Genomic DNA, 115343 nt, shown 5'->3' with positions numbered 1-115343 from the left:
ACGATGGTTGCGGGAATGCCGAGACGCCTCGCATGATACGCCACGCCCTGCGCATGATTTCCCGCCGACATCGCGATCACGCCGCACCTGCGTTCATCGGCCGAGAGCGCCTGCAGGCGGTTGAGCGCGCCCCGTTCCTTGAACGAGGCGGTGAACTGCAGGTTCTCGAACTTCAGCCAGATGTTGCAGCCGCAGATCTCGCCGAGCGTGCGGGTCTGGTTGCAGGCGGTCGCCAGCACCGCGCCGCGGATCGTCGCGGCAGCGGCCTGCACATCCGCCGGCGTCACCGGCAGAGCCTTCTTGTCGCTCACGGTTTCGCGTCCTTGTTCGAACTCAATCGATCTCCGGCAATCCGAGCATCAGCCGCATGTTCTGCACCGCCGCGCCCGAGGCACCCTTGCCGAGATTGTCGAGCCGCGCCACCAGCACCGCCTGGTGATGCTTGTCACTGGCAAAGACGTAGAGCTCGAGCTTGTTGGTGTCGTTGAGCGCCTCCGGCTCCAGCCGTCCGCTCTTGGCCGCGTCATTCTCCAGCGGCATGACCGAGACGAACCTGCTTCCCGCATAATGCTTCGCCAGCGCGGCCTGCAGATCGGCGCCGGTGGGCTTGCCCGGCAGCGTATCGAGCTGCAACGGAATCGACACCAGCATGCCCTGTCGATAATTGCCGACCGAAGGCACGAAGATCGGCCGCCGCGTCAGCTTCGAATAGAGTTGCAGCTCCGGCAGATGCTTGTGCTCGAAGCCGAGGCCGTAGAGCTCGAAATGCGGCGCAGTGCCGTTCTCGAAGCTTGCGATCATCGACTTGCCGCCGCCGGAATAGCCACTGACCGCATTCACGGTCACCGGATAGTCAGATGGAAGCAGGCCTGCATCGACAAGCGGCCGCAGCAGCGCGATGCCACCGGTCGGATAGCAGCCGGGATTGGAGACCTTCCCGGCATGGCGGATCTTGTCGGCCTGGCCCGCCGCGAGCTCGGGAAAGCCGTAGGTCCAGTCGGGTGCGACGCGGAAAGCGGTCGAGGCGTCGATCACCTTGGGCGCGGCATTGCCCAGGCTGTCGATCAACGCCGCCGTCTCCTTGGCCGCCTCATCGGGCAGGCAGAGGATGACGAGGTCGACCTGCTCCATCAACGCCTTCTTGGCACCGGGGTCCTTGCGCTTGTCCTCGGCGATGGTCTTCACCGTAATGTCGCTCTGACGGCTCAGCCGCTCCGCGATGCCGAGGCCGGTGGTGCCCGACCCGCCATCGACGAACACGGAGCGTGTCGTGGTGGCTTGGGCATGATCTTTCGGCTGCTTGGTCTCGATCAAGGTCATGACACGCTCCGTTCAAAGCTCATGGGCAGAGATAAGCATCCGCGCCGTTGATCGCGAGCGCGCGTCCGCGCGGCCTGGGCTTGCGGGACAGTCTGGCTTGAATGGCGGCCGCGTATGCATTGGAAAACTCCTGCTGGACGAAGGAGCCGCCTGATCGAACCGCGCTGCAAGGGAGAATGCCGCGGGACAGGATCCGGCGGCAGGGGCTGTGATCTAAACGCAGACAACCGCCCGTACCGCGAGAGCACGGCGGCGGCGCATGGCAAACAGAATGGTCGAGGCGTTGATCATCGGCATCGCTATAGGGCTGGGTTCCGCCGGCGTCAAGCATGCCCCCCTGGAGATGCAAAGCGGTCGTCAGACCACGCGCCACAGCCATTCCATGATCCGCGCGATCACGTCTCCGAACAGCAACAATGCTGCGGCCCACACCAGGGCCGAGACGAAATTGGCGATCTGAAACCGCACATAGTCCATCTCGAAGATGCCGGCCGCGAGCGGCACCGAGGCCCGCAACGGCCCGAAGAAGCGGCCGATGAAGATGCTGGGCACGCCCCACTTGCGCACGAAGGCCTCCCCTCGCGGCAACAGGTCCGGATAGCGCGACAGCGGCCACATCGCGGCGACCTGCTCCTTGTAGCGGTAGCCGAACCAATAGGAGACCCAGTCGCCTAGCGCAGCACCAAAGCCGCCAGCCAGCCAGATCGGCCAGAAACTGATGCCACTTGCCCCGATCAGCGCCCCGATCGCGACCAGCGCGCCCCAGGCCGGGATCAGCAGCGAGATGAAGGCTAGCGATTCACCGAATGCAAGCAGGAGCACGATCGGAGCGGCCCAGGCCTGGTGGTCGCGCACGAACTCGGCGACCGCGCGCCCAAAATCTTCCATCCCGATCGCCTTCCGTCCAAGCGCGCGTTTAAATCTTTGAAGCCTTTTAGGGTTCCCGTGAACGCGACTGGTACGCCGTGGAACCGCAATACTTCAAGTCACAAAGGCCGGCTCCGCGCGTGAAAGTGGCCGGCCGAGTGCCTATCTCCAGGCGGTAAGATCGCCCCGATAAGCGCCGGTCATTGTTTTCCGTCCATCCATGGCATAGTCAGGCCAACCGATTCGTCGTGCCCCGGCGCTCCGCGCGGTGCATGCAGGCTATCAAATCTATGGACAAGCCATTGAAATCCGCAGCCAAAACTAAGGCAAAGCCCGGTGAGATGCTGGCGCAGGCCGCCAAGGCCGCCGTGAAGAGCAAGGCCCCGGCCAAGGCGGCCGCGCGTGCAGCCGGGTCAGAGGGCGAATATACCGCCCGCGACATCGAGGTCCTCGAGGGCCTGGAGCCGGTGCGCCGTCGCCCCGGCATGTATATCGGCGGCACCGACGAGAAGGCGCTGCATCACCTGTTCGCCGAGGTCATCGACAACTCGATGGACGAAGCGCTCGCCGGCCACGCCACTTTCATCGAGGTCGAACTGGATGGCGAGGGCTTCCTGACCGTGACCGACAACGGCCGCGGCATCCCGATTGATCCCCATCCCAAATTTCCGAAGAAGTCGGCGCTCGAGATCATCATGTGCACGCTGCACGCGGGCGGCAAGTTCGACTCCAAGGTCTACGAGACCTCGGGCGGCCTGCACGGCGTTGGCATCTCCGTGGTGAACGCGCTCTCGACCCGGCTCGAGGTCGAGGTCGCGCGCAACCAGAAGCTCTATCGCATGGTGTTCGAGCGCGGCCACCCCAAGGGCAAGCTCGAGGAGGTCGGCAAGGCCCCCAACCGCCGCGGCACCAAGGTGCGCTTCCAGCCCGATCCGACCATCTTCGGCGCCAAGGCGACGTTCAAGCCGCAGCGCCTGTTCAATATGACGCGCTCGAAGGCCTATCTGTTCGGCGGCGTCGAGATCCGCTGGAAATGCGACCCCGCGCTGCTCAAGGGCATCGAGGACGTCCCGTCCGAAGCGGCCTTCCACTTTCCTGGCGGCCTCAAGGACTATCTGGCAGGGGCGATCCACGCCGACGCGCTGGTGCATCCGGATATTTTCGCCGGCAAATCGGGCCGCACGGGCGGCCATGGCGGCTGCGAATGGGCTGTCGCCTGGACTGCGGACGCGGACGGCTTCCTCTACTCCTACTGCAACACGATTCCGACGCATGACGGCGGCACCCATGAATCGGGCATCCGCAGCGCGTTGCTGCGCGGCCTGAAGGATCACGCCGAGCGCGCCGGCCAGGGCAAGCGCGCCGCCTCCATCACGTCCGAAGACATCATGGTGGGCGCCGCCATCATGCTATCGGTGTTCGTGCGCGAGCCGGAGTTCCAGGGCCAGACCAAGGACCGCCTTGCCACCGCCGAGGCGCAGCGAATCGTGGAGCAGGCGGTCAAGGATCCGTTCGACCACTGGCTGTCCGGCAACCCGATGCAGGCGAATCGGTTGCTCGATTTCGTCATCGAGCGTGCCGAGGAGCGCATCCGCCGCCGCCAAGAGAAGGAAACTCAGCGCAAGACCGCGACCAAGAAGCTCCGCCTCCCCGGCAAGCTCTCCGACTGCAGCGATGCAGGGACGGCAAATTCAGAGCTCTTCATCGTCGAGGGTGATTCGGCCGGCGGTAGCGCCAAGGCGGCGCGCGACCGCAAGACCCAGGCGGTGCTGCCGCTGCGTGGCAAGATCCTCAACGTGGCTTCCGCCGGCAAGGACAAGCTGACCGCCAACGCCCAGCTGTCGGACCTCGTCCTGGCGATGGGCGCCGGCACCGGCGCGCATTACCGCGAAGAGGACCTGCGGTATCAGCGCATCATCATCATGACCGACGCCGACGTCGACGGTGCCCATATCGCCTCGCTGCTGATCACCTTCTTCTACCGGCAGATGCCGCGGCTGATCGACGAGGGGCATCTCTATCTGGCCGTGCCGCCACTCTACAAGCTGACCCATGGCGCCAAGTCCGTCTACGCGCGAGACGATGCCCATAAGGAGGAGCTGCTGAAGAGCCAGTTCCACGCCAACGCGAAGGTGGAGATCAGCCGTTTCAAAGGTCTCGGCGAAATGAGCGCTGTGCAGCTCAAGGAGACCACCATGGACCCCGCCAAGCGCACGCTGCTGCGCGTGATGCTGCTGGCCGACGACCGCGAAGGCACTGCCGATTCGGTCGAGCGGTTGATGGGCACCAAGGCCGAAGCACGCTTCGCCTTCATCTCGGAAAAAGCGGAATTCGCCAGCGACGACCTGCTCGACGTTTAGTCTTCCGCAACCATGCAAGCCCCTTTTTTCGGGCTTCCCGTGCTAATTGCAGGTTCCATGCTGGCGGCGTGGGACCTGTTTTCATTTGTAAGATCAGTACTTTGGCGAAAGATAGCGCAGCCAGCCATACCCTTTTCGGACCGGTGTGCCTACCGTGCAACAGCATTTCCACGGTGATGGGCTATATTGAGGCACATCAGGCGAGGGAATCGCCGACACGACTATCTGCCACTGCGGCATATCTTGGGGATTTGGATATGAAAAAGTTCTTGCTCGCTTCGGTCGCGCTGATGGCGCTGACTGGTGCCGCGTCGGCAGCCGACCTCGCTGCACGGCCTTACACCAAGGCTCCGATGGTCGCGCCGGTCGCGCCGAGCTGGACCGGCTTCTATATCTTCGGCGGTGCCGGCGGTGGCATCTGGGATGCCGACTCGCACACCAACGTTCTCGGCGTGCCGGCAACAATCGATCAGCGCGTCGGCGGTGACGGCTGGTTCGGCACCGTCGGTATCGGCTATGACTGGCAGGTCAGCAACTGGGTGATCGGCGCCTTCGCCGATGGCCAGTTCGGCAGCCTGCGCGGCACGATTCAGGATCAGTTCGCTGCCCTGACCGGCCGTATCAAGATGGAAGACGCCTGGGCCGCTGGTGCCCGCGTCGGCTATCTCGTTGCGCCGAATGTGCTCTCCTACGTCAATGCCGGTTACTCTGGCTCGCACTGGTCGGGTGCTGGCCTGACCGATCTCACCGGTGCGGCCTCCGGCTTCCATACCGACTCGTTCAACCGCAACGGCTGGTTCGTTGGCGGCGGTGTCGAAAACAACCTGAACATCTTCGGCATTTCGGCGCCGGGCTGGTTCATGAAGACCGAATATCGCGCCGCTTACTACGATCGCAAGGATGTCGCCGTCCGGACGGATGTCGGCAATCTGGCGACCACGGATACCGTCAGCTTCAAGCCGTGGGTCCAGACCATCAGCACCTCGCTGGTCTACCGCTTCAACTGGACCGGCCCGGTCGTCGCGAAGTACTGATCTTTCGTCCCTCTCTGACGAACGGAAAGCCCCGGCCCTGCCGGGGCCTTTTGTTTGTGCGTCGAGTATTCGCGCCATGCGGCACGTCGCTCTGGCGATCGTATCAGGCTGCCGCTACGCTTGTCGCACGATAGACCGGGACAGCCGGCGAGCGGCAGGGAGGACGACCATGCGCAGAGCTATGCTGATCGCTGGCCTGTTCCTGCTCGCCCTCGGCCTACTCTGGATCGGCCAAGGCACCGGCATCATCGCCTGGCCAAGCACGAGCTTCATGGTCAACCAGCTGCAATGGGCGGCATACGGAGCCGCGGTCGCCGCACTCGGGCTGGTGCTGATCTGGCAAGCCAGCAACCGCTAAACCGAACCTGGGAATGACATCATGACAGCTTCTTCTTTCGATCTTCGCGGCAAGGTCGCCATCGTGACTGGCGGCAATGGCGGCATCGGGCTCGGCATGGCCCGGGGCCTCGCGGACGCAGGGGCCAACATCGCGGTGGTCGGGCGCAACGAGGCGAAATCCTCTGCCGCGGTCGAGGACCTCAGGGCGCGCGGCGTTCGCGCCATCGCAGTCGCAACCGACGTCACCGACAAGGACGCCGTCGCTGCCATGATCGCACGTGTCACCGGCGAGCTTGGCCGCATCGACATCCTCATCAACAATGCCGGCATGAGCATCCGTAAGCCGCCACACGTCGTCGAGCCGGACGAGTGGCAGCAGGTCATCGATACCAATCTGACCAGCGCCTTTCTCTGCTCGAAGGCCGCCTACCCCGCGCTGAAGGCCGCCAGCGCCGGCAAGATCATCAATATCGGCTCGATGATGTCGATCTTCGGCGCCAGCTTCGCGCCGGCCTATGCCGCGAGCAAGGGCGGCATCGTGCAGTTCACCCGCGCCTGTGCCTGCGCCTGGGCCGCCGACAACATCCAGGTCAATGCGATCCTGCCGGGCTGGATCGACACCGATCTCACGAAGGCCGCCCGCAAACAGGTCGATGGCCTGCATGATCGCGTACTGGCGCGCACGCCGGCCGGTCGCTGGGGCGACATCGGCGACTTCGCAGGGATCGCCGTCTTCCTGAGCTCGCCCGCATCGGATTTCATCACCGGCACCGCGATTCCGGTCGACGGCGGATACTCGGTCTCGGCCTAGCTGTTCGGCGCTATCGCCGAAAGCTCTTGATCTCTACGCAAACGCCATTGGCGTTTGTCGTGACGGAGAACCGGTTTCATTTGTCGGAATGCGCTATCGCCGGAAGCTCTTGATCTCGGACACGCTGCCGTCGCGATAGGTGAGCTCGACCGAGACGAACTTCGTCGAGGGCGGCAGCTTCAGATAGGGCGAAGCATCCGACGGAATCGAGATCGGATCCTTCATGTTGCAGGCGGGCATGGTGAGGAGCTTATCAGGCATCGATGTATCGATGCCGATCTTCACCTGCCGGATCGCGCAGCGATACGACATCAGATGCGTATAATAGACGAGCAGCCCGTTGAACTCACGGAACGAGAGCCAGCTCGTCGAGGTCATGTCGAGGATCTTGCGCTGGTCGTGGATCAGCGCGGCTTCCGGATCGAACTTGATCGGAAACGGCCCCTGCATCTCGCCATTGGCATCGATGTAGCGCACCTGGAGGGTGCCGCCCGGCGTATCGGCCGGCAGCTGGATCGAGAAATTCGGCATGCGCTTGCGGGTTCGTGGATCGAGAATGTCCATGAAACCTGTCTCGCGGAAATCACCGGAATCACCGAGACGCCACGAAATTCCGAGTGCGGGATCGACGATCGAGAAGGTGATGCTCCAGCCGCCATTGTTGCGCGAGAACATTGCGATCGGCGCATTCAGCGACTCATTGGCGGGCGGCACGCGCGGCACCGACACTGGCGGCAATGCGGCCAGCTTCGGCTGTGCCGCTGCCGGCGCGGCATTCTCCGGCGCCCCCTTGGCAAGGCCGTTGAGGAAGACGTCATCGACCATCTGGTCGAAATAGACCGGGATCTGCTTGTGATGCACGCTCTCGGCGAGCTCGCTGACCAGCCGGCGCGTCCGCTGCGCGATCTGCACCATGTTGAGGCCGGGCTGGACCAGCTCCTTGGCGAAGGTGCGCGTGAACACCGAGTTCGGATTGGCGTCTTCGTTGGAGAGGCGGTCGAGCGCGGTCTGCCGCGGCCCGGCCGAAAACACCGAGAACACGCCTTCCGGCAATTGAGTCATCGGTGCCAGCCCACCGCCGCCGGCGACCGCGCGCGTGCCGGGCCGCTCGAACGGATTGTTGCGGCAGGCATCGAATACCAGGATCGAGGTGCGCGCTTTCTTGTTCTGCAGCCGCTCGATGATGCGGTCGGCGAGCACGGAGGCGTCACGCACCAGCTCCTCCTGTCCCTCGGTCGCGGCAGGTACATCCGTCGGCAGCAGGAAGTTCTGGCCGGCGATCTCGAAGCCATGGCCGGCATAGAAGAAGAAGGCGGTATCGCCCGGCTCGACCGTATTGTCGAAGGTCAGCAGCGCCTCGCTGAACTGCTGGCGGTTGAGGTTCTCCGCGACCATGACGTTGAAGCCGAGCTGCTTCAGCGCATCGCCCATGGCGCGGGCATCGTTGACCGCCTTCTGCAGCTTCGGCACGCTCTTGTAGTCATTATTGCCGATCACCAGCGCCACGCGTTTGGCGGCGTAAGCGGGCGTTGCGAGTGGCAGGACAACCGCGATGACGATAGTCGCAAGGCCGCATGCGAAACAGGTCTTCAACAATCTTGTCATCGGCTTCCCTGCCCTGCGGCGCGACATCCTGCGTTCGGCGTCGCGTCCGAGCTGTCTGTGCCATAGTCGAAAAGTCATTGCCACCGGTTCGACCGCCGCCCGGAAGGCGATGCTCGCTCCAGAAACGAAACAGCACTGTGACAAAGGAGGCCAGCGCTTGGAATAGCTCGGCAACGCGCCGAACAGGCGTTTTCCGGCGTCGAATCACTTGACCGGAAAATGAAGGGTTTGCTGCTTGTTTGTACGAAAACATTAGGGTTTTTCGGCGCTTTCGGGGCCTTCTCCATTGACTTTGGGCGATTTCCCCCTATGTTCCGTGTCGACGCGGCTCGGGACCGGATCGGGTTCCTTCAAGATTGACCGCGGGTCTGCGTAAGTCAGAGAGCCCCCAGCTTTTCGAAGAGCACGCCGTTTCGGGGCTGAACGCGACCACAGCCTTTACCCCTCGATTCCTAACGGCGGCGTCGATAAGAGGCCCCGTCGCCCAAGGCGCTTCACATAGAGGCTCGATGTCTTTTTCCAATCTCGGTTTGTCCGACAAGGTGCTCGCCGCTGTCGCGGCAACTGGTTACACCAATCCCACTCCCATCCAGGAACAGGCGATCCCCCATGTGCTGGCACGCAAGGACGTGCTCGGCATCGCCCAGACCGGCACCGGCAAGACCGCGGCCTTCGTGCTCCCGATGCTCACCATCCTGGAAAAGGGCCGCGCCCGGGCCCGCATGCCTCGCACGCTGATCCTGGAGCCAACCCGCGAGCTTGCTGCCCAGGTGAAGGAAAGCTTCGATCGCTACGGCGCCGGCCAGAAGCTCAACGTCGCGCTGCTGATCGGCGGAGTCTCGTTCGGCGACCAGGACTCCAAGCTGACGCGCGGCGTCGACGTGTTGATCGCCACGCCCGGACGCCTGCTCGATCACACCGAACGCGGCGGCCTGCTCCTCACTGGCGTCGAGCTGCTGGTGATCGACGAAGCCGATCGCATGCTGGACATGGGCTTCATCCCGGACATCGAGCGCATCTGCAAGCTGGTTCCCTTTACCCGCCAGACGCTGTTCTTCACCGCCACCATGCCGCCGGAAATCCGGCGCGTCACCGAGGCCTTCCTGCACAATCCGCAGAAGGTCGAAGTCTCCCGGCCCGCCACGACGGCAGTCACCGTCACCCAGTCGCAAGTTCCCTCCGGCCGCGAGGCCCATCAGAAGCGCGACGTGCTGCGCCGCCTGCTCCGCGACGCCAAGGACCTCAAGAACGCGATCATCTTCTGCAATCGCAAGCGAGACGTCGCCATTCTTCACAAATCGCTGCAGAAGCACGGCTTCAGCGCCGGCGCGCTGCACGGCGACATGGACCAGTCGGCCCGCATGGCCGCGCTCGATCAGTTCCGCAAGGGTGAGCTGCCGCTGCTGGTGGCCTCCGACGTCGCCGCCCGCGGCCTCGACATTCCCGAAGTCAGCCACGTCTTCAATTTCGACGTGCCGCATCATCCCGACGACTACGTCCACCGGATCGGCCGCACCGGCCGCGCCGGCCGCACCGGCACCGCAATCTCGATCGTCACATCGCTCGATACGAAGTCGATCGCTGCGATCGAGAAGCTGATCGGCCAGCCGATCCCGCGCAGCGACGTCGAATACGACCTGCAGGAGGCGGCGGCCGAAGATCGCGAGCCGCGCGCGCGTGAAGGCTCTCGGCGCGGACGCAGCAAGGTCAGCTCGCGCGAGCGCGAGCCGCGCCGCGCCCATAGTGAACCGCGCCGCTCGGAGGGCGAGCCGCGCCATGCCAATGGCGCGCGCGGCAGCGCGACGCCCGCACCGCAGCCCGCCTCACCGGGACGGACGCCGATGCGACGTCCGCACCGCGAGCCCGACAACGAGCCCGCGGATCATTCGCATCTTCCGGCATTCCTGCTCAGGCCGGTGCGCGCGCCGCTCTGAGCTTCCTCCGCTCTCGAAGCGGTTCGGCCTTCGTGGGCGACTTTCCGGTCGGCGGCCGCTTCATCCGAGCGTTGGCGGCTGACGGCGTTTTCTTGCCGGTCGCGCGCGCTTTGGTTGTTCGTGCCTTTTCGGGCGTTCGTGCCTTGGCTGGCGGCTTTGCAGCCTTCGCCGCCGCGGCTGTCTTGGACTTGCGCGGCTTCCGGGCGCGCTTCTTCAGCGCCGCGCGCTGGGCTGCGCCGAGCGCCGCCCTTGCCCATTCGCTGAGTTCCTCGGTGTCGTCGAACAGCCGCGCCGGCAATTGCCAGTAGGACGCCACAGTGACCGATCGCGTGCTGGTCTGATAGGAGAACGGCTTGGAGCCCTCGGCCTCGAACCGGGGGATGGTTTCGTCATCGGCACGGAAGAACAGGCCGGCGCGCAGGGACAGCGCGAAATTGACGCCGTCGACCGAGATGCCATAGCCGGAGAACATCCGCCGGATGGTCACGGGGCCAAAATCAGCGAACAGGTCGGTGAGGAATTCGCGGTCCATCGCCAGAACTCAACTGTCGTCCGCCGCCTTGCGCGCAATTGCGCACTAGCGCAGGGATTCACAATCACAAGGCATGAGGTAGGGCACGCTCGTAGTTCCAGCGTACCCTAGCACATCTCCCTGTGGTTATGGATCCCGCATCGCGCTCACCGCGCAAGAGCGCGGCTGGCTTTCCCGGACGACAGCTGAGTTTGACGCGCGAGCTAGACTTCCGCCGGCTTGAGCTGCACCGACTCGCCGCAGCCGCACGCGGAAACCTCGTTCGGGTTCTTGAACACGAACTGCGCCTGCATCTTGTCGGCCTTGTAGTCCATCTCGGTGCCGAGCAGGAACAGCACGGCCTTGGGATCGACCAGGATCTTGACGCCCTTGTCCTCGACCACCTCGTCGGTCGGCCGGATGTCGTGGGCGTATTCGACGGTGTAGGACTGCCCGGCGCAGCCGCCGTTCTTGACGCCGACGCGCAGGCCGACGATCTCGGAATCGGCGCGCTGGGCGAGCTCGCGAATGCGATCCGCTGCGGCGTCGGTCAGCTTCATCACCTGCGGACGGGGCCGCGGTTTCGGCTTGGCGGAAACGGTCGATGCTTGCTGTGTCATGTCCTTCATGTGGTCAATCCCGGCAGCCAATCAATCCCGCATTCAAATGCCAAAGCCTATCTGGCGACGCCTGGCTGTTGTGACGCGTCACCACATGTTGAGCACGAGGCGGGCCTCGTCGCTCATCCGGTCAGGCGTCCAGGCCGGCTCCCAGACGATATTGACGCTCACGACGCCCACGCCGGGCACGCTGGCGATCGCGTTCTCGACCATGGTCGGCAGCTCGCCGGCCGCCGGACAGTTCGGCGTCGTCAAGGTCATCACCACATCGACGCTGCGGTCGTCCTTGATATCAACCTTGTAGATCAGGCCGAGCTCGTAGATGTCGGCCGGGATTTCCGGATCGAACACGGTCTTCAGCGCCGCGATGATCTCGCGCGTCAGCCGCTCGGTCTCTTCCGGGCCAAGCGCCGAATGCGTCTCCAGGGCCGCGTTCTTGATTTCCGCCGTGTCACTCATGCGAACAGTTCCCGCGCCTTGATCAGCGCCTGTGCCAGTTGATCAACCTCGTCCCGCGTATTGTACATGCCGAACGAGGCCCGGCACGTCGCGGTCACGTTGAATCGTTCCAGAAGCGGCATCACGCAGTGGGTGCCGGCCCGCACCGCGATGCCCTGGCGGTCGATCACGGTGGCGACATCGTGGGCATGGGCACCTTTCAGCTCGAAGGAGATCACCGGGCCCTTGTTCTTGGCGGTGCCGATCAGCCGCAGCGAGTTGATCTCGCGCAGCTTCTCCTGCGCATATTCGACAAGGTCATGCTCATGGGCCGCGATGCGCGCTTTGCCGATCGAATTGACGTAGTCGATCGCGGCGCCGAGCCCGATCGCCTGCACGATCGGCGGCGTGCCGGCTTCGAACTTGTGCGGCGGATCGCCATAGGTGACCCAGTCCTTGGCAACCTCGCGGATCATCTCACCGCCACCATTGTAGGGGCGCATCGCGACGAGGTGCTCATGCTTGGCGTAGAGCACGCCGATCCCGGTCGGGCCGTACAGCTTGTGACCAGTAAAGGCGTAGAAGTCGCAGTCGATGTCCTGCACGTCGACCGGCAGGTGCACCGCGCCTTGCGCACCGTCCACCAGCACCTTGATGCCGCGGGCATGGGCGACCCTGACGACCTCCTTCACCGGCACGGCGGTGCCGAGCGCGTTCGACATCTGGGTGATCGCAACCAGCTTGGTACGCGGCGACAGCAGCTTCTCGAACTCCTCGATCAGGAAGTTGCCCTCGTCGTCGACCGGCGCCCATTTGATCACGGCGCCATGGCGCTCCCTCAGGAAATGCCAGGGCACGATGTTGGAATGGTGCTCCATGATCGAGAGCACGATCTCGTCGCCCTCGCCGATGTTCGGCTCGCCGAAAGACGACGCCACCAGGTTGATCGCCTCGGTGACGTTGCGGGTGAAGATGATCTCTTCAGATCGGCTGGCGTTGAGGAACTGTGCGACCTTGCCGCGCGCGCCCTCATAGGCCTCGGTGGCGGCATTGGCGAGATAATGCAGGCCGCGATGCACATTGGCGTATTCGGACGTGTAGGCTTCCGTGAGACGGTCGAGCACGGCCTTCGGCTTCTGCGCCGAGGCGGCGTTGTCGAGATAGACCAGGTCCTTGCCGTAGACCTTGAGCGCAAGCGCCGGGAAATCGGCGCGCACCCACGCGACGTCGTAGGAGCCGTTGGCGACGGCCGGATGGGTGCTCACGCCCTCACTCATGATATCGCGCCTCCAGCCAGGCCTGCGCGGCGTCGATCACGCGCTCACGCAGGGACTCGTCTTCGATGGCCTCGATGGCTTCGCCGACGAAGGCCTGGATCAGCAGCGCCTGCGCCTGCTTCTCGGGAAGACCGCGCGCGCGAAGATAGAACAGCAGGCTCTCGTCGAGCGCGCCGGAGGTGGCGCCATGGCCGCAGGAGACGTCGTCGGCGAAGATCTCCAGCTCCGGCTTGTTGTCGGCCTCGGCCTCGTCGGAGAGCAGCAGCGCCCGCGTCATCATCTTGCCGTCGGTCTTCTGCGCGTCGGGCTTGACGATGATGCGGCCTTGGAACACCGAATGGGCGCGATCGTCGAGCACCGCGCGGAAGTTCTCGCGGCTGGTGCAGCCCGGCACAGCATGATCGACCACCAATGTCATGTCCCCATGCTGTTTGCCGCGGAGCAGGTTGACGCCGTTGATCGTGAGCTCGCTGTCCTCGCCGGTCAGGGTGATGAAACCCTGCAAACGGCTCAAGCTGCCGCCGCTCGTCATGTTGAACAGGTTGAGCTTGGAGTTGGCGCCGACCGTGAACAGGACGGAGGTGATGTTGGTGGCATCATTCGCATCGCGCATCAGTCGGATGTGCGACAGCGCCGCGTCGTCGCCGAGCGAGATGATGACGGTATCGTTGGCCTGATAAGCGGACGCGCCTTCGGCAGCGACGCAGGTTTCGACTAGGTTCACGCGTGCGCCATTGCCGATTTGCAGATGCGAACGGGTGTAGCGCGACGCCTTCCCGGCAGTCGCGACATGGATCAACTGCAACGGTCGCGACAACTGCACACCATCGGCAATTCCGACCACCACGCCATCTGTCGCCAGTGCAGCGTTCAACGAGATCATCGGATCGGTCGAGGTCGTCAGCAAGAGCTCGGCACGTGACTCGCTGGCTTCGTTCTCCAGCACATCCCGCAGCGTCTGCAGGCTGATGCCCGCCTCGGCACCATCGGACAGTTCGGCCGCGAACACGCCATCGACGAGCACCAGCTTGATGGCACCTTCAACCGCAACAGACTCGAGCGCGGCCTTCGCGCGCGCCAGCGCCGCCGCATCGGGCGCGTCCGCCAGCGGCAGCAGCTCGCGCATCAGCGCACGCAAATCGGTGTATTTCCATTCCTCGACCCGGCGGTGCGGCAAGCCCAACCGTTCGAAGGTGGCGAATGCCTGCGCCCGCAGCTCAGCGACCTTGCCGGTGCCAGGCAGGCGCGCGCGGGCAAGCGTGAAGAGATCGCTTCCCGTGCGGCTCTTATCGGTCTTGACCAAAACAACGTTCATCGCAAATCCAATCGCGCGTTTAAGCCGCGGCTTCCTCGAACTGGGCGTAACCGGACTCCTCCAGCTCCAGCGCCAGCTCCTTGCCGCCGCTCGTCACCACACGGCCCTTCGACATCACGTGCACAAAGTCCGGCACGATGTAGTTGAGCAGCCGTTGATAATGAGTGATCACGATCATCGCGCGGTCAGGCGAACGCAGCGCGTTGACGCCATCGGCCGCGATGCGCAGCGCGTCGATGTCGAGGCCGGAATCCATCTCGTCGAGGATGCACAGGCTCGGCTCGAAAAGCGCCATCTGCAGCACCTCGTTGCGCTTCTTCTCGCCGCCGGAGAAACCGACATTGACGCCGCGCTTCAGCATGTCCTGTGGGATGTTGAGCGACTTGGCAACTTCGCGGACCTTCTTCAAAAAGTCCGGCGTCGAGAACTCTTCCTCGCCGCGCGCCTTGCGCTGCGCGTTCAGCGCGGTGCGCAGGAAGTTCATGGTGGCAACGCCGGGGATTTCGACCGGATACTGGAACGCCAGGAATACGCCCTTTGCGGCGCGCTCGTCCGGCTCCATCTCCAAGAGATCCTCGCCCTTGAACAGGATCTGGCCGCCGGTGACCTCATAGCCGGGCTTGCCGGCGATCACATGGGAGAGCGTCGACTTGCCGGAGCCGTTCGGCCCCATGATGGCGTGGATCTCACCTTCGTTCACCCTCAGCGAGAGCCCGTGAAGGATTTCGCGCTCCTCGACGCGGACCTGCAGGTTCTTGACTTCAAGCAATGCCATTGTTCTCTTCCGTTTGTTCCTCGTCCTGAGGAGCGCCGAAGGCGCATCTCGAAGGACGAAGGCCGAGATAATTTCAGGAAACCATCCGGCGGGACGGCTCGGGCCGTCCCGCGACGAGGTATTAGCCGACCGATCCTTCGAGCGAGATCGAGATCAGCTTCTGCGCCTCGACTGCGAACTCCATCGGCAGCTGCTGCAGCACGTCCTTGACGAAGCCGTTGACGACCAGGCCGACCGCCTCCTCCTGAGAAAGGCCGCGCTGGATGCAGTAGAACAGCACGTCCTCGGAGATCTTCGACGTCGTCGCCTCGTGCTCGAACACGGCCGAGGAGTTCTTGGCCTCGATATAGGGCACCGTGTGCGCGCCGCATTTGTCACCGATCAGGAGCGAGTCGCAGGCGGTGAAGTTGCGCGCGCCGGACGCCTTCCGGTGCGCGGTGACGAGACCACGATAGGTGTTCTGCGACTTGCCGGCGGCGATGCCCTTGGAGATGATCCGGCTCGACGTGTTCTTGCCGAGATGGATCATCTTGGTGCCGCTATCGACCTGCTGGAAGCCGTTCGAGATCGCGATCGAGTAGAACTCGCCGCGGGAGTTATCGCCACGCAGAATGCAGCTCGGATATTTCCAGGTGATCGCAGATCCCGTCTCGACCTGGGTCCAGGAAATCTTCGAATGGTTGCCGCGGCAGTCGCCACGCTTGGTGACGAAATTGTAGATGCCGCCCTTGCCTTCCGAATTGCCTGGGTACCAGTTCTGCACCGTCGAATATTTGATCTCGGCGTCATCAAGCGCGACCAGCTCGACCACGGCCGCGTGCAACTGGTTCTCGTCGCGCTGCGGCGCCGTGCAGCCCTCGAGATAGGAGACGTAGGAGCCCTTGTCGGCAATGATCAGCGTGCGCTCGAACTGGCCGGTGTTGCGCTCGTTGATGCGGAAGTACGTGGATAGCTCCATCGGGCAGCGCACACCCGGCGGCACGTAGACGAACGAGCCATCGGAGAACACCGCCGAGTTCAGCGTTGCGAAGAAGTTGTCCGAGGTCGGTACCACGCTGCCGAGATATTTCTGCACCAGCTCGGGATGCTCGCGGATCGCCTCCGAGATCGGCATGAAGATCACGCCGGCCTTCTTCAGCTCCTCCTTGAACGTGGTCGCCACCGAGACCGAATCGAACACCGCATCGACCGCGATCTTGCGCGACTCGGGACTGCCGGCGCCGGGCACCGGCTCGACACCCTCGAGGATCGCAACCTCGCGCAGGGGAATGCCGAGCTTCTCGTACGTCTTCAGGATCTCCGGATCGATCTCGTCGATCGAGGTGAGCTGCTTCTTCGGCTTCGGTGCCGCGTAATAGTAGATGTCCTGGTAGTCGATCTTCGGATAATCGACGCGCGCCCAGGTCGGCTCCTCCATGGTGAGCCAGCGGCGATATGCCTCCAGCCGCCATTCGAGCATCCAGGCGGGCTCGTTCTTCTTCCCAGAGATGAAGCGGATGGTATCTTCCGACAGCCCCTTCGGAGCCTTCTCGGATTCGATCAGGGTCTCAAACCCATATCGATACTGGTCGACGTCGATGCGCTTCACGCGCTCGACCGTCTCTTGTACGGCTGGCATTCCAATCCTCCGCTCGCGGTTTCAAGGACCGCGGTGGACATCAATTTGGAACCGTCTTACGACGTTTCTCCGACGAAATCACCTGCTTAGAATCGCTCCAGCACTGTTTCGTCGCTCCTCTTAATTAGGGTCCTGGACAGCTTCCGCCAAGCCTCAATGGCGCAATCGATGTCCGCTTCCTGCGTGGACCAGCCCAGACTGAGGCGCACCGCTCCCTGTGCGGCGCTGGAACCCACGCCCATGGCCCGAAGCACATGGGAGGCCTGCACCTTGCCCGACGAGCAGGCCGAGCCCGAGGACACCGAAATACCTTCCAGATCGAACCCGATCACGGCAGTCTCGGCCTTCATCCCACAGGCGGTGAACAGTGTGGTGTTGGGCAACCGGGGGACGTCGCCTGCGAACACCTGCGCGTCCCCGGCACTGCGCAGGCCCGTCTCCAGCCGGTCGCGCAGCCGCTCCAGGCGCGGCCGGTCGGCTTCAAGCGCAGTCGTTGCAGTCGTCAGGGCTGCCCCGAAGCCTGTGATTCCCATGACGTTCTCGGTTCCGGCGCGGCGCCCCCGTTCCTGTCCGCCGCCGCGGAGCAGCGGCGGCAGCCGCTCCGCGCCCGCGCCCAGGATTAATGCGCCGACGCCCTTCGGGCCGCCGATCTTGTGCGCGGAGACGGTGGCAAGATCTGCACCTAGATCCCTGATATTGAAAGGTATTTTTCCGAATGCCTGGATCGCATCGACGTGCAGCAGAGAGCCTGCCGCGTGGACGATGTCAGCGACTTCGGAGATCGGTTGGAGCGCGCCGGTTTCGTTATTGGCGGCCATCACCGAGACCAGCGCCGGTGGGCCGTCTGCCAGCATGTGGTGCAGCGCTTCCAGATCGATCACGCCTGAGGGGGTGACCGGGATGGTCCTGATGGCATCATGCGGGAACTGCCCTCCCGCCAGCACCGAGGGATGCTCGATCGCGGAGACCAGCAATCGCCCGACCGGCCCCGCCGGCGCGCGTAATCCGGGATTGAGCGCCAGCGCATTGGCCTCGGTTCCACCCGAGGTGAACACCACGTTGCGGGGAGCGGCGCCGACGGCCCGCGCCGCGGCCTCGCGCGCGTCTTCCATCAGCCGCCGCGCCTGCCTTCCTTCCGCATGCACGGACGATGGATTGCCGGCGATATCCATGGCGGCCGTCATCGCCGCGCGCGCCTCGGGGCGCAGCGGCGTGGTCGCGTTCCAATCGAGATAGATCCGCTCAGGCATGGGACCGTCTTAGCAGCTTTTCCACCGCGGCCAATCTCGGGTTGCGGCCGCTATGATATGGTTGGCGACGGAGCCCTGTGAAAGTCGGCCTCATGAACCAGATCGCACCCGCGCCGCCGCGCCCGTCCGACCGGCTGTTCTACGTGGCTGTCGCCGTGATTGCGCTCGGCATTGGACTGGTCAACGCACTGTCCGCCGCGCAGGATGCCTTATGGCGAGGGGCCCCCTATGATCTGGGCAAACGGCTGCTGTGGGAGACGACCAGCATTGTCGTCATCCTCCTCCTGGTGCCGCTGCTGCTCGCCGGCGTGCGGCGGATGCGGCGATCACCGGGCAGACTTGGACAGGCCGGTATCGCGCTTGCGACCATCGCGATCTTCTCAGCGCTCCACATCGCCGGCATGGTCGGCTTGCGCAAGCTGCTGCTGGCGCTGGCCGGCAGTGGCTACGACTTCCATTTGTCTCTGACGACCGTGGTCTACGAATTGCGCAAGGATATCGTCACCGCACTCCTGATCGGCAGCTCGATCTGGCTGTTCGACAGAAGCCGCAGGCTCGAGACGAGCGATGTTATGTCTCTGCCGACCAGCGACAGGGCGCCAGCAACGCCGCAGGCCTTGTGGCTGCGCGACGGCGCCAGCCGGGTTCGCGTTGTGCCCGGCGATATCGTCTGGGTCGCCTCGGCCGGCAACTATATCGAGTACGGCATGGCCGAGGGCGCACGGCATCTCATTCGCGGCACGCTGGCCTCGGCCGAGAGCCAGTTGGCCGGCTTCAACATTGTCCGGATCCATCGCACACGGCTCGCCAATCTCGATCGTGTCACCGCGCTGACCGCGAAGCCCTCGGGCGACTTCGATCTCACCTTCGATACCGGCGAAACCGTCCAGGGCAGCCGCCGCTATAGGAGCGCAGTCCATCTGCACGACGCCGCAAGCGCGCTGCAATAGTACGAAAATACCAGGATTTTCAATCGATTGGCCGCGGGCTCACCACGGTGGTCTGGGCCGAAAATCGACCCTTACCTCCGGATCGGCCGCTAACGCCTTGAAGCCATTGCGGGATGTTCAAAATCCTTGCTTTTTGCCCCTGGCCTCATGCTAGAAGGCGCCACCTGTTCACGTAAGCGCCGTCCGCAGCACGCAACTTCGACGGCGTTTCCAATCACCACTTTTCCTGCGGGGTTTCGTCGGCGGGAGCCGGATGAAGCAAGCACGAAGTCGGTCGATGCTCTCTCAAGGACGCACTGATGCCTGAAGTCATCTTCAACGGTCCGGCGGGCCGTCTCGAAGGCCGTTATCATCCGGCCAAGCAGAAGAACGCGCCGATTGCGATGATCCTGCATCCGCATCCGCAATTCCACGGCACGATGAATCACCAGATCGTCTATCAGTGCTACTACGCGTTCGCGCATCGCGGCTTTTCGGTGCTGCGTTTCAACTTTCGCGGGGTCGGCCGCAGCCAGGGCTCGTTCGATCACGGCACCGGCGAGTTGTCGGACGCGGCCTCCGCGCTCGACTGGGCGCAGACCATCAATCCCGAGGCGCGCGCCTGCTGGGTCGCCGGTTTCTCGTTCGGCGCCTGGATCGGCATGCAGCTTTTGATGCGCCGTCCCGAGGTCGAAGGCTTCATCTCGATCGCCCCGCCCGCCAACCTCTACGACTTCTCGTTCCTGGCGCCCTGCCCGTCGTCGGGCCTGATCGTGCATGGCGAGCGCGACGCCGTGGTGCCGCCGAAGGACGTCAACACGCTGGTCGAGAAGCTGAAGACGCAGAAGGGCATCGTGATCGATCAGCAGGTCATCCCCGGCGCCAACCACTTCTTCGACGGCAAGCTCGAGCCGTTGATGGAGACCATCACGGCCTATCTCGACATGCGCCTCGCCAACGTGCGGTAAGGTTTGTCCGCGGGCGCGCCTCCGCCCGCGGATCTCGCTCACGTCGACGCCAGCTTCAGCGCTCCGATCCCGGCCAGCACCAGCACAATGCCGGCAATCTTCATCAGGCCCAGCGTCTCGCCGAACAGCAGCGCCCCCATGAGCACCGTGCCGGCAGCGCCTATTCCCGTCCACACGGCATAGGCGATGCCGACCTCCAGGACCTGCAGCGCACGCCCGAGCAGAAACACGAACGCCGCAAGCAGCAGCAACGAGATCAGGCTCCAGCCGAGGCGCGTATAGCCGTCGGCATTTTTCATCGCGATCGCCCAGCCGACGTCGAGCAGACCGGCAACGATCAGCGCAATCCAAGCGAGCGCCTGAGACATCTTAGGCGGCGAGCTTCAGGAGATGCGCGTCGTGGCGCGCGAGGAAGGCGCGCAACAGCTGCTGATAATCGGCGCCGACCGCGCTCCTCACGCTTCGGCGCTGCGCCAGCGCACCGCGCCAGGCGCGCACTTTGGGCGTGCGATCAAACATGCCGAGATCCCTGATCTCGTCGAACACCTCGAAATAGCGGAAGACCGGCGCGAACACCGCGTCCACAAGGCTGAATTTTTCGCCGGCGAAGAACGGCCCCTCTTTCAGCGCAGCCTCGACCCGCGCGAACTTCGCGATCAGCGCCTGCCGCTTGGACTCGAACACAGCGGCGTCCTGCGTGGTCTCCAGCCCCCACAGATCGGACAAGATCGCCGAGCCGAATTCCATCCAGGCGCGGTGCTGGGCACGCGCGAGCGGATCGGCAGGATGCAGCTTCGGCCCTGGCTGCGTCTCCTCGATGTATTCGCAAATGACGTTGCTTTCGAACAGCGCCACCTCGCCGCTCTCGGTCCCGACCGTCAGCACCGGCACCTTGCCGAGCGGCGAGATCTTCAGGAACCAATCAGGCTTGTTGGCGAGATCGATATCGATCCGCTCGAACGGAACGCCCTTCTCGTTCAGCGCGATCACGGCGCGCTGAACGTAGGGACAGAGCTTGTGACTGATCAGTTTCAGCACCGCGGTCATGGAGGTCTCCTCACCATTTCATGCAGATGCATCAAAATACATGCACCTGCATTCAATCGTCAAGATCCATGCACCTGCATCTACTCACGGCCGCGCGATTACACCGCCCGTCATCGGCATCGAAACACCGGTCGTAGTGGGATAGCTGAGCGGCAGGCCCTTCATGCCGCGCGCCGCGAGAAAGCCGAACGCCTGCGCCTCGATCGCATCGGCCGACCAACCGAGCGCGTCGGCGGCCTCCACGGTGGCCGGCGCGAGATGCTCGCGCAGCATCCGCATCATCGTGAGATTGCGGGCGCCGCCGCCGCAGATGATCCAGCTCGCAGGGACCTTCGGCAGCAGCGGCACGATACGCGCCAGCGCCGCCGCGGTGAATGCGGTCAGCGTCGCCGCGCCATCGGCCGGTGCCACGTCGCCGAGCCTCAGCGCGGCGAAATCATTGCGGTCGAGCGATTTCGGCGGCCGCGCCGCGAAGAACGGCAGCTTCAGCGCTTCGGTCACCCACGCCTCGTCCGCGGTGCCCTGCGCCGCCATGCGGCCGTCCTGATCGAATGTCTGGCCAAGGTGGCGGAACATGAAATCGTCGAGCAGCGCGTTCCCGGGACCGGTATCGCAGGCGATCAGCGTGCTGTCGCCATCGATATAGGTGATGTTGGAAACGCCGCCGATATTGGCGACCACGATCGGCCCCTCGCGCTGCAGGGATTGCGCCAGCGCACGGTGATAGACCGGCACCAGCGGCGCACCCTGCCCGCCCGCCTCGACGTCGGCGGCGCGGAAATCGTGCATCACCGGAATGTGGATCGCCTTCGCCAACGCCGGCGCGTCGCCGATCTGCACGGTCAGCCGCCGCTCCGGCCGATGCAGCACGGTCTGGCCATGAAAGCCGACGATGTCGATGTGCTCGGCGGTCAGGCGGTGCTGCGCCAGGAAGGCGGCGACCGCCTCGGCATGGGCCCATGTGACCACCCGCTCGGCCTCGCGCAGCACGCCCGGGCGCGCCTCGCGCGCGGTCAGGTTCACGGCCTCCACCAGCGCCTGGCGCAGCAGGCCGCGCTCGGTCGCGCCATACGGCCGGTATCCGGTCGGCCCGAATGCCTTGATCTGCCGGCCATCGGTTTCGAGCAGCGCAACGTCGACCCCGTCGAGCGACGTGCCGCTCATCAACCCGAGTGTGGTCAGAATCATCGCCATTTGAACCTGAAAACACCTAGCTTTCGCACGAAGTGCGGCCGATTTGCGGTCTGGCTTGTGCAACCAGCCTGCTTCTTATAAGCCACGACGCGCGCCTGGATCCGCCAAGTGTTCCGCCTTTGCGCGAAGACAGCGTAAACACCATTCGTCAGAGTCGTCGATAAATGACTGCCTTCAAGTCCGATTTTCTCAACGTCCTGCAGAACCGCGGCTTCATTCATCAGTGCTCGGATTTCGAGGGGCTGGATGCGCTCGCGGCCAAGGGCCAGGCGACTGCTTACGTGGGCTACGACTGTACCGCGCCATCGCTGCACATCGGCAACTTCCTGACCATGATGATGCTGTATTGGCTGCAGCAGACCGGCAACAAGCCGATCACGCTGATGGGCGGCGGTACCACGATGGTCGGCGATCCCTCCGGCAAGGACGAGACACGGGCGATGCGCACGGTCGCGGAGATCGAATCCAACAAGGCCTCGATCCGCACTGTGTTCGCCAAGGTGCTGCGCTACGGCGATGGCGCGACCGACGCGGTCATGCTCGACAATGCCGAGTGGCTGACGCAATTGAACTGGATCGAGATGCTGCGCGACATCGGCCGGCACTTCTCGGTCAACCGCATGCTGACCATGGACTCGGTGCGGCTTCGGCTCGAGCGCGAGCAGGAGATGAGCTTCATCGAGTTCAACTACATGGTCTGCCAGGCCTATGATTTCGTCGAGCTGTCGCGGCGCGTCGGCTGCCGGCTGCAGATGGGCGGCTCGGACCAGTGGGGCAACATCGTCAACGGCGTCGAGCTCGGCCGCCGCATGGGCACCCCGCAGCTGTTCGCGCTGACGACGCCGCTGCTCACGACGTCGTCCGGCGCCAAGATGGGCAAGACCGCGCAGGGCGCGATCTGGCTCAATGCCGACCAGTGCAGCCCGTATGATTTCTGGCAATACTGGCGCAACACCGAGGATGCCGACGTCGCGCGCTTCCTGAAGCTGTTCACCACCCTGCCGCTCGACGAGATCGAGAAGCTCGCGGCCTTGCAGGGCGCCGAGATCAACGAGGCCAAGAAGGCGCTCGCGGACGCCGCCACCACGCTGCTGCATGGCACGGAAGCGGCGCGCACCGCGGCCGAGACCGCGCGGCGCACCTTCGAGGAAGGCGCGATCGCCGAGAACCTGCCGACGGTGGATATTCCATCTGCCGAACTAGAAGCTGGCGTCGGCGTGCTCAACGCCTTCGTCAAGGCCGGTCTTGTCGCCTCCAACGGCGAGGCGCGCCGGCAGATCAAGGGCGGCGGCCTGCGCGTGAACGATGCGCCCGTGACCGATGAGAAGATGGTGCTGACGCGAAGGGATTTGACTGCGGAAGGCGTGGTCAAGCTGTCGTTCGGCCGCAAGCGCCACGTCCTGCTCAAGCCCGCATAGCCGCATTCGGTTTTCGCTGCTTGTCAGAGAGCACGGAAGCGCGCTCCCTGACGGGCATGAAAGCAGATGCGCTACGGGAGGACGCACCATCAGCAGCGCCGCCGACCATGGCGCGCGTGGCGCTGGTCGTGCTCGCCCTGTGCTTTGCGCTCTCCGTGCTCGGCCGCGGTCTCGGCGAAAGCTTCACCGTCTTCTTAAAGCCGATCTCGGAGAGTTTCGGCTGGGACCGTGGCCAGGTGGTCTCGATCTACTCGCTGGCGGCGCTGACCGGTGGTCTCGCCGCGCCACTGATCGGCCGGCTTTTCGACCATTCCGGTCCGCGCACGGTTTACGCGGCCGGACTGCTGTTGCTGGGCGGAGCCTTCCTGACCGCCTCGGTCGCGCGACATCTCTGGCAGTTCCAGCTCAGCCTCGGCCTGTGCGTCGGCACGGGCATTGCGCTGATCGGCAACGTACCGAACTCGATCCTGCTCGGCCGCTGGTTCGGCCCCAAGCTGCCGACCGCGATGGCGGTGATCTACTCGGCGACCGGCGCCGGCGTGTTGATCCTGCTGCCCGCGTCCCAGCTCCTGATCGACCGCATCGGCTGGCCAGCGGCCTATCGGCTGTTCGGCGTGACCGCGCTCAGCCTGTTGGTTCCGCTATTGTTGCTGCCGTGGCGGCTGTTCGCACGTGGCGCGCCGCATGTGGTCCGCAGGCTCGGCGACGAGCCTGCCGATGACGGCTGGACTCTGCTCCGAGCGATAGGCCATCACGCCTTCTGGGCGCTGTTCGCGACCTTCTTCTTCACCGCGATCGGCATGTATGCGATCGCGCCGCAGGTCGTCGCCTATCTGATCGACGTCGGCTTTCCGCCGCTGCAGGCCGCGACCGCGTGGGGCTTCTCCGGAGTCGTGCTGCTGTTCGGCATGCTCGGCGTGTCCTGGCTCGACGGGCTGATCGGCCGCCGGCCATCGGTGCTGTTCAGCTACGCTCTCTCGATCGCCGGCATTCTCATGTTATGGGGGCTGCAATGGGCGCCGAACATCTGGCTGCTAACCGGCTTCGTCATCTGCTTCGGCAGCATGATCGGCTCGCGCGGTCCACTGCTATCGGCGACGGCGATGAAGATCTTCCACGGCAAGCGGGTTGGCACCATCTATGGCACGATCTCGATCGGCAGCGGGCTCGGCTCCGCGCTCGGCTCATGGGGAGGCGGCATCATCCACGACCTCACGCACAGCTACAATTCGCTGATTGCCCTGGCGCTGGTCAGCGTCATCATCGGCATGATTCCCTTCTTGGTTGTTCGGGCGCTTCGTAATTAGTTGATCGTGCTGACGGCAGCCTCCAATCTCTCCAAGGTATCAGGACCACGTAATATCCTCGACGTCATTATATCCTCGACGTCATTGCGAGGAGCGATAGCGACGAAGCAATCCAGGATCCGTCTGCCGAGGCAGTCTGTATTGCTTCGGCGCGCAGGCGCGCCTCGCAATGACGTCATCCAAGCCACGTGCCAGACTAGAGCCTTTTCCGTTCCGATCGAATCGGAACGGGGCTCTAGCTTTTTGTTTTGACGCGTTTTCTTGACGCGAACCGGTGTCCACTTCGCTTGAAAACGCTCTAATGCACCATGACCCATGTCGGCTGCAGGATCGGATAGGCGATCAGGCCGACAATGGCGGTGGCGGCGATCAGCAGCGGATTACTGACCTTCCATCGAAACAGGACGGCAAGCGATACAATGCCGATCAGCGCCGTCAGCCAGTCGCCGATCGCGATGCGGCCGAGCAGGATGCAGGCGCCGAGGATGGTTCCGATCGCGGCGGCATAGGCCCCCTTGACGAAGCCCTGTACGTTCGGATTGGCGCGATGCCGGGCGAGCAGGGGCGCGGCAATCAGCACGAACAGGAATGACGGCAGGAAGATCCCGACGGTCGAGACCAGCGAGCCCCAGAAGCCCGCGACCAGATAGCCGACGAAGGTCGCGGTGATGACGACCGGTCCCGGGCTGATCATGCCGATCGCCACCGCGATCAGGAACTGGCGCTGATCGAGCCAGCCGAACTGCTGCACGAGCCCCTGCTCCAGGAACGGCACGATCACCAAGCCGCTGCCAAAGGTGAGCGAACCCGCCTTGAGAAAGAACAGCAGCAGCTTGCCGAGGATCGAGCTCGACGTCTGCGGCGCGAGCTGCGCCAGCACGGGAGCCGCCATGGAGAATGCAGGCGGTGTTTTCCGGATCAGGCCTCCATACCAGAGAATGCCGACAATGCCGGCGCCGATGAAGAGCAGCGCGACCTCGGCCTGAAGAAGCACCGTCACGCCCAGGCAGACCGCGGCGATGACCCATTGTAGCCGGTCTTCCATGCCGAGCTTGGCGAGGCGGTAGCAGGAATGCAGGATCAGCGCGATGACGGCTGGACTGACTCCGTAGAAGATGCCTGTAACGGCCTTGAGATCTCCGAGGTAAACATAGAGCGCGCCGAGCGCGGCGACGATGGCGAAGTTCGGCAGGATGAACGCCCAGCCGCCCGCCCATGCGCCCCAGAAGCCGCCGCGGAGGTAGGAAATGTAGATGCCGACCTGGATTGCGAGCGGTCCCGGCAGCGACTGGCAGATCGCGATGGCTTCGCGCATCTGCTCCCTGGAGAGCCATTTCCGGCCATCGACCAGCTCGCGCTCCATCTGGCCGACCAGAGCCACCGGCCCGCCGAAGCCAAGGAAGCCCAGCCGCAGGAAGTAGCGGACCAGCTCGCCGATCCGCCCGCTTCCAATCGTCGTGTTCGTCGTCATTGTCCGTGCCCCCGACCGGCCCTCAACTCTTCGTGCTCGCGGTCTTGTCCAGTGCCGCACGCAGCCCCCTGGCGAGCTGAAGTGCGTCGTCGTTGGCCCAGAAATGCATGAAGAAGAGGCGCGGCTGCTCGTCCAGCATGTGACTGTGGAGCGCCGTCACCTCGATGCCGTGCGTCCTGAGCGCCGTGATCACCGGGTTCACTTCGTCGCTGGTGAGGACGAAGTCGCCTGTGATCGCCGCCTTGCCGCCACCGGTCGGTTGAAAGTTGATGCCAATCGCGACCCCCATCGGCCCGACGGGAGTGAGCTGCATGCCCTCCTGGGTGATCGGATCGCGGCGCGGCACGTTGAACTGATAGACCCCGCCATTCGCCTGACCTTTGACGCCGATGATCTGATCGAGTTGCGCCGTGTCCAGATCGACGGCGGGCGGTGCCGTCGACATGGCGACGGTGAGCGGTGTCCTGCTTTCCGCTAGTGCGTCGTGGATGGCGGTCGCGAGCTTCACCGGGTCACCGTGCCCCGCAACATGCATGTAGAAGGTCTCGGGGTTGGCGCGCAGCAGATGGTTGTGCACCGCGGTGATCTCAAGGCCATTCGCGATCATCTTCCCCATCACCGGACTGATCTCGCCATCCAGCAGCACCAAATCCCCCATGACCATTGCGCCGCCATGCATCGGCTTGAAGGCGAGCCAGCCGCCGAGCGCCAAAGCCGGCTTGATCGACACACCGTCCAGGCTCACCGAGAGATCCGTGCGCGGAAATCCGTAGCGATGCACGTCGCCGCTGACGGCAGGCTTGCGGCCAAGAATGTCGTCGACCTTCTGCCAGTCGATATCCTGCGCATGCGCTGTGGACACGAACGGCTCGGCGAAGATTTGCCAGTCGATTTTCTGCGCGTCCGCAGCCGTGATCAGAACGGCCAAGACAATCGACGCCGCAGCGAAGTGAGTCTTGCGCATCTGTGCCTCCATGGTTTTGGATCGCCTTAGTTTGTCCTGCTCCATCCGTGGACGGCCGCTTCGTCGATCGGAAGAGACCGCCGATGATCTCGGCGCGGCAGACGACCGTTCGTTGGCGGCCGTCTGCCTCGCGCAAGGCTGCCGCAGGTTACGGCTTGACCTTGTTGGTCGGCCAGTTGTGGGTTTCCTTGGTGGCGTCTCGGCACCAGCGATAGAAGGCGTCATACAGCGGAAGTCCAGCGTTCAGCTGCTCCAGATCGTCGTCGTACATGCGCGACAGGCCAAGCGATGCGGCGAGAAGGCCGGGTGCTTCCGGCGAGAGATCGAGGCGCGCGGTGTCGGCGGCGCGCACCATGGTCGCGAGGCGATCGAGAGGCGGCGTCGACAGGCCGAACTCCGCGACCATCACATCGAACGTGCAGAGCTCGCCGCGATGGCTCCAGAAGACGTGCTCGATATCGAAAGGCGTCGCGTCGAATCGGTCGGCTACGGTTTCGACTTCGGACGGCGCGACGAACAGAAACACGGCGCTAGGATCGACGAAGCGGCGGATCAACCACGGACAGGCGATACGGTCGATCTTGGGACGCGCGCGCGTCACCCAAATCGTGCGACCGCGCCCGTCCCGTTTGGGGATCTTGTCAGCGGGGACGGTCGGCAAGCCGGCCGCGTTCCACGCGACCTGGCCTCCCTCGAGGCTCTCGGCGGCGATGTTGCAGTGACGCAGCCAGGCGGCCGTGCCCTCGCTCAGCTTCTGTCCTTTGTGACAGATGACGACGACGGATTGGCCTGACAGGCTCGAGGCCCATTCGTTCACATCGCGATGCGAACGCCGCAACGCTCCCGGAACGAGGCGCGGGTCCGCGTCGAAATCTTGATCGATGCGGACGTCGATGATGGCCGGCGCGCCCGGCGTGCCGATCAGACGGAACAGCTTCTCAGGGGAAATTGAGGTGTAGGATGACATGATGCGCCCTTGGTGACAGGACGCGATTCTTGGGCATGTCGCCTCGCGGGGAGATCGCATGTCCCCGTGCCGCGGATCAAACGCGCGCAAGAGCTGTCTGTCAACAGGCAGCTTTTCGGTCTGGCGATCACGACCAGGTCAGCAGCACCTCTGACCGGCCCAGCGGCAAGTGGATCGCCGCATCGCGAAATGATCCGCGGCCCCGCTCAGTTGTTCGGCTGCACGTCCATCGGCGGCGTCAAGCCAGGCTGCTGCTTGCCGGTGTTGAACTGGAAGATATTGCGGAACACGCCGGGCGCCATCGCCGAGATCGGATTGATGCGCACCACCGGCTTGCCGGGCGTGCCGACCACCTCATAGGTGACGCCGATGAAGCCTTCCTTGTTGCCGTTGCCGAGCAGGAGGCCGAAGAGAGGAATCTGGCCGGCGATGTTGTTCAACCCGTAAGCGGGAATGATGGTACCGCTCATCCGCACCTGGTTGTTGTTGTAGTCGATATTGCCCTCGATGGTCAGGCCGATCGCCGGTCCCTGCACGGTGCCGTCCCTGACCGAGAGCAGGCCCGTCTGCCGGGTGAATTCCGCCCGCATCGCCGTGAAGCCGATGGGCTGCCCGCCATTGCCGCCGCCGGCGACGGCCCGGTCGAGCGCCTGCTCACCCTTGACGCTGAAATTGCGCACGTTGATCAGCCCTTCCTTCGGGCTGGAATCGGCGGTCGGCGGCTCCATCGCCAGCTCGAGCTGGCCGCCAGTGACCTTGGTGTAGGTGTCGGTGAAGTTCAGGAAGGCGCCGGCGTCATTGGTCTGCAGATAGATGATCTCGCGGCCCTGGGCGCGACTGCCGCGCAGGTCCGCCGTGACGGGCGTATCGCGGCCGATGCGCAGATCGGCGGTGACCGGCGTGTCGCGTCCGAGTTTGCCGGTCAGGCTGAAGCTCTTGAAGGCGCCGCCGCGCCGCGACAGCTTGAGATCGATGCTGCGCAGCGCCTCGCCATTGAAGCCGGCGATCGCACCCAGCTTCACGTCGGCATCCAGGTCGAGCGTCTTCGATCTGACCTTGTCGGAATCCTTGCTGCTGGTGCCGGACATCGTCGACTTGATGAAGCCGCGGCCGTCGAACACGTCGCCGCGCATCGTCACCTTGAGCACGCCGTCCTGGCCGCGCTCGGCCTTAAGCTGGGTCTTGTCGCCTTCCGATGGCGAGTAGGTCGGGAAGCTCACATTCATCAGGTCGCCGTTCTGGTCGACCTCGAGCGAGCCCTTGATCGAGGCACCGCCGCCTTCGATCACGATGTCCTCGAACCGCGTCGATTGCGGCTTCGGCACCACGTTGAAGGTCGCCTTGCCGGCCCTACCCGGCTGCTTCACCCAGCCCGGCAGCACGTTGTCGAGCTTGAGCTGGGTGAGGTCGGCCTCGACGCCGAGCTTGCTGTCGTGGTCGCCGGAGGCGGCAATCTTGCCGTTCAGCTTGAGCGGGACGTTGCCGGTGGCGGCGGAGCCGAGATCGAGGCCGAGGCGGGCGCGGCTGGCATCGTCGAGCGTCGCCTGCAGCTTGATTTCGGCATCGCCCTCGGCCGGCTTGCGATAATCGAGCGCGGCCTGCTGGCCGCTGATCTTGACGTCGCCCTTGACCTGGTAGCCGGCGTTGTTGGCAGCGACCTTGAGCAGATTGGCCTCGAGTTTCTGGTTCATCACGAGCTTATCGGCGGAAAAGCCGTTGAGCTCGGCGGTGACGGCGTAGCTGGTGTCGGTCTTGGACAGCTCGCCCTTCACCGGCATACCGAGATTGATGGCGGCCTGGAACGTGCCCTTGGCGGAGTTGGGATCGACCGGCGTCGCCAGGTCGCTCAGCCGGTCCGAGGCGAGCACCTCGGCGGCCGCCGCGATCGGACCGTCGACGCGCATCCTGATCCGGGATGGCGGCGGCTTCGGCGCCATGTCTGGCACCTCGAACACCACGTCCGAGAAATTGAGCTTGCGTCCGGCCGGCGTGTCGGCCGCGCCCTGCCCGATATTGACGGTCGCGCTCTTGCCGGTGACATGCGCCCTGAGGTCAGCGTCGCGCACCGACGGAAGGCCGTCGACCGGCCGCAAGGTCACGCCCGACGCGACGATGTTCACGTCGAGGCCGTCCTCTGGGATCGGCGGCCCCTTGCGCGGCAGGTTCTTCACCGGCGAGTTGACCGCGACGTCGAGCCGCTGCAGCGAGCCGCGCTCGATGCGCTCGATCACCCAGGCCCGCACCTCCGGCACGATCAGCGCAGGCCAGATCCGCTTCAATGCCGAGGCCGACATCGGCGTGCCGGCGAAGCCGAGCTTCAGCCGCGGCTCGCCGGAATATTCTATGCTGCCGGTGCCTGCGATGCCGATCTCGCCATTGCTGATATCGGCCTGCGAGAGCAGCACTCGCTTGGCCTCGGCGTCGAAGCGGACGTTGACCGAGATCCGGTTGAAGATCAGCGGCGGCTCGCTATCGATGCCGGCGAGCACGATGGTGCCGCCGGACAAGCCGAGCCGCCAATCATTGGCAACGTCATTCGGCGGCTCGAGATGGGCGAGCAACGTGATCCGGTTGGCGCCGGAAACCACCTTGAGCGGCGCCACCAGCGCGCGGCGGTTGGAGTCCCATTCCAGGCTGAGCTCTGCCGAATCGATCGCCATCGGATAGTCGGGCGTGTCGGTATCGATGATGTTGCCGGCGCCGATCGCGATCTTGCCGCGCAGATAGGTCGGCACACCGTCGCGGCCGAGGTCGCCCTTGATCTCGCCGGACATCGGCAGATCGGCCATGTAGGTCAGGTCCTTCAGCCGCAGCGCCAGCAGAATGTTGCTGGTCGAGACCTTTTCGGCCTTGATGTCGACGGTGCGCACGCCGTTCTCCGGCGCGCCGACCAGGACCTTCAGCGACCATGGCTTGGCGCCCTCCTCGCCAAGGCTCACGGCGACGCCGCCGCCGGAGGGCCGGCGCATGCTGAGGCTGATGTTCTCGAACGTCCATTTGTTGCCGCGCTGCTGGTCGTCGACCACCAGCACGCCGTTCTTGAGGCCGATCTCGTTCAGGTTCTGGCCGTCGAGCCCGGTCAGGCTCAAACTGTCGAGCCAGTCGAGGCCAGCGAGCAGACCGTTCTGCGCACTCGTGGTTGGCACCGGAACCGGACCGGCCCCGAGCGGCGCCTGCATGTTGATATCAGGCGTGGGAATGCCGGGCGTGGCGGGCGGTATCGGCCGGCCCGGGGGCGTGAAGGTCGGCGGCAGGCCGGCATCACGCTTGGAGGCCACGCCGGTCGCGAGCGGTTTGTTGCTGTCGCCAGTGGAAACGGTGACGGTGCCGTCAGGCGTAATGCGGACGGCAAGCTCGGCATCCACGAGCTTGAGACTCTCGGCGCGCAGCCGGCCCATCAGGAGGGCCGCGCCCGACAGCCGCACCTCGGCCTTGGGCGCGCTCGCCACCACGGCGTGGTCCTGGTCGCGCACGATGACGTCCCGGATACGTACCGCGATGTGGACGCGCCCGGCCCGCTCGATCTGGGTGCCGCCGACCTCGACGGTGTTGCCATTTCCGATATTGTCCTCGATCGCGGCGGCGAGCCAGGGCGTTGCGATGTCGAGATTGATCGGCCCGGTGCCGAGCCGCCACCACAGCACGGTGAAGCTCAAGGCGAACACCACGACCATCAGCGCCAGCGAAAGCGCGCACCGGCCGACCCAGCGCGAACGGCTCACCCAGCGGCGCAAACGTTCAGCGCGATTCGGCAAGCGGCGGCCTCTTGAGCCGCCCAGCAACTGGCGCGCGCGGTCATGCGCCGCCTCGTCGTGCTCGTCGTCATACTCGTGATGGGAGTCGTCGCGATGTGAATAGTCGAAATGTGACTCGTCGTCCCACGCGCCGGACGGAGCGCTCGCTTGCGGATTGGGTCTGTGGGTAGACGTATTCCTTGCCATTGCCTCTCGGTGCCGGCGTCTGCTGTCGAATTCGGATGGGGTGATGCCGATCTGCTTATCGGCGACCTGATTCGCGGCTTGCTTCCCGGCCCGGTTTCGCCCGTCGACAGGTAACGAGCGTTCCTCAGCCGGCATCGCCCCCAATCCTCGATTGATCCTGTTGCTCGTCGTCGGGCGCGTCCGGCTCACTTCAGCGTGCCGGACGGTGCGTCGAATTTCTTGTCACCATAGCCCGGGGCCGTCAGACTTGCCCAGTGGCCCTGTCATTTCCGGCGCACCGGACAAGACTCGAAATACTCCCATGATTGATCTGCCGAAAGCGACGAAAGGAAGGCGTATGTCAAAGGAATCGCGCAAGAAATCCTCCAGGGGCTCCGTCGGCCGATCTGGCCGGCAGTCGGTCGCTGCGCCGCGTTCCGGCAAGGCCGGCGCGCGGGCGGGAACGAAGGCCGCAGGACCTCCCAAGGCCGCCGCCAAGGCGAAGGCTGCGACGACGGCAGGGCCTGCGAAGACTGGCGCGAAGACGCCTGCACGCAGTCTAGCTGCTTCGAAGCCTGTCGCCAAACGCGTGAAACCACCGGCCGCCGCCAGCCGGGCTGCCGAATCGGGTGCCGGCCCGGCTGTGGTCCTGGAGGAAGGCGCGATCGCCCCGGATTTCACGCTGCCCCGCGACGGTGGCGGAACGGTCCGGTTGGCGGACTATGCCGGCCGCAAGCTGGTGCTGTTCTTCTATCCCAAGGCCAACACGCCCGGCTGCACCCGCGAGGCGATCGATTTCACCCGATTGCGCGAGGATTTTGCTGCCTGCGGGACTGCTGTACTCGGCGTCTCCGCCGACTCGGTCAAGGCGCAGGATGGCTTCCGCGACAAGCACCAGCTTGCAGTTCCGCTGCTCTCCGATGCCACGCACGCGATGCTCGAAGCGTACGGCGCCTGGGGCGAAAAATCCCTGTACGGCCGCAAGTTCCTCGGGATCATCAGGAGCACAGTGCTGATCGGCAGCGATGGGCGGATCGCCAGGATCTGGCGCAATGTGAAGGTCGATGGCCATGCCGAGGCGGTGCTCGCCGCGGCCCGCGCGCTTTAACGGCCGCACGTTCCATTGGCGGAAAATTAACCATGCAGGAGTCAAATCGCGCACGACCAACGAGGCCGTAAGGAACGCATGCTCCGACCGGCGCGGGAGTGCCGATGTCGTATCGTTCCGGGCAGTATGCCGAGTATCCCCAGCACCATGCCCATGATCGCGGCCGCACCGTGCCGCGCCGCGGCCCGGTCAGCCACCCTGCGCCCGCGCCCCCTGCCCCATCCCCGGATGGCTATACGCTGGTGCACGCCGGCAAGCAGGTCCGGTTCGGGCCAGTGGTGTTCTGGATCGTGGTCGGCACGGTTTCGCTGCTCGGCATCTGGTCGGCGGCGACTGCGACCTATTTCGCGTTCCGCGACGACGTGCTGACGCGCCTGATCGCGCGCCAGGCCGAGATGCAATATTCCTACGAGGACCGCATCGCCGAGCTGCGCGCCAAGGTCGACCGCGCCACCAGCCGCCAACTGCTCGACCAGGAGCAGTTCGACCAGAAGCTCGACCAGATCATGAAGCGGCAGGCCGCGCTCGAAGGCCGCGCTGCCGCGCTCGGCAGCATGTCCGATATCACCGGCTCGATCCGCCCCTCAGCACCGGCATCGCGCGCGCCGATCGTTTCCGATCCGACGTCGCTCAATAATGCATCGACGCCGAAGCCCTCGCCCATCAGCGACACCGTAATCTTCGTGGCGCCCCCGGACCGCGAGGCGCGGCTGGAATCGCGTACTCCCATGCTGGCCAGTGCGCAGGCCAGCCCCTCCGCGAAACTCGCCGGCGTCGACAACGTGCTGACACGGCTGCAGCGCTCGCTCGACCAGGTCGAGCAGCGCCAGATCGCAATGCTCAACACCGCCGAGGAAAGCATGGAGTCGCGGCTGCGCCGGATGCGCGGCGTGATCTCCGATCTCGGTCTCGACATCGCGCAGCTCGAATCGGCGACGCCGAAGGGGCCGCCGATGGGCGGGCCGTTCGTGCCGGTGAAGCTGCGCGGCGAGGCCGGCCCGTTCGAACGCCAGCTCAGCCGTATCAACATCACCCGCGCGCAGGTCGAGCGCATGAACCGGACGCTGGCGCTGGTGCCCTATCGCAAGCCCGTGGTCGGCGAGGTCGAGTTCACGAGCGGCTTCGGCGTGCGCTCCGATCCGTTCCTCGGACGGCCCGCGATGCATACTGGGCTCGATTTCCGCGCCCAGACCGGTGATCCCGTGCGCGTCACCGCCAATGGCAAGGTGGTCAATGCCGGCTGGGCCGGCGGCTATGGCCGCATGGTCGAGGTCGACCACGGCAACGGGCTGTCGACCCGCTATGGCCATCTCTCCGAGATCAACGTCAAGGTCGGCCAGCAGGTCAGGATCGGCGATGTGATCGGCGAGGTTGGCTCGACCGGCCGCTCCACCGGCCCGCATCTGCATTATGAGACCCGCATCGATGGCGAAGCCGTCGATCCGCAGAAATTCCTGCGCGCCGGCGTGCGCCTCAGCGCGGGATAAGCCTCACTCACGGCACAGTTTTGTAGCCGGATGAGCGCAGCGACAGCCGGGTTTGTTTCAAACCGGAGTCCCGCATGTCGCTTCGCTCATGCGGGCTACAATGATCATGTCCCGAACGATTCGAGGCCGAGACATGACGCCGAACATCCCGCCCGCCCCCGCTGACGCCCTCTCCTGCCGCGCGGCCAAGCCCGCGATCGTCTATCCCGCAGGCCACCTGCTTCGGCCCGATATGGGCGTGCTGGCGACAGCGCGCGCCAGCATGCGCAAGGTCGACGAGATCGTGGTGCCACCGCGTGACGCAAAAACGTTCCGCGCATCGCGCGGCCAGTTCGTCCGCATCGTCAGCGTCGACGGGCCGCAGGTCGGCGACCTCAATCTCTGGAACGCCCACGATCTCTCCGAGCGCTTCTTCAGCGGTAAGACCCGCGCGCTGCACGCCACCCACGTCGGCACCGGCGACCGGCTGTGGAGCACCATGCCGCACCTGCGCCCAATGGCCACCATCAGCTTTGATACGCTTAGCTGGTACGGCTTCGACGACGAGGGCGCCGGCGTCCATGACGTGATCGGCACGCGCTGCGATCCCTATACGAACATGCTGCTGAACGGCCGGCCTTACGACTTCTGCTGCCATTCCAACTTGTCGCGCGCGCTGGCCGCGGAACTGAAGGAGGAGCCACGCGCGGTCGAGCATCACGTACACGATGTGCTCAACGTCTTCATGTGCACCGGCTTCACCAAAGACACCCACCAATATTTCATGAAGGCGAGTCCGGTTCGTCCCGGCGACTACCTCGAGTTGTTCGCGGAGATCGACCTGCTCGGCGCGCTGTCAGCCTGCCCCGGCGGCGATTGCAGCGCCACGCATTCGAGCGACGCCGCGGCGTGCTATCCGCTGCTGATCGAGATCTACGAGCCCGACCGCGCCACGATTGCCGGTTGGCCGTGGCCGGCGGCGAACGGCTATCACCGCGGCCACGGCGCGCCGGAGTAGCCACTGCCGTCATTGCGAGGAGCGTCAGCGACGAAGCAATCCAGACTTCCTTCTCGGCTCTGGATTGCTTCGCTTACGCTTGAAATGACAGCGAGTCACACCTGTCCCGTTTCGAACTCCATGCGCCGCGCCGAGCCGCGCGCGCCAGCGTCATTCAGTCGGAAAATATCATTTATCATTTCCGCAACAGAAAGCGCGTGATGGCCTGGCCGAGTCTCGCGCTGTCGAGCGGCTGGGCCAGCGAGGCCTTGGCGGCGGCGACGACAACATCGGGCGCAATACCTGCCCGCGCCTCGCACAATTCATAAGCGAAGGCTGCGTCGAACTCCGGATGCGGCTGCACCGTCAAGGTCGCACCGTTCGCATAGAGCAGTCCGGCATGTCGCGTGAACGGCGACGACATGATGGTGCGCGCTATAGCAGGCGGTTCGATCACCTGATCCTGATGCGAACAGGAGATGGCGAGCTCTGCATCCTCGATGACGCCATTGCCCGGCGTCACCTGATAAACGTGACGGCCGATGCCCCAGCCCTTGTCCGACTTGCGAACCACCCCGCCCATTGCCTGTGCGATCAACTGATGGCCGAAGCAGATGCCGACGAGCGGCGTGCGGTTCGCATAGGCCGCCCGCACGAACTCCTCGAGCGGCGCAATCCAGTCGAGCCCGTCATAGACGCCGGCGGACGAGCCGGTGATCAGGATCGCCTGCAAGGACGCGGGATCGGGCAGCGGTTCGCCGTTGGGGACGCTCACGACATCGAAATCGACGGACGCATCCACGGCGCGGATCATCCGCGCGAACATCGCAGGAAACGACCCGTGCCGTTCGCGCCAGCGTGCCGGAACGAGCCCGGTTTCGATGATGGTGATGCGAGGCATGAGGTCTCCGGATGGCGATGGGCAACGCGATCCCGCCTGAATTAAGTGCAAACAGCGAAAGGCGCCAGCAGGAAAACAGCCCGGATGAGCGCAGCACCATCCGGGTCATCCGACGTACAGCCCCCGATATCGTGGCGCTCACCCGGGGGGTGCTCATTACCGAATCCTCCAAAACCAGAAGATGCTATCAACTATGTAATCTACTTCACAGTGTTTCTCCCGCCTCCGTCACGAAGAGCAAGGAGCTCAAGGAATCGCAAGCAGAGATCAAAGCAGCAACCGGAGCGCTGGCGCAGCCTACGTGACCGCTCAGCCAATCGGCCGACTGCAGCTTTCGGTGTAAAAGGAGACCCGATCCCGGGTGTCGAGACGAGCGTTTCCGGAAACTCATCCATGATGGAGCGCGAGGACGGACACGGCGCCGGGACAACCGATGCGCAGTGTCCGTCAGCATCGGCTTGTGAGCATATGCGCCCACTTTACCGATATTCGCAGGCAGCAGCGAGTATCGCAGATCCCTGGAGCGCTATTCAAAGCAAAGAACACAATTCGCCTGTAAACTTCAACTCCATGCGCCAACCGTCCGAGCTGGTCCGAAATTCTTCTTTCGTTTTTACAGAAATAGTGTATAGTGCGTCCTGTCCTGCCTCACTGAGGGGGCGTACGCGTCGTCACGACGTCGAGTGCGGGATGCGGTGGACGCATCACGGCCGTTGGACGAACGGCTGCAAGCGGACGGTGAAGTCGTGTGGTCCTGGCGTCCCGGTGCTGGCGCCGAGGTCGCTGAACTCGACGAGTTCAGCGACTGATGGGGGCAATCAAGCCGGTCCCCAAGGAGAGCGCGTATAAGCCGTAAAACACCGCGCAGGGAATGCCGGATGTTCGGCTGCACCTGTGGTGACTGCCACCAGCTTTTCTTGTTGCTGGCGGGCCATGGGTGAGGCCTTCACCCGGCATTCCCTGCGCCCTTCTCATTGAGAGGGCGACGACGATGCATCACTCGGACGCGGATGGCGTGGCGAGAACGTCAAATCATGTCTCAGCGTCATTGCGAGCGAAGCGACCTATCCGCCATAGCCCGTAGGGCGACGGCGGAAGCAATCAAGCGTCACGAAGAAGGTCTGGATTGCTTCGGCGCAAGAGCGCCTCGCAATGACGGTACGGAGGGAGCCGTGCCGATCGCGTACCGGACCGCCCCGTCGCACCACGTAATGACAGCCCTACTGCTTGCGGCCTACCAGCCTGATCGGACGTCCCTGGCTGATGAAGGCATAATGACCGCTGCCAATGCCGCCGACCATCAACGCCTCGACCACCGGTTCGGCGATCTCGCCACTTGCGGCCCACTCGACCACGAAATTGGCGCCGGTGCCGCCGCGCACGTCCTTGACCGGGAGGAATATCTCGATCGTTCCGAACGGCTTCAGTGCGACCGGCCCTTTCACATAGGCCTCGACTCGCGCGCCGGCCGTGTCGAAATAGTCGATACGCTGGAGAGTCAGCGGCCGCGATTCGGAGGCATTGTGCACGCTCAAGGTGACCGAGAAATCCGCGCGCATCCGGCCCGGCGTCATCGCCACGCTGGAATAGACCGGCACGTAGAACGCGCCCGAGACCGTGGCCGGCTCGGCCGGCACGGCCGTCAGCGAGGCTGCAAAATTCTGCTGCAGGCTGGATGCTGGGTCCGCCGCCGCCCCGCTCGCCATGAGGCCGGCGCACGGGCCTCCCAACAGCGCCCAAACAACGGCCGCAGCCCCAATGTGACAGATTGCGGCTTTCCGACGCGTTCCCTTGCGCCTAATTTGCGGCGATGGGGACGACGTCATGCATGAACTGATCGGCGACATCACTCTCTGCATCCTGTTTGCGTGGGGGCTCGGGCTCGCTGCGCAATTCTCCCGGCAGCCATCGATTCTCGCCTACCTGATCGCGGGCTTCGCCATAGGCCCCTTCGGCGCCGGCTGGGTCAAGTCCCAGGAGTCGATCGCGATCATCTCCGAACTGGGCCTCATCTTCATGCTGTTCATGATCGGGCTCGAGATCGACCTGAAGAAGATCATTCGCGCAGGTCCCGTGATCCTGATCGCGGGGGGCGTCCAGCTGATCGGCGGCGCGCTGCTCGGCCTGCTCTTCTTCGTCGCGATCGGGATGCGGCTCGGCGGCGGTGGTTATGACGCGCTCTATCTCGCCGTTGCCTGCGCGCTGTCCTCGACCGTCATCATCGTCAAAGTGCTGTACGAGAAGCACGAGCTCGATACCCTGCCCGGCCGCATCACGCTCGGCGTGCTGGTGCTGCAGGACGTGTTCGCGATCCTGTTCCTGGCAGTGCAGCCGAGCCTTGACGACCTGCATCTCGGCGTCATCCTGCTGTCCTTTGTCCGCGCCGGAGCACTGGTCGCGACTGCGGCGCTGCTTAGCCGCTACGTGCTGCCGCCACTGTTCGGCCGCATCGCGCGCAGTCCGGAGCTGATCCTGCTCGGTGCGCTGGCCTGGTGCTTCCTGATCGGCGAGATCGCCGAATGGCTGCACCTCTCCCGCGAGATGGGCTCGCTGATCGCAGGCGTCTCGCTCTCCACCTTTCCCTATGCGCTCGATGTCACTGCCAAGGTCACGACACTCCGCGACTTCTTCATCACCCTGTTCTTCGTCGCGCTTGGCATGACCATCCCGATCCCGAACCTCTCGGTGGTCGGCCTGGCGCTGATCATCGCGCTGTTCACGGTGGCGAGCCGGCTGATCACCACATTTGCGCCGCTCTATCTGATGCGGCAGGGCCTGCGCGCCAGCCTGTTGCCCGCGATCAATCTGGCGCAGATCAGCGAATTCTCGCTTGTCATCATCCAGACCGGCATTGCCGCCGGCCATCTGCGCAGCGAGACGTCGAGTGCGGCCTCCTTCGCCTTCGTCGTGCTCGCGGTGCTCTCGACCTTTGCGATCGTGCGCTCGGACCCGATCGTTCGCCGGATGCTTCCACGGCTGAAACGTACCGGTCTGCGCGATCTCGATCAGGTCGTGGCCGTGGGCAGCATGGAGGACAACAGTCACGCCGCGGCGCGGCGCGTCGTCATTCTCGGTTTCTTCCGCACGGCGAGTGCGCTGCTTAGCGAGATCGAGCGCAAGCATCCTGCCCTGCTCTCGCAGATCGGTGTGATCGACTTCAATCCGGTCGTGTTCCGCACCCTCTCGGAGCGCGGCATCCAGGTGACCTATGGCGACATCAGCCATGTCGACACCTTGGTGCATGCCGGCATTGGCAAGGCCGAGCTGATCATCCTGAGCATTCCGGATTCGCTGCTCAAAGGCGCCAACAACGAGAAGCTGGTCCGCCATGTCCGCAGCATCAACGCAACCGCCAAGATCGTCGCCACCGCCGACGTGCTCGCCGACGTGAAAGATCTCTACGATGCCGGAGCCGACTATGTCACGGTGCCCCGCCTCAGCGACGCCATGGTGCTGCTCGACCTGATCAAGGCGGCGGACGCGGGCCTGCTTGCCGAGCGCCGCGCCGAGATCGATGCCATGCTGGCCGAGCGCCGCGAGGTGTTGCCGTGACCCCAGCGCTGGCGAACGAAATCCACGTCTGGCTGATGGAGGTCGATGCGCCGCCGCCCGCTTTGCTCGCCGAATGGCGGCAATGCCTCGATACGGACGAGCTCGCCCGCGCCGACCGCTTTTATTTCGAGCGCGACCGCATCATCTACACGGCGGCACATTGGCTGCTGCGCAGCGCGCTCGCCGAGGCCGGCGGCCTACCCGCGGCCGCCTGGCGGTTTGCGACGGGGCCGCATGGCAAGCCGCACATCGATCCCGCGCTCGGCCATGATGCGCTCGGCTTCAATCTCTCGCACACCAAGGGGCTGGTCGCCTGCGCGATCACAAATGGCGGCGAGATCGGGATCGATGTCGAGCTGATGGAGCCGCGCCGCTCGGAGCTGGACATTGCGGAGCACTACTTCAGCGCGGCCGAGGTGGCGCTGTTGCGCGCCATGCCGGCGGCTCGGCATATGCGGACCTTCTTCCGGCTGTGGACCTTGAAGGAGGCGCTGATCAAGACCACCGGCGAGGGCCTGGAGCGCGCGCTCGACAGCTTCTCGTTTGCGTTCGATCCGGTCGCGGTGACCTTCCATCCGGACGACGCGGCTGAGGCCGCGCGCTGGACCTTCTCGGAGCTGGAGCCGTCAGCGCATCACGCGATGGCGCTCGCGATCCGGCAGGATACGCGCCGGCCGATGCGGCTGGTGACGACGCGCTTGCGGATCGGCGGTGATGGCCAGGTCGTAGCTGATCGGAGGTAATTGAGGAAGGCGTTGTGGTTCCAGAGCGGCAAAAACAGCCCTCGCGAAGCCTGAAAGGGTCGCGAATCACAACCCGCTTGTCCTACGCTAGCGAATCGAGGAGTGCAGCAATGGTTGCGGACAGTGACAGCCGGATCGCCTGGCATCGCGCACAGCTCAAGAAGAACCGTGCGGAGCTGAGGCAGATCGAAACCAAGAGGTTCACGGTCGGTCAAAGCTCGGGCGCGCGAGCGCAGAACGAAGCGCGGCGGCAGGTCGCCGAGCTCAAGGACAAGATCCGCCAGTCCGAGCAGATCATCGGCCAGCACGAGAAGCAGACGCGGCGGCCGCTCGCGACCGATCTGCGCAGCCTGTCCAGCGTGTCCTGGGGCACTTGGGACGCCAACGTTCCGCGTTGAGATGGATGTGAGGTCGCGCGGCGGCCGGGGCCAGCGCCTCACTCACCAGACCAGCGCTGCAGCCGGGTGTCGCTCGCCCTGAGCATCGCCATATCGAGCTCGCCGCGGGCAAGCGCTTGGGCCGCGCAGTCGAACACGCGGTAGAACTGCGCGCCGTCATAGGCGACGAGCAACAGGTCCGCCCCGCCATTGAGCGCCTCGACGACGGTCTGGCAGACGTCGCCGCCATAGATCGCGCCCATCACAAGATCGTCGGTGATGATGACGCCCCGGTAGTTCCACCGCTTGCGGATCAGCCCGTCCAATACCGCCTTGGCATGCGACGCCGGCCGGTCCGGATCGAGCGTAGTGACCGCGACATGGCCGACCATCAGCGCCGCGCGCGAGGTCGCCAGCACCTCGCGGAACGGCCGCCAATCCGCGGCCTCGAGCGTGGCGAGCGGCGTGTCGAGCTTTGCTGCGAAATGATGGGTGTCGGCGCGGACGCGGCCGAGGCCGGGGAAGTGCTTCACCGCTGCATTGACGCCAGCGGCCTCCAACCCGCGCGCATAGGCGCCGGCGATGTCGCTCACAATTGCGGGGTCGCTCGCGATCGCGCGCTGGCTAATGAGCGTGTTGAAGTCGAGCCGGTTGCGCTGCCAGTCCGGGCGCAGGTCGAGCACCGGCGCGAGATTGAGCGTGACGCCGATGCTGGCGAGATCAGCGCCCTGGCGCCGCCCATAGGCCTCGGCCTGCGCCTCGCGCTGATCGGGCGCCACGGTGGCGAGCGAGGACAGCGCCGGCTCGTCCGGCAGCGGCGGCGACAGATGCGCGACGATGCCGCCCTCCTGGTCCGCCGCAACGATGAGCGGGGGCAGATGGGCAGCGGTGCGCGCAGCCTGCAGTCTCGCGATCTCGCTCTTAAGCTCGACGGCGGTGCGTCCCGCGGCATTGTGCCGGGTGACATAGACGCCGGCGAGCATCGCGGCCTCTTCTGGATTGTCGTAGCCGACCACGAAATGCGGCCCGAGCAGGCGCGCGGTTGTCGCCTCGATATGCAGTGCCTGGTATTTGCGGAAAGCAAAGACGGATTGCGCCGCGACGAACGCAACGAACGGCACGCACCAGGCGGCGAGCAGGAGCCGCCGCGCGATGCCGCCGCGCCAGGCGCCGCGATAGATCATGGCGGTGGGCACACCGATCGCCATCATCACCAGCGCGATGTGGCCGGCGCCGCGCAGCCTGACCAAATAAGGCTCGTTGCTGTTGACGGCGATGAGGATGAGAAAAAGCGCCGGCAGCCACAGCGCCACAATGCCGATACGTCTGAGCATCCGGTCCATCGCCTCAGGAGGTGAAGACGGATCGCACCTAGCAAGATGCCGCCAACCGCGCCAGATGCAGAATGGCGCCTGCACGAAATCTGCAAGAGAATCCTGAAAGCCTGCAGAGCTCGAGCTTTCGCGGCTGGAGATTGCAGCATTATCTCGATACACATCCGATGTTCGCCGTTCCGAAGTAATCCATGTCCCGGACCTCCATGTGACCCACCGCATCCTTGTCGTCGACGATGACCCGCATATCCGCGAGGTGATCCTGATCGCGTTGCGCAAGGCGGGCATGACGGTGACGGAGGCCGCCGACGGCAAGGCGGCGCTCACGCGTTTTGCCGCCGAACGGCCTGATCTGATCGTGCTCGACGTCGGCATGCCCGAATTCGACGGGCTCGAAGTCTGCCGGCAGATCCGCAGATCCTCAGACGTGCCGATCCTGTTCCTGTCGGCCCGCGACGAGGAGATCGACCGCGTGCTCGGGCTCGAGATCGGCGGCGACGACTATGTCACCAAGCCGTTCAGCCCGCGCGAGCTGGTGGCCCGCGTCAACGTCATCCTGCGCCGCTCCGCAGCGCGGGCCACGACCAGGCAGGCGCAAACGGGGGAGCTTGCCCATGGCAGGCTGCGGCTCGATCAGGACGCGCACGCGGCGCATTTCGGCGAGGTGCCGCTGTCGCTGACCGCGCTGGAGTTCGGCATCCTGCGCGCCCTGCTCGGCCGGCCCGCCGTGGTGTTCAACCGCGAGCAGATCATGGCCGCGGCCTATCAGCTGAACATCCAGGTCTCGGACCGCACCATCGACAGCCACATCCGCAATATCAGAGCCAAGCTCGCCGCAGCCGGTTGCGAAAACGCGATCGAGACCGTCCATGGCGTCGGCTTCAAGCTCGGCGCTGCGGCGCCCCGTCATGAGCGACTGGCACCCGCGAAAGAAGTGGCGGCCCTCGTTGCGACTGATCATGTTCGCGGTGCTGACCCTGGTTGCAACGCTGCCGCTGGTCGGCCTGTTCTTCTTCCGCATCTACGACAACCAGCTCATTCGCCAGACCCAGGCCGAGCTGATCGCCCAGAGCCGCGTGCTCGCCGCCATCTATGCGGAAGAGGTCACGAGCCGGCTCGGCGCAGGCATTCCGCTCGGCGCGGAGATTCCACGGGAGCTGCGGCCGGACCCGCCCGATGCGGTGACGCCGATCCGTCCCCTGCTCGATCTCACGGCTGACGATCTGTTCGTGCGGCGGCCCGATGCGCTGCCTGCGCTAAGGCCTGCGGCTGCAGCCTATGTCGCGATCGGCGCCCGCCTGATGCCGATCATCCTGGAAACCCAGAAGGTGACGCTGGCCGGTTTTCGGATCCTCGATCCGCAGGGCGTCGTGATCGCCGGCCGCGACGAGGTCGGCCAGTCCTTGGCGCATATCGACGAAGTCGCAGCCGCGCTGCGGGGGCAATATCAGGCAGCGCTGCGCATTCGTGTGCCTGACAAGGCGCCGCCGCCGATCTATTCGATCAGCCGCGGCGTTGGCGTGCACGTGTTCTCGGCGATGCCGGTCATCGTCAATGACCACGTCGCCGGCGTGATCTACACCTCGCGCACCCCGCGCAACATCTTCGAGCACCTCTATCAGGAGCGCGGCAAGTTCGCCGCGGCGGCCGGCACGGTCGCGTTCTTCACCCTGCTGATCGGCCTTGTGGTGGCGCGGACCATCACCCAGCCGATGCACGAGCTGATCCAGCGCGCCGGTCAGATCGGCCGCGGCGACCGTGCCGCGTTCCGCCCGCTCGCCCATTACGGCACCCGCGACTTCGCCGAGCTCTCGCGGCATTTCTTCGCCATGGCCGAGCAGCTGGCGCGGCGCAGCGACTACATCGCGAACTTCTCTGCGCATCTGACCCATGAGCTCAAATCGCCGCTGACCTCGATCAAGGGAGCCGCCGAGCTCCTGCTGGATTCCCTGACTGGTCCGAGCGGGACGCTGACCCGCGCCGAACAGGAGAAATTCCTCCGCAACATGCTCGGTGATGCCGAGCGGCTCGAGACAGTGGCGCAGCGGCTACGCGAGCTTGCGCGCGCCGAGGTCGTGTCGCAGAACGAGCAGAGCGAGCTTGCCGACGTGATCGACAGGCTGCGCGAACGCTTTCCCGATGCCGCCATCGAAGCGGGCGGCTGCGACGGGCATCGAATCGCGATGTCAGGCGATATAGCGCTGATCGTCCTGACGCATCTGACTGATAACGCGCTTCGGCACAATGCGCGCCACATCCATATCGAAGCCCGCGCTGATGCCGAGGTGGTGGTTCTGACCGTCGCCAATGACGGTGATCCGATCTCGCCGCACAACCGGGAACAGATCTTCGATGCCTTCTTCACCACCCGGCGCGACAGCGGTGGCACCGGCATGGGGCTCGCGATCGTGCGCGCGATCATGACGAGCCATGGCGGCAGTATCATACTGTCGCCGTTGGCAAGCTGCGTCGGCTTCGTGCTGCGCTTTCGTACCGCGTCACCTGACTTGCCAGCTCGAACTACTTTCGATCCTGATCATGCCGCCAATCCAATTCACGGTTGCCACGACAATGATCCCTCCCACAACAATTCCATGTCAGCCGGCTGATCGCTGCTTCAGCAATGTGCGGACGAGACATGCAGCCCGACACGTGCAATTGGCTAACAATCCGGGCAAGCTCGGCGCGGTCGTGCTGCGGATGCATCGTGATCCGGAAATTTATTCCAGACAGCGTGCATCCGTTGCAGGGTGCTAACCATGCGGCGGGTCGAAGCAGCTGATAGAAATGACTTGATCTCATGTCCCGCGTAAGCTTTGAGCTTCGCTATTGACCCCGCCGTCCTCGGGAGAGCTTGATGGATTTGTCTCGTTTCGAAATCAACCGCCGCACCGCGCTTCTGACCTCGGCCGCGATCGCCGCCAACGTCATCAATCCGCTTCGGGCGTTCGCGCAGGAGACGCCGCGCAAGGGCGGCGTGTTCAACGTGCATTACGGCGCAGAGCAGCGGCAGCTCAATCCAAGCCTGCAGGCTTCGACCGGCGTCTACATCATCGGGGGCAAGATCCAGGAGAACCTCGTCGATCTCGACGGCAACGGCCAGCCCGTCGGCGTGCTCGCCGAGAGCTGGGAGGCCTCGCCCGACGGCAAGACCATCACCTTCCATTTGCGCAAGGGCATCAGCTGGCACGACGGCAAGCCATTCACGTCGGAGGACGTCGCCTTCACCGCGATGAACATGTGGAAGAAGATCCTCAACTACGGCTCGACCCTGCAACTGTTCCTCACCGCCGTCGACACGCCTGATCCGCAGACCGCGATCTTCCGCTATGAGCGGCCGATGCCGCTGAACCTACTGCTGCGCGCCCTGCCCGATCTCGGCTACATCTCGGCCAAGCATATCTATGAGAGCGGCGACATCAGGCAGAACCCGGCCAACCTTGCACCCATCGGTACCGGCCCGTTTAAGTTCGTCAAGTACGAGCGCGGCCAATATGTCATCGCCGATCGGAACCCGGATTACTGGCGGCCGAATGCGCCCTATCTCGACCGTATCGTCTGGAAGGTGATCACCGACCGCGCCGCAGCCGCCGCACAGCTCGAAGCCGGCGAGTTGCACTACAGCCCGTTCTCGGGCCTGACCATCTCCGACATGGCGCGGCTCGGCAAGGACAAGCGCTTCATCGTCACCACCAAGGGCAATGAAGGCAACGCTCGCACCAACACGATCGAGTTCAACTTCCGCCGCAAGGAGCTGTCCGACGTCCGCGTTCGCCGCGCCATCGCGCACGCGATCAACGTGCCGTTTTTCATCGAGAACTTTCTCGGCGACTTTGCCAAGCTCGGCACCGGCCCTATCCCCTCGACTTCGACTGACTTCTATCCCGGCCCCGAAACGCCGCAATATCCTTACGACAAGGCCAAGGCGGCCGCGCTGCTGGACGAGGCCGGCTTCAAGCCTGGGGCCGGCGGCACGCGCTTCTCGTTGCGGCTGTTGCCCGCTCCCTGGGGCGAGGACATTTCGCTGTGGTCGACCTTCATCCAGCAATCCCTGGGCGAGGTCGGCATATCCGTCGAGATCGTGCGCAATGACGGTGGCGGCTTCCTCAAGCAGGTCTATGACGAACACGCCTTCGATCTCGCCACCGGCTGGCATCAATATCGCAACGATCCCGCCGTCTCGACCACGGTGTGGTATCGCTCCGGCCAGCCGAAGGGGGCGCCCTGGACCAACCAATGGGGCTGGGAAGACGCCAAGATCGACAAGATCATCGATGACGCCGCGACCGAGGTCGATCCGGCCAAGCGCAAGGCGCTTTACGCCGATTTCGTGCGCGAGGCCAACACCGAGCTGCCGGTCTGGATGCCGATCGAGCAGATCTTCGTCACCGTAATCACGGCGAAGGCGCGCAACCATTCCAATACGCCGCGCTGGGGCTCGACGAGCTGGCATGATCTTTGGCTTTCGGCTTGAGGCAAACTTCGTCAGAATGAGCGCATGCGCATCCTGAGCCTTGCGGGGCGGCGGCTCGCCGCCTCGATACCGACCCTGCTGCTGATCCTGATCGGCGTGTTCCTGCTGTTGCAGTTCGCACCGGGCGACACGGTCGATGCGATGATGGCGCAGATGGGCGGCGGCGACGCGGCAACCGCGCGCGAGCTGCGCCATTTCTACGGGCTCGACCTGTCGATCCCGGCCCAGCTCGCCAATTATCTCTGGCACCTAGTGCGGCTCGATCTCGGCTTCTCCGCGATCTACGGCAAGCCGGTCGCAACCGTGATCCTGGAGCGGCTGCCGGCCACGTTGCTGCTGATGACCGCCTCGCTGTCCTTTGCCTTCTTCCTCGGCCTCCTGTTCGGCGTCGTCGCCGCGCGCGGCGTCAACAAATGGCCGGATACCTTGATCTCGACCGTCGGGCTGATCTTCTACGCCACGCCGTCGTTCTGGTTCGGCCTGATGGCCATCGTCGTGTTCTCGATCTATCTGCAGTGGCTGCCGGCCGGCGGCTTCGAAGATATCGGCGAGGTCAGGACCGGCATCTGGCGCGTGCTCGATATCGCGCGCCACCTGGTGCTGCCGGCGCTGACGCTCGGACTGATCTTTCTCGCGATCTATTTGCGCATCATGCGTGCCTCGGTGCTGGAGGTGCTCAATCTCGATTTCGTCCGCACCGCGCGGGCCAAGGGGCTGGACGAGACCCGCATCGTGACGCGGCACGTGCTGCGCAACGCGCTGTTGCCGATGGTGACCCTGATCGGGCTGCAAGCCGGCACCATGCTCGGCGGCTCGGTCGTGGTCGAGACCGTGTTCTCGCTGCCCGGCCTCGGCCGGCTCGCCTATGAATCCGTGGTGCAGCGCGATCTCAATACCCTGCTCGGCATCGTCTTCGTCTCCGCCCTGCTGGTGATCACAGTCAACTTCATCGTCGATCTGCTCTACGCGCGGCTCGATCCGCGCATCACGGCGGAGGGTTGAAGATGGACGCCGTGAAGCGCTACTTCCGCAGCCCGTCCGCCGTGATCGGCCTGACCCTGCTGCTGGTCGTGATCGCGATGGCGCTGAGCGCCAGCACGTTCTATCCGCGCGATCCGCTGGCGCTGGCTGGCCGGCCGCTGCTATGGCCGTTCGCCAATCCGCGCTTTCCGCTCGGCACCGACAATTCGGGCCGCGATATCGCTGCGCAGATCTTCTATGGCGCGCGGATCTCGCTGCTGATCGGCGGCGTCGCGACGCTGATCGCCGTCGCGATCGGCGTGCTGGTCGGCGCCCTCGCCGGTTATTACGGCGGCTGGACCGACAACATCCTGATGCGCATCACGGATGCGTTCCAGACTCTGCCGAACTTCGTGCTGCTGCTGGTGCTGGTCGCGGTGTTCGGCTCGACGCTGACGACGGTCACCATCGCGGTCGGCATCGTGTCTTGGCCGGCACCGGCGCGGCTGACCCGCGCCGAGTTCCTGTCGCTGCGCAACCGTGAATTCGTCCAGGCCGGCAAGACGCTGGGCATGGGTGATGCGCAGCTGATCCTGCGCGAGATCCTGCCTAACGCGCTGCCGCCGGTCATTGTCTATGCCAGCGTTGTGATGGCGGTCGCGATCCTCCTGGAAAGCGCGCTCGCCTTCCTGCGCCTCTCCGACGCCAATGTCGCCTCCTGGGGCAATTTGATCGGGCTCGGGCGCGACGTATTGCGCGTGCAATGGTACGTCTCCGCCATCCCCGGCGTCGCGATCCTCGTCACGGTGCTCGCGGTGTCGCTGGTCGGCCAGGGTCTCAATGACGCACTTAATCCCAGGCTGAAGCAGCGATGAGCGCCGGTTATCCCCTTCTCGCTGTCGACGGCCTCAGCGTGCGCCTGCCGAGCGGCGCCGACCGCACCCATGCGCTGACGGATGTGTCGCTGTCGATCGCGGCCAACGAGATCCTCTGCATCGTCGGCGAATCCGGCTCCGGCAAATCGATGCTGGCCAATGCCGTCATGCGGCTGCTGCCGGAGAATGTCGGAATCGAAAACGGCCGCATCCTGTTCGAAGGGCGCGATCTCTGCACCACGTCGCCTGGCGAGATGCGCAGGATTCGTGGCGCTGAGATCGCCATGATCTTCCAGGAGCCGATGACCGCGCTTAATCCGCTGCGCACCATTGGCGACCAGATCAGCGAGATGCTGGAAATCCATACCGATCTGTCCAAGGCGCAGATCAAGGCGCGCGTGCTGTCGCTGCTATCGGACGTGCACATTCCCGATCCGAAGGGCGCCGCCAAGGCCTATCCACACGAACTGTCAGGCGGGCAGCGCCAGCGCGCCATGATCGCGATGGCGCTCGCGCTCGATCCGAAGCTCCTGATCGCGGACGAGCCGACCACGGCGCTCGACGTGACCACGCAGGCGCAGATCCTCAAGCTGATCCGCGAGCTGCAAACGCGGCGCGGGACGGCCGTGCTGTTCATCACCCACGATTTTGGCGTCGTCGCCGAGATCGCCGACCGCGTCGTGGTGATGCAGCATGGCGTCGTGGTCGAGCAAGGTGCTGCGAAAGCCGTTCTCGGCGATCCGCAACATGCCTATACCAAGCAGCTCATTGCCGCGGTGCCGCCGCTGCAGGCGCCGCCGCCGCGCCGGCTCGCGGGCGAGATCATCCTGAATTTGGCCGGAGTCACCAAGACCTACCGTACCGGCGGCTTTCTCGGCCGCGGCGTGCGCGTCACGCAGGCGGTGAAGAACGTGTCGCTGGAGCTGCCGAAAGGCGCGACGCTCGGCATCGTCGGCGAGTCCGGCTCGGGCAAATCGACGCTCGCTCGCTGCATCGTCCGCCTGATCGATCCCGATGCTGGTGCGATCCTGCTTGAGGGGCAGGACTGGGCCAAGCTGTCGCGCGCGGACATGCGAAGGCAGACGCGATGCATCCAGATGGTGTTCCAGGACCCGTTCGCCTCGCTCAATCGGCGCCGCAAGGCGGCCGATCTGGTCGCGCAGGGACCGATCGTGCACGGGACGCCACGCGCGCAGGCGCTTGCCGAGGCGCGCGAATTGTTTGCGCTGGTCGGCCTCGATCCGTCCGCCGCAGACCGTTTCCCACATGAATTCTCTGGCGGCCAGCGACAGCGCATTGGCCTTGCGCGTGCGCTTGCGCTCAAGCCAGCAGTGCTGGTCGCCGACGAGCCGGTCTCCGCGCTCGACGTCTCCGTGCAGGCGCAAGTTCTGAAGCTGCTCACCGGCCTGCGCGAACAGCTCGGGCTTTCGATCGTCTTCATCACCCATGACCTGCGCGTGGCGGCGCAGATCTGCGATCTCGTGGCGGTCATGAAGGACGGAGCCGTGGTCGAGCACGGCTTGACGCATGAGGTATTCAGCCGGCCGCAGCATCCCTACACACGGGCGCTCATCGAGGCCATTCCGGGCGGCGAGTTCGCCAGGACGCACGAGACCGCTGCCGTCTAGGCGATCTCCCGCGCATCACGCCGGCGGTAGACGAGCAGCATCAGCGGCGCGAGCTTACGCAGCAGCGTATGCGCTGGGATGGTGACAGGTTCCGAGAACGGCAGCGCCAGCTCATTCGCGGGCACGCCGCGCACCGCCTTTGCCAGTTCCGCGCCGAGCGGAATCGTCAGCGCCACCGCGCGGCCGTTGCAGCCGGTCCAGCCATAGGCATCCGGCCCGAGCCTATGGATGCGCGGCATGTAGTCGGTGGTCATGCCGACATAGCCGTTCCAGACGTAGTCGAAGCTGATCTCGCCGATCTGCGGCCACAGCCGTTGCAGCCGTTCGGTAACGCGCGCCTTCAGCCGCTCCGCCTTGTTGCCGGGACCGATCACCGCTCCGCCAGTGACCAGGCGGTTGCGCGCATCGTAGCGCGCGAAGTACAGCTCGCCACGGGTATCCGACATCGCCTGGCGCGCCGGGATGATGGTCTTGCGTACATTGTCCGACAGCGGCTGCGTCGTCATCTGCCACGACAGCACCGGCATCACCTCATGCGCGATCTCGGGCGCGAGCGTCTTCGAGAACTCGCCAGTATAGGCGTTGCTCGCCAGCACCAGGGCGCGGGCCGACAGCTCGCCTCTGTCCGTGCGCACCACCCAGCGATCGCCGCGGCGTGCGAAATCGATCACCGGCGAGCGCGCATAGATGCGCGCGCCCAGGCCGAGCACGGTGCGCGCGAGGCCGCGCGCGAGCGCCAGCGGGTTGATATGGCCGCCGCTCTTGTTCCAGAAGCCGCCATGCCAGGCATCCGAGCCGAGCATGTCCCTGACCTGATCGCGCGACAGCAGCTCGACCGGCGCACCGACTTTCGACCATTGTTTGAAGCGCCGCTCGGCAATCTTGATGCGACCCGGCGAATGCACCGGCTGCACCCAGCCGGCCTGCTCGTGCTCAGCCTCAATACCGTAGCGCCTGACCGTGTCGAACAATGTGGCGGCGCTGTCGCGCAGCATCGCCACGAAGCGCTCGCCCGCTGCCGCGTGGCGCGCGATGATGTCGTCGGGATCGGGCCGCGACAGGGTCGGAATCACCTGGCCGTTGTTGCGGCCCGAGGCGCCCCATCCCGGCTCCATCGCCTCGACGATCGCAACATCGACGCCAGCCTCGCGCAGATGCAACGCAGTGGACAGGCCGGTGAAGCCTGCACCGATCACCACGACATCCGCGCGCTCGCTGCCTTCGAGATAGGAAAGATCAGGCCCTGCCGGTGTCTGTGCGACCCATAATGACGGCGGCCATTGCACGTTGCTTGTCGTATCACGCATCTTCGCCAGAATATCCTTACCCTACGCGATCTCTGCGAGAGATCATTCTTCTCTTGCGCCATCGGCATGGCCGCGCCGGGTTGCGAGGCATGGATCGATTGGGCATAGTTCCGCCGCTAGAGCCTTTTCCGTTCAGACTAAAAATCGGAACGGGGCTCCAGCTTCTTATTTTGACGCGTTTTCTTAATGCGAACCGGTGTCCACGTCGCTTGAAAACGCTCTAATATGCCAAGTTCAGCGCAAGGAGACAAACGCGTGGCCCTGAAGAACGTCATCGGTATCGATCACGCGGTCGTCGTGGTGAAGGAGCTCGACGCGGCGGCCGAGACCTGGAAGCGGCTCGGCTTCACGCTGTCCCCGCGCGGCACCCACAGCGAAAAGATGGGTTCGGGAAATTACACCATCATGCTCGATCCCGATTACATCGAGTTGCTCGGTATTCTCGCCGAAACCGACCACAATGCGCCGACCCGCGCCTTCCTGGCGAGACGCGGCGAAGGCATCGAGCGCATTGCCTTCACCGCGATCGACTCCGCCGCCGGTGCCGAGGAGATCCGCGCGCGCGGCTTCGAGCCGATCGGGCCGATCGATTTCGAGCGTCCGGTGCCGATGCCGGACGGCAGCCTGTCGGCAGCGAAGTTTCGCGTGTTCCAATGGCCGGTGGCGGAAGCGCCGGGCGGTTTGCGCATCTTCGCGTGTCAGCACAAGACGCGCGAGACAGTCTGGATTCCCGAGCTGATGCGCCACGCCAATGCCGCGAGGCGCCTCAAGCAAGCCCTGATCGTGACGCCGGAGCCGGCGCAGGATGCGGCGCACCTTTCGCGCCTGATCGACATCGAGGGACGGCGCGAGGCCGATGGCGCCGTCACGGTGCCCTCCGGCGGCAACCGCGCTGATTTCGTATTCCTGACAGCCGACCAACTGTCTGTCCGCTATCCCGGCGTTTCGTTAGACGGCTTAGCGGAGCGCGGCGGCGCCGGGCTCGTCATCGCCTCGCACGACCTTGCCGCGACCGAGAAGGCCCTGGGTGCCGCAGGCATACGCAGCGGTGCAAGCCTCGTCGTGCCGCCGGCATCCGCCACCGGCACCCTGCTCGCCTTCGTCGCATCTTAAAGGACCTATGGCGGCTGCATCACTTGCGGCCGCAGGTTACGCGGACATCCGCGCGTCGGCCGGCTGCAGCATGGCCGGCCGGCCGCGCTGGCTATCGAGCCAGCCGGCAAGACGTCCCATCAGATTGCTGCCCTGCTCCGAGGGCTGCGCCGACGACACGAACGGATCGCAATAGCAACGCGCGCCCGCAGCGCGGGCGATCTTCGCCACCGCATCGGTCATCGCCGGTGCGCCGCAGGTATAGACCACGTCGTCCGGCGTCAGCTCCGGCATGTGCTCGGTCGGCCGCCCGCTCCGGATCGCCGGCGAGACGTTCTGCGGCTCGGAGACGATCGGAATGATTCGCACGTTCGGGAAGCGCGCCAGGCGGCAGAGCGCCTGGTGCATGTAGAACGACTGCAGGCTTCGCGCAGTGACGATGAACACCATCTCACGCTTTGGATTCTCGGTGATGGCGGCGACCGCGATCGACCACATCGGCGCAAAACCGGTGCCGCTCGCGACCAGCACCGTGCGTCCGCGATGCTTGGGCCGGAAGAAGGCGGTGCCGAGCGGCGCGATCACTTTGACCTTGTGGCCAGGCTTGATGTCGCGTCCGAGCGCCGACGACACCAGCCCGTCCTTCACGTTGCGGATATGCAGATAAAGCAAGTGATCGTCGGGAGCGCCGGCCATCGGGTAGGTCGGGCTGTAGCACCGCGCGGGGAAGCCGCGGAACTGCACCTTGGCGTACTGGCCCGGGAAATATTTCAGCGGCTTCGGCAGATCGAGGGTCACGCCGAACACGTCCGGCGCCAGACGCACGAGATCACCAAGCTCCGCCGACATCGTCACCGTCTCCGGCGTCGGCTCGATCACGATCTTCAGGTCAGAGACGACGCGCGCCTGGCACGCATGCGCCATGTCGCCTTCGGTGCCGCCGAACAGCTTGCCGTCGACGACACGCACCTTGCAGGAACCGCAGATGCCGCTGCGGCAATCATGAGGCAGTTCGACGCCATTCGTGATCGCGCTGTCGAGCAGGAGGTCACCGCAATTGGCGTAGAAGGTTTCCTTGTTCAAGGTGACCTTGCAAATCTTCCCCATCATTCCACCTCAAGTCGGATTGGCCGGACGTGCCGGGTATGCCGGATCTGGCTGTGATCAAAAGCTGAAACACGCATGTAGACCCCGCTCTTCAGCGGGATGTCGTATTTGCTGCCGGTATCGAGCTTGCGCGCGACCTCGAGCGCCCAGTGTCCCGAGGCCCAGCGCGCCGCGCAGCGCACGTCGGCGCGGTCGCCTGAATAATCGCCGGAGAGGACGACGCCCGGTAGCACCGTGCCGACCGGAATGCGGCTGTCCGCTTCCGCCGAATACGGCACCGACTCAGCTTCGGTCAGGAACCAGCGCGCATTCTCACTCTCGCCCATGTTGGGATCGAGGCTGATCTCGCCCATCGCCGCGGTCATTGCCGCAACGTCCTTCGGCAGCCGCAGCGGACGGACGCCGCGATTGCCGAGCTTCATGGCCTCGGCGTCGAGCACGAAATTGTCCTTGTAGTTGCCATTGCCGGGATCGGGCGCAAAGCCGCCCTTGTAAGGCACCGTGTTGCTCACCTGCTCCGGCGTCGGCTCCGCCGGCGGACCGAAATGATCGTCGTCGAGCCAGCCGGTCGGGCCGCCGCTGGTGGCCTTCCACTGCCAAACGTCGGCATAGATGCCGGGGCCGGGCGTGTAGTGGATGCCGCGACCCGACATCGTCGCCGGCTTGTCCGACATCGGCTGCGGGCTCGCATGGAAGGTGCGGTCGCCGGCGAGCGTGACGCTGAGCGTCGTGAACAGCACCGAGAACTTGTCCTCGTTGTAATCGTGCTCGTCGCCGACCTCGTAGCCGTTGTGCAGCAGGTACCAGCCATCGGCCTTCTTGATCATCGGCAGCTGCTTCAGCGAGCGGGTCGGATCCTCCCAGGTGAACAGGAAATAGGCCCAGGTGCCGTCATGCACGGCGCGAATTTGGATTCGGGATTCGCCGGTGCCGTCGAAATTGCCGCCCTGATTGGTGATGACCTCGTGCGGCGCGACCGTGCGCCAGATGTGATCGGAGGTGTCGCCATCAAGCGTCGGCGTGTCGGCCGTCGAGATACGATGGATCGTCACCGTGTCTTCTGCGAAATAGTCCGCCGCGACCATTGCCGATCCCGCAGTGATCGCTACTGCCATCGCGACGGCGAACGGGTTGGACTGGAAGGTCGCATTGCGGCGCCGCGCACTGGCTTTGCCCCCTCCCGCGCTGCGCCGGGCGCCGCCGGATGCCTGCGGCTCGCCGCGTGGGCGAATGCCCTCGGCCCGCTTCGTGGCCGAAGCCGCAACGGGCGCAGATGGCGGCGCTGCCCTAACCGGCACTTCGCTTTCCTCCAGCCGCTCGGTCTGCTCGACAAGCATGGTGAGCAGCTCGACCGCATCGAGCCGCGGTGGTGGCGGCGGCAGCGCGGACGGCCTGACCACGCGGAGCAACTGCGATTTGCCGCCGATGCTATAATGAGTCAGGACATGCAGGACGATGAACACCGGCACGACCCAGGTGGCATACCAGTGGATCTGCATCGTGAGATGGCCCGATGCGACACCGAAGAACAGCAATGCCCCACTGACGATCAAGGTCAGCATGGTTAGAAACAACAACCAGTGCAGGAGGATGCTGATCGAGCCCTTGCGCGCTTGGGGCCGTCCAAACAGGCCGCGCAGCCTGATCTTGTCCATCGCCACGCGCCGGCTCAATCCGGAGCGCATTACGTAGATCATGTAGGCCACCGCGACGCCGACCAGTACGACGGCCGCCGGCATGTGCCACGTCCAGACGTGGGCGCGCGGCAACATCCAGTCGATCCTGTTGAGCCAGGCATGGTCAGGCGCTTCCGTTGCGATTCGCAGGCCGGTGATGAGCGCAACGACCGTGGCGCCCGCCAGCAGCCAATGCAGAATGATCGTTCCGTAGTCGGTTCGACGAATTCTCACGCACGCACCCCCACCCCGGAGCGCATGCGGATCGCGGCGCCGAACCGGCGCGCGATGCTGATGGATTGATCAGTTGATTGGCAGCGGCGCGCGCCGCGGCGGTTCGACTCTCCACATGCATCAGGCCGCGCGATCATCCGCCAGATGTTGGTCTCGGTACGCAACTTATCGTTCCCCCAGATGCCTTTGACGGCAATCGAGAATATTTCGACGTCGCGACTGATGCTGTCGCGACGCCTTGGACGGTTCATCACCCCACCGTCTTTTTGCCGGTACGCCAGACCGGCACTGAGCTCCGCGGTCGGTTCCGCCGGTCGTTGCAGCGAAGCAGACAGCGAAAAGCTCGATCACTCCCCTTGATCGGCGTCAGCGAGAAACGGCTCCACACATCCCCGATAGTTCCCCGATCGTGACGTCGAGACCTATGCGTGCGGGGGCAGTTCCTGTCGCCATTGATCGTCCCTGCTACTGTCCTCTGTCGTCGAGAACTTGAGTTGAGCGGCGCAGCCGTTGCGCTGCAGAGAGATTTATTTGGCTTCGTGGCGTCATTCGGCCGGCATGGGGGCCAATGCGCACCGAAGCAAGGTGATAGCCGGACTAATCTGTGACATTTGTAATGCGACGACCCGCATCGAGGCAACTAAGTCTCAGCGTGATCACCGGAATTCCGAGCGGCCGCAATCTTGCACGGAGGCCGGAATAAATTTCTGCACTGCGTGTTCGCGCGCGGGAGGCAATGACCATCACGGTGCGCTGGGTTTCACGCGACGCACGGATTTCATACGGATTTTGTCTCTCGTCCCATTGTTGCCGGAAATTCGTCCGCATCGACTGCCAATAGCGGACGATGGATCACAACAACCGGCCACTGAGAAGGCGCAACTAAATGGCTGCCGCCCAAGACCGTTCACGGATGACAGGTGCCGCAGGTCTCGCGGATTTTATCGGGACTGGAGACGACCCCGTCACGCGCGGATTGCGGCAGGCTGCGCGCCGGATCGCCGGTATCGGAGTCTTCAGCGGCGTCATCAACATCCTGATGCTCTCGGGCTCGGTCTACATGATGCAGGTCTATGACCGCGTCATTCCGAGCCGCAATCTGGCGACGCTGGCCGGCCTGTCGCTGATGATTCTGCTTGCCTACATCATGCAGGGCTATTTCGACGCGTTGCGCGCACGCATGCTGTGCCGGGTCGCGACCGTGTTCGATGCAGGGCTGCAGGAGCCGATCCACCACGCGCTGGCAACGCTGCCGCTGCGCGGCGCCAAGCCGATGCTGATGCAGCAGCCGCTGCGCGATCTGGACCAGCTGCGCGCCTTCATGTCGAGCATGGGCCCGACCGCCTTCCTCGACATGCCCTGGATCCCGATCTTCCTGATCGGCCTGTTTCTGTTTCATCCACTGATCGGCCTGACCGCCGTGGTCGGCACGGCGGCCATCATCTCGATGACGCTGATGACCGAGCGGCTGTCGCGCCGCGCCGCCAAATCGGCGATGGACACCAGCGCGGCGCGCCAGGTGCTGGCCGACGCCACCCAACGCAACGCCGAAGTGCTTCGCGCGCTCGGCATGACCGAGCGATTCGCCGCGCGCTGGACCGACGTCAACGAGCGCTATCTGAAGGACAACATCCGCGCCAGCGACGTCTACTCCAATCTTGGCTCGGCGGCGAAGGTGCTGCGCTTCATCCTGCAGTCGGGAATGCTCGGCATCGGCGCCGCGCTCGTGGTCTCGGAGCAGGCCTCGGGCGGCGTGATGATGGCCTCATCGATTCTGATGGGCCGCGCGCTCGCGCCGGTCGAGGTTGCGCTTGGCACCTGGAAGCAGCTCGTGGCAGCACGCCAAGGCATCGTCCGCCTGCGCGAGATCTGCAAATCCACGGCCAAGCCGCCGGCACCGGCAGTGTCGCTGCCGCGCCCTTCCCGCGAATTGACAGTGCAGGAGCTGGCCGTCGCCGCACCCGGACACGAGCGAACGATCGTGTCCAACGTCTCGTTCACGATCAAGGCCGGCACCGGACTTGCCCTGCTCGGCGCCAGCGCCTCGGGCAAGACGTCGCTGTCGAAAGCCCTGGTCGGGATCTGGCCGGCGCAACGCGGCGTGGTTCGGCTCGACGGTGCAGCGCTCGACCAATGGAGCAACGCGGATCTCGGCCGTCACATCGGCTACCTGCCGCAGGACGTGGCGCTGTTCGACGGCACGGTGGCCGACAACATTTGCCGCTTCGACAGCAGCGCGAACTCGGATGCGATCCTGAAGGCGGCGCGAATCGCGGGCGTTCACGACATCATCCTGCGGCTGCCGGACGGCTATGCGACGCGAATCGGCCAAGGCGGCATGGCCCTCTCTGCCGGCCAGCGACAGCGTATCGGGCTTGCGCGCGCCGTGTTCGGCGATCCCTTCCTGATCGTGCTTGACGAGCCGAATGCCAATCTCGATGCCGACGGCGAAAACGCGCTGAGCCGCGCGATCCAGATCATGCGGCAGAACAAGAGCATCGTGATCGTGATCTCGCACCGACCGAGCGCGCTGGCTGCGCTGGACATGGCCATGGTGCTCTATGAAGGCAAGGCGATTGCGTTCGGCTCCTGCCAGGAGATCTTCGCGCGGGTGTCCGGCGGCAAACCCGGCCCGGCCGCACCAGCGATCGGAAAGGCCGCGCCAGCAATCGGAAGGGCCGCGCCAACCGTCGGAAAGGCCGCGCCGACTGTCGGCAAGCCGGCGCCCCAGCCGCAACAAGTTCGGGCGGCGCCCGCTGCACCGGCACGACCGATTCGCCACGCCGCGCCAGCTGCGGAGAACGCCTGATCATGAAGCACGTCAACGACCTCAGGCCGTTCGATGACGACGATTTCACGCCGCCTCCGAGCCGCCATGTCGGTCCGCAGGGCGATGCGCTGATCCTGGAATTGCAGCGGCTGCAGCGCGCCTTCGAGGAAGAGAACGAACCAGACTGGCGTGAGTCCCGCAACGGTGCAAGGCAAGGCCGGCGTTCGCCCCCCGGCCGCGCCAAGGGGCCGCAAAGGCCCGCGAAGAAGAGCAGGAAAGGCAAGGTGAGCCGGGCGTTCGACGGCTGGCTCAAGCAGTTCGGATTTCGCTCCGCCCGTGCCCCAGAACCGCAGCAATGTCGTCCGCAGCGACCACGGGTGCAGGAGCCGCAGCTGCGCGAGCCGGTCCGTTCGCCGCGTGAGCCGGTGATATCACCGCCGCCGCGACAGCAGCGTCAGCGTCCGGCCGCACCGCGTGCTCCGGCCGAGATGATGGATCTGCGGCCGGTTGAGGCCAGCCGGCCGATGCCACCGAGAGCGGCAGCACCGCAGATCAGGCGTTCTGTCACGCCGCCCCAGCCGGCCGCGCCTGCGGAGGCTCCGCAGATCCGGCTGCCCGTACCCGCGCAGCCGCAGACCCGCATGGGACAGCTCGCCGGCGCTGCCAGCACGGCCCTGACCACAGGCCTGACCCTGATCGCAAGCCAGGGTACCGCGGTGCATCTCGATGACGCTTCGGACGAGGCGCTGATCCCGCGCGTCGGCCGCATGTATGAGAACGAGCTGCGCACCGGCCTGCGCATCCTGCTGCTGGCCCTGGTGCTTGGCGGAGGCTGGATGACGCTGGTGCCGCTCGCGGGCGCCGTCGTCGTGCCCGGCAATCTCGTCGTGCAATCCGACGTGAAGGCGATCCAGCATCCGACCGGCGGCATCGTCGCCGAGATCAAGGTCGATAACGGCAACCATGTCGCTGCCGGCGATCTGCTGGTGCGGCTCGACGCCACCCAGGTGAAGGCCGCGATGCAGGCGATCGGCAAGCAGCTCAACGAGCAGCGGGCGAAGATCGCCCGTCTCAGCGCCGAGCGGGACGGCCTTGAGCAGCCGAACTATCCGTCCGAGCTGACCTCCCGCGCCGACGATGACAATGTCGCCGCCGTGATCGCTTCGGAGAATTCACTGTTCAAGGCCCGGCTGAATACGCGGCAGAGCCAGAAGGACCTGCTGCAAGGGCGCGTCTCGCAGCTCAATGACGAGATTCGCGGAATGGAGGCGCAGTCCGATTCGAAGAGCAAGCAGATCGACCTGATCAATGGCGAACTCGCCGGCGTTCAGGATCTCTACGACAAGCACCTGGTGCCGCTCACGCGTCTGACCACCCTGCAGCGCGAGGCCGCGCGTATCGACGGCGAGCGCGGACAGCTCGTGTCAAGCATCGCCGAGACCAAGTCGAAAATCGGCGAGGCGCAGCTCCAGATCGTCAAGACGGACCAGGATTTCCGCACCGAGGTCGTGAAGGATCTCGGCGAAGCGCAAGCCAAGGAAGGCGAGCTGATCGAGAAATTCGTCGCCGCGCGCGATCAGCTCAACCGCATCGAGGTCCGCGCGCCGAACTCCGGCACCATCCACCAGCTCGCGGTACATACGATCGGCGGCGTCATCAAAGCGGGCGAGACGATCATGGAAGTCGTGCCCGATTCGGACGAACTGCAGGTCGAGGCCCATGTGCAGCCCAAGGATATCGACCACGTCCACATGGGCCAGGCCGCCTTCGTCCGCTTCTCGGCCTTTAACCAGCGCACGACACCGCAGCTCAGCGGCCAGGTCTCTTTCGTATCGCCCGACATCACGACGGATCAGAAGTCGAACTCGACCTTCTACACCGTCAGGATCGTCATGTCTGAAGACGAGCGGCACCGGCTCGGCAGCTCGCAGCTCATCCCGGGTATGCAGGCGGAAGTTTTCGTGCAGACCGGCAAGCGCACAATGTTGAGCTATCTGATGAAGCCGATCACGGAGCAGCTTCATCGCGCCTTTGTCGAGGAATGAGAGCGGAACCAACTGAGTCCGCGGCCTGAGTAAAGGCACGCGCAGGCTCGGCGCGCGCGATCGCGCCGGCCTCGACGCCGACACCATGCCTTGCGTGTGACCTTCGAACTAATGAGCACGCCGGCTGCGGCCCATCGCACCGTGCGCTTTCGTCGCATCGGCAGCAGCGCCTCGTCGGCGCTATGATACCCCTATTGGTCTTATCTCAATGGCAGCGACTCACGCTGAATTGCGTGCGGTCTCGCCTGTTCCATGGGTTCCTCCACCCGGAGCTTTGTTGTTCGAGACGTTCGATCGTCTTCTGCTACGCCGCAAGATGCGGGCGACTTCTTGGCCATATGATGCAAACGCCGCTGCGAAAGATGGCCGCGCACTCATCTGCCCTATGAATTCAAGCACTTCGTACGTGGCGTGACGCGCGTGCGAATGATTCTAATTGCCTGAACAACAACATATTTGCGAACGGCGCTGCGCTCTATTTGGCCCCTTTTGCGCAATTAATTGCAGCCGTCCTTGGGGGAGCACAACTGTCACTCCTGACTAACCGGCGCTCGCCGGGCGGAAAGGGCCTGCCGTTCTATGCGTCCCGCATGTTGCCATATGCACGGCGTCGGGATGAATTGGGGAGAGATGATCAATGGCGACGAACACCTTCAATCCGACTGCGCTGGCAAATGGCACGTCGAACCTGCTGACGCGCGCATCCGCGCTCAATCAGTCGACCGACCTTGTGCAGGCCGGCGTCGTCTTCAATGATGCGGTTCGCGCCTCGCTCGGCCTGTTCAGTCTGGCAGGCAGCGGTAACTCCAACCCCTTCCTCGGCAGCTACACGACCGACATCCACGCGGTCCAGAATGACATCGCGGCGATGCTGGCCAATCCCGGCCAAGTCACGCTCGGTGGCCAGACCTTCGCACTGAATGCCACTGATACGGCCGTGCTCACCAACGTCCAGGCCCAGTTGGGCACGCTGATCACCGCCGCTGGACAGGTGACCAATGCCGCAACATTGTCGGCGGCCACTCAGACCATTCATGCGGTCCAGAGCGAGATCCTGCAGGAAATCAACAACGACCACCACCTGTCCGGTGCGCTGAACAACGTGCAGTTCCTGGCCAACACGGGAGCCAACGACGTCGCATTCCAGAACTCGCCGGCGGGCGCAGACGATCCGGCATCCCTGGCAGCGGCAGCGGCTGGCAACAGCCTCAAGGACGTCGGCACGGTGTTCAACAAGGTCGTCGATCTGGCCTCGGGCGGCATCAATGCCGGCAATCTGCAGGAGGTCACCAACGATCTCACCGCGGTTCAGCAGGGCCTCACCGCGATCCTCAACAACAAGACCCAGCTCGCGCAGATCGAGAACGGCGAAACCGCCAATGCGGCGGCGCTGACCACGGTGCACCTGCAGACCGTTCTCAATCAGATCAACCTTCAGCTCACCAAGTACAACGCCGCCGAGACCACCGGCAACCAGGCCGCGCTGCGCGGCACCGCCGACAACCTGCTCGACATTATCGATATCGTTCAGGGCGACGCCAATCTGAACACCGCCGCGGGCGGCAACGGCAATGCAGGCCATGCCGGCGGCTTCGCCGAGGATCCGGGCGGGCTCACCGGCACCGTCACCAAATTCCAGGACAACCAGGCGCAGACCAATTTCTGGGCCGCCTTCCTGGCCGAGGCCAACACGATCAACGCGCATCTGCAGAAGATCTCGACCGGCGCCGAGCAGGCAAGCCAGACCCTGATCACGCAGATCCAGAACTATCAGCAGTTCGGCGCCAATTTCGACGCGGCGCAGGGTGCGGTGTTCCAGGGCCGGTTCGATAACGAGCTGCTCGGCGGCACGCTCGAGGCGGACTCGGCGGCCGCAATCAAGGGTCTGCAGGGCATCCTCAACGGCGACACCGGCGATGCGCTCGCCGCCGACAAGGCGATGCTTATCGCTGCCGGCCAGGGCTTCGCAGCCGACGCCATGGACGTCTCCGGCAACAACATTGCCATCGGCGGCGCGACCTATGTCGGCTCCGCGACCACGGTGTCGACCGCGACCTCGGTCCATGGCCTCGCCCATGGCAGCATTCCGGTGACGGCGAACCCGAACATCGCCGAGGGCACCGGCGGCACCGCGACGACTCCTCCCACGGGTGGCGGTGGTGGCGGCACGGGCGGTGGTGGCACCGGCGGTGGCGGCAGCACCCCGACGCCCATCAACTTCAGTCCGACTGCGCTGGCCAATGGCACGTCGAACCTGCTGACGCGCGCCTCCGCTCTGCAACATTCGACGGATCTGGTTCAGGCCGGTGTCGTCTTCAATGACGCTGCCCGCGCCTCGCTCGGCCTGTTCAGTCTCGCGGGCAGCGGCAATTCACCGACCTTCCTCAGCAGCTATCAAGCTGACATTACGGCCGTGCAGACCGACATCGCCGCTATGCTGGCCGATCCCGCTCATGTCACGCTCGGCGGCCAGACCTTCGCGCTGAACGCGACGGATACCGCTGTTCTGACCAATGTCGAGGGTCAACTGGCCACGTTGCTCAACGCGGCGGGACAGGTCACCAACGCCACCACGGCGGCGGCTGCCTCTCAGACCATTCAAGCGGTGCAGCAGGAGATTCTGCAGGAGATCCACAACGACGCGCACCTGACGACCGCCTTGAACGGCGTCACCTACCTCGCCAACACGGGCGCCACCGACGTCGCCTTCCAGGCCTCCCCTGCAGGCGCTGACGATCCGGCCGCATTGGCCGCGGCAACCGCGGGCAACAGCCTCCACGATGTTGGCGTGGTGTTCAACAAGGTCGTCGATCTGGCCTCGGGCGGCATCAATGCCGGCAATCTGCAGGAGGTCACCAACGATCTCACCGCGGTTCAGCAGGGCCTCACCGCGATCCTCAACAACAAGACCCAGCTCGCGCAGATCGAGAACGGCGAAACCGCCAATGCGGCGGCGCTGACCACGGTGCACCTGCAGACCGTTCTCAATCAGATCAACCTTCAGCTCACCAAGTACAACGCCGCCGAGACCACCGGCAACCAGGCTGCGCTGCGCGGCACCGCTGACAACCTGCTCGATATTATCGACATCGTTCAGGGCGACGCCAACCTCAACACCGCCGCGGGCGGCAACGGCAATGCAGGCCATGCCGGCGGCTTCGCCGAGGATCCGGGCGGGCTCACCGGCACCGTCACCAAGTTCCAGGACAACCAGGCGCAGACCAATTTCTGGGCCGCCTTCCTGGCCGAGGCCAACACGATCAACGCCCATCTAACCAAGATCTCGACCGGCGCCGAGCAGGCAAGCCAGACCCTGATCACGCAGATCCAGAACTACCAGCAGTTCGGCGCCAATTTCGACGCGGCGCAGGGTGCGGTGTTCCAGGGCCGGTTCGATAACGAGCTGCTCAACGGCACGCTCGAGGCGGACTCGGCGGCCGCAATCAAGGGTCTGCAGGGCATCCTCAACGGCGACACCGGCGATGCGCTCGCCGCCGACAAGGCGATGCTTGTCGCTGCCGGCCAGGGCTTTGCTGCCGACGCCATGGACGTCTCCGGCAACAACGTCCCGGTCAATGGCGGGACCTATGTCGGCACGGCGACCACGGTGGCGACCGCAACATCGATCAACGGGACCGCCCATGGCACCATCCCGGTCACCGCGAACCCGAACATCGCCGAGGGCACCGGCGGCACCGCGACGAGCGGAACGACCACCTCGGGCGGCGGCACCACCGCAGGCGGCGGTGCGACGGGCGGTGGCACGACCGCAGGCGGCGGCACCACCACGGCCGGCGGCACGAGCTCGGGCGGCGACCACAGCACCGGCGGCGACCACAGCACCGGCGGCGGCACCACGACGGCAGGCGGCACCACTTCGTCGGGAGGCGGCGCGACGGGAGGCACGAGTTCGGGTGGCACCACCACATCCGATAACGGCCATTGCGGCGGCTGCGGCCACGAGCACGAAATCCATCAGGCCGATCACGGCCATGCACAGGTGGCCGCGGCCGGTTGGGATCTGGCTCCGCACGTCGACATGTCGCATCAACAGGCGATGGCGCACATGTGGGGCTGACGCCTCCCTGCGGATCAACGACGCCAGCCGGCGCAGCATGCTGCGCCGGCTTCCTGGTGAGCGGCGCGTTGGCTTCGTCGTTCGGGATCAACTCCCGCTGCGACGTAAAAACCGTTCAGACGGGGCGTCGATGTCGCGTCATTCCGTCCGGACAACATTATTGCAGCAAAGACGGTCATGAACGAACCTGCCATTGCCTTTCGCCCACGTCTCGTTTCGACGTCGACCACCCCCCATTCCCCGCCCATGCCCCCCGCGGACGCATCGAGGCTTCATGCTGCGGAGCAGGCCCATCGGCGCATGCTCGACGCACAGCCGCATCATTTCCGCACGCTGTGCGGGCTTGCGATGATCCGCCTGCAGCTCGGCGATATCGGCGAGGCCGAGATGCTGCTCGGCCAGGCCGCCAATGCTGCTGATCAACCAGCTGATGCGGCTCTCCTGCTCGGCCAGGCATTCGCGAATCTCGGCGATTGCTGCCGGCGGCTCGGCCGCCATCGGGAGGCGATCGGCCATTACATGCGAGCGCTTTCGATCCACCCGGAAACACCGGGCGTGCTGCTCAATCTCGGTGGCTGCCACCAGGCGGTCGGGCAGTTCGAGCCGGCCATACAGGCCTTCCATCAGGCCCTTGCGCAAGACCCGCACCTTGCCGAGGCGCATTATAACCTGGGCAACATCTACCTGGAGATGAACAACTGGGCCGCTTCCGTCTCGCATTACGAGCGCGCCATCGCCGAGCGTCCCGCCTTTCCGCAGGCGCACAACAATCTCGCCAATGCGCTGCAGAAGCGCGGGCGCCATCAGGATGCGATCGCGCATTATGACGAGGCTATCCGCATCGATCCGCATTATGCAGTGGCCTTCCGCAATCGCGGCGATGCGCTGAGCGCGGTGAAGCGCTTCGACGATGCCATCGCCAGCTATCGGTCCGCGCTTGCCGTCGCTGCTGCAGACGCAGTGACGTTGAACCATCTCGCCACCACGCTCTCGATCGTCGGACGGCTGGACGAGGCGAGCCGCGCCTATGAGGCGGCGCTCGCGCTCGAACCCGACAATGTCGGCCTCCAGCTCAACTATGCCGCCGTCAGGCGGTTCGTCGCGCATGATCCGCGCCTGCCGCGTCTGCAGGCGCTGGCGGCCCGCGAGAGCAGCCTCTCCGAGCGCGAGAGGATCACGCTGCACTTCACGCTCGGTCGCGCCTATGCCGATATTGGGGACGGCGAACGGTCACTGCACCATCTTCACGCCGGCAATGCGCTGGAGCGCCGCCGCTTCACCTACGACGAGACCCTCGCGCTGCAGCAGTTCGAGCGGATCAAGCGCGTCTTCACCAAGGAGCTGATCGAGGCCCGCTCTGGCCGTGGTACGCCGTCCGATGCACCCGTCTTCGTCGTCGGCATGCCGCGCTCCGGCACCAGCCTGATCGAACAGATCCTCGCCAGCCACGCCAGCGTGCATGGCGCCGGCGAGGTCAGCCACCTCGCGGCCGCGGTTGGCGCGCTGACGGAGCGCGGCCGCGACGACTATCCGGAGCTGCTCGCCGAGCTCACCGATGACGAGCTGCGCGAGCTCGGTGAGACTTACCTCAATCACTTCAACGGCGTGACGGCGGACCGGATCGTGGACAAGATGCCGGCGAACTTTCTGTTCGCGGGCCTCATTCATCTGCTGTTTCCGAACGCCAAGATCGTCCACGTCAAGCGCAACCCGATCGACACCTGCCTCTCCTGCTACTCGCTGTTGTTTGCCGAGCCCCAGCCCTTCGCCTACGATCTGGCCGAGCTCGGGCGCTACTACAACGCCTATGATAGCCTGATGCGACACTGGCGCTCCGTCCTGCCTGCCGGTGTCATGCTGGAAGTTACTTACGAGGACGTGGTGCGCGATTTCGAGCCGCAGGCGCGCCGGATGATCGCCCATTGCGGCCTCGATTGGGACTCGCGCTGCCTGTCATTCCATGAGACCAAGCGGCCGGTGAACACGGCGAGCCTGGTCCAAGTCCGCAAGCCGCTCTTTGCCGAGTCCGTGGGGCGCTGGCGCATCTATGGCGAGCGGCTGAGGCCGCTCCTGGAAGCGCTCGGCACCGACGCCGTGCTCGGTGCCGTCACGGCCATCATGGGCACGGACGCGCCAAGAGCTGCGCCTGCCAATGTCGCTCCGCCCGTCGTCACGCCGCCTGCCCCGTCGCTGGCGGTCGAGCCGCAGGCAGATCAGAGCATGCTGGGTGCGGAGGCCGAACGCGCCTTCGCCGTTGCCAAGAAGCTGCAAAACCGCGGCGACCGCGCGGACGCAGCGACGCTGTTCAATTTCATCCTGGCGGTCCAGCCCAATCATTTTGGCGCGCTGCTCGGACTTGGCGCGGTCAGCACCCATGCCAATCGCCTGGACGAGGCACGCAACTACTTCCAGAGGGCCCTCGCCATCAACGGCAGATCTGCGGAAGCCCATGGCAGCCTCGGCGCGGTCGAGGCCACGGCGGGCCGGCTCGATGTCGCGGTCGGCCATTACCTGACGGCGCTTGCGATCGCGCCCGATCACCCGGGCATCCTCTACGCCTACGCCATGGTGCTGCAGAGCCAGGGCAAGCGTGACGAGGCCATGGCGACGCTCCACCGCGCCATCGCGAACAAGCCGCAGCATCTCGATGCCCATTTCGCGCTCGGCAACCTGCTCTATGCCGCCGGCAAGGACATCGAGGCAGCGAAGTGCTACCTCAAGGTCCTCGACTACAGCCCGCATCACGCCGAGACCCACAACAATCTCGCCAACGTGCTGTTGCGACAGGGCCATCCGGAGCGCGGCATCGAGCACTACAAGAAGGCGATTGCGAGCCGGCCGGACTATGCCGACGCCTATGGCAATCTCGGCAATGCCCTGCTCGAGCTCAATCGCCTGGAAGAGTCGATCGAGCAGAACCTCAAGGCCCTGAAGATCAAGCCCGATCGCTTCGGCTCCTACAACAATCTCGGCGTGGCCTATCAGGCGCTCGGCCGGTTCGAGGAGGCCACCGCCGCGTTCGAACGCGCCATCGAATTGTCGCCCGACGAGGCGCCGGTGCACCTCAATCTGGCGAACATGCGCAAGTTCAAGCCGGAGGATCGCCGCCTGCCGGGATTGCGGCGTCTGCTCGAGCGGGTCGATCAGCTCGACGAGGAGAAGCAGATCGCGGCCCATTTTGCGATGGGCAAGGCGCTCGCCGATCTCGGCGAGCATGACGGCGCGTTTGGGCATCTCAAGACCGCCAACGCGCTGAAGCGGGCCACCTTCACCTATGACGAGCCGCAGCGGCTGGCGACGATGAAGAACATCGCCGCCAAGTTCACGCCGGAGTTCATCCAGGCGTTCAACGGGCACGGCGATTCCTCCTGGTCGCCGATCTTTGTCGTCGGCATGCCGCGCTCCGGGACCACCTTGATGGAGCAGGTGCTGGCCAGCCATTCGCAGGTGTTCGGCGCCGGCGAGCTCGAGACCTTCAAGGAGCTGATCGCCGAATGCGCCAAGCGGCGGCATGCCGTTCCCCATTATCCCGAACTCATCAGCTCGCTGCCGCCGGACGAGATCACCGAGCTGGGGCGGATGTACACGGCGCGGGTCCGCGCGCTGGCGCCAGAGGCGCCGCGGATCGTCGACAAGATGCCGCTGAACTTCATGTTCGTCGGACTGATCCATCTCGCTCTGCCGAATGCCAAGATCGTCCATATCAGGCGCGACCCGCTCGATAACTGCGTCTCCTGCTACTCGCTGCTGTTCACCGGCAGCCAGCCCTTTGCCTATGATCTCGCCGAGCTCGGTCGTTACTACCGCGGCTATGAGGGCGTGATGGCGCATTGGCGCGACGTGCTGCCATCAGGCGTCATGATCGACGTGCAATATGAGGATCTGGTCGACGATCTCGAAGGCGTATCGCGACAAGTGCTTACGCATTGCGGCCTCGACTGGGAGGACGCCTGCCGCGACTTCCAGGACACCAAGCGGACGGTCCGCACAGCCAGCCTGATGCAGGTGCGTGAGCCGCTATATCGCAGGGCGATCGGAAGCTGGCGGCGCTACGAGAAATTCCTCGGACCGCTGCATGAGGCGCTACGCACGGCGTCGGATGCCAATCTTGTGGGCAATTGAAGCGATCGTGATTGTCGGGCGTAAGATCCGACAAACAAATAGCCGGGTACGCTTGCCCCGGGGATAGGTGACGGGCGAGGCACCCGGCTATTCGGCCGCGCGGCGGTGCGGCTTTTATCAGTATGCCATCAGCGCCTTAAGGAATTGTCCTCATCATATGCTGCAATCGGTCCGTGCAGCTACGGTGGAACACGGCGATTGCACCGATCGATATGCGTCGGCCGCTCAGCTGTGGTGAAGGCGGCACAGGCGCTTGACGGGAGCGCTCAGGATTGGTTTGACCCGGACAGGATCATCATTCACCCCGCCCTCCTGCCCGCTCGCCCCGCAACTTACGGAAGACATCACCCCATGCGTATCACCCTGGTCGGCTCCCGCCATTTCGGTGTGGCGACACTGCACATGCTGCGCGACAAGGGCATCGAGATTGCCCGCGTGGTGGTGCACGATGGCGAGGACCGGTTGGCAGCCGCCGCCCGCGCGGCCGGGATTGAGGTCGTGGTGCAGGCCAACCCCAAGCTGGTGACGCCCGAGGAGATCGCACCAAACACCGACCTGATCGTCACCGCCCATAGCCATGCGCGCGTCAGCCAGGAGGCGGTCGCGGCGGCGAAGCTCGGCGGCATTGGCTATCATCCGTCGCTGCTGCCGCGGCACCGGGGCATTGCGGCGGTGGAATGGACCATCAAGGAAGGCGATCCGATCGCCGGCGGGACGATCTATCATCTCGCCGAGCGCATGGACGCCGGCGCGATCGCCGCGCAGGACTGGTGCTTCGTCAAGAAGGGCGAGACCGCTCGCGAGCTGTGGGAGCGTGCGCTGGCGCCGCTCGGGCTGAAGCTGCTCGGCGAGGTCATCGACTACGGCAGGCGACATGGCACTCTGCCGGCGAAGCCGCAGGACGAGCAATTCGCCACCAAGGCGCCGAGCCTCACCCCGCATTGAGCCACGCGAGTTTCATCCGGCCTGCGAGCGAGGGCCGATTCTGTTCCCTGGATCAGGCGGAAAGCACGAGCTCTTGATATGCAGGCTTTAGGACCAAGTTCCGCCCCGGCGGCGCCTCACCGGTTACCAGTCCGCAGCGGGATTAACCTTTATATTATTGATATTCCTTTTGAATTTTCAATTCTTGCATTGCGGCAAATTTCGGTCACATTTGACAGGAATATGACGTCCATCACCAAAGATTGAGGAATTGATTCATGCGTCTCGACCGCATTGGAGCAGCTTTTCTTGCCTCGCTTTTGGCTGGCGCCGCCGCTCCCGCTTTCGCCCAGTCCCCTTATGACGGCCAGTGGCAGGTCACGATCACCACCAACAGCGGCAGCTGCGAACCGACCGCGAGCTCGATGCTGACCGTTACCGACGGCAAGATTTCTGCAGCGGGTGCCAATGTCTCCGGCTCGGTCGGCCGCGAGGGCCTTGTGAAAGTCTCGATCAACGGGGCATATGCCAACGGCCAAATCAGTGGCAATTCCGGTTCGGGGAAGTGGAATGGAGCTTCAGCAGGCATACCGTGCAGCGGTCGCTGGCAGGCGTCGCGGCTTTAACGCGACCAAAACATTTCATTTGCGGATTGCACGGCGGCTGGCGACAGCCGCCGTTCTGCTTGGGACCATCGGCTTCAGCACGGCGGCCCTGGCGCAATCCGGCGGCCCCTTCGCCGGCTTGGCCGGAACCTGGAGCGGCAGCGGCACCGTCGGCCTCGACGACGGCTCGACCGAGCGCATCCGCTGCCGCGCGACCTATGCCGTGGCCGGCCGCCGGATGCAGCTGGCGCTGACCTGCGCCAGCGACGCCTACAGGTTCAACCTGCACGGCGATGTCGAGGCTGAGGGATCGGCAATTTCGGGCACCTGGAGCGAGTCGAGCCGCAATGTCAGCGGCGTGCTGCAGGGGCGCGGCGGCGCCGGCAACTATCAGCTCACGGCGAGCGCCGCCGGCTTCAACGCCAATATCGCGCTCGCGACCCGCGGCAACAGGCAGTCGGTCTCGATGCGGGCGGACAGCCAGTTCCGCAGCGCCGATATCACGCTGTCGCGCTGAGATATCGGCTCGCTCAGCGTGAAATCGGTTCTCGGCGGATGGGTTGAGCTCTCGCCATCTCCGACGCTGTCATGCTCCGCCACCCGGTCCGGCCTTCGGCCGGCCGGATGACAGGCTCCGGCGGAGCATCCCGTACTCCGCGGCAGAAGAGATCGAACCGAAACGTCACAGCGTACCGGATCGTCCGCCGTCGCGGACGATGACAGTGAAGCCTATGTAGAATCGTGCCTTGCAAACGGTCGTCTACGTCTAGAGGCGTCTGCCACTCACGGGGCACCACCTATCCCGCCTTCTTCGGCTCGGCGAGTTGGGCCGCGGTCCGCTTGATGGTCTTGGCGATCAAGAGCGCCTGCTCCCGCGTCATCGCGAAATCCTGGATCCCTTTGTGCGTGGTCAGCGATAGCACGAGCAGATGCGGCTCGCGCTCGGGCCAGCCGGTGGCGAATGCCGTCACGAAATCCGCGGAGGTGGGGCGATCAGTCATGGGTCGATTCCTCAATCAAGCGCGGTCGCTTTAGGACGGATTGCATCCCTGCTCTAGGATTTTGTGAGCGCGGGGATCGGGCGCAGGCGCGCGGTACGCTTTCACCAATTGCATGCCCGCAATGCAACTGGCGATTTCGTTTGCAAAGTCTGAGCGCCGTTGCGATATAGCCCGCCCATTCCTTAGGCAGCTTCAGTCGCCGCGCCGGATTCCCTCCCCATGCAGCGTCCCGCTTCCAAGACCATGGCCGCGCTCTGGATGGCTGGCTGGCTCAGCCTGATGCTGGTGATGGCGGTCGCCGGCCGCGAGGCCACGCGCGAGCTCAACGTGTTCGAGCTGATGCAGATGCGTGCGCTGCTCGGCTTTGGGATGCTCGCCCCCCTGATCTGGCGCAGCGGTGGCATCAGCATCCTCAAGACCGCGCGGCTGCCGCAGCACATCGCACGCAACCTCGTCCATTACGGCGCACAGATCGGCTGGTTCTTCGCGCTGACCTTGATCCCGATCGGGCAGGTGGTGGCGATCGAATTCACCATGCCGATCTGGACCGCGCTCCTCGCCGCGAGCTTTCTCGGCGAGCGGATCACGCTGTTCAAGCTGGCGGCGATCGCGCTCGGCCTGGTCGGCGTGATCGTGATCGTGCGTCCCGATACGGGCTCGGTCAATCCCGGCCAATTGATCGCTCTGGTCGCCGCGATCGGTTTCGGCATCTCGATCGCGCTGGTGAAGTCGCTGACCCGCACCGAGCCGACGGTGTCGATCATCTTCTGGATGCTGGTGGTGCAGTTCTGCGCCGGGCTCTTTCCCTCGCTTTATGTCTGGACCTGGCCCTCGACCGAGGCCTGGGGCTGGATCGTGGTGATCGCCTTCTGCGGCACCTTCTCCCATTTCTGCATGGCGCGCGCGATGCTCTATGCCGACGCCACCATCGTGGTCCCGATGGACTTCCTGCGCGTGCCGCTCACCGCAACCGCCGGCTGGCTGATCTATTCCGAGCGGCTCGACCTGCTCACCCTGCTCGGAGCTGCGCTGATCCTGACCGGCAACGTGTTGAACCTGCGGCCGGTCTCGCCGGCCCCGGCGCGCGCGGCGCATTGACGCAGCGTCAGGTGCGGAAGACCTTGGCCAACATGATTTTTTTGCATCAGGACTGAGACCTTTTCGCGCCAGCAGCGACTAATGCTGCAGTGACGAACTCGCTTCAGTTGGGGGGATTTCCTGATGCGCTATCTGACCGTCGCGCTGTCGCTCGCCTGCACGCTGCTCGCAGCGCAGGCGGCCAAGGCCGATCGCCGCGTCGCCTTCGTGGTCGGCAACGGCAGCTATACCAACGGCAGCTATACCAATGTGACGCAGCTTCCGAACCCGCCGGTCGATGCCAAGGCGATGGCAGCAACGCTGCGCAACGTCGGCTTCGACGTGGTCGAGGGCACCAATCTCACCCGGGACAAGATGACCGAGAAGCTGCTCGACTTTGGCCGGAAGGCGCAAGGCGCCGACATTGCGGTGTTCTATTACGCCGGTCATGGCATCGCCATCTCGGGCACCAACTATCTGCTGCCGGTCGATGCCGACATCAAATCCGAGATGGACGTCAAGCTCGGCGCGGCAATCAACATCGACCTCACGCTCGACCAGACCATGGGCGACGCCAAGGTGAAGCTGGTGTTCCTCGATGCCTGCCGCGACAACCCATTCGCGGCGAAGATCAAGTCGAACTCGCCGACGCGCAGCGTCTCGGTGCAGACCGGCCTTGCGGAGATGAAGTCCGGCGAAGGCACGCTGATCGCGTTCGCCACCGGTCCAGGCCAGACCGCACTGGATGGCGAAACCGGCGCCAACAGCCCGTTCACCCGCGCGCTGATCGCCAACATCGCCCAGCCCGGCGTGGAGATCCAGCAGGCCATGACCGCAGTGCGCGCCCAGGTCAACGAGGAGACCAACAAAGGCCAACTGCCTTGGGGCCATACCAATCTGATCGGCGCGGTCTATCTCAATCCGGCTGCGGCGCCGTCGAATGCGGGCAAGGCCGCCGCCGGCACGGCAGTTGCGGCACCAGCCGCAAGCACCGGCGAAGCCGAGTTGGAGTTCTGGCGCTCGGTGAAGGACTCCAACAAGCCGGAAGAGCTCAACGCCTATCTGACGGCCTATCCGAACGGACAGTTCAAGTCGCTGGCGCTGGCACGGATCGCCTCGCTCGAGAGCGGCGGCGCGGCCAACAACGCCACCCGCAATCTCACCAAGGGTATCGATCCGGCCGTCTTTACCGAGCAGGGCACGCAAGTCAGCGAGGACCAGGTTGGCCTCGACAAGATCAAGCGCCGTGACGTGCAGCGCCGCCTCACTGGACTTGGCTTCGACACCAAGCTGACCGGCGCGTTCGACGACGAGACCAGAGCGGTCATCAAGCGGTGGCAGGCCGCGCGCGGCTATCCCTCGACCGGCTATCTGACGAAGCTGCAGCACAAGGCGCTGCTGGTAGAGGCCCTCCCTGCTCCGGCGACCGCCAGCACTGGCGACGCCAGCGTCAAAGTCGTTCGACGTGCCAAGCCGGCGGGCAACGCGACCGCTGCCGACGCGCCGGTCTATCGAGGCTCGCCGCCACCCGACAACACCGGCAACGCTGCGGGCGCGGCCTTCCTCGGCGGCATGATGGGCGGCGTGCTTGGCGGCGCGCTGCACCGCTGATCCGAAACGATCTGCATTCATGACAAAGCCCGGGGGATCGCTCCCCGGGCTTTGATCGCTCTTCGCCGCAAACGCCGACGCGTCCGAGCTACAACCCCGCCGCCTTGCGCAAGGCTGCGTTGATGCGGTCCTGCCAGCCAGGGCCATCAGACTGGAAGTGCTCCAGCACGTCCTGGTCGATCCGCAAAGTGACCTGCTCTTTGACGCCGGGAACGGCGACCTGCTTCGGCGGCGCCTCCACCGGTTTGGTCGTCACCTTCTTGAAGGCGGCTTCGGCCTCGGTGCGGGCATCATTGAGCGTGCGTGGACGTCGCGGCTGATCGGCCATCGCTAGATTCCTTCAAACAGGGCCGTCGAGAGATAGCGCTCAGAGAATGACGGCACAATCGCCAGGATGATCTTGCCTTCGCTCTCCGGCCGCTTGCCGATCTCGAGTGCGGCTGCGATCGCGGCGCCCGACGAGATGCCGCCGGGAATGCCTTCGTGGCGCGCCAGCGCGCGGGCGGTCTCGAGCGCAGTCGTGCTGCCTATCTTGACGATCTCGTCGATGACGGAGCGGTCCAGCACATCGGGCACGAAGCCGGCGCCGATGCCCTGGATCTTGTGCGGCGAATGCGTGCCGCCCGACAGCACCGGGCTTTCCTCCGGTTCGACCGCGACCACCCTCAGATCCGCCTTGCGTGGCTTCAGCACCTGGCCGACGCCGGTGATACTGCCGCCGGTGCCGACACCGGCGACGAAGATGTCGATGTTGCCGCCGGTATCGTTCCAGATCTCCTCCGCAGTGGTGCGGCGATGAATTTCCGGATTGGCGAGGTTCTTGAACTGCTGCGGCATCACCGAGTTCGGCGTGGTCTTGAGCAGCTCTTCGGCGGTGGCGATCGCGCCCTTCATGCCCTGCGCCGCAGGCGTCAGCACGATCTCCGCGCCAAGGAAAGCCAGCATCTTGCGCCGCTCGATCGACATCGATTCCGGCATCACCAGCTTCAGCCGGTAGCCGCGCGAGGCTGCAACGAAGGCCAGCGCAATGCCGGTGTTGCCCGAGGTCGGCTCGATTAGCACCGTATCCTGATTGATCGCGCCGGACTTCTCCATCGCTGAGATCATCGCCGCGCCGATGCGGTCCTTCACGCTGGCCGCGGGATTGAAGTATTCCAGCTTGGCAAGGATGGTCGCCTGGACGCCGCGCTGCTGCGGCAATCTTCGCAGCCGCACAATGGGCGTGTCTCCGATTGCATCGACAATTGAATCAAATACCCGTCCACGACCGGGACGTTGCGCAGCATTGGCGGCTGGCGATGCGTTCATGGCAGACTCCCTGCGCAATGCTGCGCGATGTTTGGATTAGTTCCAGCTCACATATCAGTCAGCCTGTTGCGCCGCGCAAGACGCTTTCATGAAGCTGTCACACGCTGCATCGCAATACACGTTTGTGGTGAAATGACGCAAAACCAACGCATTTGTGTTGCGACAAAGTCAAGCTAATCAGTGTAGGCTAGACCTCAGTCCAACACGGGGTTGATCCCGAGCGCAAAGGAGGTCCCACGATGTCAGCACTTGCTGAACTCATGTCGACCCCGGCATCGAAGCCGGATCCGCGCGGCAGCGATCTTCCGAACTGCCCGGTTTGCGCCGACTCCATGATCGCCGCCGAAGCTTCGGCCTATCTCGCCGACAATGCGATCAGCTATCTCTGGACCTGCGACACCTGTGGCTACGGCTTCGTGACCAAGCACAAGGTGAACAAGCGCTTCGGCTGTCAGCCGCTGGCCTCCTGAGTTCCTGAGCTCATTCTGCATTGCACCTAACGCGCGGCGATGTCGCCGCGCGCCCAATCTGCACGCGTCTGTGCATAGAATTGCTCGAAAGTGCCCTGCGCGATCGCCGCACGCATGCCCGCCATCAGCTGCTGGAAATAGGCGATGTTGATCTCCGAGAGCAGCATTGCTCCTAACGTCTCGCCTGACTTGACGAGGTGATGCAGATAGGCGCGCGCGTAGGTGCGCGCCGCCGGCCAGCCACTCTCCTTGTCCAGCGGCCTTGGATCGTCGGCGTGGCGCGCATTGCGCAGATTGACAGCGCCGTAGCGCGTGTAGGCGACGCCATGGCGGCCATTGCGGGTCGGCAGCACGCAGTCGAACATGTCGACGCCGCGCTTCACCGACTCCAGGAGATCGTCGGGCGTGCCGACGCCCATCAGATAGCGCGGCCGATCCGACGGCAGCACCGGCGCGGTCGCCTCGATCATCTTGAGCATCACCTCTTGCGGCTCGCCGACCGCAAGGCCGCCAATCGCATAGCCATGAAAGCCGATGTCGACCAGCGCACGCGCGCTCGCTTCGCGCAGCTCCGGGACGTCGCCGCCTTGCACGATGCCGAACAGCATGGTGCCGTCGGGCGCGCTCTCGAAGGCCCGGCGGCAACGCTCCGCCCAGCGCAGCGACAGTCGCATGGCGCGTTCGATGTCGTCCCGCCCGGCCGGCAACCGCACGCATTCATCGAGCTGCATCGCGATATCAGAGCCGAGCAGCCGCTGCACCTCGATCGCACGTTCGGGTGACAGCTCGATCTTCATGCCGTCGATATGCGAGCGGAACGTCACTGCGCTCTCGGTCACCTTGCGCAGCTCCGACAGCGACATCACCTGGAAGCCGCCGGAGTCGGTTAGGACAGGCCCGCCCCAGCCTGTGAAGCGTTGCAGCCCGCCGAGAGCCGCGATCCGCTCGGCGCCTGGCCGCAGCATCAGGTGATAGGTGTTGCCGAGCACGATGTCGGCACCCGCGTCGCGTATCTCGCGCCAATGTATGCCCTTCATCGCGCCGGCGGTGCCGACCGGCATGAAGGCAGGCGTGCGCACCACGCCGTGCGGCGTGGTCAGGCGACCGGTACGCGCGCCGCTGTCGGTCGCGAGCAACTCGAAATGGTTAGGAAGGCTGGCGTCGGGACGGCTCATGGTGGGCTTATTGCGTCAGGGGAGCGTGGCTTTCAACCGCCTGACGGCAGATTTTCGCCACAAAGCCCGTTGACCTCGGTTCCCCCCGCCCGTATGGTCCCGCGCCATGTCGACCTCGACCAAACGCACGACGAAAACCACCAAGCCCTGCAGGGCCTCGGGAGGCGTGCGCGCGTAAAGCTGTCTGAACGCGACATCTTCGAACCGAAGCCCCGCCTGAAAAGGTCCGGGGCTTTTTTATTGCCCAAATTCCAAGCAGGAGACTGACACGTGAACCGCGATCCCGTTGTAGCCATTGCCGGCGTGACCGGCGCCGTCGGCGCCGAGTTCATCGCCACCATGAACCGCCGCGACTTTCGCGTCGGCAAGCTCAAGGCGCTGGCGAGCGCCCGCTCGGCCGGCAAGACGGTCGATTTTCGCGGCCAGCAGGTGGTGGTGGAGGAGCTGACCGAGCGTTCCTTTGAGGGCGTCGACATCGCGCTGTTCTCGGCGGGCAGCGGCATCTCGCGCAGGTTCGCGCCGGCTGCCGTAAAGGCCGGTGCCGTGGTGATCGACAATTCCTCAGCCTTCCGCATGGACCCGAACGTGCCGCTGGTGATCCCCGAGGTCAACGGAGGCCGCATCCGTGACCATAAGGGCATCATCGCCAATCCCAACTGCGCCGCGATCACTGCGCTGGTGCCGCTGTGGCCGATCCATCAAAGGAACCGGATCAAGCGCGTCATCATCTCGACCTACCAGGCCGCCAGCGGCGCCGGCGCCGCCGCGATGGACGAGCTGGTGCAGGCAACCCGCGCCAGCCTCAACGATCAGGTCTTTACCCAGAAGGTGATGCCGCATCCCTACGCCTTCAACCTGTTCAGCCACAACACCGCCGTCGACCCCGACACCGGCTATAACGACGAAGAGACGAAGGTCATCAACGAAACGCGCAAGATCTTCGAGGACGAGAACATAGCGGTCGGAATCACCTGCGTGCGCGTGCCGGTGCTGCGCGCCCACTGCGAGGCCATCACCTTCGAATGCGAGAAGCCGATCACCGAGGACGAGGTGCGCCGCATCCTGTCGACCGCGCCAGGCGTGCGCGTCGTCGACGACCGCGCCCGCAACTACTTCCCCATGCCGGTCGATGCCTCCGGCCAGGACGACGTGCTGGTCGGCCGCATCCGCAAGGACCTGTCCGACCCCTCGGGCCGCTCGATCGCGATGTTCGTCGCCGCCGATCAACTGCTCAAGGGCGCCGCGCTGAACGCGGTGCAGATCGCCGAGCTCTTGCCCGAGCGCGTGATGGCGTAGGCAGAGTACACTGCGTCTCCATAAAGACCGTCATCACCCGCGAAGGCGGGTGATCCAGTACGCCGAGACAGTTGCGTTCATCCGACGTGCCGCGGCGTACTGGATGCTCCGCCTGCGCGGAGCATGACGACGGAGAATGACTCTACGGACTTCCCGCGTCCTACGCGTACAACTCGGGAGCCGCCGTCCGAAACAGCAAACACGCATCGCCATAGGAATAGAAGCGATAGCCCTTTTCGATCGCATGCGCGTAAGCCGCCTTCATGGCGTCGAGACCGGAGAAGGCCGACACCAGCATGAACAGGGTCGAGCGCGGCAGATGGAAGTTGGTGAGCAGGATGTCGACCGCGCGGAAGCGATAGCCTGGCGTGATGAAGATCGAGGTCTCGCCTTCGAACGGCTCGATGGTGCCGTCGCCGGCGGCCGCGCTTTCCAGCAGCCGCAGCGAGGTGGTGCCGACCGCGACGATGCGCCCGCCATTGGCGCGCGCCTCGTTCAGCGCAGCAGCCGCTGGCGCCGACACGCAGCCCCACTCGGCATGCATCCGATGGCCTTCGGTGTCGTCGGTCTTCACCGGCAGGAAAGTGCCGGCCCCGACGTGAAGGGTCACGCGCTGCACTCCGATGCCGCGCGCGCGCAGCCTTTGCTCCAGGGCCGGGGTGAAATGCAGGCCCGCGGTGGGTGCGGCCACCGCGCCCTCATGGACCGCGAACATGGTCTGGTAATCCGACACGTCCTGCTCGTCCGTAGGACGCTTGCCGGCGATATAGGGCGGCAGCGGCGGCCGGCCGAGATCGGCGATCGCCTGGTCCAGGGTCGGACCGTGGAACGAGAACGACAGCGTCACCTCGCCCTCAGCGCCCTTGGCCTCGACCTCGGCGTCGAGATGGCCGAGCAGGCAGACCTTGCCCTCATTGCCGAAGCGAACGACGTCGCCGACGCTGAGCTTCTTCGCCGGCCGCACCAACGCCTGCCAGCGCGAGCCATCCAGCCGCTTGATCAAGGTTGCCTCGATCTTCGGCTCGGTCTCCCGCCCGATGCGCCGGCCCGAGAGCTGGGCTGCGATCACCTTGGTATCGTTGACGACGAGCTGGTCGCCCGGTTCGAGCCAGTCCGGCAGATCGGCGATGGTGTGGTCACGCAGCACGCCGTCGCCCTCGACCACCAAGAGTCGCGCGGATTCCCGCGGGCTGGCGGGGCGCAGCGCGATGTTCTCAGGCGGCAGGTCGAAATCGAAGAGATCGGTGCGCATCGACGTTCTCATATCCTACATGCTGGCAAACTTGCTTTTCACGATCGGACGCAGGTGATCGCGCAGCCAGGTCAGACCGGGCTCCCGGCTTCGTCCACTGCACCACACCAGCGCATGCGGCAAGGGCGGGAGTGGAAACGGCACCTCTCGACTATCGAGCCCAAAGGTGTGAACGGTTTCGTTCATCGCAAGCGCCGGCAAGGTGGCGAGCAGATCGGCTCGCGCCAGGATCGGTGCGACGGAGGAGAAGTTTGGCACCCATCCGGCGATCGTTCGCGTCAATCCCGCCGCGGAGGCAGCAACATTGACCGGACTGGTCAAGCTGTCGCCGACCCGCACGACCAGATGTGGCCACCGCGCCCACGTCGCGGCACGCCAGTCGCGAAACGCGGGATGCTCTCTGCGGGCGAAGCATCGCCATGCCAGTACGCCGACGGATTCGCCCGTCACGCCGGCAGGCCATCTCAGCGCCGCCGGCACGATTGCGAGATCGATGAGCCCCTCGGCCACGTCGAGCAAGGTGGGCTCCCGCGGCGCGGTCCACTCGATTGCAACAGAGGGGGCCTCGGCGCGAAACCGACTCAGAAGGTCGGCAAACAGTGTCAGCATGAAATCGGGTGCGGCCAATCGGAACACGCGAGTCGAGGTCTCCGGATTGAACCCGTGCTGTGGCGACAGCACACGCTGAATTCCGCCGAGCATCGGGCGGGCCTGCTCGATCAGATCCAAGGCCCGTGCCGTGGGCTGCATCCGCGCGCCGCCCTTCACCAGCAGGGGGTCGCCGAACTGCTCGCGGAGCCGGGACAGCGAATGGCTGATCGCGGATTGGGTGCGCCCAAGCCGCTCTGCCGCGCGCGTCACGCTGCGCTCCGCCATCAGGACGTCGAACACGACCAACAGGTTGAGATCGAAGTGCCGAAGATCGATTTCATTCATGACATGGCACGACTATTCATTGGTTCGATAATCCGGGCACGCTCATACCATCGGCCTTGATCCAAGCAAATCATCGGAGGCCAAATGAAACGAGTTCTCGCCCTCTACATGCTGGTGACTACCGCAGCCCTCTCCCCTGCCCGCGCCGAAATGACGGTCGAAGCGGCGCGGTCAACCGTCGCGCCGTTCTACAAGGCGCTGAATGCCGCCTTTGCCCCGCAGAGTGCCGATCTGATCCGGCAGGCAACCGCGCCGGATTGGACGTCCTGCCGCGAGAACGATGTCTGCAGCGGTCGGGATGAGGTTATTGCCGGCGTTGCCGCACGGCTCAAATCGGTTCCGGACCTGACCTGGCAGATCAAGGACGTGGCGGTCGCGGGCAATCAGGTCACGGTGCGTGGTGAAGCCACGGGCAAGCCGGCCGGCCCGTTTATGGGCGCGGCATATTCCGGCAAATCATTCAAGGTGATGTCGATCGACATTCACACCATCGAAAACGGCAGGATGGTCCGCTCGTACCACGTCGAAGACTGGATCGGCGCCGTCCGGCAACTCAGCACAGAGTGATCGATTGAGCACGCGGGGCGCAGCGCGATGTTCTCAGGCGGCAGGTCGAAGTCGAAGAGGTCGGTGCGCATCGTTTTTCACGATGTCATCGCCCGCGCAGGCGGGCGATCCAGTACTCACGACGTCACGATAATAACCGGCTGTGAGTACTGGATGCCCCGCCTTCGCGGGGCATGACGTCCGTTTGTTGCAGCTATTCCGCGTCGGCGGCCATGCGCGCCTTGACGATCTTGTCGGGGTTCTGCACCGGCTCGCCGCGCTTGATCTTGTCGACGTTCTCCATGCCCTCGGTCACCTTGCCCCAGACCGTATACTGCTTGTCCAGGAAGCGGGCGTCGTCGAAGCAGATGAAGAACTGGCTGTCGCCGGAATCCGGGCTCGCCGCACGCGCCATCGAGGCGGTGCCGCGCACATGCGGCTCAGCATTGAACTCGGCCTTCAGCTTCTTGCCGGAGCCGCCCATCCCGGTGCCCTGCGGACAGCCGGTCTGCGCCATGAAGCCGTCGATGACACGGTGGAACACGATGCCATCGTAGAAACCCTCGCGCACCAGCTCCTTGATCCGCGCCACATGGTTCGGCGCGAGGTCGGGACGCATCTCGATGGTGACGGGGCCCTGCGTGGTCTCAAGGATCAAAGTATTCTCAGTGACAGCCATATGCTCATCTCTCGATTGGTTTGGAGGAAGTCTCCGGGGTGAGGAACTGGTTTCGTCAGGGATACGCAACCGCGCTGGCCATCATCTCGGTAAATGGCACCGACGGGCAGCGCTACAAGTCTCCACCAACGGACAAACGCCTGCCGAGTTCGGTACGGCGCGTGATCCCATGTCCCGGACGTCGTTAGAGCCGAGCCGCGCCGTCATGTCGATTACGTCGGCGACCCCAGCCCTCGACGACCACCGACAGCCGAACGGCATGGCAAAGACTTCGTTTCCTTGCGTGTTACTTGATGTCGGATGCGACCTGCACCTTCACCATCTTGTCGGGATCGGTGACGGCCCCAGACGAGGAACCCGCCGGCGCCTTCTTCAGCTTGTCGACCACATCCATGCCCTGCACGACCTCGCCGACGACCGTGTACTGGCCGTTGAGGAACGAGGCGTCGCCGAAGGTGATGAAGAACTGCGAATTGGCGCTGTCGACGGAATCGCCGCGGCGCGCCATGCCGACGATGCCGCGCTTGAACGGCACCTGCGAAAATTCCTGCATCAGGTTCGGATATTTCGAGCCGCCGGTGCCATTGAAATTCTGGCCATCGCCGGTCTGCGCCATGAAGCCGTCCATCACGCGGTGGAAGGGCACGTTGTTGTAGAAGCCCTCGCGCGCGAGCTGCTTGATGCGCTCGGCGTGTTGCGGCGCAAGATCAGGCCGCAGCTTGATGACGATGCGGCCCTTGGTGGTGTCAATGACAATGGCATTGTGCTTGTCGAGGCCTGATGGCAGCGACTGGGCCATGGCGGGCATTGCAAAGACGAGAGCAAGAACAAAGGCGATGGCTCGGATCATGGAAACTCCGAAAAAGTGAGAACGACGAGCGAATGCGTCCATAGCCGTTTGGCACTATGCCCCCCGGCCCCGCGGATCGGCCAAGGATGTCAGCGAAACTTGGCCTGGAGCTGTGCGGCGACCGACGGCGGAACGAAGGAAGATACCTCCCCGCCCATGGCGGCGATTTGACGGACCAGTGTGGCGGTGATCGGGCGGACTGGAACCGAGGCCGGCACGAACACCGTCTGGATTCCCGGCGCCATGGCCCCATTCATGCCGGCGAGCTGCATTTCATAGTCGAGATCGGTGCCATCGCGCAGGCCTCGGATCATCATGATCGCCCCGGCATCGCGCGCGGCCGTGACCGTGAGATTGTCATAGGTGACGGCTTCGAAGCTGCAGCCGGCCCCGGCTGCCACCGGGCCGAACACCTCCCGCACCATGGCGAGCCGCTCTTCGGTCGAAAACAGCGGCTTTTTGCTGGAATGCACGCCGACGGCGACGATCAGCTTGTCACAGAGGTGCACGGCCTGCCGCACCACGTCCACATGGCCGTTGGTCACCGGGTCGAACGAGCCTGGATAGAGCGCAATTCGTTGCATGAGCCCCTCCTATACCGCCCGGAACCGGCCGGCAAGCGCAGGGTTTGTTTCGTTCCACGGGGACGATGAAACAAACGGTAAGCGCGGTGAAACCATTTTTAGCGGCCGGCGAAGGCTTCTCGAAACCGGTCGTGGTTATCAAGCCGCCAACAACGTGATGGGCGCTTAAGACCCGTCAACAGGGGGCTCAGATGATCAAAGCACTTTCTGCCGTGGCGCTGGCTGCCTTCGTGGCCGCCGCTCTCACTACGCTGCCCGGCTTCGCGCCGGAGGTTGCGGCCAGCGTGCCTCAGCCGCTGGCGAAGGGTGACCGGCTCGATATCCACCCGATCGGCCGCGACTGCTCGCAGCAGGCCTGGCCGAACTTCGAGGCGTCCTGCCTGCGCGTGGCCGGCACGAAGGGCGCGGTGCGCGAGGCCCGTACTGTCGGCGTCGACCGGGTGCGGTGAGGATTTGCGAATAGCGAATGGCGAGTAGCGAATGGATCTTATCCCCTATTCGCCACTCCCTGCTCCCTATTCGCCAATCACCTATTCGCCATTCGCTCCTTCCGAGCCACCGCCATTGGCGCCGTTCTCAGTCTCCTCGCCGATATGCTCGACCGAGACGACGTGCTCGTCATCGGCGGTGTTGAACACGATGACACCCTGGGTGGAGCGGCCGGCGATGCGGATGCCGTCGACCGGGCAGCGGATGAGCTGGCCCTTGTCGGTGACCAGCATGATCTGGTCGCTGTCTTCCACCGGGAAGGACGCTACCAGCTTGCCGTTGCGGTTGTTGACCGACATCGCGACGATGCCTTTGCCGCCGCGGCCGGTGGTCCGGTACTCGTAGGACGAGGTCCGCTTGCCATAGCCGTTGACGGACACCGTCAGCACGACCTGCTCCTGTGCGGACATTTCGACATAACGTTCCTGCGAGAGCTGGATCGAGCCGGCCGCCGCCTCCTCGCCTTCGACCTCCACCGCCTCCTCGGTGCCGGCCTCGCCCGCACCGACGTCACCGGACATGGCGCGGCGCATCTTCAGGTAAGCCGTGCGTTCGTCGGAGGTGGTCTCGACGTGGCGCAGGATCGAAAGCGAGATCACCTTGTCGTCCTTGGCCAGCGCGATGCCGCGCACGCCCATCGAGGTGCGCCCGGTGAAGACGCGCACGTCGGTGACCGGGAAGCGGATGCACTGGCCGCCGGCGGCGGTCAGCAGCACGTCGTCGCGCTCGGTGCAGATCTGCACGTCGACGATCGACTCGCCCTCGTCGAGCTTCATGGCGATGATGCCGGAGCGGCGCACATCGACGAAGTCGGAGAGCTTGTTGCGGCGGACATTGCCGCCCGTGGTCGCAAACATCACGTCCAGATTGGCCCAGGAGGATTCGTCCTCCGGCAGCGGCATGATGGTGGTGATGCGCTCGCCCTGCTCCAGCGGCAGGATGTTGATCAGCGCCTTGCCGCGCCCGTTGGGCGCTGCGACCGGCAACCGCCAGACCTTCTCTTTATACACCTGGCCGCGCGAGGAGAAGAACAGCACCGGCGTGTGCGTCGAGGCCACGAACAGGCGGCTGACGAAGTCCTCCTCACGCGTCTGCATGCCGGCGCGGCCCTTGCCGCCGCGGCGCTGCGCCCGATAGGCCGATAGCGGCACACGCTTGGCGTACCCAGCGTGCGACACGGTCACCACCATGTCCTCGCGCTGAATCAGATCCTCGTCCTCGACCTCGCCTTCCTGCTCGACAATCTGGGTCCGCCGCGGCGTAGCGAACTCCGCCTTGATGTCGGCGAGCTCGGCCTTGATGATGCCCTGGACGCGGGCGCGCGAGCGCAGGATGTCGAGATAGTCGTTGATCTCGACCGCGAGCTTGTCGAGCTCGTCGGAGATTTCGTCCCGGCCGAGGGCAGTCAGGCGCTGCAGGCGCAAATCGAGAATGGCCTTCGCCTGTTCGAATGACAGGCGGATAGTGCCATCCGCATTGATCTTGTGACGCGGATCGTCGATCAAGGTGATCATCGCCTCGACGTCCTTGGCCGGCCAGTCGCGCGACATCAGGGTGTCGCGCGCGGTGGCCGGATCGGGCGAGGTTCTGATGACGCGGATGATCTCGTCGATATTGGCGACCGCGATCGCAAGGCCGACCAGGATGTGGGCGCGATCACGTGCCTTGTTGAGCAGGAACTTGGTCCTGCGCGTCACCACCTGTTCGCGGAAGGCGACGAAGACGGTCAGCAGATCCTTCAGGTTCATGGTCTGCGGGCGACCACCGTCGAGTGCCACCATGTTGGCGCCGAAATTGGTCTGCAGCGGCGTGAACTTGTAGAGCTGGTTCAGCACCACGTCCGGCACCGCGTCGCGCTTCAGCTCGACCACCACGCGAAAACCCTCGCGATCGGATTCGTCGCGCAGGTCCGCGATGCCTTCGATCTTCTTCTCGCGCACCAGCTCGGCGATGCGCTCCACCATCGAGGCCTTGTTGACCTGGTACGGGATCTCCGTGATCAGGATCGCCTCGCGATCCCTGCGGATGGTGTCGATCGTCACGTTGCCGCGCATCACGATCGATCCGCGGCCGGTGTGATAGGCGGTACGGATGCCCTGCCGGCCGACGATGATGCCGCCGGTCGGAAAATCCGGTCCCGGAATGATGCCGATCAGCTCGTCGATCGAGAGCGCGGGATTGTCGATCAGCGCCACGCAGGCGTCGATCACCTCGCCGAGATTGTGCGGCGGGATGTTGGTCGCCATGCCCACGGCAATGCCGCCGGCGCCGTTGACGAGGAGGTTCGGAAACTTCGCCGGCAGCACCGACGGCTCTTTTTCCTGGCCGTCGTAGTTCGGCTGGAAGTCGACCGTGTCCTTGTCGAGATCGTCGAGCAGCGACTGCGCGACCTTGGTCAGGCGGGATTCGGTGTAGCGCATCGCCGCCGGCATATCGCCGTCCACCGAGCCGAAATTGCCCTGGCCATCGATCAGCGGCACGCGCATCGAGAAGTCCTGCGCCATGCGCACCAGGGCGTCATAGACCGACTGGTCGCCATGCGGATGATATTTACCGATGACGTCGCCGACCGTGCGCGCCGACTTGCGATAGGCCTTGTTCCACTCGAAGCCGTTCTCGTACATGCCGTAGAGAATGCGCCGGTGCACCGGCTTCAGCCCATCGCGCGCGTCAGGGAGCGCACGCGCCACGATCACGCTCATCGCGTAATCGAGGTAGGAGCGTTTCATCTCATCGAGGATCGAGACGGGGCGAATATCGGAAGGTCCGCCCGGCTCGCCGGGCTTCTCATCTTCAGCGTCAGACAAAGGAAAATCCGGTCAGTTTCAGGTGCGAAAATCGCTTCGAATCATATAGCGCATCGGACCGCCCCAAACCACCCCCAAGGGCGCGCGAAGCTCGCTTTTTATCCTCGATTTTCCAGCAACTTAACGCGACGACCGCACCTGCCCCGATTGCCGTTCCGGTTGTTCTTGAGCGGCCTCCGCCTCCTCCCGTCTGGCGCAGGATCGATGCCCGCCAAACGGCTCGCCGGACCTTCGGCTCCGAACCCGGCTCTAGTTCAATCCTCGCTGCAATTCGGTGTGGAGACGTGCTGCCGTGGAGGACTCGAACAGATTGTCCAGACGCGCGCGGGCGATCATCTGGCGAAACGTGCCGTGCTGCGTCGGGTCGCCGGCGTCGTGCATCGTATCGGTCATCCAGACGCTGAATTCCTGGTATTTCCAGATGTGAGGCAGCACCGTATCGGAGTAGTTCGTCAACCCGGTCTCATCGCGGTCGCGCACGGCGCGCACCAGGGCCTGGGCCAGGACGTCGACGTCGTAGAGCGCCAGGTTCATCCCTTTCGCTCCTGTCGGAGATGCCAAGTGCGCGGCATCGCCGGCAAGGAAGAGATTGCGGTACTGCATCGGCACATGGACCACGCACCGCAACGGCACGACGTCCTTGTCATGAACCGCCGCGTTCTCGATGGTCTGCTCGCGGAGCCGCAGCCGGATCTCGTCCCAGATGCGCTGGTCAGGCCAGTCGGCGAGCCCATCATTCAATGCGCATTGCAGGTAATACCTGCTCATCTTGGGACCGCGAGGAAGCTGGGCAACGAAGCCGCGATCGCTGACCCCCATGATCGGGTGCCCGACGACCGGCGCCTCGACAAGCGCAGCCAGCCACGCATAGCCGAATTCGTGCGTGTAGCTGGTCAGGACGCCATCCGGGATCGATGCCCGGCTGACGCCGCGATTGCCATCGCACCCGACGATGTAGCCGCAGGCGAGTTCGTGTTCCCCGCGCGCGTCGGAATAAGTCACGGCTGGACGTCCGTTCAGGTCGTTCCGGATCATCACGTCGGCGACATTGAAGCGGACGTCACCGGACATCACGTCGACCAACTCCCGCAGCAAGTTATTGACCAGCATCTGCTGGGTGCAGAACCGGCTCTGGCTGCCACCGTCGGCGACAACTCCGAAAATGCGACCGACACCGTTGATGCGATAGTCGATGGTGTGAGCGACCGGGCCTGCGAGCAGCTTGTCGGCAAGCCCCCAACGCTCGAACATTTGGACGCCTCGCGCCTCGACGACGCCGGCGCGCTGCCGGACCTCGATGGTGGCGCGGTCGCGCCGCTCCAGCACGATGCAGGACACACCGGACCTGCGCAGAAAGGTCGCCAACGTCAGGCCGGCGACCCCGGCACCAATGATGACCACCGGGGTCTCTTCGAGGCCATTGCATCTTCCTTCCGCCACGTGACGATTGATTTCGGGCGGAGAGAAAATATAAGCATTTAGTTACATTCGATAGTCACATTCCCAAGCGGACCCTTCCAATGGCGCGATCGGTCGACATTGCCTTGAAAAAACAGCCCAAACAGCAACGGGCGATCGCGACAGTGGACGCGATCCTCGAGGCAGCTACTTACATTTTGACGCATGACGGGCCGAGTGGGTTCACGGCCAACAAGGTCGCCGAGAAGGCCGGCGTCAACATCTCCTCATTCTATCAATACTACCCGAACAAGGAGGCCCTGCTCTTCCATCTGGTGCGGGTCACCTGGGAGAAGCAACTCGCCAGGCTGTCGCCGATCCTGCTCCGGCGCGGTCGCGACCATGCTCAAAAGCTCAGGGACTTCATCCGCGAATTCTTCATGATCGAGGCCGCGGAAGCAGACTTGCGACGCGCCTTGCGGATCGCCTCGGTCGATCTGAGAGATACCGCGGAATTTCGTGCCCTGATCGCGACAGGCACCCAGCTCTTCAAGCAATTCGTCGAAGGCGCGTTGAAAAATCGGAGATCGGATGATCTCGATTTCGAGATCGACTTCGCCGTGACGCTGGTCACCAGCTTTGCCGAGAGAACGACGGACGAACGAACATCCGGCGCGACTCTCATCCGTCAGGCCGACCTGCTCAGCGACATGCTGATCGCCACTTTCAGGATGTAGACAGCGCGACGAGCGTCCCCATCGTCGACGCTGACATTGACGTGACCGGCCTCGATGGCCAACGGCTAGGCCGTCGCGGCGCAGTCGTCCATGCGACTGCGCCGACTTCAGTTTCAGAACGGAATGTCGTCATCCATGTCGCTGTTGCGACCGCCACCGGCCGCGACTGCGCGGCGTGGCGGTGCCGATGGGGTGCTCATGCCGAAATCGCCGCCCGGCTCGTCTGAGAAGCTGCCGCCACCACCGCCGCGACCATCGAGCATGGTCAGCGTGGAGTTGAAGCCCTGCAGCACCACTTCGGTGGAGTACTTCTCGACGCCGCTCTGATCAGTCCACTTCCGGGTCTGCAGCGCACCCTCGATGTACACCTTCGCACCCTTCTTCAGATATTGCTCGGCGACCTTGCAGAGTCCTTCGTTGAAAATCACGACGCGGTGCCACTCCGTCTTCTCTTTTCGTTCGCCGGTGGCCTTGTCGCGCCAGGTCTCCGACGTCGCGATGCTCAAATTGGCGATCGGTCGTCCGTCCTGGGTACGCCGGATCTCCGGATCCTTGCCGAGATTGCCGACCAGAATCACCTTGTTCACGCTTCCCGCCATCACCACTCTCCCGCGGTTCAAAATCCCTGGATTGGCAGCCGCGCAGCCTCGACAGCTGAATTGACAGACCAGATCCCTTCGCGGCGGACCCTATACGCTTGCTGCGGCCGCCACCTGCCCTCTCCTGGCTTATCCACATATAGCGCGCCAACCGTCACTGTTCCAGGTTTGTTCCAGAATTCCACGCACACCATTGTGCTCACGCTGATTTTGCCCACACTACCTAAGGGTGTTTTCGGCAATGGAACTCGAAAAAGTTCCATCCGGCCAGAAATCTCGATGCCGATCATTAACTTAGGTTAGGACCGCTGACCTTCATTCGGCTGGCGAGTGTGTCTTTCGGGAGACGGTATCGGAAGTTGAATCGGGTATATTTACGGGTGGAATTTGGGCCGTAAGGGCGGTCGCGAGAAATTGTCACGGCGCTTCCGGGGACAACGGGGGGCGCAAAACGCCGAGGGGAGTTCGATGAAAAAGATTCTGCTGGGTGCGACGAGTATCATTGTGTTGGGGATGGTGGCACCGGCCGGGGCGGCGGATCTCGCCGCGCGGCCGTACACCAAGGCGCCGCCTCCAGTGGCAGCCGCCATCTACGACTGGAGCGGCTTCTACATCGGTGGCAACGGCGGCGGAGGCTGGAGCCGGAATTGCCGGGACCTCACTGCCTTGCCCGCGCCCACAGGCCCGCTGGCAACGCCCTTGGCCGAAGGCTGCCATGACGCAACGGGCGCCACGGCCGGCGGCCAGATCGGCTATCGCTGGCAGATGCAGAGCTGGGTGTTCGGCCTCGAGGGCCAGGGCAACTGGGCCGACCTCAAGGGCAGCAACGTCAACCTCCTGGCTGGCACGGTCTTCGCCGCTGGCCTGACCAATCAGACCAGGGTCGACGCGTTCGGCCTGATGACCGGCCAGATCGGCTGGGCCTGGAACAATGTGCTCGGTTATGTGAAGGGCGGCGCGGCCGTGGTCGCCGATCGCTACCGGACCATCGACGCGGCCGGCTTCCTGGTCGACTCCGTCAACGACACCCGTTGGGGCGGCACGGTCGGTGCGGGCATCGAAGTCGGGTTCTCGCCGAACTGGTCGATCGGCTTCGAATATGACCACCTGTTCCTGGGCACGCGCACCCTGAATTCGGTCACGCCAGCCGGCGTCTTCAGCGCCACCGAACGCATTCGCCAGGATGTCGATCTCGCCACCGTGCGACTGAACTATCGCTGGGGCGGTCCGGTGGTCGCCCGGTACTGATCGCTGAGGCCAAGCATCCAGCAGAAACTGAGAAGGCCGGCTGCACGCCGGCCTTTTTGTTGTGCAGACGGGTCTCGCGCGCGCCTGCCGCGTATGAATCGCACGTGGCGGTTGCTGCAACGTTGTGGCTTTTCGGTGACGGCATTTCGGGCGGAACGAGGCTATAAGCCCAGGTGGGGCGTGGGTAAAGGCGTGAGTGCAGGCGTCGGAATGGCGATGGGGACAGCTATCAAGAGGGCGCTCCAGGTCGGTGTGGCCTGGTTGGCGCTGGGGGCGGCGCCTGCACTCACGGCCGACCTCGCTGCACGGCCCTACACCAAAGCCCCGGCGATGATCGCGACGATCTACGACTGGAGCGGCTTCTACATCGGCGCCAACGCCGGCGGCGGCTCTGCCCACAAGTGCTGGACCAACACCAGCACCTTCGGCACGCCGACCGTTCCGAATGCGGCCGAAGGCTGTCACGACGCAACCGGTGCCCTGGTCGGCGGCCAGATCGGCTATCGCTGGCAGACCGGCGCCTGGGTGTTCGGCGTCGAGGCGCAGGGCGACTGGGCCGACTTCAAGGGCAGCAATGCCAGCCAGTTCATTCCCGGCGCTACCAATCAGAGCAAGATCGATGCGCTCGGCCTGTTCACAGGCCAGATCGGCTATTCCTGGAACAACGTGCTCTGGTACGTGAAGGGCGGCGGCGCCGTCGCCAATGACAAGTACAACGGCATCACCACGGCCGCCGGCAGCGTGTTCGATCAAGGCAGCGAGACGCGCTGGGGCGGCGTCGTCGGCACCGGCATCGAAGTCGGCTTCGCTCCCAACTGGTCGGTCGCCGCCGAATACGACCACCTGTTCATGGGCAGCCGCGCCCTCACCTTCTCTACCGTTCCGACCGGGACGATCTCGCGGACCGATACGGTTGGTCAGGGCGCCGATATGGCAACCGTGCGCGTCAACTATCGCTGGGGCGGTCCGGTGGTCGGGAAATACTGAGCTCACGAGTTGAGCTCCGGACCATGAGCTCCGATCGGGATCAGGCCGGCCTCGCGCCGGCCTTTTTCATGAAGCCACTCACCGCGCGGCACGGTGGCAAGGAGGCGTGAGTCCCGGTCGAGAGACGCGCGACCTTCACCAATGCTTAAGCACGAATCGCAGCTCCTGCCTGATGCAGCGCGCTGGTCACAGCCTGGCGAGACCTTATTAGTTACAATTGTCTTCAATCCGAGGGGTGAGTTCGGACGGTGGGGTCCGGACGAAGAGGAATATTGGGACTGGAGAGAACAATGAAGACGACCCTGCTTGTGACCGTGAGTTTCACCGCATTGGCGACGGCCCCCGCGCTCGCTGCTGACCTGGCCGCCCGGCCCTACACCAAGGCGCCCGCCCCGCTGGTCGCGCCGCTGCCGAGCTGGGCCGGCTTCTATCTCGGCGTCAACGGCGGCGCCGACTGGAGCCGCAACTGCTGGACCGTGAACAGAATCGGCGGGACCGCGGTAATACCGACGGGTGAAGGCTGCCACAGCGCGACCAGCGGTGTGGCCGGCGGTCAACTCGGCTATCGCTGGCAGGCCAACAACTGGGTGTTCGGTCTGGAGGCGCAGGGCGACTGGACCGACCTGAAGGCCTCGAACGTCAGCGCGGTCGATGACACCGTGACGAACACCACCAAGACCGATGCAATTGGTCTGTTCACTGGCCAAGTCGGCTATGCCTGGAACAGCGTGCTCTGGTACGTGAAGGGCGGCGCCGCGCTCACCCACAACAAATATACGGGCACGGCGAGCGCGGCCGCTCCCGTCCCGGCCGGGACCTATCTCGATTCGGCGAGTGAAACCCGCTGGGGTGGGACTGTCGGCACGGGTGTCGAGTTCGCCTTCGCGCCGGGCTGGTCGGTCGCCGCCGAATACGATCATCTGTTCATGGGACGGCGCGACATCTCCTTCCCCGCCAATCCGGGGCTGATCCTGTCGCGCACCGATAGCATCAAGCAGGACGTCGACATGGCGACCGTCCGCGTCAACTACCGTTTCGGCAGTCCGGTGATCGCCCGCTACTGACCCGCGTCTCACAGCGCGAAATCAGCGTCGGAAGGCCGGCCTCGCGCCGGCCTTTTTGCGTGGCAGCCATGCATCAGCAAAAAGTGCACATAACGATCTGAATTGGCGGAACTTTTCTGCAGGTCATCACCGGACCGTGCTTTCGCCCCGACTGTGGCGCGGAGGTGACGGTATTCGATCGACTCATCGGCTATAGGAACCGCGTCAACCTGAACGGGTGAGGTCCGGTCAGCGCGGTCGAAGCATCGCGGGCCGGAACAACGAGGAAGAATGGGACTGAAAGAGATGATGAAGAAAGTTCTGCTGGCGACCGTTGCTGTTGCCGCTTTGGGAACGGCACCAGCTTTCGCTGCGGACCTCGCTGCGAAGACCTACACCAAGGCTCCGGCGCTGGCGCCGTTGCCGACCTGGGCCGGTTTCTACATCGGTGGCATGGGCGGCTATGCGAGCGAAGACGCCGACATTTTCGCGATGAAGGGCGGCTTCGCCGGCGGCACCATCGGCTACAACTGGCAGGCTGCCAACATCGTGTACGGCCTCGAGGCCGATGCTGCCTGGGCTGACATCAGCGCCTCGGCTTCCGCCACCGTCGCGCCGTTCGGCCTGGTGACCGCCAGCAGCAAGGTCGACAGCACCGGCACTGTCCGTGGCCGTATCGGTTACGCCTTCAACACGGTCTTGCTGTACGGCACCGGTGGTTACGCCTGGGCCAACAACAAGATCTCGCTCTCCGCGCTCGGCGTCAGCGTTTCGGACGAGAAGTTCCTGAGCGGCTGGACCGCCGGTGCCGGCGTCGAAGTCATGTTCGCTCCGAAGTGGTCGGTCAAGGCCGAGTACCTCTACAAGAGCTTCGAGGGCAAGAGCTACTTCAGCGGCGCGCTGCCGACCGGAGACCTCAACCTGCACAGCGTGCAGGTCGGCGTGAACTACCACTTCTAAGATTGGCGGCCATCGGGCCTCGGTCGAAGCCTCCGCTCTGTCGAGCGGAGGCTTTTTTCTTTGCGCACTCCGTATCAGCACGGGTTCCCTATCCTGCTGCCACTTGCCGCCATGTCGCGAACGCATTGTTGATGATTCGCGCGCGGCACTGGAAATCGGCTATCGTTCTTCCTACGTTCCAGTCCAACATTCCCCCATTGGCGTCTGATGTCCGGCTTCCGGCGGAGCGCGCCTGAAACGACGTGCGCGACCTCTGCGCCAAGGGACCGATTGCCATGGATGAAGTGCTCAAGGCCAAGCAGCGCGCGCAAGCCAAGGAATCGAGCCTACGTGCGATCACCATTCGCGGCGCGCGCGAGCATAATCTGAAGAACATTGACGTCGAGATCCCGCGCGACAAGCTCGTGGTGTTCACCGGCCTGTCCGGCTCCGGCAAATCCTCGCTCGCCTTCGACACGATCTATGCCGAAGGCCAGCGTCGCTATGTCGAATCGCTGTCGGCCTATGCGCGCCAGTTCCTCGAGATGATGCAGAAGCCGGACGTCGACCAGATCGATGGCCTGTCGCCGGCGATCTCGATCGAGCAGAAGACGACCTCGAAGAACCCGCGCTCCACCGTCGGCACCGTCACCGAGATCTACGACTATATGCGCCTGCTCTGGGCGCGCGTTGGCGTGCCCTACTCGCCCGCCACCGGCCTGCCGATCGAGAGCCAGACCGTCTCGCAGATGGTCGATCGCGTGCTGGCGTTGCCCGAAGGCACGCGGCTCTACCTGCTGGCGCCGGTCGTGCGCGGCCGCAAGGGCGAGTACAAGAAGGAGCTCGCCGAATATCTCAAGAAGGGCTTTCAGCGCGTCAAGATCGACGGCAGCTTCCACGAGCTCGCCGAGGCGCCCACGCTCGACAAGAAATTCCCGCACGACATCGATGTCGTGGTCGATCGCATCGTCGTGCGCTCCGACATCGGCCAGCGGCTGGCGGAAAGTTTCGAGACCGCGCTGAAGCTCGCCGAGGGGCTCGCCGTCGTGGAGTTCGCCGACGCGCCGGCCGCGACTGACGAGAAGAAAGCCGACAAGAAGACCGCCAAGATCCACGACAAGAGCGGACCCGAGCGCATCCTGTTCTCGGAGAAGTTCGCCTGTCCGGTGTCCGGCTTCACCATTCCCGAGATCGAGCCGCGGCTGTTCTCCTTCAACAACCCCTATGGCGCCTGCCCCGAATGCGGCGGGCTCGGTGTCGAGCAGCATGTCGATGCCGACCTCGTCATTCCGGATAAGGAGCTGACGTTGCGCAAGGGCGCGATCGCGCCCTGGGCCAAGTCGTCATCGCCCTATTACCTGCAGACGCTGACCGCGCTCGCCAAGTTCTACAAATTCACGCTCGACACCAAGTGGAAGGACCTGCCGAAGAAGGTGCAGACCGCGCTGCTGCACGGCTCCGGCGAGGACGAGATCAAGTTCACCTATGAGGACGGCGTCCGCTCCTACGACACCAAGAAGCCGTTCGAGGGCGTCATCACCAATATCGAGCGCCGCTTCCGCGAGACCGAGAGCGAATGGGCGCGCGAGGAGCTCGGCAAATATTTCAACGACGTGCCCTGCGCGGCGTGCCGCGGCTATCGGCTCAAGCCCGAGGCGCTCTGCGTCAAGGTCGGCGGCAAGCATATCGGCGAGATCAGCGATCTCAGCGTGAAGAAGGCCGGCGAATGGTTTGCCGAGGTGCCGGCTCACCTGAACGCGCAGCAGACCGAGATCGCCACCCGCATCCTCAAGGAGATCCGCGACCGCCTCACCTTCTTGCTCGACGTCGGCCTCAACTACCTGACGCTGTCGCGCTCCTCCGGCACGCTGTCCGGCGGCGAGAGCCAGCGCATTCGCCTGGCCTCGCAGATCGGCTCGGGATTGACCGGGGTGCTCTATGTGCTCGACGAGCCGTCGATCGGCCTGCATCAGCGCGACAACGCCCGCCTGCTCGACACCTTGAAGCGGCTGCGCGATCTCGGCAACACCGTGATCGTGGTCGAGCATGACGAGGACGCCATTCGGCTGGCCGACCACGTGCTCGATATCGGCCCCGGCGCCGGCATGCATGGTGGCAATATCGTCGCCCAGGGCACGCCGGGCGAGATCATGCGCAATCCGAAATCGCTGACCGGCAAATATCTCACCGGCGAGCTCGAGGTCGAGGTGCCGGAGCGGCGGCCGCCGAACCATCGTCGCACCATCAAGGTGGTGAACGCGCGCGGCAATAACCTGAAGAACGTCTCGGCCGAGATTCCGCTGGGGTTGTTCACCTGCATCACCGGCGTCTCCGGCGGCGGCAAGTCGACGCTCTTGATCGACACGCTCTACAAGGCGATCGCGCGCAAGCTCAACGGCGCCAACGAGGCGGCCGCGCCGCACGACCGCATCGAGGGCCTGGAGCATATCGATAAGATCATCGACATCGACCAGTCGCCGATCGGCCGCACCCCGCGCTCCAACCCCGCGACCTACACCGGCGCCTTCACGCCGATCCGGGAATGGTTCGCCGGACTGCCCGAAGCCAAGGCGCGCGGCTACGAGCCCGGTCGCTTCTCGTTCAACGTCAAAGGCGGCCGCTGCGAGGCCTGCCAGGGCGACGGCGTCATCAAGATCGAAATGCACTTCCTGCCCGACGTCTACGTCACCTGCGACGTCTGCAAGGGCAAGCGCTACAACCGCGAGACGCTGGAGGTGCTGTTCAAGGGCAAGTCGATCGCCGACGTGCTCGACATGACGGTGGAGGAGGCCGCCGAGTTCTTCAAGGCGGTGCCGCGGGTGCGCGAGACCTTCAACACCCTGCATCGCGTCGGCCTCGACTACATCCATGTCGGCCAGCAGGCGACCACGCTGTCGGGCGGCGAAGCGCAGCGCGTCAAGCTCGCCAAGGAATTGTCGAAGCGCGCCACGGGGCGCACGCTCTACATCCTGGACGAGCCGACCACCGGTCTTCATTTCCACGATGTCAAGAAGCTGCTGGAAGTGCTGCATGAGCTGGTCGCGCAGGGCAACACGGTGGTCGTGATCGAGCATAATCTCGAAGTCATCAAGACCGCAGACTGGGTGATCGATCTCGGCCCCGAAGGCGGCGACGGCGGCGGCGAGATCGTCGCCTGGGGCCCGCCGGAGGACATCGTCAAGGCGCCGCGCAGCTACACCGGGCAATTCCTCAAACCGGTGCTGGAGAAGTCGGCCAAGCCGAAGAAGCGGAGCAACGGCGGCGGCTCGGCGAGCGAGGCGGCCGAGTAATGGACCAACTGAATTGATCACGGATGAAGGAAAAACACGATTTTTTTAAGCTCTTGAGTGCCGTAACTCCTTAGAACGTGACTACTCCCGTATTCGGCAACGAAGCAGGGAAGACCCCGGGACTGCAGGAGACCAAGCGGAAGAAGGTTGGGCTGAGATTCTGCGTAACTGGCTGCCCGCCACTTATAGGGTCGTGACGAAGGGACGCCTCTTATTTGAAGACGGCTCATCGAGCCCTCAAGTCGATATCCTTGTCCTCACGCCATCTTATCCAAGAGCTCTTGGAAATGAGAAGTACGTATTTGCCGGCGGAGTTGTTGCTGCCTTCGAATGCAAGCTTATCCTTCGAAAGGCCGACGTTGCGCGAGCATTCCAGACTGCTGCGCGTATCAAAAAGAAAGCCAAACAGCGCCAACAAACGCCTTATGACGAACTCAACGCCCCACCTATTTTTGGCCTGCTGGCACACTCGCAATCAATCGAACAGAGATCGAGCAGCAATAAACTGTACAAATGCATTTGCGACAATACACCCAAACATGTAGATCACCCGCGAGAACTTCTAGATCTAATTTGCGTTGCAGATACTGCAACTTATTCGCTCGGCAAGCATGTCCTCATCGGAAAACACCTCACTGAAGATGAAAGGGAAGAACTTAACGAGATTGAGGCTGCTGGCGCTGTAGCCACAATGTATGTGATTCAGGATGATCGCAATTTTGACGGCGTATTCGACCATTCTGGAGCAATTTTAGCTGGTTTGATCTACGAGCTAACACTTAGGTTAGCTTTCGAAGACACGACAATCCGCCCGTGGGCCGAACATCTCTCTTCTCTGGGATTCTACGGCGGAATTGGAATTCCTTCCTATTGCGACGAGAATGTTCTTTCAAAAAACGTAAGAGACGAACTAGACGCCCAACCCCGCGATGATTCATTTTGGAGCAAATGGAGTAAAAACCTTCCCTAGGTGGGTATCGTCACAAATTGATTTTCGTTCCGTTATGTGCAGACGAGGAACAAAAACCCGCCGCTCGGCAGAAGCGGCGGGTTTCGTTTCAGGCTCGAGCGTGGCTCGAACTCAAGCCGGTGTTACCAGCGACGGTAGACGCCGGTCCGCGTGCCGTTGTTGTTGCCCTCGGGGCCGACGTCGCCCTGGGTCGAGCTCGGGGTCGGATGGTTGGCGCCATTGCCATAATATCCCCAGGCGGGCCCGCCGTAGCCGCGATAGTACATCGGCTGCGGTCCGGCCGGGACGTAACCCGGTCCCGGCGCGAAGGCGTAGGAATCGCCGTAGCGGGCGTAGCCGTGGCGACCATAGTAGCCGTACTCATCGGCGAAGGCACCGGCAGTGCCAGCCACAACGGTGAGTGCTGCCAGTGCGGCGATCTTGATCGTGCGTTGCATGTGAGTGCTCCCTGCTCTTAGAGCCGGACCAACACGCGCGCCGCACAGGGCGTTCCTGATTGCTTCGTTCACAAAAGTGGTGAAGCCGCGCACACGACCGTGATATTAGGTTGCGACCGCCCGACCCCGATGGGGTAGACCCCTAATGGTGCCCGGCCGGTTCGGGCCGGCTGAACCGGTCATGTAGTTGAAATTCACGTTCTGAATCGGATGCAGCAGGCTCTCGATCAGGGCGATCATTGCACGGCTGGTCCCCATTTTTCATGCCCTATTCCCTCGTCATCTTCGATCTTGACGGCACGCTCGCCAACAGCTTTCCCTGGTTCAAGCGCAACCTCAACGCGGTGGCCAAGCGCTATCGCTTCCGCGCTGTCGCTGAAGAAGACATCGAGATGCTGCGTCACGCCTCGACGCGCGAGATCCTCGATTATCTCGAAGTGCGCTGGTGGAAGATCCCGCTGATCGCGCGCCATATGCGAAAGCTGAAGACGGCGCATGCCGCAAGCATTCCATTGTTCGATGGTGTCGAGACAATGCTGACGACGCTCGCCGCCGGCGGCATACGCCTGGCGCTGGTGTCCTCCGATACCGAGGCCAATGCGCGTGAGAAGCTCGGCCCCTCCGCTGCGCTGTTTTCGGACTTCGACTGCTCGGCCTCGATCTTCGGCAAGGCGCAGAAATTCCGCCGCGTCGTCCGGCGCGCGCGCCTCGATCCACGGCAGGCGATCGCGATCGGCGATGAGACCCGCGACATCGAGGCGGCGCGCACGGCCGGCATCGCCTGCGGCGCGGTGACCTGGGGCTATGCGGCACCGCAGGCGCTGATTGACTGCAAGCCGGATCTGGTATTCACGCGGATGAACGAGATCGCGGAAAGAGTGTTGGAGCGCTGATCTGCTCTGAGGTGGATGTAGCGCGCATGAGCGAGAGCGACATGCGCGGAGAGTGTCATTCCCGGATGCATATTCCCGGGTATCGCTTGCGCTCACCCGGGCTACCAGAGGCCACTAGATCATGATGCGATTAGAAGGAATCGCATCATGATCTAATCTCTTTGATTGAGCATGATCTTTTCGGAAAACCGGTTTCCACTTTTCCGGATCATGCTCTATCTCCGCAGGAACGCCCCGAACGCGCGCGGGCCGTCACCGACCTTGACTTCGCCGGTCACCTTCAGCGCCTCTGCATCGATGATGCTGAGCGTGTTGCTCTCCCAATTGGCGACGATGATGCGCCGGCCGTCGGCGGTCGCGGCGATGCCTTCCGGATAATCGCCGACGCTGATGCGCTTGATCGGCTGCAACGTCGCCAGGTCGAACACGCTGACCGTGCCGTCGTACTGGTCGGTGACGAAACCGCGGCCCTGCGCCAGCGCCACGGCATAAGGACGCAGGCCGGTCTTGACCCGGCCGATCTCGCTGCGATCGGCGATGTCGACCACCGACACGTCGTTGGAGCCGACATTGGCGGTGTACGCGCGCCGCCCCTCGGCATCGATGGTAACGCCGAACGGCCGCATGCCGACCTTGATAGTCGCGATCCGCGCCCGGCTCGCGGTGTCGACCACCGAGACGCTATCATCGTCGCGATCCGCCGACAGCAGTTGACGGCCGTCGGGCGTGACCGCAAGGCCGGACGGCGAGGCGCCGACCGCGATGCTCCCGACCACCGCCCGCGCTTTGGCATCGATCACCCGGATCGCAGCAGCATACCAGTCGGCGACATAGACGGTGGCACCATCGCCCGCCACGGCAATGCCCAGCGGTCCGCCACCGACCTCGACGCGACCGACCACCTGGCGCGCCGCCGCATCGATCACGCTGACCACCTTGCCGTCCGGACTGGCCACATAGGCAAAGCGGCCGTCGGCCGTCACCGCCACGCCCGCCGGCTTGCCGCCGATCGGGATCGTCGCCAGCGCCCGCGAGGTCGCGAGATCGACCACGGTCAGGTCGTCGCTGAGCTGGTTGGTGACGAACGCCTCCTCGGCGCTGGCGGCTACGCTCGCGATCAGCAGCGTGCCCGCGAGCCACGCTCGCAACACGGTCAGCTGCCGTTCTCGATCTTGGCCTTCAGCCCTTCGAGCCCGTCATGGTAGAGGCCCGTTACCGCGGCGATCGCGGCCTCGTCGTTGAGCTCCGGCGGCGGATCGTTGTTGGGATAGCCGCGGTAGAACGCGCCGGCCCATTCGACCAGGCTGCCCTTGCCGTCCGCGCCCGGCGACACCGTGATGGTCGAGGAATAGTTGGTGACCGGCAGCACTTTCACGTCGACCGCTGTGATCCGATAGGAATAGCTCATCTTCTCGGCGTCGTATTTGTAGAGCTCCTCGTCGATGGTGGCTCCGGTTTTCAAGGTCAGCCGCCGGGTCGCGCCGATCTCGTTGCCCTTGTCGCCCTCGGTCTTGGCGACCGGTCCGAGCCATCCCATGTCCTGGAAATTGCCGATCGCGGCCCACACCTTGGCAGGCTCCGCATTGATCGTGACCTGCTGCTGCACCTTGCGCCGGGTCGGACCGTGCGCCCAGGCCGTCGTCAATGCCGTCGTGACGATCGCCAGCGCGACCGTAGCGGCCAGCGCCTTCAACACCACCCTCATCTCGTTTCCTCAATCGCTCTCGTTGGCGCGCTGTCTCGCGCGGTGCCGCATCTTACACGGCCCAGCATTGTTGCAATAAAAAAGACGAGAAGGCGGCGATGACCCCACCAAGGCGATGCAAAAACAGCGTTCAATTGGCTCCGCAGCAGCGCTTGTATTTCTTTCCCGAACCGCAGGGGCATGGATCGTTGCGGCCGACCTTGCGCATTCTTGCGAATGGGTTGGATTGCTCAGTGAAAACCGTCGCAGACGATTGCGGGGCCGACGACAAGCGGTGGGCATTCAGCGCCAGGATCGCGGTCCGGATCGCTCCCATGGGATCCCTGCGCAGCCGGGCCTCGTCTTCCGCGCCCATGTCGGGGTCGCCGTTGGCGATATCCATCAGCAGGACAAGTGTCGTCCAAGCATCGGTGGTCGTCCCGCCGACGTCCAGCAGCGGCCCCCAGGCGTCCCGGCGCAGATCGGCGGCCGCCGCAAATCCTTCAAGCCACAATTCCCAGATCACGTCGCCATTGCGGTCGTCGATCGGAAACCGGGGTTGATAACGTTCCGGATGCCGCGCCAGCGTCAAGGCGACATCGTTATAGTAGTCCATCACGAGGCCGAGAACCTCGTTTGCATGGGCGAGGTCGCGCAGCGGAGCCGACCTTGATGTCGTCAGGCCGACGGCGCGCGCAAACCATTCGCCGGGCGGGATCAGCTCGGGGCAGACCAGCAGCCCCGCAATGAAGCCATCCAGCTCCTCGAGCACCATCGCGCGATCATCGAGCGTAAGCAGCGCCTGCTCGAGCTCATCCCAGCGGCCGATCTGCTCCGACATGCTTGTCAATCCCTGTTGGGTCTACATCCGCGGCTAATGGGAGCTGCGCTCGTGTCCCAACTAGGCCCAAGTGATTTGCCCGACAAGCGCGCGGTCTACAGCACATTGCACCTTTCCGCCATTTCTCGCGAATGAAAAAGCTGCGCCAAAAAACTTATTTTGCGAGGCGTTTCAACATGATCACCCATGTCCAGATGTCGAGCGAAAAATACTTCTATTTCCTTTTTTCAGAAAGTGAGGATTATTCGTCCGTCCCGCCTCATCTGAGGGGCGCTTCGCGAACGTCACGAGCGTTGAGCGCGGGATGCGATGGACGTGAGGCGTCGCAGCGCGTAATTCACGCGTGGACGAACGGCGCAGTCACGGACGGCGAAATCGTGTGGTCCTGGCATCCCGGTGCTGATGCCGAGCGCAACGCGCCTCGCGCGTTGTCGCGACACGGGGGCAAAAAAGCCGGTCCCCGAGGAGAGCACGTATAAACCGTAAAACCGTCGTGCAGGGAAGGCCGGGCTGCATCGGCCATACCTGTGGTTCCTGCCCCGTGCACTTCTTCCCGCACGGGGGCCATGGGTGTTGGCCAAGCACCCGGTCTTCCCCATAGGCGTTAAGATAATGCGGGCATCGATTGATATCGTCGTTTTCGAGGTGGCTCGTAGAGGTGCCGGTCCAGTACCCGTTTGCTGTGATGGAGGCGGCGGATGGTTGGTTGTGGAATGATTGCTTGTAGCAAGGACGCAATGAGTTGCTGCAAGACACGCCAAGCGCCAGGTGTCGTCAGGCGGCCTGCGTCCAGTGGGGAGAGTCCTCGAACTCGCGGACAAGCGGTTCGAGCAGCAAAATGATCAAGAGATGAGCCAGCAGGTAGGGCTTGGCGGAGCGCGGATCGGTTCCAGGCGATGTCTTGAGGCCGATCAAACTCTTCAATCGCTTGAAGCCGAGTTCGATCCGCCATCGCAGTCTGTAAAGCGCAAGCACATCTTCGACGGTGAACTCGTCCGGCGCTAGCGAGGTGACCAGGATGACCCAATCCGCCGCTTCCAAAGTTTCTTTAGAGATGGTGCGGTTTTCGTCTTGGGCGTCTCGCCGGGCTTTACGACGCGACGCGGCAGCCGCATCGGCAGACTTCTTGACTGCGATCAGACGCATAGCCAGAGGCGCGCCGGCCTTGCGTTTGATCCAAATCGGCCGATCGATCAGTCCGCGGGCGTTCCCCGCCCGTAATTCGGCTATCAGATCGAGCGGATAGCCTTTGGCATCAAGCCAACGTGCGTTCTTCCAGCCCGCTCGGATCAAAACATCTGCACCAGCTTCGAGCACTGCCGAGATGCGATCAGGTTGTAGATAGGCGCGGTCAGCAATACGGATCTCACCCTTGACCACTGGTATGCGGTCAAACGTCTCGCCCTCTTGCTGATCTGTCAGTTCGAAATGGCCAAACCGCTCATATGGCAGATCAAATGCACTATGAATGCGCCAAAGCTCGCTGTTCTTGCGCGCAGCCGGCCCTGCCTGAGGCACTGTCGTGGCATCGATGATACGGATCAGACGGCCTCGGCTCGCCTTTGGCGCCGCCGCCGCGAGCAAGCGCTCCACAAGCACGGTAAACCAATCGCCACATTGACGCAGGCGGTAGAACAGCGCCACGCTACTCAGATTGGCAAGGCCAACAGAAGCAGCCCACGCGGCCGTCGATCTTAACCCTCTTTCACCCAGACAATAAGCCAGCATCAGCCGAAGCAACGCCACCGCATCAGGGATCCGCCGTTGCCGCACGAAAGCTTTCGTCTGGCGCGCGCTGCTCTCGAGCTGCGCAGCCCCACCTAGCTGCGTAACGACGCTCGCCCAGTCTTCGTTCAAAAGCGAATCTCGTGTCATCCCATGTTCGAATCACGAACGATTCCAACACGCAAGACTAAACTTAACGCCTATGCGGTCTTCCCTGCGCCCTCGTTTCGATGGGGGTGATGAGTTGGCAAAACTCGGGCACGAACGCGCCGCGAGAAGGCGGACGTTTGTTTCAGTCGTCATTGCGAGGCGCAAGGCTTCGACGAAGATGACTATCGGGCCGCATCCTCTGTTGTCATCGTCCGCGAAGGCGGACGATCCAGTACACCGCGGCCTCTCGGTTCATCACCGCCATCTCTGAGTACTGGATCGCCCGGTCAAGCCGGGCGATGACAGCAGAGGGGATGAAACGCCCCTCGTCTCCACAAGAAAGTTTGACCTGAGTTCGAGATGTCCTCACTCCGCAAACACTGCCTCGACGAAGCCTTGCGGATCATCGCAGAACTCGCGCATGGCCTTGAAATGATCGGTGTCCTGCACGCGCACCGGCTCCAGCCCGTATTTGGTCAGTCGCAGCAAGGTCGCGTTGGGATAGGCCATCAGCACTGGCGAATGCGTCGCCATCACCACCTGGCAATAGCCGGCGTCGTCCATCCGTCGCATCAGTTTCAGAAACTCGATCTGCCGCGACGGCGACAATGCCGATTCCGGCTCGTCGAAGATGTAGATGCCCTGACGTCGGCAGCGCTCCTGAAAGAAACGCAGAAACCCTTCGCCATGAGAATGCGAGAGGAAATCTGGTGGCATTGCGCGCACCTGGCGCGCGGCATTGTCCAGATAGCGCGCAACCGAGAAGAAGCTCTCGGCGCGGAAGAACCAACCCTGGGTGATCTTCGGCAGCCAGCTTGCGCGCAGCGCGGTAGACAATTCGCCGCCCATCTTCTCGATCGCTTCGGAATGATCGACGGGCATGTAGCCTTTGCCGCCGCCGGCTTCGTCATAGCCTGCGAGTGCCGCAATCCCCTCGAGCAGGGTCGATTTGCCGGTGCCGTTCTCACCGACGATGATGGTGATGGCATGCGAGAAGCGGATCTCGAAATCGTCCTGCAGGAACGGCAGGCAGAACGGATAGGCGGTGCGATCGGGAATCTTTGCCGGATCAAGCCAGAGGCGCTTCAGGTAAGGCGCCGGCAGTCTGATGTCGCGTTTCGCCTCGCCATGTCGCGGCCCCACAACTCCAAAGAGACGCGGCAAACTTGCACATCGCAAGGAACATAACAAGAACTATCGGCATCTCAGTCCAGCACCTCCAGCACCAGCTCCATGGTCATCAGCACTGGATTATTGCTACGCACCAACCGGCCTTGCGCGAGTGCGCCGGTGTAGTCGACCAGCGCGATATCGAGGGCGGCCTCAAGTGCACCATCTACACCCGGCGCGATCTGACCGGCAGTGACCGTCAGCTCGGTCGCGAATGGCTCGACAACACGACCGTCAGTGAAGCACGCGCCGATGGTCGAGCCGACTCCGCCGCGAATGTGTGCCCGGCTGACGCCGTGAGCACGGCAGAACGCCTCGAGACAAAACGCAAAATCCTGGTTCGGCCGCAGCCGCAGCGCGAAGGCGCGACGATCCGTCGTGGCACTGCGAGCTGCGGCCGATACCGGCCCGAACAGCTTGAAATTCGTCTCGGGATCAGGCTCCGCGGTAAACACCGCGCCGTCGAGTCCGAAGGCCTCGACCTCGAACGGCTCAGCAATGACGGTCTCCTCCGGCAGGATATGGCCGCCATTTTGGGGACCGCCCTCCTCCGTCCAGAGCGCGTGACAATGGAAGAACGGCGCGTTGTCGCGCGCACCGAACGTCATGGTCGCGGTGGAGAGCCGTGTGATGCCATCAGGCCGATAGGTCTCACTGTAGAATGCCGCGTGCTCCGGTGTCTTCGACAGTGCCGGCATCACATAGGCGAAGGGCCCGAGCGCGCCAGTCTTGAAGCTGGCAACGCCACTCACAAAGCCCTGCGCAGCGAAGCCCTGCCGCACCGCTTCGAGCAGCGACACGCCAGCCGGCACAGCGAAGGAAAAGCCACGGCCGCGCGCCTCGACCCACTGGATGCGCTCGGCCGCCGGCGACCCGGGCTGACGAACCTCTCGCATCGGTCAGGCCTGCTTCGCGTTGAGGTCGAGCAGCCCACGCGCCTCGAGCTCATCGCGCACCAGCCGCTTCGGGATCTTGCCATAGCCGGATTTCGGCAAGGCGTCCCAGAAGAAGAAGCGTTTTGGCATCTTGTAGCGCGGCAGCTTGGTGGCGAGGTAGCCGGCCATGTCGCTCTCGCTCGGTGCTGCCACGCCTTCATGCGGCACGCAGACGGCAACGCCGACCTCGCCCCACACAGGGTCCGGCACCCCGAGTACGGCGACCTCGCCGATCGCAGGGTGCATGAGGATCTTCTCCTCGACCTCACGGGGATAGATGTTGGAGCCCCCGGAGATGTACATGTCCGAGGCGCGGCCAGTGATGTAGACGAAGCCCTGCTCGTCCATGTGGCCGAGATCACCGGTACGGAACCAGCCATCGCGGAACGCCTTCGCATTGGCCTCCGGATTGTCGTAGTAGCCCGCGAATACCGCGGGTCCGATCACGCAGATCTCGCCGGTCTCGCCCGGCTTCAGCTCGCGGCCCACATCGTCCTGGATGGAGACCTGCATGCCCGTGCGCTCATAGCCGCAGGTGCCGATCCGCGCCTCGGGACCATCTTCCACCTCGTGCAGCGCCGCCGGCAGCACGGTGATGTTGCCGGTGACCTCGCCAAGCCCGAAATATTGCACGATCACCTTGCCGAGCTTGGCAAGTGCCCGCTTCTGGTCCTCGCGATACATCGGAGCGCCGGCATAGATGACGTGGCGCAGCGAGGAATGGTCGAACTGATCGGCCGCAGGATGCTCGACCATCATCTTCAGAATGGTCGGCACGGTGAAGAGGTTGCTAATGCGATGGGCCTCGATCAGGCGGAAGGCTTCGGTGATGTCGAACTTCTCGCTTGGCAGCAGCACGGTCTTGGCTCCCCGCGCGCATTGCATCAGCTGATGCACGCCCGCGCCATGCGACAGCGGCGCCACCACCAGCGCGGCATCATCCTCGGTGGTGCCGGGCGTCAAATCGGCGAGATGATTGGTGATGACGAACGCCATCTGGCCATGGGTCAGCACCGCCGCCTTGGAGCGGCCGGTGGTGCCGGAGGTGAAGAAGAACCAGCAGGGATCGTCGTGCTCGACCGCGACATTCTCCACATGCGCGCCCGCATGCGCCTTGATGGCGTCGCTGAGCGTGCGCTCGCCGAACGTCCCGCTGTCGCCGATGCGCCAGACGAAGGCCGCACCGGTTGCCGCCGCTGCATGCTCGGGAAAATCGCCATGGCAGAGGAAGCCCTTGGCGCCGGATGCCGTGCCGAGATAGGCGACCTCATCGGGCATCAGGCGGAAATTGGTAGGCACCCAGACCGCGCCGAGCCGGAACGCTGCGAACATCGAGACGAACATCTCGTCGCAGTTCTTGGAGTGCACCAGGATGCGATCGCCCTTCTCGATACCGCGCGCGGCGAGCGCCGCCGCAAGCGCCGAGGCCATCCGGTCGAGCTCGCGCCAGGTGAAGGCGCGCTCGCCCCAGACGAAGCCGGTGCGGTCGCCGAGCCTGCGGCCGTTCTGCGTCATAATGTGCGCGAGGTTCATGACCCGGCGCGACATCCGCGCCAGCCCGCCTTTCGGCGCCGTCTGCGTGCTTGCCCCCACGTCGCTCATTGGCCGCTCCCTGCGATCATGGGCGTGCCGGGCGGACGTTGGACGAGCATCATGGGAGGTTCCTCGCAGAGCAGCGTGCGGCGGTTGAACCGCCCTTTCCAACCTGTTTATCGCCATCGAACGAGGCCGGGCAAGGGCAGCCGGATCACGTCGCGACGAGAGGAGCACGCCCCTCATGCACGACCGCTTGTGGCGAGCGGCACCCATCGATTTTCAGCTCGACAGGCATGTCGTGGACGAGGTGGGCGTGCTCATGATCGACGTCATATTCCACGCGACTGCTCTTGAAGAGCCACCCCCGGAAATGAGGCCATGATGATGACGGTCCGCGACAACAAGGAACGACACCGCTTCGAGCTCGACGTCGAAGGCGGCACGGCCTTCGCCAGTTATGTGATGACGCCGGCGGCCCTCGTCATTACTCACACGGAGACGCCGCGGGCCTTGCGCGGCCGCGGCATCGCCTCCGATCTGGTGAAGGGCGCGCTGGAGCTGATCCGCGCCGACGGTCGCAAGGTGCGGGCCGGCTGCAGCTTCGTCGCCGACTACCTGGAGCGACACCCAGAACACGCGGATATCGTGGGATGACCGGCCGTAGGATTACCGTGATGCCAGTTGCCGCAGATGTTGTTAACTCTTGGGCGACCCGAACGGCGCTGCAGTCGTCGGCGGGACAACGAACCCGCCGGAGAGGCTCATGCTCATCATCACCGCCTACGAATTTATCAAGCGGTACGCACATTATCGTTCCGAGCTCGCCTGCATTGCGGCGCTGGACGATCGCACCTTGTATGACATCGGCCACAGCCGCACGGAGCTTTGCGCGCTGGCGTGGCGCCGCGCCGGGCTCGCAGCGCACTGACCGGCGACCACGCTCCGGCTTGATAAAGGCCCGCGCGAGCGCGGGCCTTTCGAGATCACATTCAAACCGGCAGCCCGGGCGCTCAGTGCTTGATCTCAGGGGGCAGCTTGCCGCCATTGGCGGCGAGCTGGGCCATGACCTGCTTGTGCAGCCAGACGTTCATGCTCGCGGAATCGTTGGTGTCGCCGCTGTAGCCGAGCTCCTTGGCCAGCTCCTTGCGCGCGGCGAGGCTCGAGTCGATGTCGAGCGCCTTCATCAGGTCGACGATCGAGGTACGCCATTCCAGCTTCTCGTGCTTGGCGGCCGCCGCCTTGTCGACGATTGCGGCGACATCGACGCTCTGCGGCGGGGCGGCCGGCGTGGATGCGCTCGGCGTCGTTCCGCTCGGAGCCGGTGCGGCTGCAGTCCCGCCCGAACTCGGCGCGGCATCGGCCGGCGCTACGCCCCCTGTGGGCGCGGCGGTCGCCGAATGGCCGAAAATCGCGCTCATGATTTTTCCAAAAACGCTCATCAGTTGCTCCCAAAAGGATCCACAGATCGTGTGAAGAACTTGATCGGCTCTTTTTCGTTGCGCGATGGCCGGTCGGAAAATCTTAAGGCCACGCGCGCTGCTTGCCAACGCGACCAGCGCGGCCGATTTGCAGCCTACCCGCGGCGGAATGACGGCGGAATGACGCTCACCTCCTGTGGTTGCGTCGCCTGTGCATTGCGGCACACCCGAAGTCACCGAGCCGTGAGCATCGGGCAAAGCCAATTCCGGATATGCTCAACACTTCAGTTCGCGAATGGCCATTCGGTTGGTTGGACTGGCCCTGTCGCGGACGCATCCAAAGGGCGCCGCCGACCTTGCCGGTTGTGACACGTGCCCGCCCTGTTTGGGAGTGAACGATCATGGCCACTTATCACAGCAATGTCGCCTCGCATGTTCGGCCGGCCGATGAGGTGGAGGCCGAGCTCTCGATCCGCACCATCGGCCTGTCCGATCTGTCGCGTGCGCTCCGGCTCGGCTGGGCGGATTTCGAGGCGATGCCCAGCCACGCACTGATGCTATGCGTGATCTATCCCGTGCTCGGCCTGGTGCTTGCCCGCGTCGTGTCGGGCTATTCGGTGCTGCCGCTGCTGTTTCCGCTCGCAGCCGGCTTTGCTCTGCTCGGTCCGTTCGCCGCGCTCGGCCTCTATGAGCTGAGCAGCCGCCGCGAGCGGGGCGAAAGCGCAACTGCGTGGGATGCGTTCGAGGTGCTGCGCTCGCCGTCCTTCGGGGCGATGCTGGGGTTAGGCACGCTCCTGCTTGCACTGTTCGTGGTCTGGATCGGCACCGCGCAAGCGATCTACGTCGCCGCCTTCGGTTATGGTGGCGCCGACAGCGCATCTGATTTCGTGCGTCGCGTTCTGACCACGCCGCAAGGATGGTGGCTGATCGTCGTCGGCTGCGGCACCGGCTTCCTGTTCGCCCTGGTGGCGCTGTGCCTCAGCGTGGTCTCGTTCCCGTTGATGCTCGACCGCCACGCCGGCGCGTTCGAAGCCATGGTGACGTCGCTGCGCGTCGTCGCCCGCAATCCGGTGCCGATGGCAGCCTGGGGCCTGATCGTCGCTGGGCTGCTGGTCGTGGGTACGATCCCGTTCTTCCTGGGCCTCGCCGTCGTTATCCCGGTGCTCGGCCACGCCACTTGGCATCTCTATCGCGAGACGGTCGCGATCGCGCCGAACGCGAGGCCAGTGGTGACCCCGCCACCGCGCGAGCCCAAGCCAGCGGCGGATTTCCCGGCCAATTTGTTCCCGTGGCGCCAGCATGACCGGAAGTGAGAGCGGGCGTCACTCGATCCGCTGGCGGCAGACACTGCCCGCGGATCGGTGCGCGACCCTATGCGGCTGTCGCAGCGTGCCGTTAACGAGAAGGAGAGATGGGCACAATCAGCACGCGGCTGAAGCAGCGCAGCGCACATGCGCCCCACGGCAAGGTGAACTGTAAGCCTTGTTTTGGCCGCGGTTGCTGCCAACATGGCGGTTTGCCGGTCATCGTTTGCAGATCATTTTACACAGGTGTTTCCCTGATGACCTCTTTCCGCCTCGCCCGAATGATCGCCGTCGGGGCCGTTCTCCTGTTCCCGGCCACGGCAGTGCAGGCGGCGGTCGCTTGCGGCAGCGGCAACTTCGATGCGTGGCTCGCCGACTTCAAGGCCGACGCGGCGTCGAAGGGCATCTCGAAGGCCGCTATCGACAGCGGGCTGGCCGGCGTCACGCTGGATCAAAGCGTGATCAACCGCGATCATTCGCAGAAGGTCTTCAGCCAGACTTTCGAAGAGTTCTCCGGCCGCATGATCCCGCCGCGGCTGACCCGCGGCTCCAACATGCTCAAGCAATATGGCTCGGTGCTGTCGCGCATCGAGCAGACCTACGGCGTCCCCGGCGAGGTGCTGGTCGCGATCTGGGGTCTGGAAACCGATTTCGGCGTCAACATCGGCAAGTTCCCCACGATCCGCGCGCTGGCGACCTTGGCCTATGATTGCCGCCGCGCGGAAGAGTTCCGGGGCGAGTTGATGGATGCGCTGCGGATCGTGGAACGCGGCGACCTGACACCTCAGGAGATGCGCGGTGCCTGGGCCGGCGAAATCGGGCAAACCCAGTTCATGCCGTCATCCTGGGTCAAATATGCGGTCGATTTCGACGGCAACGGCCGGCGCGACCTCATGCACAACGCGCCCGACGTGCTCGCCTCCACCGCCAACTATCTCAAGGGCTACGGCTGGCAGCGTGGCAAGGACTGGGAGCCCGGCAGCCCGAATTTCCCGGTGCTGCAGCAGTGGAACAAGAGCGAGGTCTATGCGCGGACGATCGCGTCCTTCGCGACCCAGCTCGCCCGCGCGCCGTAGCCGGCCGACACGCCAAGGCCGACCGCGGTCACGGTCGGCCTTCTCGCCACACGCTACGCTCCATACAGGCAGCCTACTTCACTTCGCCGCCTGCGCCGCCTTTGTCAGGTGCTGGCTGCAGATGCCCGCCTTGCCGCTGAGCAGCGCTTCCTGCGCCGCGGCGATTTCCCTTTCAGCCGCATACTTCGTGTCGCCGTCGGCCATGGCCTCGATCGCCGCCTCGGTCTTTTCCAGATTGGGTCCGCTGCAGCCGACGCCGTGCACTTTCGCCGCGTCCGCCGGCATCACCGATATCGTCATGGCAGCCAGAGCGGCCGCCGCGAGAAGCTTCTTGAGCATTTTATTTCCCCACCTTGTGTGCGACAGCACGGCTTCATTGCCGCGGTCATGAGGCAATTTGTCGCAGACAGGTGCAGCTTCAGAAATGAATTCGCTGCGAGACAAACGTGATCAACGGTATTGGCAGACCCGTCATGCGTTCGGTTCCGTTTGGATTAAAGGGTCGTAACGACGCGATGCAGCAGTCGCCCGCCCGCTCTCTGCGCTCACTTCTTCTCTCCAGCAGCTCTCTCGCAGCCTCTTCCTAGAAATGAATTTTTCTTCACTATATTGTGCACCGCCGCATAGACAGATAACACGCCATGCTCTTTAGGAGGTTCGGCGACAGTCGCAGCCGGTCAGTTCGGCGCACGCCCAATGGCGGAAAAACCTGCGCTCTTGCTTGGGTGTGCTCTGCTCTTCAGCTTGGCTTAACCGCTGTTTATGCTGGTAATTTTAGCCGACCTTAAATTTGGTCGACCGCCGGTCCGGAGAACTCCCGAATTCTTACCGGCTCGTTAGCCGAGCTATGCGCTGACCGTTTAGCTGCGCCGCAACAATCGCGACTACCGCACCGCAACAATCTGTCCTATGTTCATTTCAACGATGAGGCCCTGGCAAAGAGCTGAATCGTAGATCTAAGGAGAATTTTCATGTTGCTCTCGCTCATCCGCATGGTCCAGGCGTTTCGTGAGTATCAGCGCAACGTTGCGGAGCTGTCGCAGCTCAGCGATCGTGAACTCGCCGATATCGGTCTCGATCGTTCGGACATTCCGCGCGTTGCTGCCGGTCACTACAACGGCTGAACCAATCTTCCGACTAGCCAACGGACATCGCCCGCCAGCCCGGCGGGCGATGTCGTCTCCGGGTCCGACTACGTGCAGATAAGCACCCGCGGCCGTGACTTGAAGAACCGCCGGGTTCCCGCGAAGCTTTTCATTCGGCATCGGGCGACATTGCATTTCCCTGCTGCATGAAACGCGCTACCTGTCGCGCCCATGACAGGGTCATCAACTTCCGAATCAGTTCACGTGATCGGCGCCGGACTTGCGGGCTCCGAAGCGGCTTGGCAGCTCGCGCAGGCCGGCATCGACGTCGTCCTGCACGAAATGCGCCCGGTTCGCACGACCGAGGCGCACCGCACCGACTCGCCGGCTGAACTGGTTTGCTCGAATTCCTTCCGCTCAGACGATGCCGCCAACAACGCGGTCGGCCTCCTGCATGCCGAGATGCGCCGGCTCGGCTCGCTGATCATGCGCGCCGCGGATGCCAACCAGGTGCCCGCTGGCGGCGCGCTCGCGGTAGACCGCGAGGGCTTCTCGGCCGCAGTTGCAAAGGCGCTGCAGGACCATCCGCGCATCGAGCTTCGGCGTGGCGAGATCACCGGCCTGCCGCCGGCCGACTGGGATAACGTCATCGTCGCCACCGGGCCCCTCACCTCGCAGCCGCTGGCGGACGCCATCCGCGCGCTGACCGACGAGAGCGCGCTCGCCTTCTTCGACGCCATCGCGCCGATCGTCCACAAGGATTCGATCGACATGTCGGTGGCCTGGTTTCAGTCACGCTATGACAAGGTCGGGCCGGGCGGTACCGGCGCCGACTACATCAACTGCCCCATGACCAAGGAGCAGTATGACAGCTTCGTCGCCGCGCTGCTCGCGGGCGAAAAGACCGAGTTCAAGGAATGGGAGACCAATACGCCCTATTTCGACGGCTGCCTGCCGGTCGAGGTGATGGCGGAGCGCGGCCATGAGACCCTGCGGCACGGGCCGATGAAGCCGGTCGGGCTGACCAACCCGCACAACCCGACCGTCAAGCCATATGCGATCGTCCAGCTGCGCCAGGACAACAAGCTCGGCACGCTCTACAACATGGTCGGATTCCAGACCAAGCTGAAATACGGCGCGCAGCAGCAGGTCTTCCGGACCATCCCGGGCCTTGAGAAGGCGGAGTTCGCGCGGCTCGGCGGCCTGCATCGCAACACCTTCCTCAACTCGCCGAAGCTCCTGGACGAGCAGCTTCGCCTGCGTGCGCAGCCGCGACTGCGCTTTGCCGGCCAGATGACCGGGTGCGAGGGCTACGTGGAATCCGCCAGCATCGGCCTGATCGCCGGCCTCTATGCCGCGGCCGATGCGCGCGGCCAGCGGCTGGCGCCGCCACCGCAGACCACGGCGCTCGGCGCCCTGCTCGGCCACATCACCGGCGGCCATATCGAGACCATCGATGCCGGCACCCGCTCGTTCCAGCCGATGAACATCAATTTCGGCCTGTTCCCGCCGCTTGCGAGCCCGCCGACCAAGAAGCCGGACGGCACGCGGCTGCGTGGCAACGAGAAGACGGTGGCGAAAAAGCAGGCGCTCAGCGCCCGCGCGCTTGCCGACCTCGACCGCTGGATCGCCGACCATCTCCGTATCGCCGCTGCCGCGTGAGTCTTGCGATGAGTTTGCCAAAGGACGACGTCGCAACCTTGTCCGCGCGTTGGAGCGAGGGCGTGCTGCTCAAGCGCGACGTCTTTTCCAACGTCGAGCGAGGTCGCTTCCGCCGGGACGGAGGCGAGGTCGATGCCGTGCTGCGCCGGCTCGACGAGGTGCCGTGGTGGTCGTACCTTTTGGCGCGCCACCTGTTCGCCCGGGAGCGGAAGGCATTGACCCTTGCCAAGGGGCTCGGCGTCGGCCCGGAGCTGCTGTGGGCCGGCCGTCGCGCGCTGGTGCGCGGCTTCATCGACGGCGTTGCGCTGCATCTCGCCAAGCCGCGCGGCAACGTCGCCTATTTCCGCTCGGCCAAGCAGGCGCTGCACCGGCTGCATCGCGCCGGGATCACCCATAATGATCTCGCCAAGGAGCAGAACTGGCTGGTCGGCCGCGACGGCCATTGCTACGTCACCGATTTCCAGCTCGCCGCCTCCTTCTCCCGACGCAGCCGGCTGTTCAGGATCGCCGCCTATGAGGACCTGCGGCATCTGCTCAAGCACAAGCGCACCTATGCGCCGGAGGCGTTGACGCCGAAGGAGCGCAAGATCCTGGCGCGCAAATCGCTGTTCGCCCGGGTCTGGCTGATGACCGGCAAGAAGGTCTATCGCGGCATCACCCGCGGCATTTTCAACTTCACCGATCGCGAGGGTGGCGGCCGGCGTCTGGTCAATGATGCGCCGGTGCTGATCGAAATGATCCGCCGCAATCCAGATGTGCGCGACGCCGCAATCGTCGCCTTTGCCGACCGCCGCACCGGTGTCGGGCTTTACGCTTTCGTCGAGGCCGAGCGCGCTTCCCTCGAGGCACAGTTGCAGAGCGAGCTTGCCGCCGCCAAGGGGCCCAAGCCACCGGAGCACATTCAGGTGGTGCAGGCGCTGCCGCGCGATGCCACCGGCAAGCCGCGCACCGAGATCCTGCAGCTGGTTGCCATGAACCAGGTTGATCTGCTCGAGCCAATGATGGCAAGCGATACCGATCGCGCTTTCCTGAAGGACATCCTGGATGCGCGGAAGAACCTGCGCGACCGTTTCAACTTCGAGGCCAACCTGAAGCTGCCGTCGCACTAAGGACCGCAGGCTACGGCTTCAGCTTCTTGATGCAGGTCGGTCCCCACTCATGATGCGTGCACTCCCCGGTCCGGTTCCAAGCTGGTGGGAGCACGCCCTTGCAACGGGATGCCAAAGATGGCCATCGCGACGATGGCTGCGGCGATGAGCACACCAAGCGCGATCGCGAGCACGTTGCCTTCGAGGTGCCACCGAAGCCATTCCGTCATGTTCAATTCCGCAATCGAGAGTTGCTGCAACGGCCGACCTTATTCGCATTCATCCCGGGCAATCTGTGATTGTTTTGGTATAGTGTTCCAATCCTGACCAAGAAGCGCAGCCGGAGGAACAACCATGGATATCGAAACCAGCTCCGCGCGTGAGGTCACGTCGCGCGCTGTCGAGATCGTTCC

At 64.3% G+C, this 115343-nt stretch carries 100 protein-coding genes and 1 pseudogene (2 of these 101 running past the window's edge); 52 read left to right on the top strand and 49 right to left on the bottom strand.

What is annotated here, in order from left to right; translation table 11 throughout:
* The 3 genes from P6U24_RS17745 to P6U24_RS17735 form a co-directional block, all read right to left on the bottom strand.
* Positions 1 to 311: the start of a threonine ammonia-lyase gene (locus tag P6U24_RS17745; protein WP_407160355.1), read on the bottom strand. Its footprint begins 910 nt before the window's first position; the window shows 311 of its 1221 coding nt (coding positions 1–311); its start codon is at positions 309 to 311; its stop codon lies beyond the left edge, outside the window.
* A gap of 22 nt (positions 312 to 333) precedes the next feature.
* On the bottom strand, positions 334 to 1320 hold the full coding sequence (argC, locus tag P6U24_RS17740; protein ID WP_407160354.1) for an N-acetyl-gamma-glutamyl-phosphate reductase: 987 nt from the start codon (positions 1318 to 1320) through the stop codon (positions 334 to 336).
* Positions 1321 to 1677: 357 nt separating this feature from the next.
* Positions 1678 to 2208: a DedA family protein gene (locus P6U24_RS17735; protein WP_407160353.1), complete on the bottom strand. Its 531-nt coding sequence runs from the start codon at positions 2206 to 2208 to the stop codon at positions 1678 to 1680.
* 269 nt (positions 2209 to 2477) lie between these two features.
* Here P6U24_RS17735 and parE point away from each other — a divergent pair, with 269 nt between their 5' ends.
* The 4 genes from parE to P6U24_RS17715 all read left to right on the top strand — a co-directional run bounded on the left by parE (position 2478) and on the right by P6U24_RS17715 (position 6731).
* Positions 2478 to 4547, top strand: coding sequence for a DNA topoisomerase IV subunit B (gene parE / locus P6U24_RS17730; RefSeq protein WP_407160352.1), 2070 nt, complete (start codon positions 2478 to 2480; stop codon positions 4545 to 4547).
* 257 nt (positions 4548 to 4804) lie between these two features.
* Positions 4805 to 5581, top strand: coding sequence for an outer membrane protein (locus P6U24_RS17725; protein ID WP_407160351.1), 777 nt, complete (start codon positions 4805 to 4807; stop codon positions 5579 to 5581).
* 169 nt (positions 5582 to 5750) lie between these two features.
* Positions 5751 to 5939 (top strand): hypothetical protein, encoded by a 189-nt coding sequence (locus P6U24_RS17720; protein ID WP_407160350.1) that lies wholly within the window; start codon positions 5751 to 5753, stop codon positions 5937 to 5939.
* A 21-nt stretch (positions 5940 to 5960) separates the two neighbouring features.
* Complete coding sequence (locus P6U24_RS17715; RefSeq protein WP_407160349.1) at positions 5961 to 6731, top strand: SDR family NAD(P)-dependent oxidoreductase; 771 nt, start codon at positions 5961 to 5963, stop codon at positions 6729 to 6731.
* Between the two features lie 93 nt (positions 6732 to 6824).
* Here P6U24_RS17715 and P6U24_RS17710 read toward each other — a convergent pair whose 3' ends face one another.
* Positions 6825 to 8336 (bottom strand): caspase domain-containing protein, encoded by a 1512-nt coding sequence (locus P6U24_RS17710; RefSeq protein WP_407160348.1) that lies wholly within the window; start codon positions 8334 to 8336, stop codon positions 6825 to 6827.
* 509 nt (positions 8337 to 8845) lie between these two features.
* Here P6U24_RS17710 and P6U24_RS17705 point away from each other — a divergent pair.
* On the top strand, positions 8846 to 10270 hold the full coding sequence (locus P6U24_RS17705; protein WP_407160347.1) for a DEAD/DEAH box helicase: 1425 nt from the start codon (positions 8846 to 8848) through the stop codon (positions 10268 to 10270).
* On the opposite strand, the gene P6U24_RS17700 is transcribed toward P6U24_RS17705, so the two are convergent.
* The 8 genes from P6U24_RS17700 to P6U24_RS17665 all read right to left on the bottom strand — a co-directional run bounded on the left by P6U24_RS17700 (position 10245) and on the right by P6U24_RS17665 (position 18074).
* Complete coding sequence (locus P6U24_RS17700) at positions 10245 to 10802, bottom strand: TfoX/Sxy family protein (RefSeq protein WP_407160346.1); 558 nt, start codon at positions 10800 to 10802, stop codon at positions 10245 to 10247. The two genes, P6U24_RS17705 and P6U24_RS17700, sit on opposite strands and share 26 nt — an antisense overlap.
* 203 nt (positions 10803 to 11005) lie before the next feature.
* Positions 11006 to 11410 (bottom strand): HesB/IscA family protein, encoded by a 405-nt coding sequence (locus tag P6U24_RS17695; protein ID WP_407160345.1) that lies wholly within the window; start codon positions 11408 to 11410, stop codon positions 11006 to 11008.
* A 78-nt stretch (positions 11411 to 11488) separates the two neighbouring features.
* Positions 11489 to 11860, bottom strand: a complete 372-nt coding sequence (locus P6U24_RS17690; RefSeq protein WP_407160344.1) for an SUF system Fe-S cluster assembly protein — start codon at positions 11858 to 11860, stop codon at positions 11489 to 11491.
* Entirely contained in the window at positions 11857 to 13104 is a 1248-nt protein-coding gene (locus P6U24_RS17685; RefSeq protein ID WP_407160500.1) for a cysteine desulfurase, read from the bottom strand. Before P6U24_RS17685 ends, P6U24_RS17690 begins: the two co-directional genes overlap by 4 nt.
* Positions 13105 to 13108: 4 nt before the next feature.
* Positions 13109 to 14431: a Fe-S cluster assembly protein SufD gene (gene sufD, locus P6U24_RS17680; protein ID WP_407160343.1), complete on the bottom strand. Its 1323-nt coding sequence runs from the start codon at positions 14429 to 14431 to the stop codon at positions 13109 to 13111.
* A gap of 19 nt (positions 14432 to 14450) precedes the next feature.
* Entirely contained in the window at positions 14451 to 15206 is a 756-nt protein-coding gene (sufC, locus tag P6U24_RS17675) for a Fe-S cluster assembly ATPase SufC (RefSeq protein ID WP_407160342.1), read from the bottom strand.
* Between the two features lie 121 nt (positions 15207 to 15327).
* Positions 15328 to 16824 carry a Fe-S cluster assembly protein SufB gene (gene sufB / locus P6U24_RS17670; RefSeq protein WP_407160341.1) on the bottom strand — a complete coding sequence of 499 codons (1497 nt, stop codon included), beginning with the start codon at positions 16822 to 16824 and terminating at the stop codon, positions 15328 to 15330.
* Positions 16825 to 16910: 86 nt separating this feature from the next.
* The gene (locus P6U24_RS17665) at positions 16911 to 18074 is read right to left on the bottom strand and encodes a cysteine desulfurase family protein (RefSeq protein ID WP_407160340.1); all 1164 of its coding nucleotides are present in this window, start codon (positions 18072 to 18074) and stop codon (positions 16911 to 16913) included.
* Positions 18075 to 18166: 92 nt separating this feature from the next.
* On the opposite strand from P6U24_RS17665, the gene P6U24_RS17660 reads away from it, so the two are divergent.
* Positions 18167 to 19024, top strand: a complete 858-nt coding sequence (locus P6U24_RS17660; RefSeq protein WP_407160339.1) for a LytTR family DNA-binding domain-containing protein — start codon at positions 18167 to 18169, stop codon at positions 19022 to 19024.
* A gap of 299 nt (positions 19025 to 19323) precedes the next feature.
* Positions 19324 to 19971: an alpha/beta hydrolase gene (locus P6U24_RS17655; RefSeq protein ID WP_008971476.1), complete on the top strand. Its 648-nt coding sequence runs from the start codon at positions 19324 to 19326 to the stop codon at positions 19969 to 19971.
* A gap of 38 nt (positions 19972 to 20009) precedes the next feature.
* Here P6U24_RS17655 and P6U24_RS17650 read toward each other — a convergent pair whose 3' ends face one another.
* From P6U24_RS17650 to P6U24_RS17640, 3 genes are all read right to left on the bottom strand, one after another.
* Positions 20010 to 20339, bottom strand: coding sequence for a DMT family transporter (locus P6U24_RS17650; RefSeq protein ID WP_407160338.1), 330 nt, complete (start codon positions 20337 to 20339; stop codon positions 20010 to 20012).
* A gap of 1 nt (position 20340) precedes the next feature.
* A complete protein-coding gene (locus P6U24_RS17645) occupies positions 20341 to 21018 on the bottom strand; it encodes a glutathione S-transferase family protein (protein ID WP_407160337.1) in 678 nt (225 codons plus the stop codon).
* 84 nt (positions 21019 to 21102) lie between these two features.
* Complete coding sequence (locus tag P6U24_RS17640) at positions 21103 to 22206, bottom strand: anhydro-N-acetylmuramic acid kinase (protein ID WP_407160336.1); 1104 nt, start codon at positions 22204 to 22206, stop codon at positions 21103 to 21105.
* Between the two features lie 170 nt (positions 22207 to 22376).
* On the opposite strand from P6U24_RS17640, the gene tyrS reads away from it, so the two are divergent.
* Together tyrS and P6U24_RS17630 are read left to right on the top strand one after the other, a co-directional pair.
* Entirely contained in the window at positions 22377 to 23630 is a 1254-nt protein-coding gene (tyrS, locus tag P6U24_RS17635) for a tyrosine--tRNA ligase (RefSeq protein WP_407160335.1), read from the top strand.
* A 56-nt stretch (positions 23631 to 23686) separates the two neighbouring features.
* Positions 23687 to 24937 carry an MFS transporter gene (locus P6U24_RS17630; RefSeq protein ID WP_407160334.1) on the top strand — a complete coding sequence of 417 codons (1251 nt, stop codon included), beginning with the start codon at positions 23687 to 23689 and terminating at the stop codon, positions 24935 to 24937.
* 298 nt (positions 24938 to 25235) lie between these two features.
* Here the strand turns inward: P6U24_RS17630 and chrA are convergent, their stop codons facing one another.
* The 4 genes from chrA to P6U24_RS17610 form a co-directional block, all read right to left on the bottom strand.
* Positions 25236 to 26408, bottom strand: a complete 1173-nt coding sequence (gene chrA, locus P6U24_RS17625) for a chromate efflux transporter (RefSeq protein WP_407160333.1) — start codon at positions 26406 to 26408, stop codon at positions 25236 to 25238.
* Between the two features lie 22 nt (positions 26409 to 26430).
* Positions 26431 to 27372: a DUF1259 domain-containing protein gene (locus tag P6U24_RS17620; RefSeq protein WP_407160499.1), complete on the bottom strand. Its 942-nt coding sequence runs from the start codon at positions 27370 to 27372 to the stop codon at positions 26431 to 26433.
* A gap of 148 nt (positions 27373 to 27520) precedes the next feature.
* Positions 27521 to 28339: a chromate resistance protein ChrB domain-containing protein gene (locus P6U24_RS17615; RefSeq protein WP_407160332.1), complete on the bottom strand. Its 819-nt coding sequence runs from the start codon at positions 28337 to 28339 to the stop codon at positions 27521 to 27523.
* A 206-nt stretch (positions 28340 to 28545) separates the two neighbouring features.
* A complete protein-coding gene (locus P6U24_RS17610; protein WP_407160331.1) occupies positions 28546 to 32280 on the bottom strand; it encodes a DUF3971 domain-containing protein in 3735 nt (1244 codons plus the stop codon).
* A gap of 337 nt (positions 32281 to 32617) precedes the next feature.
* On the opposite strand from P6U24_RS17610, the gene P6U24_RS17605 reads away from it, so the two are divergent.
* The 3 genes from P6U24_RS17605 (at position 32618) to P6U24_RS17595 (ending at position 35851) form a co-directional block, all read left to right on the top strand.
* Positions 32618 to 33367, top strand: a complete 750-nt coding sequence (locus P6U24_RS17605; RefSeq protein WP_407160330.1) for a peroxiredoxin — start codon at positions 32618 to 32620, stop codon at positions 33365 to 33367.
* A 104-nt stretch (positions 33368 to 33471) separates the two neighbouring features.
* The gene (locus tag P6U24_RS17600) at positions 33472 to 34854 is read left to right on the top strand and encodes a M23 family metallopeptidase (RefSeq protein WP_407160329.1); all 1383 of its coding nucleotides are present in this window, start codon (positions 33472 to 33474) and stop codon (positions 34852 to 34854) included.
* Between the two features lie 133 nt (positions 34855 to 34987).
* Positions 34988 to 35851 (top strand): urea carboxylase-associated family protein, encoded by an 864-nt coding sequence (locus P6U24_RS17595; RefSeq protein ID WP_407160328.1) that lies wholly within the window; start codon positions 34988 to 34990, stop codon positions 35849 to 35851.
* 175 nt (positions 35852 to 36026) lie between these two features.
* Here P6U24_RS17595 and P6U24_RS17590 read toward each other — a convergent pair whose 3' ends face one another.
* A complete protein-coding gene (locus tag P6U24_RS17590) occupies positions 36027 to 36731 on the bottom strand; it encodes a type 1 glutamine amidotransferase (protein ID WP_407160327.1) in 705 nt (234 codons plus the stop codon).
* Positions 36732 to 36742: 11 nt separating this feature from the next.
* On the opposite strand from P6U24_RS17590, the gene P6U24_RS17585 reads away from it, so the two are divergent.
* Positions 36743 to 37036: a hypothetical protein gene (locus P6U24_RS17585; protein WP_407160326.1), complete on the top strand. Its 294-nt coding sequence runs from the start codon at positions 36743 to 36745 to the stop codon at positions 37034 to 37036.
* 915 nt (positions 37037 to 37951) lie between these two features.
* Here P6U24_RS17585 and P6U24_RS17580 read toward each other — a convergent pair.
* On the bottom strand, positions 37952 to 38437 hold the full coding sequence (locus P6U24_RS17580; RefSeq protein WP_407160325.1) for a DUF3124 domain-containing protein: 486 nt from the start codon (positions 38435 to 38437) through the stop codon (positions 37952 to 37954).
* A 118-nt stretch (positions 38438 to 38555) separates the two neighbouring features.
* Here P6U24_RS17580 and P6U24_RS17575 point away from each other — a divergent pair, with 118 nt between their 5' ends.
* From P6U24_RS17575 to P6U24_RS17565, 3 genes are all read left to right on the top strand, one after another.
* Complete coding sequence (locus P6U24_RS17575; protein WP_407160324.1) at positions 38556 to 40283, top strand: cation:proton antiporter; 1728 nt, start codon at positions 38556 to 38558, stop codon at positions 40281 to 40283.
* Positions 40280 to 41026, top strand: coding sequence for a 4'-phosphopantetheinyl transferase family protein (locus P6U24_RS17570; RefSeq protein WP_407160323.1), 747 nt, complete (start codon positions 40280 to 40282; stop codon positions 41024 to 41026). Before P6U24_RS17575 ends, P6U24_RS17570 begins: the two co-directional genes overlap by 4 nt.
* A 110-nt stretch (positions 41027 to 41136) precedes the next feature.
* Positions 41137 to 41424 carry a hypothetical protein gene (locus P6U24_RS17565; RefSeq protein ID WP_407160322.1) on the top strand — a complete coding sequence of 96 codons (288 nt, stop codon included), beginning with the start codon at positions 41137 to 41139 and terminating at the stop codon, positions 41422 to 41424.
* A 38-nt stretch (positions 41425 to 41462) separates the two neighbouring features.
* Here the strand turns inward: P6U24_RS17565 and P6U24_RS17560 are convergent, their stop codons facing one another.
* Complete coding sequence (locus tag P6U24_RS17560) at positions 41463 to 42737, bottom strand: glycoside hydrolase family 3 N-terminal domain-containing protein (protein WP_407160321.1); 1275 nt, start codon at positions 42735 to 42737, stop codon at positions 41463 to 41465.
* Positions 42738 to 42945: 208 nt separating this feature from the next.
* Between P6U24_RS17560 and P6U24_RS17555 the strand changes: the two are divergent.
* The 6 genes and pseudogenes from P6U24_RS17555 to P6U24_RS17530 all read left to right on the top strand — a co-directional run bounded on the left by P6U24_RS17555 (position 42946) and on the right by P6U24_RS17530 (position 50674).
* Positions 42946 to 43649 (top strand): annotated as a pseudogene (locus tag P6U24_RS17555) (response regulator).
* Between the two features lie 47 nt (positions 43650 to 43696).
* Positions 43697 to 45346, top strand: a complete 1650-nt coding sequence (locus P6U24_RS17550; RefSeq protein WP_407160498.1) for an ATP-binding protein — start codon at positions 43697 to 43699, stop codon at positions 45344 to 45346.
* Between the two features lie 248 nt (positions 45347 to 45594).
* Complete coding sequence (locus P6U24_RS17545) at positions 45595 to 47211, top strand: ABC transporter substrate-binding protein (protein ID WP_407160320.1); 1617 nt, start codon at positions 45595 to 45597, stop codon at positions 47209 to 47211.
* 24 nt (positions 47212 to 47235) lie between these two features.
* Positions 47236 to 48213 carry an ABC transporter permease gene (locus P6U24_RS17540; RefSeq protein WP_407160319.1) on the top strand — a complete coding sequence of 326 codons (978 nt, stop codon included), beginning with the start codon at positions 47236 to 47238 and terminating at the stop codon, positions 48211 to 48213.
* Between the two features lie 2 nt (positions 48214 to 48215).
* Positions 48216 to 49046: an ABC transporter permease gene (locus tag P6U24_RS17535; RefSeq protein WP_407160318.1), complete on the top strand. Its 831-nt coding sequence runs from the start codon at positions 48216 to 48218 to the stop codon at positions 49044 to 49046.
* A complete protein-coding gene (locus P6U24_RS17530) occupies positions 49043 to 50674 on the top strand; it encodes an ABC transporter ATP-binding protein (protein ID WP_407160317.1) in 1632 nt (543 codons plus the stop codon). The genes P6U24_RS17535 and P6U24_RS17530 overlap by 4 nt, the downstream gene beginning before the upstream one ends.
* On the opposite strand, the gene P6U24_RS17525 is transcribed toward P6U24_RS17530, so the two are convergent.
* Positions 50671 to 51981 (bottom strand): NAD(P)/FAD-dependent oxidoreductase, encoded by a 1311-nt coding sequence (locus tag P6U24_RS17525; protein ID WP_407160316.1) that lies wholly within the window; start codon positions 51979 to 51981, stop codon positions 50671 to 50673. The genes P6U24_RS17530 and P6U24_RS17525 overlap by 4 nt on opposite strands.
* A 255-nt stretch (positions 51982 to 52236) precedes the next feature.
* Between P6U24_RS17525 and P6U24_RS17520 the strand changes: the two genes are divergently transcribed.
* On the top strand, positions 52237 to 53094 hold the full coding sequence (locus P6U24_RS17520; RefSeq protein WP_407160315.1) for a VOC family protein: 858 nt from the start codon (positions 52237 to 52239) through the stop codon (positions 53092 to 53094).
* 36 nt (positions 53095 to 53130) lie between these two features.
* Here the strand turns inward: P6U24_RS17520 and P6U24_RS17515 are convergent, their stop codons facing one another.
* Genes P6U24_RS17515 through P6U24_RS17505 form a run of 3 tightly spaced genes read right to left on the bottom strand, consistent with a single transcriptional unit; the run spans position 53131 to position 56344 of the window.
* Positions 53131 to 54183, bottom strand: coding sequence for a 2Fe-2S iron-sulfur cluster-binding protein (locus P6U24_RS17515; RefSeq protein WP_407160314.1), 1053 nt, complete (start codon positions 54181 to 54183; stop codon positions 53131 to 53133).
* Positions 54180 to 56090 (bottom strand): ethylbenzene dehydrogenase-related protein, encoded by a 1911-nt coding sequence (locus P6U24_RS17510; RefSeq protein ID WP_407160313.1) that lies wholly within the window; start codon positions 56088 to 56090, stop codon positions 54180 to 54182. Before P6U24_RS17510 ends, P6U24_RS17515 begins: the two co-directional genes overlap by 4 nt.
* Entirely contained in the window at positions 56087 to 56344 is a 258-nt protein-coding gene (locus tag P6U24_RS17505) for a hypothetical protein (protein WP_407160312.1), read from the bottom strand. Before P6U24_RS17505 ends, P6U24_RS17510 begins: the two co-directional genes overlap by 4 nt.
* 743 nt (positions 56345 to 57087) lie before the next feature.
* On the opposite strand from P6U24_RS17505, the gene P6U24_RS17500 reads away from it, so the two are divergent.
* The 7 genes from P6U24_RS17500 to P6U24_RS17470 all read left to right on the top strand — a co-directional run bounded on the left by P6U24_RS17500 (position 57088) and on the right by P6U24_RS17470 (position 71151).
* Positions 57088 to 58899: a type I secretion system permease/ATPase gene (locus tag P6U24_RS17500; protein ID WP_407160497.1), complete on the top strand. Its 1812-nt coding sequence runs from the start codon at positions 57088 to 57090 to the stop codon at positions 58897 to 58899.
* 2 nt (positions 58900 to 58901) lie between these two features.
* The gene (locus P6U24_RS17495) at positions 58902 to 60905 is read left to right on the top strand and encodes an HlyD family type I secretion periplasmic adaptor subunit (RefSeq protein ID WP_407160311.1); all 2004 of its coding nucleotides are present in this window, start codon (positions 58902 to 58904) and stop codon (positions 60903 to 60905) included.
* A gap of 637 nt (positions 60906 to 61542) precedes the next feature.
* Positions 61543 to 64983 (top strand): hypothetical protein, encoded by a 3441-nt coding sequence (locus P6U24_RS17490; protein ID WP_407160310.1) that lies wholly within the window; start codon positions 61543 to 61545, stop codon positions 64981 to 64983.
* A 300-nt stretch (positions 64984 to 65283) separates the two neighbouring features.
* Complete coding sequence (locus P6U24_RS17485) at positions 65284 to 69105, top strand: sulfotransferase (RefSeq protein ID WP_407160309.1); 3822 nt, start codon at positions 65284 to 65286, stop codon at positions 69103 to 69105.
* Positions 69106 to 69456: 351 nt separating this feature from the next.
* Positions 69457 to 70050, top strand: a complete 594-nt coding sequence (locus tag P6U24_RS17480) for a formyltransferase family protein (protein ID WP_407160308.1) — start codon at positions 69457 to 69459, stop codon at positions 70048 to 70050.
* A 257-nt stretch (positions 70051 to 70307) separates the two neighbouring features.
* Entirely contained in the window at positions 70308 to 70655 is a 348-nt protein-coding gene (locus tag P6U24_RS17475; protein WP_407160307.1) for a hypothetical protein, read from the top strand.
* The gene (locus P6U24_RS17470) at positions 70600 to 71151 is read left to right on the top strand and encodes a hypothetical protein (RefSeq protein ID WP_407160306.1); all 552 of its coding nucleotides are present in this window, start codon (positions 70600 to 70602) and stop codon (positions 71149 to 71151) included. The genes P6U24_RS17475 and P6U24_RS17470 overlap by 56 nt, the downstream gene beginning before the upstream one ends.
* A gap of 280 nt (positions 71152 to 71431) precedes the next feature.
* On the opposite strand, the gene P6U24_RS17465 is transcribed toward P6U24_RS17470, so the two are convergent.
* Complete coding sequence (locus tag P6U24_RS17465; RefSeq protein WP_407160305.1) at positions 71432 to 71635, bottom strand: hypothetical protein; 204 nt, start codon at positions 71633 to 71635, stop codon at positions 71432 to 71434.
* Between the two features lie 219 nt (positions 71636 to 71854).
* Here P6U24_RS17465 and P6U24_RS17460 point away from each other — a divergent pair, with 219 nt between their 5' ends.
* Together P6U24_RS17460 and P6U24_RS17455 are read left to right on the top strand one after the other, a co-directional pair.
* Positions 71855 to 72733, top strand: coding sequence for a DMT family transporter (locus P6U24_RS17460; RefSeq protein ID WP_407160304.1), 879 nt, complete (start codon positions 71855 to 71857; stop codon positions 72731 to 72733).
* 123 nt (positions 72734 to 72856) lie between these two features.
* A complete protein-coding gene (locus P6U24_RS17455) occupies positions 72857 to 74323 on the top strand; it encodes a caspase family protein (RefSeq protein ID WP_407160303.1) in 1467 nt (488 codons plus the stop codon).
* Between the two features lie 88 nt (positions 74324 to 74411).
* On the opposite strand, the gene P6U24_RS17450 is transcribed toward P6U24_RS17455, so the two are convergent.
* Positions 74412 to 74651 (bottom strand): BrnA antitoxin family protein, encoded by a 240-nt coding sequence (locus P6U24_RS17450; protein ID WP_407160302.1) that lies wholly within the window; start codon positions 74649 to 74651, stop codon positions 74412 to 74414.
* 2 nt (positions 74652 to 74653) lie between these two features.
* Positions 74654 to 75631: a cysteine synthase A gene (gene cysK / locus P6U24_RS17445; protein WP_407160301.1), complete on the bottom strand. Its 978-nt coding sequence runs from the start codon at positions 75629 to 75631 to the stop codon at positions 74654 to 74656.
* A gap of 239 nt (positions 75632 to 75870) precedes the next feature.
* Here cysK and P6U24_RS17440 point away from each other — a divergent pair, with 239 nt between their 5' ends.
* Positions 75871 to 76101, top strand: a complete 231-nt coding sequence (locus P6U24_RS17440) for a hypothetical protein (protein ID WP_407160300.1) — start codon at positions 75871 to 75873, stop codon at positions 76099 to 76101.
* Positions 76102 to 76127: 26 nt separating this feature from the next.
* On the opposite strand, the gene tgt is transcribed toward P6U24_RS17440, so the two are convergent.
* On the bottom strand, positions 76128 to 77276 hold the full coding sequence (gene tgt / locus P6U24_RS17435) for a tRNA guanosine(34) transglycosylase Tgt (RefSeq protein ID WP_407160299.1): 1149 nt from the start codon (positions 77274 to 77276) through the stop codon (positions 76128 to 76130).
* A gap of 270 nt (positions 77277 to 77546) precedes the next feature.
* Between tgt and P6U24_RS17430 the strand changes: the two genes are divergently transcribed.
* Positions 77547 to 78572, top strand: a complete 1026-nt coding sequence (locus tag P6U24_RS17430; protein ID WP_407160298.1) for an aspartate-semialdehyde dehydrogenase — start codon at positions 77547 to 77549, stop codon at positions 78570 to 78572.
* A gap of 160 nt (positions 78573 to 78732) precedes the next feature.
* Here the strand turns inward: P6U24_RS17430 and queA are convergent, their stop codons facing one another.
* Both queA and P6U24_RS17420 read right to left on the bottom strand, forming a co-directional pair.
* Positions 78733 to 79824: a tRNA preQ1(34) S-adenosylmethionine ribosyltransferase-isomerase QueA gene (gene queA / locus P6U24_RS17425; protein WP_407160297.1), complete on the bottom strand. Its 1092-nt coding sequence runs from the start codon at positions 79822 to 79824 to the stop codon at positions 78733 to 78735.
* Between the two features lie 15 nt (positions 79825 to 79839).
* Positions 79840 to 80760: a LysR family transcriptional regulator gene (locus P6U24_RS17420; protein ID WP_407160296.1), complete on the bottom strand. Its 921-nt coding sequence runs from the start codon at positions 80758 to 80760 to the stop codon at positions 79840 to 79842.
* Positions 80761 to 80844: 84 nt separating this feature from the next.
* Here P6U24_RS17420 and P6U24_RS17415 point away from each other — a divergent pair, with 84 nt between their 5' ends.
* The gene (locus P6U24_RS17415) at positions 80845 to 81327 is read left to right on the top strand and encodes an ester cyclase (protein ID WP_407160295.1); all 483 of its coding nucleotides are present in this window, start codon (positions 80845 to 80847) and stop codon (positions 81325 to 81327) included.
* Between the two features lie 193 nt (positions 81328 to 81520).
* Here P6U24_RS17415 and P6U24_RS17410 read toward each other — a convergent pair whose 3' ends face one another.
* The 3 genes from P6U24_RS17410 to coaD all read right to left on the bottom strand — a co-directional run bounded on the left by P6U24_RS17410 (position 81521) and on the right by coaD (position 83419).
* Positions 81521 to 81985 (bottom strand): peptidylprolyl isomerase, encoded by a 465-nt coding sequence (locus P6U24_RS17410; protein WP_407160294.1) that lies wholly within the window; start codon positions 81983 to 81985, stop codon positions 81521 to 81523.
* Between the two features lie 286 nt (positions 81986 to 82271).
* Complete coding sequence (locus tag P6U24_RS17405; protein ID WP_407160293.1) at positions 82272 to 82835, bottom strand: peptidylprolyl isomerase; 564 nt, start codon at positions 82833 to 82835, stop codon at positions 82272 to 82274.
* A gap of 89 nt (positions 82836 to 82924) precedes the next feature.
* Entirely contained in the window at positions 82925 to 83419 is a 495-nt protein-coding gene (gene coaD, locus P6U24_RS17400; RefSeq protein ID WP_407160292.1) for a pantetheine-phosphate adenylyltransferase, read from the bottom strand.
* A 191-nt stretch (positions 83420 to 83610) separates the two neighbouring features.
* Here coaD and P6U24_RS17395 point away from each other — a divergent pair, with 191 nt between their 5' ends.
* Complete coding sequence (locus tag P6U24_RS17395; protein WP_407160291.1) at positions 83611 to 83868, top strand: hypothetical protein; 258 nt, start codon at positions 83611 to 83613, stop codon at positions 83866 to 83868.
* 81 nt (positions 83869 to 83949) lie between these two features.
* On the opposite strand, the gene gyrA is transcribed toward P6U24_RS17395, so the two are convergent.
* Together gyrA and P6U24_RS17385 are read right to left on the bottom strand one after the other, a co-directional pair.
* Positions 83950 to 86715 (bottom strand): DNA gyrase subunit A, encoded by a 2766-nt coding sequence (gyrA, locus tag P6U24_RS17390; protein ID WP_407160290.1) that lies wholly within the window; start codon positions 86713 to 86715, stop codon positions 83950 to 83952.
* A gap of 249 nt (positions 86716 to 86964) precedes the next feature.
* Positions 86965 to 88116 (bottom strand): 4-hydroxybenzoate 3-monooxygenase, encoded by a 1152-nt coding sequence (locus P6U24_RS17385; RefSeq protein ID WP_407160289.1) that lies wholly within the window; start codon positions 88114 to 88116, stop codon positions 86965 to 86967.
* A 119-nt stretch (positions 88117 to 88235) separates the two neighbouring features.
* On the opposite strand from P6U24_RS17385, the gene P6U24_RS17380 reads away from it, so the two are divergent.
* Positions 88236 to 88850 carry a TetR/AcrR family transcriptional regulator gene (locus P6U24_RS17380; RefSeq protein ID WP_407160288.1) on the top strand — a complete coding sequence of 205 codons (615 nt, stop codon included), beginning with the start codon at positions 88236 to 88238 and terminating at the stop codon, positions 88848 to 88850.
* Positions 88851 to 88963: 113 nt separating this feature from the next.
* On the opposite strand, the gene P6U24_RS17375 is transcribed toward P6U24_RS17380, so the two are convergent.
* A complete protein-coding gene (locus P6U24_RS17375; protein ID WP_407160287.1) occupies positions 88964 to 89449 on the bottom strand; it encodes a single-stranded DNA-binding protein in 486 nt (161 codons plus the stop codon).
* A 468-nt stretch (positions 89450 to 89917) separates the two neighbouring features.
* Here P6U24_RS17375 and P6U24_RS17370 point away from each other — a divergent pair, with 468 nt between their 5' ends.
* The 6 genes from P6U24_RS17370 to P6U24_RS17345 all read left to right on the top strand — a co-directional run bounded on the left by P6U24_RS17370 (position 89918) and on the right by P6U24_RS17345 (position 97926).
* Positions 89918 to 90697 carry an outer membrane protein gene (locus P6U24_RS17370; protein WP_407160286.1) on the top strand — a complete coding sequence of 260 codons (780 nt, stop codon included), beginning with the start codon at positions 89918 to 89920 and terminating at the stop codon, positions 90695 to 90697.
* A gap of 216 nt (positions 90698 to 90913) precedes the next feature.
* Positions 90914 to 91684, top strand: coding sequence for an outer membrane protein (locus P6U24_RS17365; RefSeq protein WP_407160285.1), 771 nt, complete (start codon positions 90914 to 90916; stop codon positions 91682 to 91684).
* Between the two features lie 290 nt (positions 91685 to 91974).
* On the top strand, positions 91975 to 92748 hold the full coding sequence (locus P6U24_RS17360; RefSeq protein WP_407160284.1) for an outer membrane protein: 774 nt from the start codon (positions 91975 to 91977) through the stop codon (positions 92746 to 92748).
* Positions 92749 to 93036: 288 nt separating this feature from the next.
* Positions 93037 to 93687 (top strand): outer membrane protein, encoded by a 651-nt coding sequence (locus tag P6U24_RS17355; protein WP_407160496.1) that lies wholly within the window; start codon positions 93037 to 93039, stop codon positions 93685 to 93687.
* A gap of 275 nt (positions 93688 to 93962) precedes the next feature.
* Positions 93963 to 96956, top strand: a complete 2994-nt coding sequence (gene uvrA, locus P6U24_RS17350; RefSeq protein WP_407160283.1) for an excinuclease ABC subunit UvrA — start codon at positions 93963 to 93965, stop codon at positions 96954 to 96956.
* A 91-nt stretch (positions 96957 to 97047) separates the two neighbouring features.
* Positions 97048 to 97926, top strand: a complete 879-nt coding sequence (locus tag P6U24_RS17345; protein ID WP_407160495.1) for a DUF6602 domain-containing protein — start codon at positions 97048 to 97050, stop codon at positions 97924 to 97926.
* 122 nt (positions 97927 to 98048) lie between these two features.
* Here the strand turns inward: P6U24_RS17345 and P6U24_RS17340 are convergent, their stop codons facing one another.
* On the bottom strand, positions 98049 to 98363 hold the full coding sequence (locus P6U24_RS17340) for a hypothetical protein (protein WP_407160282.1): 315 nt from the start codon (positions 98361 to 98363) through the stop codon (positions 98049 to 98051).
* 263 nt (positions 98364 to 98626) lie between these two features.
* Between P6U24_RS17340 and P6U24_RS17335 the strand changes: the two genes are divergently transcribed.
* The gene (locus tag P6U24_RS17335) at positions 98627 to 99256 is read left to right on the top strand and encodes an HAD-IA family hydrolase (RefSeq protein WP_407160281.1); all 630 of its coding nucleotides are present in this window, start codon (positions 98627 to 98629) and stop codon (positions 99254 to 99256) included.
* Positions 99257 to 99471: 215 nt separating this feature from the next.
* Here P6U24_RS17335 and P6U24_RS17330 read toward each other — a convergent pair whose 3' ends face one another.
* From P6U24_RS17330 to P6U24_RS17300, 7 genes are all read right to left on the bottom strand, one after another.
* A complete protein-coding gene (locus P6U24_RS17330) occupies positions 99472 to 100407 on the bottom strand; it encodes a cytochrome D1 domain-containing protein (protein ID WP_407160280.1) in 936 nt (311 codons plus the stop codon).
* 2 nt (positions 100408 to 100409) lie between these two features.
* Entirely contained in the window at positions 100410 to 100961 is a 552-nt protein-coding gene (locus P6U24_RS17325) for an SRPBCC family protein (RefSeq protein ID WP_407160279.1), read from the bottom strand.
* 130 nt (positions 100962 to 101091) lie between these two features.
* Entirely contained in the window at positions 101092 to 101781 is a 690-nt protein-coding gene (locus P6U24_RS17320) for a UPF0149 family protein (protein ID WP_407160278.1), read from the bottom strand.
* A 774-nt stretch (positions 101782 to 102555) separates the two neighbouring features.
* Positions 102556 to 103656: an IS4 family transposase gene (locus P6U24_RS17315; RefSeq protein ID WP_407160277.1), complete on the bottom strand. Its 1101-nt coding sequence runs from the start codon at positions 103654 to 103656 to the stop codon at positions 102556 to 102558.
* 366 nt (positions 103657 to 104022) lie between these two features.
* Positions 104023 to 104820 carry an AAA family ATPase gene (locus P6U24_RS17310; RefSeq protein WP_407160276.1) on the bottom strand — a complete coding sequence of 266 codons (798 nt, stop codon included), beginning with the start codon at positions 104818 to 104820 and terminating at the stop codon, positions 104023 to 104025.
* A 41-nt stretch (positions 104821 to 104861) separates the two neighbouring features.
* A complete protein-coding gene (locus tag P6U24_RS17305) occupies positions 104862 to 105722 on the bottom strand; it encodes a PCC domain-containing protein (RefSeq protein WP_407160275.1) in 861 nt (286 codons plus the stop codon).
* Between the two features lie 3 nt (positions 105723 to 105725).
* Entirely contained in the window at positions 105726 to 107363 is a 1638-nt protein-coding gene (locus tag P6U24_RS17300; RefSeq protein WP_407160274.1) for an acyl-CoA synthetase, read from the bottom strand.
* A 312-nt stretch (positions 107364 to 107675) separates the two neighbouring features.
* Here P6U24_RS17300 and P6U24_RS17295 point away from each other — a divergent pair, with 312 nt between their 5' ends.
* Both P6U24_RS17295 and P6U24_RS17290 read left to right on the top strand, forming a co-directional pair.
* Positions 107676 to 107951, top strand: a complete 276-nt coding sequence (locus tag P6U24_RS17295) for a GNAT family N-acetyltransferase (RefSeq protein ID WP_407160273.1) — start codon at positions 107676 to 107678, stop codon at positions 107949 to 107951.
* Between the two features lie 109 nt (positions 107952 to 108060).
* A complete protein-coding gene (locus tag P6U24_RS17290) occupies positions 108061 to 108225 on the top strand; it encodes a hypothetical protein (RefSeq protein WP_407160272.1) in 165 nt (54 codons plus the stop codon).
* A gap of 82 nt (positions 108226 to 108307) precedes the next feature.
* On the opposite strand, the gene P6U24_RS17285 is transcribed toward P6U24_RS17290, so the two are convergent.
* Positions 108308 to 108736, bottom strand: coding sequence for a DUF3597 domain-containing protein (locus P6U24_RS17285; protein WP_407160271.1), 429 nt, complete (start codon positions 108734 to 108736; stop codon positions 108308 to 108310).
* 380 nt (positions 108737 to 109116) lie between these two features.
* Between P6U24_RS17285 and P6U24_RS17280 the strand changes: the two genes are divergently transcribed.
* Together P6U24_RS17280 and P6U24_RS17275 are read left to right on the top strand one after the other, a co-directional pair.
* Positions 109117 to 110028: a DUF2189 domain-containing protein gene (locus tag P6U24_RS17280; protein ID WP_407160270.1), complete on the top strand. Its 912-nt coding sequence runs from the start codon at positions 109117 to 109119 to the stop codon at positions 110026 to 110028.
* A 272-nt stretch (positions 110029 to 110300) separates the two neighbouring features.
* The gene (locus P6U24_RS17275) at positions 110301 to 111095 is read left to right on the top strand and encodes a lytic transglycosylase domain-containing protein (protein WP_407160494.1); all 795 of its coding nucleotides are present in this window, start codon (positions 110301 to 110303) and stop codon (positions 111093 to 111095) included.
* Between the two features lie 78 nt (positions 111096 to 111173).
* Here P6U24_RS17275 and P6U24_RS17270 read toward each other — a convergent pair whose 3' ends face one another.
* A complete protein-coding gene (locus P6U24_RS17270; RefSeq protein WP_407160269.1) occupies positions 111174 to 111434 on the bottom strand; it encodes a hypothetical protein in 261 nt (86 codons plus the stop codon).
* Positions 111435 to 112066: 632 nt separating this feature from the next.
* On the opposite strand from P6U24_RS17270, the gene P6U24_RS17265 reads away from it, so the two are divergent.
* From P6U24_RS17265 to P6U24_RS17255, 3 genes are all read left to right on the top strand, one after another.
* Positions 112067 to 112219, top strand: a complete 153-nt coding sequence (locus P6U24_RS17265) for a DUF1127 domain-containing protein (protein WP_006614327.1) — start codon at positions 112067 to 112069, stop codon at positions 112217 to 112219.
* A gap of 192 nt (positions 112220 to 112411) precedes the next feature.
* Positions 112412 to 113842 (top strand): methylenetetrahydrofolate--tRNA-(uracil(54)-C(5))-methyltransferase (FADH(2)-oxidizing) TrmFO, encoded by a 1431-nt coding sequence (gene trmFO / locus P6U24_RS17260; RefSeq protein ID WP_407160268.1) that lies wholly within the window; start codon positions 112412 to 112414, stop codon positions 113840 to 113842.
* An 8-nt stretch (positions 113843 to 113850) separates the two neighbouring features.
* The gene (locus tag P6U24_RS17255; RefSeq protein ID WP_407160267.1) at positions 113851 to 114951 is read left to right on the top strand and encodes an AMP-binding enzyme; all 1101 of its coding nucleotides are present in this window, start codon (positions 113851 to 113853) and stop codon (positions 114949 to 114951) included.
* Positions 114952 to 114998: 47 nt separating this feature from the next.
* Here P6U24_RS17255 and P6U24_RS17250 read toward each other — a convergent pair whose 3' ends face one another.
* Positions 114999 to 115160: a hypothetical protein gene (locus tag P6U24_RS17250; RefSeq protein ID WP_407160266.1), complete on the bottom strand. Its 162-nt coding sequence runs from the start codon at positions 115158 to 115160 to the stop codon at positions 114999 to 115001.
* A gap of 124 nt (positions 115161 to 115284) precedes the next feature.
* On the opposite strand from P6U24_RS17250, the gene P6U24_RS17245 reads away from it, so the two are divergent.
* Positions 115285 to 115343: the 5' end (the start) of a TauD/TfdA dioxygenase family protein gene (locus P6U24_RS17245; RefSeq protein ID WP_407160265.1), read on the top strand. Its footprint extends 832 nt past the window's final position; 59 of the gene's 891 nt are visible here — the first part of the coding sequence; its start codon is at positions 115285 to 115287; its stop codon lies beyond the right edge, outside the window.

It is taken from the genome of Bradyrhizobium sp. STM 3557 (genome assembly GCF_045571465.1).
GTDB lineage: Bacteria > Pseudomonadota > Alphaproteobacteria > Rhizobiales > Xanthobacteraceae > Bradyrhizobium.
The sequence above is the reverse complement of the archived record's forward strand: the minus strand, read 5'-3'. Positions and strand labels throughout refer to the sequence as shown.

Bases quoted from the DNA above. Each gene is read 5' to 3' on its own strand.
- chrA (WP_407160333.1), bottom strand. From the start codon at position 26,408: ATGACGACGAACACGACGATTGGAAGCGGGCGGATCGGCGAGCTGGTC.
- P6U24_RS17410 (WP_407160294.1), bottom strand. From the start codon at position 81,985: ATGGCTGTCACTGAGAATACTTTGATCCTTGAGACCACGCAGGGCCCC.
- P6U24_RS17735 (WP_407160353.1), bottom strand. From the start codon at position 2,208: ATGGAAGATTTTGGGCGCGCGGTCGCCGAGTTCGTGCGCGACCACCAG.
- P6U24_RS17380 (WP_407160288.1), top strand. From the start codon at position 88,236: ATGGCGCGATCGGTCGACATTGCCTTGAAAAAACAGCCCAAACAGCAA.
- P6U24_RS17490 (WP_407160310.1), top strand. From the start codon at position 61,543: ATGGCGACGAACACCTTCAATCCGACTGCGCTGGCAAATGGCACGTCG.
- P6U24_RS17450 (WP_407160302.1), bottom strand. From the start codon at position 74,651: ATGGCCGATCAGCCGCGACGTCCACGCACGCTCAATGATGCCCGCACC.
- trmFO (WP_407160268.1), top strand. From the start codon at position 112,412: ATGACAGGGTCATCAACTTCCGAATCAGTTCACGTGATCGGCGCCGGA.
- P6U24_RS17255 (WP_407160267.1), top strand. From the start codon at position 113,851: ATGAGTTTGCCAAAGGACGACGTCGCAACCTTGTCCGCGCGTTGGAGC.
- P6U24_RS17325 (WP_407160279.1), bottom strand. From the start codon at position 100,961: ATGAGGGTGGTGTTGAAGGCGCTGGCCGCTACGGTCGCGCTGGCGATC.
- P6U24_RS17455 (WP_407160303.1), top strand. From the start codon at position 72,857: ATGCGCTATCTGACCGTCGCGCTGTCGCTCGCCTGCACGCTGCTCGCA.
- P6U24_RS17620 (WP_407160499.1), bottom strand. From the start codon at position 27,372: ATGCGCAAGACTCACTTCGCTGCGGCGTCGATTGTCTTGGCCGTTCTG.
- P6U24_RS17305 (WP_407160275.1), bottom strand. From the start codon at position 105,722: ATGCGAGAGGTTCGTCAGCCCGGGTCGCCGGCGGCCGAGCGCATCCAG.
- P6U24_RS17530 (WP_407160317.1), top strand. From the start codon at position 49,043: ATGAGCGCCGGTTATCCCCTTCTCGCTGTCGACGGCCTCAGCGTGCGC.
- sufC (WP_407160342.1), bottom strand. From the start codon at position 15,206: ATGGCATTGCTTGAAGTCAAGAACCTGCAGGTCCGCGTCGAGGAGCGC.
- P6U24_RS17495 (WP_407160311.1), top strand. From the start codon at position 58,902: ATGAAGCACGTCAACGACCTCAGGCCGTTCGATGACGACGATTTCACG.
- P6U24_RS17665 (WP_407160340.1), bottom strand. From the start codon at position 18,074: ATGCCTGAGCGGATCTATCTCGATTGGAACGCGACCACGCCGCTGCGC.
- P6U24_RS17580 (WP_407160325.1), bottom strand. From the start codon at position 38,437: ATGGCGAGCGGGGCGGCGGCGGACCCAGCATCCAGCCTGCAGCAGAAT.
- P6U24_RS17360 (WP_407160284.1), top strand. From the start codon at position 91,975: ATGAAGACGACCCTGCTTGTGACCGTGAGTTTCACCGCATTGGCGACG.
- P6U24_RS17630 (WP_407160334.1), top strand. From the start codon at position 23,687: ATGAAAGCAGATGCGCTACGGGAGGACGCACCATCAGCAGCGCCGCCG.
- P6U24_RS17545 (WP_407160320.1), top strand. From the start codon at position 45,595: ATGGATTTGTCTCGTTTCGAAATCAACCGCCGCACCGCGCTTCTGACC.
- argC (WP_407160354.1), bottom strand. From the start codon at position 1,320: ATGACCTTGATCGAGACCAAGCAGCCGAAAGATCATGCCCAAGCCACC.
- P6U24_RS17395 (WP_407160291.1), top strand. From the start codon at position 83,611: ATGATCAAAGCACTTTCTGCCGTGGCGCTGGCTGCCTTCGTGGCCGCC.
- P6U24_RS17565 (WP_407160322.1), top strand. From the start codon at position 41,137: ATGGTTGCGGACAGTGACAGCCGGATCGCCTGGCATCGCGCACAGCTC.
- P6U24_RS17375 (WP_407160287.1), bottom strand. From the start codon at position 89,449: ATGGCGGGAAGCGTGAACAAGGTGATTCTGGTCGGCAATCTCGGCAAG.
- P6U24_RS17660 (WP_407160339.1), top strand. From the start codon at position 18,167: ATGAACCAGATCGCACCCGCGCCGCCGCGCCCGTCCGACCGGCTGTTC.
- P6U24_RS17405 (WP_407160293.1), bottom strand. From the start codon at position 82,835: ATGATCCGAGCCATCGCCTTTGTTCTTGCTCTCGTCTTTGCAATGCCC.
- P6U24_RS17615 (WP_407160332.1), bottom strand. From the start codon at position 28,339: ATGTCATCCTACACCTCAATTTCCCCTGAGAAGCTGTTCCGTCTGATC.
- P6U24_RS17695 (WP_407160345.1), bottom strand. From the start codon at position 11,410: ATGAAGGACATGACACAGCAAGCATCGACCGTTTCCGCCAAGCCGAAA.
- P6U24_RS17710 (WP_407160348.1), bottom strand. From the start codon at position 8,336: ATGACAAGATTGTTGAAGACCTGTTTCGCATGCGGCCTTGCGACTATC.
- P6U24_RS17300 (WP_407160274.1), bottom strand. From the start codon at position 107,363: ATGAGCGACGTGGGGGCAAGCACGCAGACGGCGCCGAAAGGCGGGCTG.
- P6U24_RS17340 (WP_407160282.1), bottom strand. From the start codon at position 98,363: ATGCAACGCACGATCAAGATCGCCGCACTGGCAGCACTCACCGTTGTG.
- P6U24_RS17690 (WP_407160344.1), bottom strand. From the start codon at position 11,860: ATGAGTGACACGGCGGAAATCAAGAACGCGGCCCTGGAGACGCATTCG.
- P6U24_RS17720 (WP_407160350.1), top strand. From the start codon at position 5,751: ATGCGCAGAGCTATGCTGATCGCTGGCCTGTTCCTGCTCGCCCTCGGC.
- P6U24_RS17610 (WP_407160331.1), bottom strand. From the start codon at position 32,280: ATGGCAAGGAATACGTCTACCCACAGACCCAATCCGCAAGCGAGCGCT.
- P6U24_RS17640 (WP_407160336.1), bottom strand. From the start codon at position 22,206: ATGATTCTGACCACACTCGGGTTGATGAGCGGCACGTCGCTCGACGGG.
- queA (WP_407160297.1), bottom strand. From the start codon at position 79,824: ATGCGCACCGATCTCTTCGATTTCGACCTGCCGCCTGAGAACATCGCG.
- P6U24_RS17550 (WP_407160498.1), top strand. From the start codon at position 43,697: ATGTTCGCGGTGCTGACCCTGGTTGCAACGCTGCCGCTGGTCGGCCTG.
- sufD (WP_407160343.1), bottom strand. From the start codon at position 14,431: ATGAACGTTGTTTTGGTCAAGACCGATAAGAGCCGCACGGGAAGCGAT.
- P6U24_RS17600 (WP_407160329.1), top strand. From the start codon at position 33,472: ATGTCGTATCGTTCCGGGCAGTATGCCGAGTATCCCCAGCACCATGCC.
- P6U24_RS17295 (WP_407160273.1), top strand. From the start codon at position 107,676: ATGATGATGACGGTCCGCGACAACAAGGAACGACACCGCTTCGAGCTC.
- P6U24_RS17540 (WP_407160319.1), top strand. From the start codon at position 47,236: ATGCGCATCCTGAGCCTTGCGGGGCGGCGGCTCGCCGCCTCGATACCG.
- P6U24_RS17535 (WP_407160318.1), top strand. From the start codon at position 48,216: ATGGACGCCGTGAAGCGCTACTTCCGCAGCCCGTCCGCCGTGATCGGC.
- P6U24_RS17470 (WP_407160306.1), top strand. From the start codon at position 70,600: ATGGAGCTTCAGCAGGCATACCGTGCAGCGGTCGCTGGCAGGCGTCGC.
- P6U24_RS17285 (WP_407160271.1), bottom strand. From the start codon at position 108,736: ATGAGCGTTTTTGGAAAAATCATGAGCGCGATTTTCGGCCATTCGGCG.
- P6U24_RS17275 (WP_407160494.1), top strand. From the start codon at position 110,301: ATGATCGCCGTCGGGGCCGTTCTCCTGTTCCCGGCCACGGCAGTGCAG.
- P6U24_RS17475 (WP_407160307.1), top strand. From the start codon at position 70,308: ATGCGTCTCGACCGCATTGGAGCAGCTTTTCTTGCCTCGCTTTTGGCT.
- P6U24_RS17265 (WP_006614327.1), top strand. From the start codon at position 112,067: ATGTTGCTCTCGCTCATCCGCATGGTCCAGGCGTTTCGTGAGTATCAG.
- P6U24_RS17705 (WP_407160347.1), top strand. From the start codon at position 8,846: ATGTCTTTTTCCAATCTCGGTTTGTCCGACAAGGTGCTCGCCGCTGTC.
- P6U24_RS17655 (WP_008971476.1), top strand. From the start codon at position 19,324: ATGCCTGAAGTCATCTTCAACGGTCCGGCGGGCCGTCTCGAAGGCCGT.
- P6U24_RS17650 (WP_407160338.1), bottom strand. From the start codon at position 20,339: ATGTCTCAGGCGCTCGCTTGGATTGCGCTGATCGTTGCCGGTCTGCTC.
- P6U24_RS17725 (WP_407160351.1), top strand. From the start codon at position 4,805: ATGAAAAAGTTCTTGCTCGCTTCGGTCGCGCTGATGGCGCTGACTGGT.
- P6U24_RS17560 (WP_407160321.1), bottom strand. From the start codon at position 42,737: ATGCTCAGACGTATCGGCATTGTGGCGCTGTGGCTGCCGGCGCTTTTT.
- P6U24_RS17525 (WP_407160316.1), bottom strand. From the start codon at position 51,981: ATGCGTGATACGACAAGCAACGTGCAATGGCCGCCGTCATTATGGGTC.
- P6U24_RS17250 (WP_407160266.1), bottom strand. From the start codon at position 115,160: ATGACGGAATGGCTTCGGTGGCACCTCGAAGGCAACGTGCTCGCGATC.
- P6U24_RS17440 (WP_407160300.1), top strand. From the start codon at position 75,871: ATGTCAGCACTTGCTGAACTCATGTCGACCCCGGCATCGAAGCCGGAT.
- uvrA (WP_407160283.1), top strand. From the start codon at position 93,963: ATGGATGAAGTGCTCAAGGCCAAGCAGCGCGCGCAAGCCAAGGAATCG.
- P6U24_RS17515 (WP_407160314.1), bottom strand. From the start codon at position 54,183: ATGATGGGGAAGATTTGCAAGGTCACCTTGAACAAGGAAACCTTCTAC.
- sufB (WP_407160341.1), bottom strand. From the start codon at position 16,824: ATGCCAGCCGTACAAGAGACGGTCGAGCGCGTGAAGCGCATCGACGTC.
- P6U24_RS17465 (WP_407160305.1), bottom strand. From the start codon at position 71,635: ATGACTGATCGCCCCACCTCCGCGGATTTCGTGACGGCATTCGCCACC.
- P6U24_RS17335 (WP_407160281.1), top strand. From the start codon at position 98,627: ATGCCCTATTCCCTCGTCATCTTCGATCTTGACGGCACGCTCGCCAAC.
- P6U24_RS17315 (WP_407160277.1), bottom strand. From the start codon at position 103,656: ATGACACGAGATTCGCTTTTGAACGAAGACTGGGCGAGCGTCGTTACG.
- P6U24_RS17575 (WP_407160324.1), top strand. From the start codon at position 38,556: ATGCATGAACTGATCGGCGACATCACTCTCTGCATCCTGTTTGCGTGG.
- P6U24_RS17320 (WP_407160278.1), bottom strand. From the start codon at position 101,781: ATGTCGGAGCAGATCGGCCGCTGGGATGAGCTCGAGCAGGCGCTGCTT.
- P6U24_RS17415 (WP_407160295.1), top strand. From the start codon at position 80,845: ATGAAACGAGTTCTCGCCCTCTACATGCTGGTGACTACCGCAGCCCTC.
- P6U24_RS17370 (WP_407160286.1), top strand. From the start codon at position 89,918: ATGAAAAAGATTCTGCTGGGTGCGACGAGTATCATTGTGTTGGGGATG.
- P6U24_RS17270 (WP_407160269.1), bottom strand. From the start codon at position 111,434: ATGCTCAAGAAGCTTCTCGCGGCGGCCGCTCTGGCTGCCATGACGATA.
- P6U24_RS17605 (WP_407160330.1), top strand. From the start codon at position 32,618: ATGTCAAAGGAATCGCGCAAGAAATCCTCCAGGGGCTCCGTCGGCCGA.
- P6U24_RS17365 (WP_407160285.1), top strand. From the start codon at position 90,914: ATGGGGACAGCTATCAAGAGGGCGCTCCAGGTCGGTGTGGCCTGGTTG.
- P6U24_RS17480 (WP_407160308.1), top strand. From the start codon at position 69,457: ATGCGTATCACCCTGGTCGGCTCCCGCCATTTCGGTGTGGCGACACTG.
- P6U24_RS17645 (WP_407160337.1), bottom strand. From the start codon at position 21,018: ATGACCGCGGTGCTGAAACTGATCAGTCACAAGCTCTGTCCCTACGTT.
- parE (WP_407160352.1), top strand. From the start codon at position 2,478: ATGGACAAGCCATTGAAATCCGCAGCCAAAACTAAGGCAAAGCCCGGT.
- P6U24_RS17590 (WP_407160327.1), bottom strand. From the start codon at position 36,731: ATGCCTCGCATCACCATCATCGAAACCGGGCTCGTTCCGGCACGCTGG.
- coaD (WP_407160292.1), bottom strand. From the start codon at position 83,419: ATGCAACGAATTGCGCTCTATCCAGGCTCGTTCGACCCGGTGACCAAC.
- P6U24_RS17595 (WP_407160328.1), top strand. From the start codon at position 34,988: ATGACGCCGAACATCCCGCCCGCCCCCGCTGACGCCCTCTCCTGCCGC.
- tgt (WP_407160299.1), bottom strand. From the start codon at position 77,276: ATGAGCCGTCCCGACGCCAGCCTTCCTAACCATTTCGAGTTGCTCGCG.
- P6U24_RS17355 (WP_407160496.1), top strand. From the start codon at position 93,037: ATGAAGAAAGTTCTGCTGGCGACCGTTGCTGTTGCCGCTTTGGGAACG.
- tyrS (WP_407160335.1), top strand. From the start codon at position 22,377: ATGACTGCCTTCAAGTCCGATTTTCTCAACGTCCTGCAGAACCGCGGC.
- cysK (WP_407160301.1), bottom strand. From the start codon at position 75,631: ATGAACGCATCGCCAGCCGCCAATGCTGCGCAACGTCCCGGTCGTGGA.
- P6U24_RS17420 (WP_407160296.1), bottom strand. From the start codon at position 80,760: ATGAATGAAATCGATCTTCGGCACTTCGATCTCAACCTGTTGGTCGTG.
- P6U24_RS17485 (WP_407160309.1), top strand. From the start codon at position 65,284: ATGCTCGACGCACAGCCGCATCATTTCCGCACGCTGTGCGGGCTTGCG.
- P6U24_RS17715 (WP_407160349.1), top strand. From the start codon at position 5,961: ATGACAGCTTCTTCTTTCGATCTTCGCGGCAAGGTCGCCATCGTGACT.
- P6U24_RS17700 (WP_407160346.1), bottom strand. From the start codon at position 10,802: ATGGACCGCGAATTCCTCACCGACCTGTTCGCTGATTTTGGCCCCGTG.
- P6U24_RS17585 (WP_407160326.1), top strand. From the start codon at position 36,743: ATGGCGATGGGCAACGCGATCCCGCCTGAATTAAGTGCAAACAGCGAA.
- P6U24_RS17460 (WP_407160304.1), top strand. From the start codon at position 71,855: ATGCAGCGTCCCGCTTCCAAGACCATGGCCGCGCTCTGGATGGCTGGC.
- P6U24_RS17280 (WP_407160270.1), top strand. From the start codon at position 109,117: ATGGCCACTTATCACAGCAATGTCGCCTCGCATGTTCGGCCGGCCGAT.
- P6U24_RS17290 (WP_407160272.1), top strand. From the start codon at position 108,061: ATGCTCATCATCACCGCCTACGAATTTATCAAGCGGTACGCACATTAT.